Source organism: Stenotrophomonas sp. NRRL B-14846 (genome assembly GCF_050473585.1).
In the GTDB taxonomy this organism is placed as follows: Bacteria; Pseudomonadota; Gammaproteobacteria; order Xanthomonadales; family Xanthomonadaceae; genus Stenotrophomonas.
This window is the reverse complement of sequence record NZ_JBFLUN010000022.1, coordinates 1,531,429-1,644,412: the sequence shown is the minus strand read 5'-3', so window position 1 is coordinate 1,644,412 and position 112,984 is coordinate 1,531,429. Positions and strand designations below refer to the sequence as shown.

The window sequence follows — 112,984 nt, the reverse complement described above, 5'->3', positions numbered from 1 at the left end:
CGCGATGTCCAATGTGACTGCCTCGCGCGGTGTGCTGGAACCGGTCAGTGCGGAGGTATTGCCCGAGGTCGAAATCGTCTGCCGCATGGCGATGGCCACGCTGCCGCACAGCAGGGTCGACTGGGCCGGGTGCATGCATGACTACACACCCATCCGCGAACTGATCGCCGCCGTGTACCCGGAGATCTACACCGGCTTCAACGAGCGCATCCAGCAGCCGCACGGCTTCCATCTGGACATTCCGCCGCGCCGCCGGGTGTGGCCCACGCCGAACGGCAAGGCCAACATCCTGGTGATGCCCGGCCTGGACGTGGACGATCCGGTGCACGACCCGGACATGCTGCGGCTGGCCACGGTGCGCTCGCACGATCAGTACAACACCACCATCTACAGCTACAACGACCGCTATCGTGGCGTCTACAACGATCGCATGGTGTTGTTCATGAACATCGAGGACCGGCTGGCGCGCGGGCTGGAGAAAGAAGCGCTGGTCAGCCTGGAGACGATCAGTGGCGATGGCGTTCAGCGGCGCATCGAGGGCCTGACCGTACTGGACTACCCGATGCCGCGCGGCGCGCTGGCCGGTTACTACCCGGAACTGAACCCGTTGCTGCCGCTGGACTACTACGACCGGATCAGCGGCACGCCCGCGGCCAAGTCGATCCCGGTGCGGATGAGCGCGATGGTGGCGGCGATTGCGTGACGCGCGCATCGGCTATCATCAACGGGTGAACCTGCCTGGCCTGCTGCTGCGATGGATGTTGCTTGTTGCCCTGGTGCTGAACGCACCGGCGCTGGCGCTTGCCTCCTCGCCGTACACCATGGCGCCCGATGCGGATCACTGCGCCGCTCCGCATTCCGCTGCCATGCCCGGATGCTGCGACGAGGCAGCATCAACGGTCTGCCAGAGTGGTGAGTGCGAATGCCCCCCGGCCTGTCTCGGCATGTTGGCCGCTCTGAGCGGAACGCCGGCGTCGCCCTGGCGTGAGGCGCCTTTGCCAGCCAGCGCCCAGCAACGCGCATCGCCGCCAATGCCGGACCCGTTGCGGCCGCCCATCGGTTGATTCCCTGCGGGCGTGCTGCGTCCGCCACGAAGTGCTCGACTATTCTCGACTCTGCCTGCGTCTTCAAGGTGCGGGCGGCGGGCGGCATCGCCCGCCTCTGCAAAGGAATCACTCAATGAACCGTTCTCTCTCCCTCGGCCTGCTGCTGGGCACCGTAATGGCTACGACCGCCTGCGCGCGCGCTGCCGAAGAATCCACCGCCGCACCGGTCGCCAGCGAGGCACCGGCGGCGCCCATCAAGGCCAGCCCGGCCAGGCTGGACCCGGCACTGCCCATCGCCATCGTGCACAAGACCGCCAGCTGTGGCTGCTGTGGCATCTGGGTCGATCATCTGAAGGCTGCCGGCTTCCAGGTGGATGTGCGCGACACCGATGACATGAACCCGATCAAGGTTCGCCTCGGCGTGCCGGTCGGCAAGGCGTCCTGCCATACCGCCGAGATCGGTGGCTATGTGGTCGAGGGCCATATTCCGGCCGGGGACATCAAGCGCCTGCTGGCCGAACGCCCGGCCGCGCGCGGGCTGGTGCTGCCCGGCATGCCGGCCGGTTCGCCGGGCATGGAAATGCCGGATGGCTACGTGCAGCCGTATACCGTTGAATTGGTGCGCAACGATGGCACCACCGAGCCGTTTGCCCAGCACGGGCAGGGCGGCTGATAGGCGACGGTGCCGGTCGTCCTGACCGGCACCCTTCGGTGCGCCCCGTGTAGAGCCGAGCCCACGCTCGGCTGCTCTTTGTAGAGTCGAGCCATGCTCGACTGCTCTGCTCGACGCTACAGAATCAGCGGGCCCCGGCGACTTCCTTGGCCAGCTGCGCGTCGAACTTCTGTTCGGCCGCATCCGCGTAGGCCTTGCAGGTCAGTGCCTTGGCACCGGCCCGGGCACCCGCAGCATAGTCCCAGTTGCTGGCACCGGGATGCGGTGTCAGCAACACATCGCAGGGCAGCGCCCGCACCGTGGCGAAGCTGCGCTTGTAGTCCTCGATAAGGCGCGGATAGCGCGTATTGCCCTGCAGCTTGTAACCCGGTGCACTCAGGCTGTCGGCGTAGGCGATGCGCACCGGCTTGCCATCGCGGGTATCGGTCCAGGTCCAGGCGGTGCTGCCCGGGGTGTGGCCGGGCATGAAGTGCGCGGTGAACGTGATGCCGCCCACCGTGACCACCTCGCCATCCATGATGATGCGGTCGACATTGGCTGGCGGATAAGTGATGTCATCACCGAAGTGCAGGTCGTTGCTGCCGCCGCGTGCGAGCAGCACCGCTGATTCGGCGTTGGCCGCTACTTTCGCACCGGTACGGCGCTTCAGCTCCGCCACCGGCCCGGCATGGTCGGCGTGTGCGTGGCTGAGCAGGATCAAGCGCAGGTCCTGCGGCGCCACGCCGCGCACCTTCATGTTGCTGATGAGGTGGCTGGCCATCTGCGGCATGCCGCCGTCGAGCAGCACCGCGCCGTCGGCGGTCTGCACCAGCAGCGCGGTCAGGTTCTCGGTGCCGATCTGCCAGGTGTGGTCGGCAATCTGCAGCGGTGCCATCGGCTGCAGCCACGAGGCGTCCACGGTGTAGGCCTGCAGCTGCGGCAGGGGTGCTTCGGTGGCGCTCGCGTGTGTCATTGGGAGTACGGCGACAAGGGCGAGGGCGAGCAGGCGCAGGTTCATTTCAAGATGATGTTGAAAAGTTGGAGCGAGGCTAGCACGCTGCCTTTTACCGGCGAAGCGATGATTCCTCGCCACTGCCATGAGTGTCATTGATGGCTCGATTGGCCGGATCGCTGAACGGGGAGCTGCTAGGATTCCGATCAGGCATCCATCACGCTGACGGACAAGGGCCGCAAGGAGGCTGTCATGCCAAAGTATGTTCTGGACCGGAATGCGGTCATCGAAATTGAGAGGGTAAACGCTGGCAACTGGTCGCCAATGGGCGCCAAGCTGCGTGAAATCGACAAGCGGAAGAACTTCGCAAGCTGCCTGTTGTCTGTTCTCGAGACCGGTAGGAGCGCGTCCCGTGATTCTGCTGCGGTGATTGAGAGCATCACGCGCGAGGAGGCTGTCATGCGAACGTTCTTCCGCAAGGCACGTACTGACTCGGGGTATCTCTTCGCCAACCAGCATGTCCTTTCGGGCAGGTTCCTGGAATCACTGACGCAGAACCAGGCGCAGGATCTTCAGTTCATTGCTTCGGCACAGCAGCTGCTGGCCAAGCAGACCGCAGGCGACGTGGTCCGTAAGGAGTTCAATCGTGTCGTCGAGTTCGTGAGGGACGCTGGCAGGATGCTCCAGGATCCCCTCTCACTTGTCGTGCTGGCATGCCCACTGGGCAGCGAGAGAGCACGGGGGCTGCTGAAACCAAGTGAAGAGACAGACGACAAGGCTGCATTCAATGCATTGGCCGATGTGGAAAAGATCAAACTCGTCAACTATATCGAGGCATTGATGAGAGAGCATGGCGAGCGCAGCGAGCTGCGTCTGTTTAGCGAGGACAGGGGGCTGGTGGGAATGAAGGCTGCCATTGTCGTCACGCACTCTGGGACGATTCAGAACTCGGTGCTGGGTCATGAGGTCGGATACTGCTTCAATCCCGAAAAGTATCTTGTAGCGATGCCGTTCCTTGAAAACCGACCCAAGATCAGTGGCGAGGTGCGGGCGAAGCTGTTCGGCCAGTGCTGAGGCCGTTGGCGGTTCGGCGCATGCGCAGCAGCCCCACGAAAGGGCTGCTGCAGCGACGGTTTAGTACCGGTACTGCCACCCCAGTGTCAGCACCCGGCCGCGCCCGGAGAAGTAACTCGGGTTCGACGGTGTGGTCTGCGAGTAGTAGCTGATGTACTGCCTGTTGGCCAGGTTCTGCACGCCCAGCGTGAAGGCATGCTTGTCCAGCGCATAGCGCGCGACCAGATCCACGGTGGTATAGCCCTTGAACTCGGCCACCCGCGCGCCCTGCAGGTCGAAGTCGCGGTCGAAGGCGTGGCTGGCCTGCAGACGGGTGCTCAGCTGCGGGGTCCAGTTCTGCTCCCAGAACGCGGTCAGCCGGTTCGGCGCGATGTTGACGCCGGCCAGGTCGCTGTCCAGCTGGCCATCGACATTGGCATCGTAGCGGCCGTTGGCGCGCGCATAGCCCAGGCCAAGGCGGCTCCCACCCAGCCGCAGGCGCAGGCTGCTTTCGAAACCCTCAACGCGTGTGGCCTGGCGCTGCACGTTGTAGGCATCGATGCCTGCGTCGTAGACCAGCACCGAGCCGAGCTTCGATTCAGAGGTGTAGTACGCGATATCACCACTGAAGCGGCCATCGTCGTACTCCAGGCCGATCTCTCGGTTGTCCGACACCACCGGTGACAGGTCCACCAGGCTTTCCACGCGCTGGCCGTCCCGGTTGATCGCGCGCAGCACACGGCCGACATCGGCCACGGTGTAGCCCTCCGAGTACGAGGCATAGGCATTGAGGCGATCGTTGATGTACCAGACCGCGCCGAAGTTGGGCAGGGTCTCGCTCATGGTCGGCTTGCCGCCAGCCACCTTGCGTGCGCCGTAGCGGGGCAGGGTGGTGTAGTCGCCTACTTCCAGCTCGCCCTTTTCGTAGCGCAGGCCGCCGGACAGCATCAGGTGGTCGGTCGGCCACCAGTGCAGCTGCAGCAGCGGCGACAGGCTCTGGTAGGTGGTCAACGGCACCCAGTTCATGCCGCTGGCCAGCAGGACCTGGTGGGTGCGGTCACGCAGGCCGTCCAGGCCCAGGGTCACGTCCAGCGTGGTGCCGGCGATGCGGCTCCAGCTCTGGGTGAGCTTGAAGCCACGCTTGTCCGATTCGTTCTGGGTCTGGTCCCAGGCGGCATTGGCGCCGGTGTTGCCCCACGGGTCCCACTGGCTGGCGCCGTAGCGGCCTTCGAAGTCGACCGCGAAGGCCTGGGCCTGGAAGCGGCCACCGAGCAGATCGGCAGCGCTGTAGTCCATGGTCAGCGAGCGCGAGCGGTTCATCGGCGGGTCCAGAGGGGTATCGCCGGGCACCGAAAGGGTCGGGCGACCGGTGCGGTAGTCACCGTTCACCGCCAGGTAGTTGTCCAGCCCGCGCAGCTCGTAGCGGTTGGCCATCAGCTGCAGGCGATGGCCCTCGGCAATGTTCCAGCCGAGCTTGGCGAACACGTTCGACGAGGTCGAATCCATCAGTTCGCCCTGCGCGTTGGTGCCGATCGAGCGCCCCTCGCCGTCATGGAACAGGCCCTGGCGCTCGTAGGCCAGGCCGGCCACCAGGTCGAACTGCTCGCCGCGCATGCCCACCAGCGCCGAAGCGCGCTGGCCGTTGTCGTCGTGGCGGCGGGGCAGGGCGGCGCTGTAGCTGAGGTTGCTGTCGAACAGGAACGCCCCGGGTTCGCTGGGCGCGCTGCGGGTGATGATGTTGACGATGCCGCCGGTACCGCCAATGCCCTGCAGGGCGTTGGCACCGTGGATGACTTCGATGCGTTCGATCATCGCCGCATCGATGGTGTGCGAGTCACGCGAGCCATCGCGCAGCGGCGTGGACTGCGGCACGCCGTCGACCATGTACAGGATGCCGCGGCCGCGCATGGTTTCGCCGTAGTTGGACATCTTCTCGCGGGCAGGCGCAAACGCCGGGATCTGTGACGAGAGCACGCGCGAGACATCCGAGCCCAGCGCCAGCTGCTGGGCGATGTCCTCGCGGGTCAGCACGGTGATGGTGTTGGGCATGGCGGTCTCGCCCTGCGGCATGCGTGCGGTGGACGCCGATACCGTGACGCGGGCCAGGGAGGTGGCCGCGGCCTGCGGCGCGGGGCGCGCAGGCGCGGTGGCCTTGGCCGGTGCCGGTGCAGTGGCCGCCACGCTCAGCACGTAGACGCCCGGCGAGCGTTCCTGCAGTGCCAGGCCCTGGCCGGCCAGCAGGCGCTGCAGCGCCTCGCGCGGGGTGTAACGGCCGTCCAGTGCCGGTGCGTTGCGCCCGCCTACGCTTTCCGCGGCGAACAGCAGCTGGATGCCACTCTGCCGGGCCAACGCGTTGAGCGAGGCCGGCAGGGAGCCTGCGGGCAGGTGGAATTCCACGGCGGCCGGTGCCGATGTCTGGGCGGCGGCGGGCAGTGCCACGCACAGGCAGGCGGCAAGCAGGGTGGGGGCCAACCGGCGCAATGCGGCAGGCGGGACGGGGCGGGTCATGTGGAGGTCCTTCGGAGGGGTTCAGACACCTGCCGGATGGGAGGGCGCACAACCCACCCTCGCAACGGCGATCAATCGCGGGCGCGCAGGTGCAGGCTGCCGTCGGCGGCGGTCTGCAGCTGCACCGGCAGGATGTCCGGCAGCAGTGCCACGGCGGTCTCGGCGCGATCGGCATCGAACACGCCCGAGACCAGCAGCGGGCCCAGCCCCGGGTCATCCAGCACGATCGGGCGGTCGTGGTAGCGCTGCAGGATGCGCAGCACCTCCGACAGCGGCAGCCGATCGAACTGCAGCCGGCCGTGGGTCCAGTCGGCCCGCTCCGGGCTGACCGCTTCGGGGGGCGACAGCGATCCTGCCTGGGCCAGCAGGCGCTGGCCCGGCTTCAGCCGTTGCTCGGCCTCGCTGCCGTCGACGCGCACGCCCACCTCGCCGCGCCACAGGGTCACCTCGCTCAGATCACCCTGGCGGTCCACGTCGAACACGGTGCCGTAGTTGCGTACATGCACCGGACCGGCATCGACCTGGAAGCGGCGCCAGGCCGAGTGCTGCACCTCGAAGCGCGCCTGGCCGCGCACCAGCAGCACCTGCCGCGAGCGCAGATGGCGGCGCACCTGCAGGCGGGTACCGGCATCGAGCAGCACCTGGCTGCCGTCGGGCAGGGTGACGTTGCGGCGTTCGCCGACAGCGGTCTGGTAATCGCGTACCTGCCAGGCCGGGTCGGCCGCCAGCAGGGTGCCGCCGGCCACCAGCAGCAGCGCCAGCACGGCCTTGGCGGGGCCAACGCTGCGCCGACGCTGCAGTGCCTCAGGGCTGGGCAGCGGGAAGCGTTGCTTCAAGGCATCGCGGTGCTGCTCCAGTACCTGCTCGGTGGAGGTGGATGGCGGTGGCGGTTCGGAAGGGGCGGGCGTGCGGCTCATTGCAGCCCCGCGTGCAGGCGGCAGTCGGCCATCGCCAGGCGCAGGTGACGCTCCACGGCCTTCAGGCCGATGCCCATGCGCTGCGCGACCTCCGCCTGTGGCAGCTCGTGGATCTTGTGCAGGATGAAGACCTGCTGGCGCCGGCAGGGCATCCGCTCGATGGTGACGCTCAAGTGCTCAAGCGCGTGCATGCCCTGCGCCTGCTGCTCGGGCCCGGGGCGCGGGCAGGCGCCCTCGGGCAGTTCGGCGCGCGGCTCGACCCAGTGCCGGCGCAGGTCTTCGGCGCGGCAGCGGTCCACCGCCGCGTCGTGGGCGATCCGGCGCAGCAGCGCGATCGGTTGCCGTGCGTCATGGGCGGGCGGTCGCTCCAGCAGGCGCACGCAGACATCGTGGACCACTTCGCGGGCCAGCCCGGGCGAGCGGAAGCGGCGACGCAGGTAATCCACCAGTTCCTCGTAGTGGCGCACCAGCGAAGACACCAGCGGCAGTGCAGGCGGGTGGGGTGAAGGCAGCTGGGACATCCGGACCGGCAGCAAGGACGAAGGGCGGGCGCGGGGAGGGTATCCCTGCGCGATGACGCAATACTAATGGGAACCGTTCGCGTTTGTCATGCGCGGCCGGCCACGCCGATTGTTCGCGGCGGCTGGAAAGTGAAACCACGATCATCGGCTGGAGCGCAGAATCGGCCCGGGCTAGCCTGCCTGGGACTTCAAGGAGATCGACGGATGCATGTGATTCTGGTGATCACCGCAGGCGTGCTGCTGCTGGGGGTGTTCCTGTTGTTCGGCCATCTCTGGAGCGTGGGCACCTCGCAGCTGCCCACGGCGCTGATCGCATTCATCGCCACCTGGCTGCTGGTGGCCGTGGCCAACATGTGGGTGGGGGTCAGCAAGGCCGGTTACGCGGTACGCGAGGAGCTGCCGATCCTGCTGCTGGTATTCGCCGTGCCGGCGCTGCTGGCCGGCTTCCTGTACTGGCGCCTGGCGCGCTGAAGGAGTTCCATGAGTACCCGACTGCGCCTGCCCGCGCTGCGCCACCGCGATGGCCATCATGCCCGCGTGACCTACGAAGAACTGTTCTTCGACCTGGTCTACGTGTTCGCGGTCACCCAGCTCAGCCATCACCTGCTGCACCACCTGGACCTGGCCGGCGTGCTGCAGACGCTGGTGCTGTGGTTCGCGGTCTGGCTCGGCTGGCAGTACGCCTGCTGGGTCAGCAACTGGTTCGACCCACAGGCGCCGCGCATCCGGGGCCTGTTGTTCGCGACCATGCTGCTGGCGTTGTTGATGTCCTCGTCCATTCCCGAGGCATTCGCCGACCGCGCATGGATGTTCGCCGGGGCCTACGCCACGATGCAGGTGGGGCGAACCGCGTTCGTGCTGCTGGAGGTCGGCCGCAACCATCCGTTGGCGCCGAATTTCCGCCGCATGCTGGCCTGGGTCAGCGTCGCGGCCTGCTTCTGGCTGGCCGGCGCAGCGGCCGAGGGCAACCTGCGGCTGGCACTGTGGGCGGTGGCGGTGGCCTGCGAGTACATCTCGCCGATGTTCGGCTTCGCGTTCCCGGGCATGGGGCGTTCGCACACCCGCGACTGGACCATCGAGGGCGGTCACCTGGCCGAACGTTGCCAGCTGTTCGTCATCGTCGCGCTGGGCGAGACGTTGCTGGCCACCGGTGGCGTGCTCAGCGAGGTCGAGCACTGGAGCCTGCAGGTGGTATCCGCGGTGCTTGCCACCTTCGCTGGCACGATTGCGATGTGGTGGCTGTACTTCGGCATCTCCAGCCGTGATGCCACAGAGGCCATCACTCACGCCGAAGACCCCGGACGGATGGGCGCCAACTTCCATTACGTGCACGCGCTGCTGATCGCCGGCATCATCGCCACCGCAGTGGGCAACGATCTGGTCATGGACCACCCGGCGGCGGCCGTCACCACGGTGTACGCCACCGTGATGGTGGCGGGACCGCTGATCTATCTGCTGGGCAGCGCCCTGTACAAGCGCGTGGTCTATGGGCACGCGCCGCGCTCGCATCTGCTGGGCGCCGCCGCGCTGCTGGTGCTGGGCCTGGCGTTGCCATGGATGCACCTGCTGGCCGCCGGCTGGCTGACCAGCCTGGTGCTGCTGGGCGTTGGACTGCTGGACACGCGGCTGAAGCGGCGCACCCGGCAGCTGCAGGGCTAGAACCCGCCGCCGGTCTTGAAGCCACCGCCACCGCTGATGCCGCCGCCGCTGTGGAAGCTGCTGCCGCTGGAACTGGAGCTTGAACTCGAGCTGGAACTGGAACTTGAACGAGAGCTTGAACTGCTGGATCCACCCGCAAGCAGGTCGAACAGGCTGCCAGAGGAGCGGGTGGTGCTTCGGCTGCTGGTGGTGCTGAAGAAGGACGCGGCGACGGTGGCCGGGGCGGCGGCCCGGTAGCTCGGTGCCTCGTACGCCTGGCGCTCGATATCCGCAGCGGCCTGGTAGCTCCTGCGCGCAGCCTGCAGGCTGTCCAGGCGCTTCTTCAGCACGGCCATTTCGCGGGTGTGCTCGCCCACCATGCCATCGATCTCGCCCAGGCGAAGGCGACTGCGATGGATACGTTCGAGCACGGCATCGTCCTCGCCGGAGGCGGTGGCGGCGACGCGCCGGTACAGGTCGTCCATGCTCTTGGCCGACAGCGTGCGCGCCAGGGCGGTGAGCAGGGCGCCGCCTTCGGCATCGGTCCAGCTGCGGAAACCATCGATCTGTGCCTGCTTGGCATCCACGGTCTGCCGATGCAGCTGCTCGGCCAACAGCGCCTGCGCCACTGCGCTCTGCGCCGTCTGCAACTGCTGGCGCAGCGGGTCGCCACCGGCGGCGGCGAGGGCGGCGTCGCGGGCCTGCTGCACCGGCTGGCGGGCCGCGTCGACGTCGGCACGGGCCCGGCCGGCATGTTCCTGCAGATAGGGCGGAAGCTCGACCAGGGTGGCGTACTCGCGACGGGCACGGTCGAAGCCGCACAGCTCGGCCAGCCAGCCATCGACCGTGCGCACCAGCGGCCAGCCGCGATAGGCCGCGCTGCCGAAGCTGCGACGGTGCAGGTACATGAAGATCGGGTCGGCCTGATAGGCGCCGGCCTTGGCGTCATGCTCCGACTGCGCAGAGGCGGCCATGCGTTCCACTGTGTCGGCGCGCGCCTCGGCCAGCTGCAGGTCGTCCTGCAGCACCCTGTAGCTGGGCTCCGCTTCCAGCGTGGTGTCCACCTGGTTCTGCAGGGCCTGCCACTGGCCGCCGGCGGCGTCGCGTGTGGCAACGGCCTCCTGCGAGCGCTGCTGCAGTGACTGTTCGATGTCCAGCAGCGCCTGCAGCTCGTCGGCCAGCACCGCCGCTTTGCGATCGCGGCGCTGCAGGTCGGCGCTGGACTGTTGCAGCAGGTCCCTGGCCACCATCGGCGGCGAATCAGTGGCCGCCTCGGCCTGCAGGCGGGCCAGTGCATTGAAGTCCTCGCGGACCCGGCCGTGCAGCGCTTCCTGTTCCTTGATCAGTTCCCGGCACTGGTCGCCATGCGTGGCCAGTTGTGCCTGCACCTGGCCGATATCGGTTTCGACATCGGCAATCGCGTCGTTCAGATCTCTCATGTCAGTTCCTTACCCATCACCATTCGGTGATGTAGCCGCCGGTGGTGGGCATGCGGAAACGCGGCGACAGGCTGCCGCGCGGCTTGCTGCCGATCTGGTCGTCCTCGATGATGCCGTTGTCCTGCTTGTCCGCGGCAACCCGGTTGTAGGTTGCCTCCGGCACGCGCACGGCGAACAGCGAGGCCCATTCGTCCTTGCCGGTTTCCTCATTGCGGATCAGCAGTTCGGTGGCCTTGCCAGCCTCGTCCAGTGCTTCGGTCACCAGGTAGTAATTGCGGCCACCGTTGGCCTTTTCGTTGTAGCGCCAGACGCCGGTGCGCTCATCGTCGCGATTGACGATGCGGTAGACCAGGGTCTGCGACAGCAACGCCACCAGCTGGGCGACCTCGTCCATCGCCGGCCCGGCCTCGGCCAGTGTCTCGACGCGGATCAGCTGGGCGGCCTGGTCCAGCGCACGTTCCAGCCGTTTGCGGTCCTCGCCAGCAACGCCCGTGGCCAGGCCGTCGGCCTTGAGCTGGGCCAACCGTTCGTTGAGCGCGGCCAGTTTGTCGGCACTGCCGATGAGGTCCTTCAGGGTGGTCACCGCCTGGCCGGCTGCGGCCATGTCCCCGGCGCGAAGTGCGACGTCGCCGCCGGTGTAGGCGCGTGCCCGTACCTTCTCGGCGTCCGGTGTGAGGCGTGCTGCTTTTGCGGCCGCATTGGTGGTGTCCAGCAGTTCGCTGGCGTCGATGGCCTGGCCGAGGGTGGTCACCCGCTCGGTCAGCGTGGGCAGGGTTTCCCTGGCCTGCGCCAGCAGTTGCGCGGCGGCCAGCCTGTGCTGTTCCACCTGGGCTGCTGCCTGTTCGCCGGTGGCGCTGCCGCCGCTGCTGATACGCGTGAGCTTGTCCTTGCGGATCAGGGTGGGCAGGTCCGCCATGGCGGCGGGCACGCCGGCGAAGCGCCGCTGTGCTTCGGCCAGCGCGGCCTGCGCGCCTTCGGTCAGCGGCTGCAGGCGCTCACCGCTGGCCGTGGCACGTGGCAGCAGCCCCTGCAGGGCCTGTTCCTGCCCGGCCAGAAGGGCGCGCGCTGCGGCAGCCTCCTGTTGCTGCGCGGCCACCTTGTCGTTCAGCACCTGCACGTTCTTCTGCACGTTGCTCTCATGCACGAATGCACCGAAGCTGCGCGCCATCACCAGCAGCATGCCGAGCACCAGCAGCAGGAACGCCGCCAGCAGCGCCCACTTCAACAGGCGGGCCCGATCGATCCAGCGCCGCGCCAGCCAGGCCTTCCAGCCACGCGGCGCGGCATAGAGGTAGCGCTGCTCACGCTGGGCCTGGATGCCGGCCTCGAGGATCTCGTCGGAGACCTCGATGCCCTGCGAGCGGTACAGCTCAAGCAGGCGCTGCTTCAGCGTCGCCTTGTCATGGCCGCTGTCGGCCAGCGCCTTCATTTCGGCATTGCGGTAGCGCAGCTGGTCGACCACATCCATGGTCAGCAGCGCATCCTGCAGCTCGGCAGGGGCCATCGTCGCACTCACCTCAGCGCGACTCCGGGCTCGGCGGTGCCTGCAGCAGTGCGGCGAAACGCTGCTTGCCCTGTTCGACATACTCGGCGATCTCGGCCGAATCACGGGTGGCCTGGCCGCGCAGCTGCTCGATCTCCTGCAGCGAGGTTTCCTGGAAGCGCACCACCGCATCGACCAGCTTGCGCACCGAATCGACGCCGATGGTGGCGCCGTAGCCGGCCTTCAGGCCCTCGTGCAGTACTTCATCGCCGATGTTGGCCACCGCTTCCAGGCCCTTGGAAGTGCCCTCGGTCATTGCATTGAGCGCCTGGGTGGACTCGTGCAGGCCCATCTGCGTGGTGAAGGCCAGGTTCAAGGCGGTGAAGCTGGTTTCATTGGTGGAGAAGAACACCACCGAGCGCTCGTTGACGCGGCGCTTGACCTCGTGCGACTGGTGCACGCGCAGCATGATCGCCTCGGAGGTGGCGTAGTTCACCTGCAGGTTCTCGGCCAGGTCCTTGGCCAGCTGGTAGCGCGACTCCTCGGCCTGGTTGTTGCGCAGGGCTTCATCGCGGGCCATCACCAGGCGGCCGGTGTCGGCGGCATCGGCCGCCGGGCCGGCCGACTCCACGCGCTGCTGCGCCTGCTTCAGCGCCTCGCGCGCATCGGCCAGCACCTGCTCCTGCAGCTTCAACAACTCATGCGCCTGGATTTCGGCATCCTTGATCGACAGGCGGAAGTCGCCGTACATCTCCAGCACGCGCGATTCGCGCTGCAGCTGCTCGGCCGAATCGCGGCTGACCTCCAGGAACGTACGGCGGATCTTCTCGAACCGGCTCGGAATGTCACCGCGGGTGACCTTCATCCACAGGTTCTGCAGGCGTTCGCCCATGTCGATCTTGCCGTCGCGCACCTGTTCGACCATGGTGCTGGCGTCGTCACGAATGCTGTCGAAGGCGCGGATGATCTCGGTATAGCGGTCGGACACCTTGGCCGAGCTGATTTCATCACGCATCACGGCATTGAAATGGCCGGACTGCTGCAGCACGCGGGCAATGGCCACCACGCGGCCCTGGTCGAGGGTGGACAGCTGCGAAACCAGCGCGACGGCTGGTGCGTTGTTGTCCTGGGGGGCGGCCAGGCCCAGGCTGCGCAGCGTGGCCATGGCGCGGTCGAGGTACTTGATCGGCGCGGTAGCGGCCGGCGTGGCAAGGAGAGTGTTCTCGGGCATTTCGACGGCTCCGGTCAGGGCAAGCAATGAGGAACCTGCCGCGCCGAACGGGCAGGTTGCTGCGAAACGAAGGGGAAGGGGAGCGGCAGCCGAGTGCTGCACGGCAGGGCGGCCCGGTCGAGGGCGGCGGGCCCGGCAAGGGCGTGGATGATGTCCTGTTCAAGCATGGTGCATTCCCTGCAGATCGCCCCCCTGGCGATTCCGTGCCCATTGTAGCGGCGGTGACGGGCAGGTGAAGCCCCACCGATGGCAGGGTGGAGTAGCGTTGGCGCACATGCCGGTGCAGGCAAGCGAGGCCTTCGTGCAGAACCTACCGCAGTGGTTGATCTGGGCTGGACTGTCTGCCGTGTTCGCGGCGCTGACCGCGCTGTTCGCCAAGGTGGGCGTCAAGGGTGTCGACTCGGACCTGGCCATGGCCATCCGCACCCTGGTGGTGGCGGCGGTGATCCTGCCGCTGGTGGTGGTCACCGGCAAATGGTCCAATCCGCTGTTGCTGCCCGGGCGCACCCAGCTGTTCCTGGTGCTCTCCGCGCTGGCCACCGGTGCGTCGTGGCTGTTCTACTTCCGCGCGTTGCAGAGCGGCGAGCTGGCCAAGGTGGCGGTGGTGGACAAGTTCAGCGTGGTGCTGGTGATCGTGCTCGCTTATCTGTTGCTGGGCGAACGGCCCAGCCTGCGGGAGTGGAGCGGCATCGGCCTGGTGCTGGCCGGGGTGATCGTACTGGCGACGAAGAAGTAGCAGCGTTCAACCGATCAGACGGGAGAGCAGGATGCAGGGCGAAGCACACGGTACGTTTGAAGTGGATCTGCGGCCGATCGGTGGCAACGACGGCCCGATCGCGGTGATGTCGATCAACAAGACCTTCGCCGGCGACCTGCGGGGCAGCAGCGTCGGCCAGATGCTGGCCTTCCGCACGCCGGTGCAGGGCTCGGCCGGCTACGTGGCGATGGAGCGGGTGACGGCCACGCTGGCCGGGCGCGAGGGTGCATTCACCCTGCAGCACAACGGCGTGATGACCCGCGGTGTTCCGGAGCTGAGCGTGATCGTGGTGCCCGATTCCGGCAGCGAAGGGCTGCTCGGCCTGACCGGTACTTTGGAGATCACCATCAGCGACGGCCGCCACGACTACCGGCTACAGTACACGCTGCCTGACCCGGAGTAGGACTGGACGGCGCTGCAATCAGCTGTTGCCGGCCTGCAAGCGGTCGTACATCCGCACCAGGTCGACCAGGGTGCGCGCGCCCATCTTGCGCATCACCTGTGCGCGGCGCACCTTCACGGTGATCTCGCTGACCCCCAGGTCGCCGGCGATCTGTTTGTTGAGACGGCCGCGCACCACGCCATCGACCACCTCGCGCTCGCCCGCGTTGAGCGTATTCCAGCGCTGCTGCAGGGCATCGAGTGCCTCGCCGTCGCGACGGCGCTGGCGGTCGATCTCGATGCCTTTGTGGATCGCATCCAGCAGTTCCTGGTCACGGAACGGCTTGGTCAGGAATTCGATGGCACCGTCCTTGATCGCGTTGACACCCATCGCGATGTCACCGTGGCCGGTGATGAACACCACCGGCAGCTGCAGGCCGTGGCTGCCCATCGTGCGATGGAATTCGAGGCCACTCTGGCCGGGCATGCGCACGTCCAGCACCAGGCAGGCCGGCGCGTCTTCCAGTTCGTGTTCGAGGAACGCCTGGGTGGAGGCGAAGGCCCGTACCTGCAGGCCCATCGAGGCCAGCAGGTCTTCCAGCGCGGCGCGCACCGACGGATCGTCGTCGATCACGTAGACGATGGGTGCCGGGTCGGCGATGGGTGCAGCGGGCTTACGCATGGGGAGATTCCGTGGCGATGGGCAGGTCGAACACGAAGCAGGCACCGCCGCCTGCCGGTCGTTCGGCGCGGATCTGGCCGTCGTTGGCCTCGATCATTGAACGGCTCAGGCTGAGCCCAAGGCCCAGTCCGTGTGACTTGGTGGTCCAGAAGGCATCGAACACCCGCTCGGGATGGTCGGCGGGCAGGCCGACACCGCGGTCACGCACACTGAGACTCACCCGCTGGCCGTCACGCCGGGTCAGCAGGGACAGGCGACGATCAGCAGCAGGCACCGCTTCCATCGCGTCCACCGCATTGAGGATCAGGTTGCCGATCACCTGCTGCACCTGCACGCGGTCGGCCTGCACCAGAGGCAGGTCGGCATCGAGCAGCAGGGCCACGGCGACGCCGTGCTGGTCCAGTTCACTGCGCGACAGTGCCAGCATTTCTTCCACCGCCTGGTTCAGATCGAAGGCGCGTCGTTCCGGTGCCGCGCCCTGGGTCAGGCCGCGGATACGAGCGATCACGTCGCCGGCGCGGTGCGCATCGGCCAGGATGCGGGCCACGGTCTGCCGTGCCTTGTCCACGTTCGGTGGGTCCTGCGCCAGCCAGCGCTGGCAGGCTTCGGCGCTGCTGGCGATGGCCGCCAGCGGCTGGTTCACTTCATGGGCGATGGAGGTGGTCAGCTCGCCCACTGTGGAGGCGCGCGCCACCCGCAGCAGGCGGCCCTGCGCTTCCTGCACGGCGGCCTTGGCCGCTTCCATGTTCAGGGCAAGGTAGGTGGTGATGCCGATCACCAGCATGCCGATCACCGAGTTGACGAGGCCGATGCGGTAGGTGCCGAAGCGGGTCAGGAAGAAGCTCAGCCCGGTCAGCGCGATGCAGGCAATGGCCAGGGTGATCAGCCCACGCGCGCTCAGTACGCGCGATGCGGCGAGGATGACCGCTGCGTAGAAGCAGGCGGCGGCGACCGCGTAGTCGGTGACGGTATCGATCAGGAAGATCGCCGCCATCACGACGATCAGGGCCAGCAGCACCAGCGGGCGGCGGGGCGACAGCGATGGCATCGGAACGGCTCCCTGGCGTGGGGGGAAAGGATAGCAAAGCCGCCTTTGGTGGATGCCGACCGGTAGTGCCGGCCGCTGCATGGTGCCGCTGGAGATCATGAGGTTGCCGGCCAGCGGCCGGCACTACCCCGGCGACGGGCATGACCTCTGGTGGTGCTATGCCGACCAACGGTCGGCACCTACCGAAGCGCGGTATGCCAGTTCCTGGTGGGTGCCGACCGTTGGTCGGCACAACCTGGGATAGCCCACCGTGCTATTCCTCCAGGCTGGCGTTCCAGAACCCCTGCAGTACCCCGGGCGTGGTCGCCAGCGTGGCCAGCACCGCATCGAGCTCACCGGCATCGACGGTGGTGGCATACAACACCGCTTCAATCTCCACGTCGCGCTCGCCGAACGGGCGCTGGTCCACCGCGCGCACCGGGTAGTGCGCCTGTTCCAGCAGCAGCAACAGCTGGTCCAGCACCTCGGCCTGCTGCTCGCGCTGGCAGACCACGTTGATCGCATAGGTCGCCTCGCTGAACGCCTCCGGCAGCGGCTGCCGCTGGATGCGGTTCACCACCGGCCGCAGCAGGGTGTTGGCGGCCAGCACGAATACCGCCGCCATCACTGCTTCCGGCAGCAGCTTGATACCCGCACAGGCACCGACCGCCGCCGAGCCCCACAGGGTGGCGGCGGTGTTCAGGCCGGACACCTGCGCACCGTCCTTCATGATTGCGCCGGCGCCGAGGAAGCCGACGCCGGAGATCACATAGGCCACCACATGCAGCGGCGAGGGCGGGCCGCCATACAGGTCATGGAAGCGCACGGCAAGGTCGACGAACACCGCCGCACCCACCGCCACCAGCGTATTGGTGCGCAGGCCGGCGGTGCGTTGGCGCAGCTGCCGTTCCAGGCCGATCGCCGTGCCCAGCACGAACGCCACCGACAGGCTGATCAGCGAGCTCAGGGTTGCGCCGGCGTTGAACGCCGGCAGGTTCGGATTGATGTCCATTGTGTTTCTCCCTGGACAAGGCGGGCGCTTACTGCCAGCCGTAGCGACGGATGTAGAACCTCTTCAGTGCGGTGGTCAGCACCGCGTAGCCGAACAGGATCGCCACCAGGAACGGCCAGTAGCCGGTCGGCAGGGCCTGCAGCTTGAAGTAGCCGGCCAGTGGGCTCATCGGCAGGGCCACGCCGATGGCCATGATCAGGCCGGTCATCACCAGCAGCGGCGGCGCGGCGATGCTCTGCAGGAACGGCACCTTCGGCGTACGGATCATGTGCACGATCAGGGTCTGGGTCAGCAGGCCCACCACGAACCAGCCGGACTGGAACAGGCCCTGGTCGGCCGGCGTGCGTGCATCGAACACGTACCACATCAAGGCGAAGCAGGTCAGGTCGAAGATCGAGCTGATCGGCCCGAAAAACACCATGAAGCGGCCGATGTCCGCCGGGTTCCACTTCAGCGGCTTGCGCACCAGTTCCTCGTCCACGTTGTCGAACGGAATGGCGATCTGCGAGATGTCATACAGCAGGTTCTGCACCAGCAGTTGCAGCGGCAGCATCGGCAGGAATGGCAGGAAGGCCGACGCCACCAGTACCGAGAACACGTTGCCGAAGTTGGAGCTGGCCGTCATGCGGATGTACTTCAGCATGTTGTTGAACGTGCGCCGGCCCTGGATGACGCCTTCCTCCAGCACCATCAGGTTCTTCTCCAGCAGGATGATGTCGGCCGCCTCCTTGGCGATGTCCACCGCGCTGTCCACGCTGATGCCGATGTCGGCCGCGCGCAGTGCCGGTGCATCGTTGATGCCGTCGCCGAGGAAGCCGACCACCTTGCCCTGTGCGCGCAGCTCGCGTACCAGGCGCTCCTTGTGCAGCGGCGTCAGGCGGGCGAACACGCGGTGGTGGTGCAGCGCCCGCGACAGCGCGCCGTCATCCATGCGCTCGATCTGCGGGCCGGTCAGGATGGTGTCGGCGTCCAGCCCCACCTGTGCGCAGACACGGGCGGTCACCAGCTCGTTGTCGCCGGTGAACACCTTCACTTCCACGCCATGCGCGGCCAGCGCCTGCAGCGCCTGCGCAGCCGATTCCTTCGGCGGGTCCAGGAAGGCCACGTAGCCGACCAGGGTCAACCCGCACTCGTCGGCCTGCGAGTAGGCGGTCTGGCTGGCGGCGGTCTCCTTCATCGCCACCGCCACCACGCGCAGGCCCTGTTCGTTCAGTTCCTCGGTGGTCTGCCGCACCCGCGCCAGGCGGCGCTCGTCCAGCGGCATGTCCTGGCCGTTCTCACGCACGGTGCTGCACACCGCCAGCATCTCCTCCACTGCGCCCTTGCAGATCAGCTCATGGTGGTCCTCGCGCTCGGACACCACCACCGACATGCGGCGGCGCTCGAAGTCGAACGGAATCTCATCCACCTTGTGGTAGTCCTGCGACAGCCGCAGCGAACTCTGCAGCTCGACATGCTCCAGCACTGCGCGGTCGAGCAGGTTGATCAGGCCGGTCTGGAAGTGGCTGTTGAGGTAGGCGAACTTCAGCACGTCCTCGGAATCGTGGCCGAACACATCGGTATGCCGCTCCAGCGCGATCTTGTCCTGGGTGAGGGTGCCGGTCTTGTCGGTGCACAGCACTTCCATCGCGCCGAAGTTCTGGATCGCATCCAGGCGCTTGACGATCACCTTGCGCCGCGACAACAGCACCGCACCCTTGGCCAGGGTGGAGGTGACGATCATCGGCAGCATTTCCGGCGTCAGGCCCACCGCTACCGACAGCGCGAACAGGAACGCCTCGGTCCAGTCACCCTTGGTCCAGCCGTTGATCAGCAGCACGAACGGCACCATCACCAGCGCGAAGCGGATCAGCAGCCAGCTGACACTGTTGACGCCGGCCTGGAACGCGGTGGGTGCGCGGTCGGTGGCAGTGCTGCGCTGGGCGAGGGTGCCGAAGTAGGTGCGGTTGCCGGTGGCCAGCACCACGGCGGTGGCAGTGCCGGATACCACGTTGGTGCCCATGAACAGCAGGTTGTGCTGCTCCAGCAGGCCGGCCAGGCCATCGCCCGGGTGCGCGAACTTCTCCACCGGCAGCGACTCGCCGGTCATCGCCGCCTGCGCCACGAACAGATCCTTGGCGGTCAGCACGCGGCAATCAGCCGGAATCATGTCGCCAGCCGACAGCACGATGTGGTCGCCGGGCACCAGTTCGCGGATCGGCAGGTCGAGCAGGCGGGCCGGGCGACGGCTGTGCAGGTGCGCGCCGAAGTACTGGTCGGCCACGTCCGCAGCCTCGGTGCCGGGATTGCGGCGCAGCACGCGCGCGGTGTTGCCGACCAGTGCCTTCAGCCGTTCGGCGGCACGGTTCGAGCGGCCTTCCTGCACGAAGCGGATCAGTGTGGACAGCAGCACCATCGCGCCGATCACGATCGTGGCCTTGATGTCCTCGGTCAGCCAGGACACCGCCGCCAGTAGGGTCAGCAGCAGGTTGAACGGGTTGCGGTAGCACTGCCACAGGTGCCGCCACCACGGCAGCGGCTTTTCGTGATCGACCTCGTTGGGGCCGAGCGTGGCCAGCCGCTCCTCGGCCTCATGCGGGCTGAGGCCATCGGCATGCGATTCCAGCGTCGCCAGCAGCTGGGCTTCCTCCTGCTGGGCAAGGGTGACCAGGCCGGTGGTGAGCGCGAACGGCGCGGCCTCGGCGCTGCCCGGGCCGAAGCCGGCTTCGGGCATCGCGCGGCGGCGGAACAGGTTGCCTGCGCGACGGCTGCGCAGGAAGGCGTTGAACCAGGCGTTGAGCAGGCTCATGGGACTCTCCTCGAATGTCAGAGCCGGCCGGGGCCGGAACACGAACGGAACGGATGGAACAGGTCAGGCGTGTCGCATCGCCAGCACGGCGGGCGACCACGGCTGCATGTGCAGGCGCTGGCTGCCACCGATGCACAGCGGCTTCATCGCATCGCGCAGCGGGTAGGGCAGGTGGCGCAGCACGTTGATGCGCTCGCTGATCGGCAGCAGCGACAGCGCGTCGGCCACCACGCGTGGCGAGCCGAGCGACAGCGAACGGGCGAACATGACCGGGCCGTGCTGCAGCAGCTGGCTGCGCAGGGCGGCAACATCGCGCTCACCGATCAGGCGGCGCAGGGTGATGTAGAGGATCTTGTAGGACATGGGGGCGATCTCCAGGCAGGCGGCACCTGGCGATCCCCCGTCACTCAGGCAGGCAGGGACCGGCGGGCAGGCGCCAGGAACAGGCAACAAGCGGGCATCCGGGGCGCGGTGCGCCCGGCAGGGTCGGGGTCCATCTGCGTCTCCATGAGGGGAGGGGCCGGCCAGGGTTGCCCTGGCCAGTGGCGCTATTGTCCGCCCCTGAATGGGGCAGTCCTAGAGGCTCGTGGGTTAGCCCGGCTATACCTTGGTATAGCCGGGCACGCATCGCGCCGATCAAGGGCGCGTCAAGCGATCAATGCGCGGTGCTGGTCTGCTTGCACACGTCGTACTCGCCGCGGGTCAGCTTCTGGTCGCGGTCGGTATCGCAGGCGTGCAGGCGCTCGGCCCAGTCGGGTGCCACGGCATCCACTTCGGCCAGGGTGACGATGCCGTCCTTGTCCTTGTCCAGCGACTCGTAGGACGGAATCAGCTTCACTTCGGTCACGTCCTCGGCGGCAGTGGCCTTGCTGGCCTCCTGCGGCTTGGAGCAGGCCCCCAGCAGCAGGCCGGCGACAACGACGAGGGCGGCGGGAAGGTAGCGGAAACCGGTCATGGCGTGCTCCTGTAGAGAATTGGGTTCGCCACCGTGGCGCCCATGGCCGGATCATCGGCACCGGTCTGTAAGGGAGGTGCGAAGAATGCAGGTGATCCTGCGGGTGGGTGGGGCGCCGTTCACCGCCAGCGTAGGAATGGTTTCAAACCTGTAGGACAAATCCGATCTTTGCAACTTGTTGCATGGTTGGAGTGTAAGACCCCTGTGAAAATTTCGGCTCGCCTCTCCCAGCGAGTCCGCCATGTCGCGCGTCCTCTGTTCGATCCTGTTGGCTCTGCTCGCAGGCAGTGCCCACGCCAAGACCCCACAGATCAACGTCGGTGTCCTGTTCGACTACCTGCAACCCACGCACAGCAACCTGCTCAAGCGCATCCGCAACACCGGTGACGCTACGGCCTACGTGCGGGTTGAAGTTACCCAGATGCACTTCGATGCGGACGGCAAGGCCAGCGAAACGCCGGTGGATACCACCGCGCTGGTCCGCAACACGCCGGACGCACAAGGGGTCATCGCCAGTCCCAGCCGCCTGATCATCGCAGGCAATGGACAGCAGGCCACACGCCTGGTGTATCGCGGTGCGCGTGACCAGGAGCGCTACTACCGGTTGCGCTTCATCCCGGTGGCGCCGACAGCCGAGGAATTCTCGCTCAGCGAAGACCAGGCCCGGGAGGCAGCAGAGCTCACCTCCGCCATCCGTGTGTTCACCGGCTACGGCACGATCTTCTTCGTAGCGCCTGAAAACCCGCGCTACGACACGCTCATCGAGCAACAGCAGGTGCGCAATCGCGGCAACGCCACCGTGGTGCTGGACAACCTGCGCCAGTGCGAGCGCGACCGTCCCGATACCTGCACGCCGGGAATCATCGCCCATGTGCGCCCCGGCAACAGTTATGCGCTGCAGGCCGCCGAGCACCAGTTCCTGCGCTTCGAACTTCGCGAAGGCGACAGCCAACGCAGCATCGACTCGCGCCGTTAAGCCCACTTCCACCGATGGATCTGTCCCGAACGGGCCTGTCAGGCGCCCGCTGGGACTGCTTTGCCCTTGCCTGGCACCTTGATTTCCACCCTTGACCCTGGAGTGCATCCATGTCCCTGAAGACCACCCTGCTGGCAGCGGCCACCGCCCTGCTGATCACCCCGGCCGTTGCCCTGGCCGCTACTGAAACCAAGTCCATCACCATCAATGTCACCGCCGACGTGCCGAACAGCGCCGGCCTGCAGGTGTCCACCCCCGATGGCTGGGAAGGCCTGCCGCAGAACCTGCCGTGGGATACTGCGCGCCAGACCCTGGGCGATCTGACCGGCCGCGTCATCAACGTCAAGTCGCCGGCTGCGATCAGTGCCTACCTGTCGGCACCGGCGCAGATGGCATCGGCCGCCGATGTAGTGGACCTGGACGTGAAGATCGACAACGTCGTGGTCCCGGCCACCTCGGCCTCCAAGATCGAAGTGGCCAACGCTGCGCAGGCGGCGGCCGGCAAGTCACTGGCCTTCGCCATTGCCCCGACCGCGCCGAGCGGCGGCTACAAGCAGGGCAGCTACGGCGGCCAGTTCCACATGATCTTCGAAAGCGACATCTGACGATCATGCAGCTTCGTGCCCTTCCTGCCGCGTCATCGATGCGGGGGGAGGGCGCGGGCATCCACCCATGAGACTTCCCATCAGTCCCCCCTATCCGATCCTTACGCGATTGGCGGCTGGCATTGGCACCGTGATGCTTGCCGCGTCCAGCCATGCTGCTGGTCTCGCGCTGGGTGAACTGCCCAGCCTGCTGGAGCAGCGCGAGCGCATGCCGGCGGAGTTCCGCGAGCACCTGTTCGGCAATCCGCTCACCGTGCGGGTGGAACTGGACGGGCGCTATCTGGGTGACGCCGAGGTGCTGCTGCACGAGGACAATCGCGTGCAGCTGATCGGCTTCGGCGAAGCCCACGACAGCCCGCTTCCGCAGACGGAGCGTTCGCGCTGGGCCGAGGTGCTGGCCGAGCCGATGACGCTGGGTGTGTGCAGCCAGCAGTGTCGCGGATTGGCGGCGCTGCACTACAGCCTGTCCAATTCCCTGCTCAGCCTGCTGACCCCGGCGGGTGCGCACAAGGAAGGGCGCCATGTCGCGCTGCCGGAGCGTGGCAGCCATGGCCTGATCGTCCGCAACAGCGTGGCCGTGCATGGCGGCCAGGAGCAACAGACCACCGGACGCTACAGCGCCGAACTGCGTGGCAGTGTCGGCCGCTGGAGCACGGTCGGCAGCTACCAGTACTACGCACAGCCGGGAAGCCGCGAGCACTATCTCAGCGCCCTGTATGCCCAGCGCGAACTCGGCGACCACTTCGTACGCGCCGGCTACTTCCTGCCCACCTTCGAAGGCATCATCCGCCAGCCGCGCGCACCCGGCACGCAGAACGATACCGCGCTGGGCTTCATGCTCGGCTCGTCGGACGTGCTGCTGGCCGACACGCGCAGCCCCAGTGTGTACCCGGTCTATGTCACTGCCAGCCGCGAGGGCGTGGTGGAAATACTGCGCGACGGCAATCTATTGTCCACGCAGGCCGTCAAACCGGGCATCCAGGAGATCGACACCCGCCGCCTGCCGGGCGGCATCTATGACGTGGAGCTGCGTGTCATCGAGGATGGCCGCGAGGCCTCGCGTGAGACCGCATCGATCCACAAGCCCAGCCGCTGGAGCGACCCCTCCCGCCGCTGGCGCTACAGCGTGTTCGCCGGCCAGCAGCGGGGCCTGCTCGACAGCGGTCGTGCATCGCAGGACGGCAAGCTGGCCGCCGGTGCGGTGGTCAACTACCTGGTGCACCCACGTGCGGTGGCAGGTGCCAGCGTGCAGCAGATCGGCACGCGCCACGCGGCCGGTCTGTCGATGGACTGGCAGGCCAGTGACCGCTTCAGCACCTACACCAATGTCTATACGTCCAGTGATGCCGGGCGCGGCGTCGACCTGCAGGGGTTGTACCGCTACCGCGCCGGATCGGTAGTGGCCAACCATGCGCGCAGCTGGTCCGAGCAGCGCCAGCGCGTCCTGCCCGGTGATGGCTCGGCGCCGCGCTGGGAAGCCCGTGGCGGCTGGCAGGACACCACTGCGGTGTCGATCACCCATCGCTTCAGCCATCGCGACAACGCCAGCCTCCGGGTGGCGCGCAGCTCGGGCTTCACCAAAGGCACCGGCATCGATGTGTCCTATGGGCGCCGGGAGACCCTGTTCGGCCGGCATGACGTGAACTGGCGGGTCTCCGCCTACGACCGCCCCGGCAGTCGCTTCACCCATTATCGCCGCCAGCGCGGGGTCGATCTGACCGTCAGCGTATCGCTGGGCAGCGAGCGTCGCAGTTACAGCGGCAGCCTGGGCAGCCGCACCGGCGAGGCTGGCCAGCGCGATACCTATGTCAGCGCGTCAGCCACGCAGCGCGTCGATGGCAAGCTTGTGCAGAGCGTGAACGGGATGATCAGTGCCGAGCGCAGCGGTATCGGTGCCGGCGCGGGTGCGTACCTGCAGAGTTCCGTGCTGGAGGGGGATGTGCAGCTGTACCGTGGCGCGGGGTCGGGCCACGTGAGTGGCAGCGCCAATCTGGACAGCACCGTCGTGATCGGCGGTGGCCATGCAGCGATGCTTGGCCAGGGCCGCAGCGGCAGCGTGGATACCGGCATCATCGTCGACGTGCGCAGCGACTTTCCCGACGTGACGCTGCGCGGCGACGACAGCCGGGGCGGTGGCGTGGAACTGAAGCCGGGGCGCAACTTCGTGCCCGTCACCGCCTACCGCGCGGGCCACGTGCAGTTCGACTTCCAGGGCCGGCACGCGCCGGCCGCCACGCTCCAGCCTTCCACCGTCAGCTACCACCTCAACAAGGGCGGGGTGATGCACGCCACCGTGGATGTGCTGCGCACCTTCACCGTGATGGGCCAGGTGCTGGATGCCGACGGCACCGGGGTACGTGGTGTGCAGGTGATCAACCACGCGGGGCGCAGCGTCAGTCAGGAGGAAGGCTTCTTCACGCTGGAGCTCAGCGCTCGCGCGCCAGTGGTGGAGCTGCGCTACCCGAACCTGGTCAGTTGTGTGCTGACGATGGAGGAGGGGCGCTATCCACGCGAAGGCGATGTATTGATGGTGGGCGGAGTGGGATGTCCACGGCCGCTGGCGGGTCCATGAGCAGATGTGCGAGGAGAAGCCGTGATGGCAAATGAATGTCGCATCGCCGCAGGCGGCATGCGTGGGCGTGCGCTGCCGGCAACGGTGTTGCTTATGGCGGTACTGGGGTCTGCGCATGCCGCGGACTTGAAGATCACAGCGGAATTCCGCCCGAGTGCTCTGGATCCAGGGCACAACGCATTCGTCAACACTACGCCGCAATCGGGCTACTGTGCGCAGCACCCGAGCCTCTGCAAGAAGGGCGATTTCACCATCGACACGGGGATGAACGTGGAAAATCGCCGGTTGTATGGCGGCGGCACGGATCCGCGCGAGAAATGGTATCTGGCCGTGGACGGGAACTGGCGGGACGTAACTGTGCGCAATGCGAACAACCATGAGCTGAAGGCCCGACTGCGTCTGTTCCTCGTTGGAATGCAATGGGGCCTTCCGTCGGATGGTTCTGCGCCGGGAACCAATGGCGCTTCAAGCGGCGGCTGCCGAGGCCGAATAGGCGTAGTTACAAGTGGTTGGTATCGCTATGCGTGGGACGTTCCCGAAGGCAGTCGCGTCTGCGTATTCAGCCCGTTCTCGAGCACAGACCGCGTGGCGCGCTATCTGGCATTCTCCATCGGATATCACCTGGAAACGCCCAATCCATTGCAGGCGCAGGATGGGCAGTACACGGGCAGCGTGACCTACACCGTGGGTAATGGTCAGCAGATCGACCTCGGCCAGGGCGACTACTCGGACTCGGAACTGACATTGCAGTTGCTGCTGGATGTGTTCCACGACTTCCAGGTCCGCTTTGCCAGCGACGCCCCCAGCGTGCAGCTGGCGCCCGACGGTGGCTGGTCACAATGGATTGATCATGGCCGCCCTCCTGCACGGCTGCGCCAGGAGCTGCCGTTCCACCTCACCACCTCGATGGATTTCAGCATGAAGCTGCGCTGCGAGCATGACGCAGGGATCGGCTGTGGAATCCGCAATACGCGCGACGATGCCGTGGTACCGGTGGACGTGGAGGTCACCATACCCGGCATGAGCAATACGCATGATGGACGCCCGGCACAGGACACGCCGCTGCTGCCGGATGATGCGCGGGCGCCGCGTTTCACGCCGGATGGCTATCTGATGCAGCGGCGCTCGACGTTGCGCTTCACTGCCGGTAGCGAAGCGGTGACGGAGATGCTGAAGTCGCCTGGCTCTCAGTGGCAGGGCAACATGACGGTAGTGTTTGACGCCAATCCGTGACGAGGGGACAACTGGCATCGGTGGGATGCCGGCCAGCGGCCGGCACTACCCCGTGCTTTCAGAAGCGGTCGGCAAACGCGTCCGTGGCACGTACCAGCGCATCCACCGTCGCCGGCTCGTTCGCGCTATGCCCTGAGGTCACCATCTCCAGCGTGGCTTCCGGCCAGGCCTTGGCCAGATCCCACGCACTTCGCGGCGGGCAGATGATGTCGTAGCGGCCCTGCACGATCACGCACGGCAGATGGCGGATGCGGTCGATGTCGCGCAGCAGCTGGTCCGGCTCCAGGAAGATGCCGTTACGGAAGTAGTGCGCTTCGATGCGGGCCTTGGCCAGCGTGTCCAGCGGGTCATCGGTGGACTCGGCATCCACGTCGTGCTGCAGGGTCGCCGCATTGTCTTCCCAGCCCAGCCAGGCCTGTGCGGCCGCAATGCGGGTGGCCTCATCAGCGCTGTCCAGGCGTGCCCAGTAGGCCGCGAGCATGTCACCGCGCTCGGCTTCCGGGATGTACGCCTCGTAGCGGTCCCAGCGCTCCGGGAAGATCCAGCGCGCACCGCCATTGGCTTCCGCGAACCAGCGGTTTTCCATCGCGCGGCCGAGGAATACACCACGCACGATCAGGCCGGTGGCACGCTCGGGATGGGCCTGCGCGTAGGCCAGCGACAGGGTCGAGCCCCAGGAGCCGCCATAGACCAGCCAACGCTCGATGCCGAGGTGCTCGCGCACCTTCTCGATGTCGGCCACCAGGTCCTGCGTGGTGTTGTCTCGCAGCTCGCCGAACGGTGTGGAGCGGCCGCTGCCGCGCTGGTCGATCAGCACGATGCGGTAGCGCGCCGGGTCGAAGAAGCGGCGATGGGTCGGTGAGATGCCGGCGCCCGGGCCGCCATGCAGGTACACGACCGGGATGCCCTCTGGCGTGCCGCACTCTTCGATATGCAGGGTGTGCAGATCGCTCACCGGCAGGGTGAACTCGCGGTAGGGCTCGATGGCGGGGTAGAGGGTACGCATGGCGGGTGGCTCACAAGCAGGGACGGCCAGCATAGCGCCGCCGCCCGCTGCCTGCAGTGGTACACACCTTCCCGGCGCTGGAAATGCGCTGGCCGATGCGCATAAGCTTCCGCGATGCAAGCGACCACGACAGGGATGTCCACGCCCGATCCCACTCTCAGCAGCGGCGCACGCGAGCTGCTGAAATGGATCGCACTGCTGACCATGACCGGCGACCACGTCGCCAAGGTGGTCTTCGGTGGCTACCTGCCGGTGGTCAGCGAACTGGGGCGCATTGCCTTCCCGCTGTTCGCGCTGGTGATGGCCTGCAACCTGGCCCAGCCCGGGGCCGACCTGCGCAAGTCGATCCGTCGCCTGGCCATATGGGGTGTGATCGCGCAACCGCTGCATGCACTGGCCTTTGGTTCCTGGTTGCCGCTCAACATCCTGCTCACTTTCGCGCTGGCTGCGGTGGCGGTGCATGCACTGGCCAGCGATCGCCCGCTGCTGTTGCTGCTGGCGGCGGGCGTGGCGCCGATGCTGGTGGACTACCAGTGGGCCGGCGTCGGCTTCGTGCTGCTGGGCTGGATCGCATTCCGGCATCGCGCGTGGTGGCTGCTGCTGGTCGGTCTCGGGGCGGTGTGCTGGGCCAACCACAACGGCTGGGCACTGCTGGCCATCCCGGTGGTACTGGCAGCGGCGCGCGTGCCATGGCGGCTGCCGCGCTGGCGCTGGGCGTTCTATGGGTACTACGTGGGGCATCTGGCGGTGCTGGCCCTGTACGCGTATCTGGATGTCTGACGATGAGGATGGAACGGGCTGCGCTATCGTCGCTGTCCGATGGAAGGCGCGCCGGACGATGAGGAGGATGAGTGGGTGACGGCAAGCACCGTCACCTACTCAAACCATCCACCGGAGCATTCCATGAGCATCGAATCGATCCTGTACTCGGCCCAGGCCACCGCTGTTGGCGGCCGTGAAGGCCGCGCCACCTCGTCGGACAAGACCCTGGACATCGCCCTCTCCACCCCGGCTGAACTGGGTGGCACCGGCGGCACCGGTACCAATCCGGAACAGCTGTTCGCCGCCGGCTACTCGGCCTGCTTCCTGGGTGCCCTGAAGTACGTGGCCGGCCAGGAAAACATCGCCATCGGTGACAATGCGTCGGTGACCGGCCGCGTCGGCATCGGTGCGGTCAGTACCGGATTCGCCATCGACGTCGCGCTGACCATCTCGCTGCCGGGCCTGCCCGCCGTGCAGGCCGAGGACCTCGTGCGCAAGGCACACATCGTCTGCCCGTACTCGCATGCCACCCGCAACAACATCAATGTGGCGCTGATCGTTGCCTGAAACAGGGGGCCGCAGCGGGTGAAGGCCTGCTGCGGCCAGCAGACTGGTCTACCGGTCCAGGTCCCGCCAATCATGGGGTGCAGCGGCCAGGAAGGCATGCGCGGCGGCGTACAGCGAGGTTGCGCCACGGCCGATGGACGCGGCGCTGTACTCGCCCAGTACATGCAGCGTTCCCGCTGCACCGCCATCGCAGCGATGGCCCAGCAGCAGCACGGGAACCTGGGCCAGTCTCGCCAGGCGCAACGGCGCCGGCTCCGCGACGATTCCCGATACGCGCCACGGGCAGGGGTCCAGCACGGTCACCACCGTAGCACCACGTCGCAGCTGCCTCCAGGCCCGGCCGTTGCGGGGTGACTGGCCGACCTCCAGGCGGTGGCCCTGGCGCTGCAGAGCCATCAGCGTGCGGTGTGCGGACGACGCTTCGTGGTGGTGTGAATTGATGAAGTAGTGTGTGGGCGCGCCGGGCCGGTCCAGCAGGGCGGCCATGGCCAGGTTGATATCGCCGCTGGGCAGGAGGCAGACCACACGCCGCCGGCCGGCGGCGGACGCCCACAGCGCAGCCGGATCGCGCCAGACCATGCTGCGCAGCAGGTGCTGCAGGTCGAGGAAGGGCAGGGACTGCAGCCGATGCGCATGGGCCCTGCGAAGCCAGCGGCCGGCCAGGAAACGGGTGGCGAAGGTTGCGGCGGACGGCGGCGCATGACCCAGTCGCTGCAGCGTCTCGAAGGCGCGGCCATGGCGCTCCGCCTGCAGCAGCGGCCCGAGCACCGCGAATGCACCTTCGGCAAGCGAGACCCGAGCAGGCGCCGGAAGCATTGGCAGCAGCGCTGCGCCGACCCGCAGGCTCGCACGGTGGCAGGCATGGCGAGCCAGCAGGCGCATGGCCCACAGGCACTTGCGGCTTCTGGATGCGTGCATCGCGACGTCCTCGTCAACGGAGAGACGCACAGCCTCGTCAGCGCGCAGTGGCGCAGATACCGGACAAGTTCGAAATGTGGACAGAACTGTCTGGCTGGGCGAATGCGTCATGCGTGATCGTGTTTTTGGACCTTGTCCTACATCGGCCGCCCGCCCCACCGCGCATGCTGGCGCTCCCGATCTTCACGCCACGCGTTTGCCGTCGCTCGATGCCATGCCGTCTGCCTCCTCGTCCATTGCAGATTCGCTGCGCCGCCTGCACTCCGGTGCAGGTGCGGCCGTGGCGGCCGCGGGCGAGCTGCAGGCGCTGAAGCAGTACCCGCGCCGGTTGATGCTGGCCTGTGGTGCGGTGCTCAGCCTGCTGTCATTGAGCGTGCTGATCACCCTCATCGTGGTCCAGGTCAATGGCTACGAGGCGCGGCGCATCGCTGACTTCCGCCGCGCCCATACCGCGTTGCAGATCCAGCTGGCGCGCCAGGATGCCAGCTATGAACGGCTGGCGAACATGGCCGAGTACGCGTGGGATCGGAATATCCAGCTGGGCGACGCCAGCGCGGACGACCTGCGTCGTGCCTACCTGCAGGGCGGGCAACGGCTGGTGGTGGTCGCCGACAAAAGCAGCCTGCCGCAGATGGCGTTGGGCCTGGACACCGCGCAATGGCGCCCGCAGGAGCTGGAGCGCTACCTGCAGCTCACCACAGCGGTATCGCTCATCCAGCGCCTGACCAGCACCGCTGACGACGGCGAGCCGGCCGGCGCCTCGTATTTCTTCGACCCCAGCGGTCAGTACCTGTCACTGGACAAGGGCCTGACCGAACGCAGCCTGATCACGGCATTGGCGGCCAGTTCGCGCAGCGAAGTGTTCGAGCATCTGCGTGCGCCGGCCCAGCTGCTGGCGCCGGCGTCCGGACACGACCAGGTGCCCCTGCTGGAAAGCGTGGAGCGCAGCGATACCCCGCGCCGTACTTTCGGCCGCCATCCCATCACCAGCGAGCCATCGCTGGTGTCGGTGTTCCAGGCCAGCGTGGGCGCCACACCCATCGCGACCTTCGTGGCCTATGAGCCGATGGCGCGCCTGCAGTCGCTGCTCCGCCGCAACAGCCAGGGCCACATCACAGTGCTGGACCGCGACGGGATGCGGGTGCTGGGCTCGGATGACACCCGCAGCGGCACCGATCCTTGCGTCGACACCGACTGGGTGCTGCTGGGTGACGCCACCCGTGCACACTTCCAGAATGGCCGTTTCACCCTGGCATTGCCGGTGACAGGTACGCCCTGGACGCTGGTGGAGACCTACTGCTGGGGCGACATTCTGCGCGGCATTGCACCGATGCTGCTCAGCGGTGTCGCCTGCCTGCTGGCCGCACTCGCCCTGCTATGGTTCCTGCTGCTGTGGCTGCACCGGCGCATGTACACGCCCGCGTTCCGGCAGGTGAAGGCCATCTATGCGCGTGATCGTCGACTGCGCCTGCTGCTCGAGCACGTGCCGGTAGGCGTGGCACTGCTGGAAGCCGGCACTGGCCACGTGCAGGACTGGAACGGCCCGCTGCAGCGCATGGACCGCGCCAGCGGCGCGCGGCTGATGCCGCAGCTGCGCGAGGCGATGATGCAGGCCGACGTGCGCCACGGTGCGGTGACGATCAAGGACAGTCTGGCCCTGGCCAGCGACCCGCAGCAGCGCCTGTTCCATCGCACGCACATTCATTCCGGTGGGGACGCCTGGCCCGGTGGCGTGCTGCTGATGGTGGAAGACATCAGCCACGACATGCGCGAGCTGGAAGCAGAGCAGAAGCGGACTGCGGAGGCAGAAGCCTGCAGCCGGGCCAAATCGAATTTCGTGGCGGCGATGAGCCACGAGATCCGCACCCCGCTGCACGGCATCATCGGCCACCTGGAGCTGCTGGCACGCAGCCCGTTGCAGGCTGAATCCGCCGAACGCGTGTTGCGCCTGCGCCAGTCCGCCGATTCGCTGATGGACATCATCACCGACGTGCTGGACCTGTCGCGGATCGAATCCGGGCAATGGACACTCATGCCCGAACGCTTTGCGCCGTCCGCGCTGCTGGAGCGGGTGGCGGTGCTGTACGCACCGGTGGCACAGGCCAAGGGCCTGCAACTGGACTGCGTGGTGGACGCCGATGTACCTGCGGCCGCCGTCGCACCGATGGCCGCCATCGAGCGGGTGCTGCGCAACCTCGCCAGCAACGCGCTGAAGTTCACCGCCTCCGGCCGGGTGCAGTTGCGCGTGTCGCATGTGCGTGAGCAGGAAGGCGGCTTCCTGCGCATTGAAGTCACCGACTCCGGTATCGGCCTGAGCCCGGAGGAGGGTGAGCGCCTTTTCCAACCCTTCGTCCAGGCCGGGCCCAGCATCGTGTCGCGCTTCGGCGGCTCCGGCCTCGGACTCGCCCTGTGCCAGCAGCTATGCGAACGCATGGGTGGCCGCATCTGGGTGGAAAGCACCGCCGGTGTCGGCAGCCGTTTCGTGTTCGAGGTTCCGTTGCTGGCCTCGATCGCCATTCCGGTGCCGCTGCCGCTGGCCGGGCAGCGAATCAATCTACTGGTTGCGCCTGGCCCATGGCGAGGTGAGCTGGAGCGGCGGTTGCGGCTGTGGGGCGCACACGTGCATGCGATACACGGCTCCGCGATGGACACAGCGGCCAACGGGGCGTGGGTGCTGTTCGAGGCCTCGGCCGACGATGCACGGTCGGTGCGGCGCAGCGGCCTGCCCTGGGTAAGGGTCTGCCGTGACGGCCCGTTGCGCCCGCAGCCGGAGAACGGCGGTCACGTGGTCTCCTGCTACGCAAGTGAGGCCCTGTGCCAGGCCCTGCTGGAGGCGTTGGCTGCGGCGGGGTCAGATACGCCAGCTAGTGACGCAATCGGATAAATTGCATGGGCACCCACCTCAGGATCACGGTCATGGCAGGCACTGAAGCAGCGCAGGGAGCGGGCACCACAGCGGCGGCCGCGCGCCTGGACGACCTGCGTCGGCTGCGCCGCCGCCTGCTGTTCGGGGGCGGTGCACTGATCACGGTGCTGGTGCTGCTGGCCGCCATCGTCAGCTCCATTGCCGACGTGGAAGAGTTCCACGCCCGCGAGCGCCAGTCCTTCCTGGAAGCACGTGCGGCACTGGACTACTTCCTTTACCAGCGCGACCGCGCCTATGCCACCTCGGTCAACGGCAACGATGTGCTGTGGCGCGACCAGCGCCTGGCGCTGACGGCGGTCGGGACGCCGCTGGCCGAGCGCTTCCACGCCCAGGGTGAGGAAGTGGTGGTGCGCGCTGAAGGACGTACCGCCGTGCCGTGGCTGGTGCTTGGTGCCCGTGACAATCCGCTGCCGCCCGGGGAACTGAAGGCCTACCTCGGCATGATCGACATCTACTCAGCCTACACTGCCGATTCGATCACCTCGCAGGACGCACCAGGGCCGGTGGCGATGTTCGCCTACGAGCCACAGGGGCGCCTGCTGGCCGTGTCCAACGTGCGCGACGAGGCCCAGCTGCTGCAGACCCTGGGCGTGGCCACCCGCCAGCAGGCCTTTGCCCGCCTGCTGCGCGATGAGCCCGAGGTACGCAAAGTGCTGCCGCGTCCCGGCCCGATCCGCGCCGCGTCGCGTGAGGGAAGGCTGATCTCGCGCTACGCGACCAATCCCCTCAATGGCCAACCCTCGCTGGTGGGCGTGGTCACCATGGCCGAAGGCACCATGCCGTACTTCCGTCGCGTGGTGTTCGAGTCGGTCGACAACATCAAGACCCGGCTGGAGGCGCGTGAAGAGGGCCGCTATCTGGTGCTGTCGGCCAAGCACGAGGTGGTGCTCAGCACCGGTGCCCTGAGCAGCCAGGAGCAGGATCTGCTGCTGCAGACGCTGCCTGCACGCATCGGTACCAAGCCTTCGCGTCAGTACGCGCAGGGGCGTTTCATCCTCAGCTGCAGCCTGCCCGGCGTGGACTGGACGCTCAGTCATGTCTACGACTGGTCCGATATCTGGAAGGCACAGGGCCCGTACCTGCTGGCGCGCAGCCTCAGCGCGCTGTTGATCATCGGCTTGCTGTGGTGGCTGTTGCTGCGCATCGACCGCCGCGTGTTCACGCCGGCCTTGGCCGATGCCTCGCGGGTCTACGAGAGCGAAGCGCTGAGCCGCGCCATCATCGGCACCGCGCCGATCGGCCTTGCGCTGCTGGCACGCGAAAGTGGCAAGCCCCTGTTGCAGAACGATGCCGCGCGCCAGCTGGTGGGCGGGGACCTGGATGAAGGCGGCAGCAAGATCGCGCCGCTGTACGCGCGGCTGGCCGAGCTGGGGCGCAGCAGCCACGGCGACGATGCGCTGGAGCTGCAGTGGTCGCCCGACGAGGAGGGCAGTGATACCCAGCTGCAGATCAGCATGGCCTTGGCCACCTACCACGACCAGGCGGTCTGGGTCTGCGCCCTGCGCGACGTGACCGCGCAGGTGGAGCTGGAAGATACCCTGCGCCGAGCGCGCGAGGATGCCGAGGCCGCACGCCAGGCCGCCGAAGCTGCCACCCGCGCCAAATCCGCGTTCGTGGCCACGATGAGCCACGAGATCCGCACGCCGCTCAATGGCGTGCTGGGCCATCTGGAGCTGCTGGCACGCTCGCCCCTGCAGCCGGGCCAGCGCGAACGATTGGACCGCATCCGCTTCTCTGCCGATGCGCTGATGCGGATCATCAGCGACGTGCTGGATTTCTCCAAGATCGAGGCTGGCCAGCTGGACGTGGAGCCGGCACCGTTCGCATTGCGTCCGCTGATCGAAAGCGTGGCGTTGCTGTATGCCCCCGATGCGCTGCGCAAGGGAGTACGCCTGTTCTTCGCCGTGGAAGCAGCCAGCGGACAGGGCTGCATCGGCGATGCGCACCGCATCCGCCAGATCCTCAACAACCTGGTCAGCAACGCGGTCAAGTTCACCAACTCGGGCCGCATCATGCTGCGCGCCGAACTGCAGAGAGGCGGGGATACCGGTGCGCAGCTGCGCGTGCAGGTGATCGACTCCGGCATCGGCATGAACGCGCAGCAGGCCGCACAGCTGTTCCAGCCCTTCCAGCAGGCCGATGCCAGCGTGTCGCGCCGCTACGGTGGCAGTGGCCTGGGCCTGGCGCTGTGCCAGCAGCTGGCGCAGGCCATGGGCGGCCAGGTGTCGGTGGAGAGCACCGAGGGAGTGGGTAGCAGCTTCACGCTGTTGCTGCCGGTGCATATGCAACCGGCAGCGGACGCGGCCGCGCAGCCGCTGCTCGGCCAGCGCATCACCGTGCTGTCGTCCACGCCGGAATGGCGCAGCGAAGCAGAGCGCCTGCTGCTGGAGTCGGGAGCGGAGCCTCTGCTGCTGGCGGCACCGCAGGCCGATACCAGTGGCGACGTGTTGTTGATCGTGGGCGACCACCGGCCCTGGAGCCTGGACGAGGAGCAGCAGCTGGTGGCCTCGCATCGGCACACGGTGTTTGCCCATGCGCAGGGGCCGTTGACGCCTGAAGTGCGCGGTGACCGTACCGAAGTCACCTGCTACGCCAGCGATGCCCTGCTGGCGGCCATTGGTACCCGGCAGCAGGCCGTGTCCACAGTGCCGCAGATCGAGCGTGCGGCGGCCCTGCAGTCACGCGGGCGCGTGCTGCTGGTGGAAGACAATGCAGTGAACCGCGAGCTGATCCAGCAGCAGCTGGAGGAACTGGGTTTCGAGGTTGATGCCGCCGAAGACGGCGCAGCCGCGCTGGCGGTGTGGCGCAATGACACCTACCTGGCGGTGCTGACCGACATCAACATGCCGGTGATGGATGGCTATGCACTGGCACGCGAGCTCCGCCAGCGCGGCCAGTCGCTGCCGATCCTGGCGATCACCGCCACCGCACTGGCCAGCGAGCGCGAGCGTTGCCTGGCAGCGGGCATCGACGATCTGCTGCTGAAGCCCTTGAACCTCGAACGCCTTGAGGCCGGCTTGAGCAAGGCCGGGCGCGCATCCACCGCACCGGTCGCAACGCCTGCCATGGCGCGCAGGCCCTCTGTGGCCATTCGCCGTCTGTTCGTTGAAACCGGCGACAAGGATCTACAGGCGATGATCGAAGCGCGTGCCGGGAACGACATGCAGCGTCTGTTGGACCGCGTGCACGCGTTCAAGGGCGTGCTGCAGATGCTGGGCGAACGAGAGCTGGGCGAACGCTGCGGCGAGGTGGAACACGCGCTGCGCGAAGGCCTGGCCGTGCCGCCATCACAGCTGGACGCCTTGCAGGCGGCGTTGCAGGCGTGCCTGGATGACTACCGGCGCGAGCTGGAGCAGGAATCGTGACGGGCGCCGCAGCTACCCGCTCAGTGCTACGGATTGCCGCTCTTCAGTCCCAGGTCGGCGGCAAACGAGAACAGCTCGGCATCGCGCTCGATGCCCAGCTTGCGCATCGCGTTGACCTTCTGCGTGCTGACGGTCTGCTTCTTGCGGTCCAGGCGTGCAGCGATCTCGGTGATGCTCAGGCCTTCCAGGAACAGCCGCACCACCTCCACTTCCTTCGGCGACAGCGCCGTGACCCGGCGCTGCTCCTTGCGCCGCAACAGCTCCACCACCGCAGGCGAGTGGTAACGGCGATGCGCATAGACCGCCATCACCGCCGCCTGCACCTGCGAGAGATCATCGGCCTTGCTGACGATGCCGGCCACCCCGCTGGCATCCAGCTTGTGGATCAGGCCCGGCTGGTCCAGCCCGGTCATGACCACAACGCGCAGGGCAGGGAAGTGGTGCGCAAGGTAGCCCAGCAGTTCCAGGCCGTCGCCAAAGGCGCCGCCAGGCATCGCGTAATCGGTCACCAGTACATCGCAGGGCGCGCGCTCAAGCAGGGCGACCAGCTCTGTGGAGTCGGCCACCGCACCAATGCACTGGATCGCCGGCGCTTCATCCAGCGCACTACGAACGCCCAGGCGGATCACCGGATGATCGTCGGCAAGGGCAACGCGAATGGCCAGCGAGTTCATCAAGGCAGGGTTCCGATGGAAGCAGGAAACAACGGAGTGCCGGCAACCGGCAGCAAAAGAACAGTGAAGAACCGCAAGGACATCATGTCATGAATATCCGCATTGTCATCGCTGATGACCACCCCGTCATTCTTGCAGGAGTGCGTGAATCGCTGGCCTAGGAGCCTGGCATCGAAATCGTCGCCACTGCCAGCGATTCTACGGCATTGGTCGAGGCCCTGAGCAAGCACGCAGTGGATGTGGTGGTGACCGACTTCTCGATGCCGGGTGGCGAGTATGGCGACGGGGTAGCAATGCTGGGGTTCCTGCGCCGGCGCTTTCCCAAGCTGCCCCTGGTGGTGCTGACCAGCATCTCTGGCGTGCAGGTGTTGGCCAGCATCGGCAAGGCCGGCGTGGACTGCATCGTCGGCAAGCTGGACCCCGCGGCAGATCTGGCACTGGCCATCCGCGCGGCGTTCCGGCGCGACGGTTTCCTGTCTGCCAGCATCGTGCAGCAACTGGAGCAGCTGCAGGAGGTCGCGCTGACCAAGCGCGAGATTGAAGTGCTGCGCATGATCGCCCACGGCATGACCCAGAAGGAGATTGCCGAGCAGCTCAAGCGCAGCCGGCAGACGGTCAGTACGCAGAAGCACTCGGCCATGCGCAAGCTGGGGTTGAAGCGCACCAGTGAAATCTTCGATTACGCGCTTGATCAGGGCATGGTGTCTGCTTCGCAGGTGGCGCGTGGCCTGCCCGAAGGCAGCGAAGATGGATGAGTGCTCTGCAACCGGACATCGTCCGATGGAATCGCAGGATGAGGGCGATAGGGTGGAAGCATCGATTGCCGACCTGCGTGGAGTCGCCGTGCCCCCTCTACTTGATGCCCGCATTGCATCGCTGATGTGGAGCTTCGCCCAGCTGACCCCGCATGGGCAGAAGCGCTTCATGGAACTGCTCAACGATTACCTGTACGCCTCGCCGGTGCAACGCCGGCAGATGCGCGGTGAGTGGGAGACCCGGCTGGCCGAACCGTGTGCCTGCGACCATGAGTTGGAGCAACCCTGGCTGCAGGCTCGAAAGAAGGCCTGACCCCGGGAAAATAGAACAGGTCAGACAGCTTCAGCGAAGGTGATCGGGCAACGTGAGCGCGCTGGAAGCACCCAGCGCCATCCCGCGTTGAATGCAACCGGCATTCCCTTCAATGGAGTTGTGAGAATGAAGAACCTGCGTCGTGTTCCCTTGGCAGTCGCCCTGCTGGTTGGCCTGTGCCCGATGGCTGCCATCGCTGCCGAAGCCCGTCTGAGCCCAAACACCAATGGCGGCAGTGGTGCGATGCCGTCCGGCTACACCGATCTGTACTTTGACCTTGCCGATGGCGACTGGACGGACCAGCTGGCACTACCGGCCAATCCGCGGCCGGGCGATATGGTGCTGTTGACCTCGCATGCAACCGCGCCCGCACGCTTGGATGCGGCAAACACGGCCTTCTCCGACCTGGAGTATCTGTCGGTCGATCCGGGTACCCACGTGGCATTCTTCTGGGATACCGCAGCGCAGGGTTGGATTGCGCTGGATGGCCGCTCCGCACGCCTGCTGCAACCCGCGCATGGCGAGCGTGAAATCATCGTTCCTCAATCGGGGCATGCCATTACCCAGCTGCATGACAACGGCTGGGGATACACGGCGGTCAGGTTGCCGGTGCAGGCGCCGGGTGGCGCGCAGCTGTCCATCAGTGGCAGCCAGCGTAGTGACATCCAGGTTCGGCACAATGGTGACGCAATGAGCTGTCCCGCAGCGATGGCATGCGCGTACGTGTTTGATGCAAGCGAACGCCGCTGGCGTGCGCGCAGCGGCCGCACTGAGATCACCACGGCGCATGTCGACCTGCCTGCGCCGACGCATCGCTGGACCACCCTTGTGGTGGGAAGCGCCTCCGAGGACATGCACACGCCGTCGGAACTGCGTCTGCCAGCGGCAGGCGTCGATGGTGACATCTACCAGGTGAGTAATTCGTCCGGCGACCACTTCGCCTACATCCTCACCGACAACACGACGCTGTTCGAGGCCGCGCCGGTGAGCAGCGGGCCGCATACCTTCCGCTTCGATGCATCCCGAAGCACGTGGGTCGAGCAGCCGAAGTAACCGGCTGTTGCAGCGTGCATGGCGCGGCAGGCTTGCGGCCGCGCCATGCACGCGCCATGAAGATGGCGTGAAATTTCGGACGAGTCAGACAGATTGAAAGAGACAAGCCCGGCATCGTGACCGGGCCGGAGAGTGCCGGTGCGTTGAGCACGGCACCCCGGCGTTCCTTCAAACGAGCTGACTACATGAAGACCACCCATCGCAATTCGCTGCTGGCCGCCCTGCTGGTGTGCCTGGCCCCGGCTGCTGCATCGGCCACCGAAGCCCACCTCACCCCGAACAGCAATGGCGGCAGTGGCGCCATGCCCTCCGGCTACAGCAAGCTGCACTTTTCGCTGGCCAATGGCGATTGGACCGGCGACCTGACGCTGCCGCAGAGCCCGCGCCAGGGCGACGTGGTGGAACTGAGTTCCAGCGCCACCATGGCCGCCAATCTGGACATGGCCAGCACCACCCACGGTGATCTGCTGAACGATCTGCCGGTGACCGCCCAGACCAACATCCAGCTGCGCTGGAGCGCGGCCCGCAACCATTGGTTCGTGCTGGGTGGCACGTCCGCACGCCGGGTGACGCTGTCGCAGCAGGGCGAAGCGACGGTGCCGATGTCCGAGCACGCCATCACCGATGTCTTCACAACCTCGTCCAAGGCGATTGCCCGGGTCAACCTGCCGGAATGGGCGCCGGATATGGCCCAGCTGGCCTTCGTCAACTCGCAGCCGCACACCGTCGAGCTGCGCAGTGCCGGCAAGGGCATGAGCTGCGCCACCGAGCAGGTGTGCGCATTCCTGTTCAACGACAACGATGGCGCATGGCATGCCCGCGCTGCATATGCGCGCTTCCAGCCGATCGAAGTGCAGCTGCCGGAGCCGTCCGCTCGCATCATGGACGTTGTGGTGGGAAGCGTGAGCGAAGACGTGACCACGCCGAGCGTGCTGCGCCTGCCGACCGGCGCCCTCGAAGGTGACCTCTATACGCTGAGCAATCCCTCGGGCGATCACTTCACCCGCCTGGCCCCGGACAACAGCAACCTGAGCGGCTACATCAAGCTGCCGCGCAACGGCATCACCTTGCGTTACGACGCGGCTACCCGCACCTGGCGCCGCTGAGGCCAGCTGGCCTGCTTGCTACGGGCGGTACTGACGCCCGTAGCATCTCCCATAAGAACGAGAGTTCCCGATGAAGCACATGATTCCTGCCTTGATGGCAGCCGCCACCTGCTGCGTATCCTTCGCCGCTGAAGCCGCAAGCAACGATGGCCACTACGTCGCCGCCCGTGTGATCAGTGCCGATCACCACGCCCGCAACATGGATGCCAGCGCCCGCCCGGGCATCGGCCGCTTTGTGGCCGGCGACGAGCGCCAGCGGTTCGTGACCGGCAGCGTTGGCTTCGGCTACGCGCATGCCAATGGCTGGCGTACCGAAGGTGAGTACGTTGCGCGTCGCAGCGACACCTACACCAGTGGCTCCAGCCTGTTCGCCACCAGCTTCAACCACCATGACGTCAGCTCGCAGCGGCTGATGCTCAATGCCTACCGCGACCTGACCCTGGCCCAGGGCTGGACCGTGTACGGCACGGCCGGTGCCGGCCTGGCACGCATCACCTCGGCCGGTTGGCAGGGCAATGAGAGCCGCCGTTATGACAGCGCCACCCGTACTGGCCTGGCGTGGTCGCTGGGCGCGGGCGTGTCCTATGCCGCCAGCGATCGGCTGACCGTGGACCTGGGCTACCGCTATGTGGATATGGGTCGTACCGAAAGCGGCTGGAACAGCTTCGGCAACGCCCGTGGCCTGCAGGACGAAAAGATGCAGCTGGACCTGGTGTCCAGCGAGATCACCTTGGGCGCCCGCTGGGCGTTCTGAACCGAACTCCGCGATCTGACAAAGGTTGTCGTTTTTAGTCGTTGTCCTATGCCTGCGCCATCGCGGTCTCCGTAGCATTTCCTCTCGAAGGGAATGCCCTTCGCTCAAGCCCACCAACGCGCGGCTTGAACGCAAAACACCAACCCTAAACAGGAATTCAACAACATGAACAAGCTTGCAATTGCTCTGTCCGCCGCGCTGTCGCTGGGCGCTGCTGCTTCGGCCTCGGCCTCGACCGGCACCATCAACTTCGTAGGCCAGATCGCCGCAGACACCTGCACCGTCGACATCGGTGGTGGTGGTGCAACGACCACCATCACGCTGACTCCGATTACCGCTGAAGCCCTGAAGGAAGACGCGCAAGCCGGCAGCCAGCGCTTCCATGTCGTTCTCGCTGCTGGCTCTGGCGCCACTGACAAGTGCGATGGCGACACCACCAATCTGATCGTCCGCAAGACGGGCATCAATGCCGACGGCAACATCATCAACACTCATTCCGATGGCTCCGGTGACGGCAGCGACCCGGCATCGAACGTGGTGGTCCAGCTGTACCGCAAGAATGGTGGTTCCGAGACCGCAGTGAATCTGCAGACCGACCGGCTGGAGGCATCGAAGGTCGACGACAAGGTCGACTACGAGTTTGTCGCGCGCTACCTGGTGGCTGGGGGTGGCGATGCCACCGGCGGCAAGTACACCGGCCAGCTGGTGTTCGACGTTATCAACCACTAATCACCCTGCCGGAGCGCCCTGGCGCTCCGGCCATTTCAGGAGGATGTGCACATGATGCGCCCAATGCGATCCGCTCTATTCTGCTGCGTGGCCGCCTCGACTCTGATGGTGGCAGCACCCGTCGATGCCCGCCTGGTAGTGGATGGCAATCGTGTGATCTATACACACGACAGCAAGGAGGTGTCGGTGCGCGTCAAGAACCACTCGGAAGTCGCCTCCTTGGCGCAGGTCTGGATCGATGAATTCGACGCTGATGGGGGCCCTGATGTCTCGAAGGCGCCGTTCGTTGCAATGCCGCCGCTGATGCGCATCGATGGTGGCAAGAAGCAGCTGATCCGCATCCGCTACACGGGTGGCGACCTGCCGCAGGATCGCGAAAGCGTGTTCTGGCTGAATGTTCTCGATACTCCGGCTGTCAACCCGGCCGCTTCTTCTGCGCAGATCCAGATTGCGGTTCGCAATCGCTTCAAGCTCTTCTACCGCCCGGAGGCCCTGAAGAACCAGAATGCCACGGGCGTCATCAGCAAGCTGCAGTGGTCGCTGGTACAACAGGGCGGGCGCTGGACGTTGAATGGCCGCAACGACAGTCCGTTCCACGCGAATGCCGTCAAGGCAACCTTGCTGGTGGATGGGCGCGGCGTCGACCTTCCGGGTGTCGGCATGATCGCGCCGTTCAGCACCCAGGAGTTCGCGCTTCCGGGTCTTTCTGGCAGCCCTGGGAACGCCGAGGTCCGTCTGAAGTTTGTTACCGAATATGGCTCGCCCAGCGAGTACACCGCGCCGGCAATGATTCCGTAAGCCGACAAGCGCTCCACTCCTGAATTTTCCTGTGTGGCTCTGACGTGCCTCGTGCATGAAGGGCAACGCCGTGCCCATGACTGGATGATTGCCATGAACCGTCAGCGTTTGCATCACAATTCGAACCGACGAGCCCTGGTATCGGCGGTGCTGGCATCGTTGATGCCCATGGCGGCGCTCGCCGCACCCAATGTCGAGTTCAACTCTGACTTCCTGTTTGGTTCTGCAGGTTCCCAGGTGGATCTGAGTCGCTTCGAGCAGGGCGGCCTGCTGCCTGGAGCCTACAACGCCGATATCTTGATCAACGGTGCCGTTGTCGGTCGCCGTGATGTGGTGGCACGCGCCGACGAGCAGGGTGAGGTTCGTCTCTGCTTGGGGCCGGATGTGTTTGAGCTGATGGGCCTGAACGAGGATCGCCTGGAAGTGTCGCGGGCGTCGGGCGACAAGGGCAATGAAGAGCTGCAACCGCTGCCCAGCGGAGAGACCTGTGAGCCGGTGTCGCGCTTCGTGCCGGGTGCGAGCAGTGACTTCGACGTGGGTGAAATGTCACTGTCCGTCAGCATTCCCCAGGCCTATCTAGCACGCAATCCGCGCGGCTGGGTCGATCCGGCACAGTGGGAGGCGGGCATCACGGCTGCCACGCTGAACTACAGCGTCAACCACAGCCGGCAGCGCAATCAGGACCGTGAGTACAACCGGACCAGCGCAACGCTGGACGCAGGTATCAATCTGGGTGAATGGCGCATGCGCCACACCGGCTACCTGCAGCACACCGACGCAGACGGAACCCGCTACAGCGCTGGCACCACCCAGCTCCGTCGCAATCTGCCCTCGATGGGCGCACAGCTGACGCTGGGCGATGCCTCCACCGCGGGCGACATGCTGGCACCTGTGAACTACCGCGGCGTAAGCCTGCAGACAGATCCACGTATGCTGCCTGATTCGCAGCGCGAGTATGCGCCGGTTGTGCGCGGCGTGGCGCAGACCAATGCACGGGTCACCATCCGCCAGCGCGAGCAGGTGCTCCACGAATCCATGGTCGCGCCGGGTCCGTTCGTAATCGACGACTTCCATGCGATCGGTTCCAGTGGCGACATTGAGGTCGAGATCACCGAAGCTGACGGCCGGGTTGAACGCTTCACAATTCCCTATACCGCCATGCCGGAACTGCTGCGCCCCGGGCAGAGCCGCTACAGCATCACCGCCGGTGAGCTGCTTGACGATACGTGGTCGGAAAAGCCGCGCTTCGTCGAGGCGACGCTTCGCCGAGGCCTCAGCAATCAGATCACCGGCTATGCCGGCGTCACCGCTGCCGAGGGCTACACTGCGGCCGTGATGGGTGCGGCATGGAATACGCCCATTGGTGCAATCTCGGGGGATGTAACCCTGAGTGACGCGCGGCTGCCTGGCACCGACCAGCTCGCGTCCGAGCGTCGCCGGGGGCAGTCCTATCGCCTCGCATTCAACAAGGCGCTGTTCTCCAACAGCACCAACATCACCATGGCGGCCTATCGCTATTCGACCAGCGACTTCCTGACCCTGGGCGATGCCATGCGCCTGGGCTCCCAGCTGAAGGCGGGCGAGGGCAGCGGGGGGCTGGTGCGGCAGCGCAGCCGCGTGGACCTTACAGTGAACCAGCAGCTGGGCGAGCGCTGGGGCACGCTGTACTTCAATGGTGGCAGCACGGACTTCTGGGGTGACAGCCGCCGGCAGACCAGTTTTTCGTTGAGCTACAGCAACAGGCTGGGCCCCGGCAGCGTGACCTTTACGGCGCGCCGCACTCTGGAGTCGTCGCTGTTCGGTGATGGCCCCAGCCAGTCCAGCAACAGCGTCTATCTGGGTTACAGCATGCCGTTGGGCAAGGCACCTGCCTCGCCGCGGCTGGATGCAGGCCTGAATCGTGAAAGCAGCGGTGCCAACGGCCAGCGATTGGGCGTGTCTGGTGCCCTGGGCTCGAGCAACCTGGGCGGCTATAACGGCTACGTCAACCGTGACACGCAGCGCACCAGTACGGGGGCCGGTGCCTACTACCAGTTCCCCTCGGTGCAGGTGACCGGTGCGTTCAACCAGTCCGGAACTTCGCGCCAGCTGTCGGTCGGTGCCTCGGGCGGGTTGATGCTGCATCGCGATGGCATGACGTTGTCGCAGCGTCTGGGTGAAACCGTCGGGCTGGTGCATATCCCCGGTGCCAAGGGGGTTTCAGTCGGGCATATGAACGGCATCAGGACGAACAGCCGCGGCTTCGCGGTGGTGCCCCACATGAGTCCGTTCCGTCGAAATGAAGTGAATGTGGACCCGACCGGCTTGCCGATGGACATCGAGCTTGGGGCGGCGTCGGTGACCGCCATTCCCAATGCCGGCGCAATCGTAAGGATGGTGGTGCCGACCGAGCAGGGCCGCAATGCGTTGATCGAAGCGTTGTTGCCTGATGGGGCGCCGCTGCCATTCGGCAACGATGTGACCATCGCGGACGGTAGCGTGGTCGGTGTGGTGGGCCAGGGTAGCCGGTTGTGGGTGCGTGGCATCGATGAGCAGGGTGAACTGTTCGTGCGCTTCGGCCAGCAGCCGGATCAGCGATGCCGCATTTCCTACAGCCTGGCCGGCACCGAGGCGGGCGAACTTCTGTCCAGTCGCTGCGTGAGCCTGCCATCGCTGGCGGTGACAGCGGCGCAAGCAAGTGAACACTAATCCATCCTGGTTTTCTGGAGCAACAGCTATGAAACTGCTCAAATATGCCATGGTCATCGCAGGAATCGGGGCGTCGTCAAGTGCGTTGGCGCGCTGCGATATATGGGCCACTTCATATGCGTCACCCGCCGTGGTGGTGGTCGCCAACGCGGCGGAGCGAGGTGAGGCGTTGGGCGCCTGGCATCAGCTTAGTGACGGTTACGCTGGAGGTTGTGCACCCAGCAGTTCAGGTGAGCACTTCATCTACGAAACCAAGCTGGTCGAGGCGTTCTCCTACGCAGAAGGGGGGCGCACCTACAGCGTCTATCTCACGGGTGTTCCTGGCGTGGGTGTCATCTTCGGCGTCGAGCCAACAACGGATTCCACGTATCGCGCTTATCATGAGATCCGCACCGGTGTGCCCAAGAGGCAGAGCGGAATGAGCGGCACGGCCGGCGACAACGATTATCTGGATCAAACGCTCTTCTTCAGGTTCGTCAAGATCGGCGATACGGTGCCTGGAACGTATGCAACAACAGCAATGTCCGTATTCGATTACTCCATCATCAACTCCAACACGGGGGCGACAGTGAAGACGGTGGACGCGAAGTTCCAGTCACTGTCTGTGATCGTGGATCATCGTCCGCTGTGCCACGTGCAGTCCAAGACCGTGCACATGGGGGTGGCCTACATCGACGAACTCAGCCGGGTGGATGCGACCGGCCGCGAGGTGGACTTCACCGTGGAGATGAACTGTGAAGTTGACGCGGGTCGTGTGGACTACTATCTGGAAGAGATCAGCCCCGCACTGGATCGCAGGCGAGGCATCATATCCACCGAAGGCGAGGCAGTAGGCTTTGGCTTGCAGCTGCTTGATGCGGCCACGCGTCCAATAGAGATCGGGAAGGCCTATCCGTTCGGTTCCAGTGAGGGGGCCGGGGTACGCAGCCTGGGCTTCAAGGCACGCTACATCCGCACAGAGAAAGAAGATGGCCTGCTGCAGGCTGGCCGGGCGGACGCACAGATCCGCTATCGGGTCGATTATCCTTGAGCCCGTCCGGCGGCATGCCGAGGCCCTGGCAGGCCCGTTCATGATGACCATTGGGTGATCCGAAACTGACTGGAGTGTCACTGATGCAGGTTCTTGAGAGAGGAGTGACCCTGCTCTGCGCCCCTGGAGGCGTTCTGCGGCAGGTCTGCGTTGTATTGCTCAGCCTGCTGTTGGGGGCGGCTCTTCCGGCCCAGGCGCAGGTGAGCATTCCCGGTACGCGCGTGGTGTTCCCCGCGGAAAGGGCCGAGGTGGTGGTGCCTGTAAAGAACCGGGGCGAAACCCCGGTGCTTGTGCAGGCCTGGGTTGCCGACGGCGACGCTGACCAGCCGCCCGAGGAATCGAAGGCACCTTTTGTGCTGGCGCCGCCCATGATCAGGCTGGATGCAGGCCGGGACGCGTTCGTTCGTGTACGCCAAGTCAGCGCCGCCGCGCCTTCCGATCGCCGCGAGCATCTCTATTGGCTGAACATTCTTGCGATTCCACCGCGCGCGAAGAGCGGCGAAAACAACCTGGAGCTGGCGGTCCGCAGCCGCTACAAGGTTCTGTTTCGTCCGGCGGCATTGCCACCACCACCGGTTGATCGCATGGAAGGAGTGACAGTTTCCAAGCGCAATGACGGCGGCAACGCATTCCTGGTCTTCACAAACCGCACGGCCTATCACTTGAATCTTGGAAGGGTGGCCATTGTCCAGGGTGATGCGGAAATCGAGCTCGACAACCCTTTTGCGCCTCCATTTGGCGAGGCGGTAATCGCGCTGCCGCCCACTACCGCGGGCAGCACGATGGAGGTGCGTTTCAGCTGGTTGGACGATGAAGGCAGGCTGCATCCGGTCACCTGGAGGCCTGGAGCGGGACTTCAGCAGTAAGGTCGGGCTTGCTGCCCTTGCAGGGACGTGGGAGAGTGCGGTCATATTCCGCAGAGAGCCGGGGAAGCACAGATGCACGATATCGACAAGGTCGCTGCGTGCATTTCACGGACGCTCCTGGCGATCGTCCTGCTGGCCTCCCCCTGGCTCGCGCGAGGCGCCTGTTTCCGCGATGCGTATGGCTATTCCGAGTTCCAGGCCGCGTCCGGCGTCCGGCTTGCGGTAAGGGGAGTACCTGTCGGCGACGCGCTGTCCCCCTGGCTGGACACGGGCCGAATCTACTCGCCTGTCTCTGATCTTGTCTGCAACTCTGCACCCGATGATATCGAGTTCGGCCTGGAGGGCGCTGCCGGGCCTGTCTCCACGTACACCGAAGCCGGGATCAGCTATGGCGTCTATGCCACCAATGCAGCCGGCGTCGGTGTCGTGGTGCGGGCCAGTCCAATTTCCCACTCGGGCAAGGGCGGGGGCTTCAGCGCCGCGCATCGCCAGATCCTCATCAGTGGTACTGGAGTCACTGGCAATCTTCTGACAGTGGTCCAGCTCAAGTTCATCCGGACCGGCGAGACCGTTGCGGGTGGGGAGCTGCGGCGCTTCCAGATCGGGCGCTTCTACGCGCGGCATAGTGGCATCCAGTTTGCCTATAAGCCTGCATACATCGCTGCAGTGGCGTTCGACGTAATGGATGAACCCTCTTGCCGTGTGATCACCAGAATGGTCTCCATGGGGTACGTCACGCGTGATCGCTTTGCCGGGCCTGGAACTGTGCTGGACGCTGTTCCCTATTCGGTGGACCTCGACTGTGAGGCGGGAGTGGGGCAGGTGGACTATCAGATCAGTCCCGGCTCGCCGGTGGTCGACGAGAAGCTGGGAATCGCCGAGGTGACGGGTGGTGCTTCAGGAGTGGGCATCCAGTTCCTGGACGACAAGGAGTCTCCATTGGCGTTCTACCGGAACCATGAGTTTGGGGATATGAGCACGGGAAGGAGCAGCCGACTGTTCCATGCGCGTTATCGGCAGGTGGGTCCGGAGGTCACGGCCGGCGGGGCAAATGCAAGCCTGACGTTCGTGTTCAGCTACCCGTAGTAACTGCATGGCCCCAAATGATCTGTATTGCTCCACTGAATGATGGTGGAAGTTGCATGGATGATTGTTGATCTTTTGTCGTTGTCCTATATCGCCGGCGTTGGTTGCGGAGGAGCCTGAGGCTTCCACCAACGCAGGAAACCGGCTCCATGTTCAACAAGAAGACAGCTGCTCCCCTTCTCGCTGCACTGGCATTCGCTGCGGCCCCCATTGCCAGCCAAGCCGCAGACCGCGAAGGTATCTACGCCTTCGGCGGCATCGGTGCCACCGGCATCGAGGGCGAGCTTTCCACGAAAGAGAAATCCACCAAGCAGAACGACACGGTCTCCAGCCTTCAATTGGGTGCCGGGTATCGCTGGAACCGGCACCTGGCGGTGGAGGTTGAGGCGCATTCGACGATGGGTAAGGCAGATCTGCTCGAACTCGGCCGGGCAAGCAGCTACGGAGTGAGAGGTTCGTTGCTGGGCATCCTGCCGCTGGGCAACCGCTTCGAGCTGGTGGGCAAGGTGTATGTGGGCAACGAGCGCGGCCACTGGCGCGGGGGCAGCGCGAACCCGTACCGGGTCAAGACGAGTGAAGCCCGCCTGGGTCTGGGGCTTGGCGCGCGCTATTGGTTCAATGACGCCATGGCCGTGAGGCTGGATGCGGACGCGTTGAGCGACAGCAGCTTCCGTGTAGGCGCCAACCGTGGCGAACTGGACGTCAGTTCGATCACCTTGGGCCTTCAGTACCAGTTCTAGGGCGAAGGTGGTTGGTGACGTGCCGTGGTTGAACCGGCATGCTGTCGTGGCTGGCATGCTCTGCCCAGACGGATTGCGCCCGTTCGGGAACGGTGGATGGGCCCGGTGTCAACGGCGGGGAGGCGGTGTTGAACGCTGAAAACATGGCGTGTTCGCCGATTCGGCTGTGTGCGACAATGCCGCCCGCTGCATGATGTCTCTGTCTGTGCTGCTGCGGCGCTTGGTGTTTGTCGCGCAACTGTGTACATGATGGGGTGCCGCCGAATAAGGGCGGCCGGGTGTGGAAACCCGTTTGGTCGAGTGATGTAAGCGCTTGCCAGCCGGCGTCGCCTTGTGTGGCGCCGGCTGGCAAGCCGTTCGCGTTCCATGGCGGGCGGTGCGTGGGGTGTGCGCAAGCACATCCACCGGTCACGATTACTCGACCACCGGTTTCCACACACGCACCGTCCGCCGCCATTGTTAAGTGCGGCGGTCCCGTATGCCTTGCACGGAGACCTACCATGAACGCAACGGATATCCCCCAGCTGCGCGCCCAGTATGCCCCGGCCAATGCCGACGAAGGCGAGGCCGCAAAGCCTGATCCCAATAGCTTGATTGCCCTGCTGCACCAGATTGGCCTGGGTGCGGCGGCCGATGGGCAGCCTTGGCCGGAACGCCATCAACTGCCGGGCCGATGCTTGGCGCTGGCCGATGCCGACGGGGCATTGGCCGGCCTGCGAATAGTTCAGGAGATTCTGCTGGCGGCCGAGCGCGCCCGGCAGAATGGCGGCCCGGAGCATTACGTGGGCGACCGGGTGATGGAGGGCTTGAAGCTGGCCGCGTTGGCGTTGACCAACCAGGCCATTTATCGCCTGCACCCGGAATGAGATGGAAGGCCGAGGTTCAGTAGATCCACGCCATGCGTGGATGCCTTCGGCGGATCAACATGGAGGCAGCCAGGCATGGCCTGGCTCTACCGTTGGATATCAGGTATCCAATGGCCGCGCGTCTTTGTACACGCGCAGGTAGCTATCGAGCCGATCCAGCAGGAACCAGTTGGCCGGGTCGCTCTGGATATGTGCACTGGCGGCGTCCAACAGTGCCTGCGTACTGCCAGGTTGCTTCAGGTCTTCTGCATGATGCAGCAGCGTCAGCTGCCCGCCACTATCGGGCTCCATCAACGCGCCGGCCAGCAGTACGGGGCTTCCGGCCGTGGCAGCCAGTTGCAGCGGTGCCAACGCCATGTGGGCGTCGCGCCCCAGCAACCGGCAGCGCACGGGATCAGCGAAGCGCTGCTGGCCAATCGCCGCGGGCATGTCGATGAAGGCGATCACGGTTGTTCCGCTGCGTAGGCGGCGCAGCATCGTCAGTGCCAGATTCGGGGTGGCGGGATGGACGACCTCGATGGAATGCCCGAACTGCTCCAGGCTCTTCAGCGCCCGGTGCATGGGGTCGCCCTCGGTGCAAAGGGCGGGGACCAGGAAGCGGGTAGGGCGGTCGTGCAGCTCCACTACGCGGGCAACGGCCAGCCGGTATTCGCCGGTATGCAGCAGCGCGATCATCCTGGCGGGTGAGCTGGCCCGCCATAGCTGCTGGGGATCGCTCACCGTCATTGCATGGATGCGCTGGCGCCATGCCGAAGGATCGCGGATTTCGTAGCGGCGGAACCGCGCGTTGCGTAGCAGCTCCAGCGCAACATGACGGGCCGCTTCGGCGCGGGCAGCTGCTGGGGTTGCTCCCAACGCCTGCAGATGACATTCGGCGGCACGGGAGCGGGTGGAGCCCAGGGTGGGCAGGCCACGCAGGCCCCACTGTGCGAGGCAGTTGATCAGCCGATCCTGCCGGTCGCTCAACGTGCCGGCCGCTGCGGCGGTGCCATGCCAGAGCAGCTGAGCGCCTAGAAGGCCTACGATCTGCCGCAGTTGCCAGGCAGCAGATCCGGCTGCGCTCATGCCGTGCTCCCGCAGGCGAGCTCTGCGGCCAACGGATGCAATTTGCCGCCGCGCATCGCAAAGCGACGATCACAGGCGGCAACCAGGGCAGCGTCATGGCTGGCGACCAGGCAGGTCACCCGCAGGTTAACCAGCGCCTGGATGACCGTATCGCGTGCGTCGGCATCAAGGTGGGCGGTGGGTTCGTCCAGGATCAGCAGGTCCGGTTGCAGGTACAGGGCGCGGGCGATCAACAGGCGCTGGCGCTGGCCGCTGGACAGCTCCACCCCGCCGAAGCCGAGCTGGGTGCTGTAGCCGCTGGGCAGGGCCAATGCGGCCTCCTTCAGGCCGGCCTGTTCCAGCGCCGCCTGCAGGCGATGCTCGTCCCGCACCGGGCAGTCGGCATAGATGTTGTCCATCAGGGTGGTTGGCATGATTTCATCACGGTCACCCACCAGGGCAATGCGGCGGCGGAACTGGTCCAGCCCGAAGCGTTGCAGTGGCACGCCGTTGACCAGCACCTGGCCGCTGTCCAGCGTGTGGAAGCCCGCCACGACTTTCAACAGCGTGCTCTTGCCACAGCCGGAAGGACCGGAGATAACGGTCTTGCTGCCAGCCGGAATCTCCAGCTCCAGCTCGCTGAAGGTGGGCGTGTCGAAGCTGCCATAGCGGTGTTCTGCATGGGCCACGCACAGGTCGCGCACCGGCTCGTCACCTGCTGCCGCGCTGGAGCGGTACACCGCGTCGCTGGGCAGCTCGGGCAGTTCGTCGACGATATCCGAGGTGCGTGCCAGCTCCACCTTGGCGATGCGCAGGCCGGCGTAGCGCTCCATCATGCGCTGGGTGCAGCCCATGAACATGTCCTTGTAGAGCACGAACGAGAACAGATCGCCGATGCTGTTGTCGCCTTCCAGCACAGCCAACGCACCCAGCGCGCTGATCACCAGCGAGTTGGCGTGGGAGATGGCTTCATGGGCGGTGCCACTCATTGCCTGGATACGGTCCACGCGTGCGCGCGTTCGCTGCACCTCGGCCTGCTGATTGGCCCACTCGGCCAGACGAACACCTTCCTGGCCGCGCAGCTTGACCGTCTCGATGGCGGTGATTGCCCGCAACAGCGTGTGATTACGTGCGGTTTCCGCGTCGATGGATTGCTGCTGGGCCTTGGCCATGGCCGGCAGGCTGATGGCGCGCAGGCCAAAGAACAGCAGGCTCAGGCCCACCGCAACACCGGCCAGCTTGACGTTGATCAGGCCGATCAGCACCAGGAACACCACGGCGAACAGGCCGTCGATGGCGATATCGAACCAGCCCCGCGTATAGGCGGTGAAGGCGAGGTCGGTGGATTCCAGCCGGCGCAGGATGTCCACCGGCCGCCGCCGCTCGAAGTAGCGGGTGGGCAGGCGCAGCAAGCGTGCGGCCAGGCCAACCGATAGATCGGTGTTCACCGAGACGCGCAGCTGCTCATCCACCAGCGTGCGCAGCCATGAGGCCGCCACGCTGACCGCGAACAACAGGCCGAAGATGTAGAGCAACAGGTACAGCAGGTCCTTGTCATTCTTGACAACGACCTCGTCGATCACCAGCGAGAACAGCTTGGGTGAGGCGATCGCGACCAGTTGCACCAGAATGGCCAGCGCGGCCAGCATGCCCAGATGGTGCAGCAGGCGCGGGTTGGTGGACAGCACGCTCTGCATCGACAGCGGGGAGGGCGTTCCACGTGCGGGCTCGACCTGGAACGTGGCAGTGGGAATCAGTTCCAGCGCAGCGCCGCTGAACAGGCTCATGGCCTCGGCCCACCGGTAGTGGCGGCGGCCAACGGCGGGGTCGATGATGTCCAGGCCACGAGAGCTGACCCTTTCCACCACTACAAAGTGGCGCTGCTCCCAGAACAGAATTGCGGGCAGGCGCAGTTCGCGGACATCCTGCAGCGACAGCTGCAACGGCCGACCGGCAAAGCCAAGCTCTTCGCCCACGCGCAGCGCCTGGAACAGCGACATGCCATCGCGCGAGACCCGGTAGCGCTGGCGCAGCTGCTGCAGGCTGACATGCTTGCCATGGTGCGCGGCGATCATCGCCAGGCAGGCCAGGCCGCATTCCGAGACCTCGCCCTGCAGTACCGGCGTGATGTGTTGGCGGCCCAGCAGGCGGCTGAGGAAGGAGGGGGTAGCGATGCGGGTCATGGTTGCTCGGCCGGCAGAAGGACGTCCCCGCTGTTGCGGGTCCAGCCACGGATGACAGGGAGGAAGAGCCATTCGAGCAGGTTGACGTCCTGCAACCGGACCGAGCCCTGCAGGTCCATGCCGTCCTTCAACCACTCGCGGCGGATGCGCACGATGGGCGCGTCCAGATCGAGCGCCACATCGGCGAGGAAGGTAGAGGCGTCCTGTTGGTCGGGCAGGCCTGGAATGGCCAGTGTCCCGGAGGTCAGGCGCAGCACCTTGCCCGGTACCAGGCCGTAGCGTTCATAAGGAAATGCATCGATGCGGACATTGACGGTGTCCCCCTCGCGAATGAGGCCGGCAGTGCGTTGCGGCAGGCGTAGGCGCGCCAGATGCGGGCCCGCTTCCTGCCCGGTGCGGATCAGGGCCAGCGGCTGGCCCGTGGTGAGGTTGTCGCCGGCGGCGTGTGCCAGCATGTCGACCACGCCAGCGGTGGGAGCGAACACGGTATAGCCGCGCTCGCGCTGCTGCGCGTGGATGCGGTCCTGCACGTCGGCCTGCTGCAGCGAAAGCGCGTTGAGGCGCGAAGTCAGATCTTCCTCGGCGCGTTTGCGGTCCAGCTGCAGCTGGGTCTGGCGCTGGCGCCCAGCCAGCAGCGACGCCTGCATGTTGGCGTGCTCGGCCCGCAGCTGCTGCTTGCGGGCGATGGCGTCTTCCAACTCCAGCTGGGTGACGTAGCGCTGCTCGGCCAGCTTCTCGTAGCGCTGGTGGGCAGATTCAGCCAACTGCATGCGTGCATCGATGGCTTCTACAGCCGCAGCAATGGCGCGCAGTTCCTGTTCCACCTGCTGCAGCTGTTGCTGGATGCTGCGCAGGCGCAGCTGGTGGATCTCCCGTGCCTGCAGCGCTTCCTGCTGCACACCTGTCTGGACGCTTTTCAGCGTTTGCAAGCCAAGCGCGCCTACACTCTGGCCACGTTCGGTGATCGAGTCCTGCTCGGGAATCGTGACGTGCGCGATGGGTTGGCCAGCGACCACCGGGTCACCGACCTGCACCAGCAGCTGGTCCAGCACACCTGGGCGCTCAATGCCGATACGGGTGATGTTACCCAGGGCGATATGGCCACGGACCTCCTCGGTGCGCGCGTAGCGTCCGTGCAGCAGAATGGCCAGTGCTGTGACTGCTACGGCAACCGTGGCCCAGGCCAGCACAAAGGTAGACAGGCCGCCACGCGGCAGCACCTGCCCGAGTTTCTCGATCATCGTGTGTACTCATGCAGAGCGAGGCGGCAGAGCCGCCTCGCAGGTGGTGCGGATATCAGGCGATCAGCACCACTTCCACGGACGCCATTCCCACTTGATCAGGGCAACGGCGCCGTAGATGGCCAGGCCACCACAGAAGATCACTGCAACGCCACCCCCACCACGGACGGACTGGGCCTGTGCTTCAGACAGGGTCTGCATGTTGTTTCTCTCTCAGCAAAACCGTCGGTTCGACGGCGCCGAAGAGCGTCGATGAATGCGCGCATGCCAACAATCTGACAAGTACGAATGGGCGAAGATCACACCGGAGTTTTTGTAGAGTCGAGCCATGCTCGACTCATCGGGGCAATCGGAGTCGAGCATGGCTCGACTCTACAGGTCTCGGTAATTCCATACCGTACGTGGCGAGTAAGGCGAGCCGAGCATGGCGTGGTTCTACAGTAGATCCACGCCATGCGTGGATGCCTTTCAGAAATCCATCGTGGCCGACAACAACACCGTTCTCGGTGCACCCAGTGCCAGGCTGGAAAGCAACGGCATGCCCCAATACGCCTTGTTGGTCACGTTGTTCACGCTGGCGCGCAGGGCGAGCGGTCGCCCGGCCATCGTGGTGCTGTAACGCGCACCCACATCGAACAATGTGCGTCCCGGCACCGACAGGCGATTGTCGGCACTGATGTACTGCTTCGACATCGCGGTGGCATTGCCGGTCAGGGTCAAGCCTTCCAGTGCGGGCACATCCCATTCCACGCCCAGCTTCGCCTGGCGCTGCGCAACGGCGGTAGCAATGCGGCCTTCATTCACGCCACCCGCTGTGCGGGTCAGCTTCGGCTGCACGTAGGCCACGCCACCCAGCAGGCGTACGCCGTCCAGCGGTGAGCCGAAGAAGCCCCATTCCACGCCACGGTTACGCTGCTCACCACCGAACGAGAAGATATTCGTGACCGGGTCGGTGTAGCTGCTCGGGCGCTTGATCTCGTACACGCTGAAGGTGTGCGCGAAGCTGCCCAGGTCCAGTTTCAGGCCCAGCTCCTTCTGCTTGGTGCGGAACGGTGCGAACACATCGCCGGCGTTGGCAGCGGTCATCGGCGCGGTGGCGCCCTGGCTGAGGCCTTCGATGTAGTTGGTGTAGACCGAAAGCTTATCGGTGGCCTTCACCAGCAGGGCGGCCGCCGGGGTGGTGGCGCTCTCGTCGTAGCGCGAGGTGCGCGCACCCGTGGCCACGTTGAAGGTCTCGCTGACCACCTGCTGGCGCCGCACGCCCAGTGTCAGCTGCACGCGGTCATCGGCGAAGGACAGGGTATCGGCGAAGCCGACGCTGTCCAGCCGCAGCTCGGTGTGCGAGATATGCGGCGCGATGAACGGCGCAGCCGGACCCCACACCGGGTTGTACAGGTTGGTGGTCCAGTCCCAGCCCGGCACGCTGCGGCGGCCGTAGTCGTTCTGCGTGTGCTGGTAGTGGGTCACGTTGGCGGCCCACTGATGGCTCACGCTGCCGGTACGGAAGCTGCCGCGAAGCCCGGCGTCACCGGTCTGCTTCTTGATGTCGAACGCCAGCTGGCCCATCACCGTGGTGAAGTCACCGGCCGGATTGAGAATCTGCGCACTGATCGAACCGTTGTAGCGGTAGTCGGTCTTGCTGGTGCCATAGGCCAGGTAGGCCATCAGGTGCTCGTTGATGTCCAGCTCGCCACGCAGCATCGCGCCCTTGTCCTGGCTGTCCACGTAGGCCCAGTCCGGGTTGATCAAGGTGTCGCTACGCGGCGGTCGCGGAATCGCCACGCCCGGTGCCAGGCCGACACCGCGCGCCGGGCCGTCGACGCGGTCGTCGGCGTTGTGCAGATCGGCGGAGAGGCGGGCGCGCTCGCCGCGCCAATCCAGCGCCAGCGAGCCCAGCTGCACCTTCTTGCTCTGCTTGCCGACCGCACCGTCGCCATCACGATACGCGCCATTGAAGCGGATGCCGAACTGCTTGTCGGTACCCAGGCGGCGGCCCACATCCACATGGGTGCCGAACTGCGCATCGGAGGCGAAGTTGGCGCTGACCCGCAGCAACGGCTGCTCGCCGGCACGCTTGGGCACCAGGTTGACGCTGCCACCGACCGAGCCGCCCGGCGGCATGCCGTTGAGCAGGGCGGACGGGCCCTTCAAGACCTCGATGCGCTCGAACATTTCCGGCGAGGTGCGGTAGTACGGCGCCATGCCGCTGAGGCCGTTGAACGTGGTGTCGCTGGTGCTGGAAGCGAAGCCGCGGATGGCGTAGTTCTCGCTCCAGGAACCGGTGACGCCGTTGCTGAACACCGTGGGGTCGGTGGCGGCGATGACGTCGGTGAGGTCCTTGGCCTGGCGGTCGCGGATGAAGGACTCGGTGTAGCTGACCGTACTGAAGGGCGTGTCCATGAAGTCCTTGTCGCCGAGCAGGCCGACCCGGCCACCCGAGGCCACCTGGCCGCCGGCATAGTCGCCGGTCACCCGGCGCTGTTCCTGCACCTGTACGGAGGGCAGGGTGGACGGCGCGGAGTCGGCCAGCGCGGCAAACGAGGCCAGCAGCCCCAGCGCCAGGGTCGACACCCGGTAGCGCTGGGCCATCGGCGGATGCATCTGCACGCGGATCGCGGCGGCCGCTGCACGCTGCAGCGGGGAGGAGAGGTCGTACACGGTCATGCCAGGTTCCTGTGAATCGCAGGTGCGAACGCGCCTGGCGCGCTGCCGACGGCAAGCACGGGGGGAGGGCGCAGCGCAGGGTTGTCGGCTGGGTGGGGACCTGGCGGGAAGTGAGCCATGGGCTCGATTGCGGACGGCGGCGGGGTTGCGAACCACACGCATTCCGAATTAGTTGAGTAAATTAAACTAAACCATATGAAGCGGACAAGAGGGTCCCTTTGCTGGCACCCTCGCTACGGTATGAACATGCACTCTGAGATCCCGGCGTCGGCCCGTGGCCGTCCGCCCACCATCACCCCCGATCGCCTGGCCGACATCGGCATCAAGCTGGGCCTGCCGAACCTGACCATGGCCAACGTGGCCGCCGAACTGGCAGTGACCCAGGCCGCGCTCTACAAGCGCGTGGCCAACCTGGAGGCCTTGAAGCGGCTGGTGGCCGATACGGTGTTCCAGCGCTGGCAGATTCCGCGCGCCTCGGCCGATGCGCCGGGTGGGCTGCAGGCGTACCTGCTGGGGTTCGTGGATTCGCTGTGCGAGGTGGTGAAAGCACACCCCGGGCTGCCGCCGTATCTGCTGCGCCGTTCGGTGGCGACCGCGCCGATGCTGGACAAGATTGCCTCACACCAGGCGCATGTGGCCGAGGTGTTCGGCCTGCCGCTGGACAAGGCACGCTGGCTACTGGCCACGATCGCGTTCTACTGCATTGCCGGCGCGGACACGGTCTACGGAATTGCCGACGACGAAGAGGGCCAGGTGATCACCGAGTTCAAGCAGGGCATGCGTGCGCTGGTGATCGGTTCGCTGGAGGTATTGGAACTTCGGTAGATCCACGCCATGCGTGGATGCCGTTGTACGGTTCGCCACGGCCCCATCCACGCATGGCGTGGATCTACAATGCGGCCATGCCTGCCACGCCCACCCTCGATGATCTGCGCCGCCACGCGGTGACGCGCACGCTGTTCAAACCCACCACGCTGCTGACCGCGATCCGGCGCCTGGGCTTCGTGCAGGCCGACCCGATCCGCGCACCGGCACGCGCACAGGACCTGACCCTGCGCCATCGGGTGAAGGACTACCGCGCCGGTGACCTGGAGCGGCGTTATGCGCGCCTTCCGGTGGAAGAAGATTGCCTGGTGAACTACGGCTTCCTGCCGCGCGAGCATCTGGCGTTGATGCATCCGCGTGTGTCTAGGCGCGCGTGGGATGCCGAGACCCAGCGCCGCGCGGCGGATGTACTGGCCTTCGTGCGCGAGCGTGGCAGCGTGCATCCGCGCGAGGTCGATCAGGCGTTTGCGCATGGCCGGGTGACCAACTACTGGGGCGGCACCAGCAATGCCAGCACGCACCTGCTGGAGGGCATGCACTACCGCGGCCTGCTGCGCGTGCAGCGGCGCGACAGCGGCACCCGCATCTACGCCGTGGCCGACCACGCCGAGGCGGATGCCAGCGAGCAGGCGCAGATCGAACGCGCCGCCGCCCTGATCGACCTGGTGGTACGCAAGTACGCGCCGCTGCCGTCGGCCAGCCTGACCTACCTGGTGCGCCTGCTGGGCTATGGTGCGCCACATCTGGCCGAGCAGACCCGGCAGGCGTTGAAGCTGGCCAAGCAGCAGCTGGCCAGCTGCACGCTGGACGGCACCACCTGGTACTGGCCGGCGGACGAGAACCCGCGCTCGCGCCGGCATGCACCGGACGAACAGGTGCGCCTGCTGGCCCCGTTCGACCCGGTGGTGTGGGACCGCCGCCGCTTCGAGCTGCTGTGGGGCTGGGTCTACAAGTTCGAGGCCTACACGCCTGCGCCGAAGCGCCAGTACGGCTACTACGCGCTGCCGGTGCTGTGGCACGACCAGGTGGTGGGCTGGGCCAATCTCAGCGTACGCGACGGTGAACTGGTGTCCAGCGTGGGCTACGCCGGCAAGTCACTGGCCCGCGACAAGGTGTTTCGTGGCGCGTTGGAAGACGAACTGCAGCGCATGGCGGAGTTCCTGTAGAGCCTAACGGCGATGGGTACCTATCGCTCCCGGTAGCCGCCAACCTTGGTTGGCGCTGGCTTCCACCGGTGCCCACCAAGGTGGGCATCTACCGATTCCACCGCCCATGCGCCACCATTGCCAACACCACCACGCCCGCGGCAACGCTGGTGTGACCGGACAGCGCGGCGAGACCGAAACCCACGCCCAACCCGCGCATCGCGAACACGGCACTGAACACCAGCAGTGCCCAACCGATGGCCCGTAGCTGCTGCGTTGCCTGCACGCTCAACACACGACGCAACACGTCCCGCTGATGGCGCTCCATCGCCAGTGCCAGGCAGGTGAACGCGGCCAGTGACAACACGAACAGGATGAGGTGGATCATGCGTTGGCCTCCGGTGCCGCAGTGCGTGACGCAGCAGACGGCCGTACGCGCTTCACCTTCGGCGCATGCCGCCAGGTACGCCAGGCCAGCAGCGTGTGCAGGGCGGCCAATGCCAGCAGGGTCAGGTCGGTGCCGGCAAACGCCCAATCGCCCGCGGCCAGCGTGCGCCACAGCGGATGCAGCGTGGTCATTGCGGTCAGCACCGGCAGCAGCGCCAGCAGCAGTGCCGCCAGCAGGAACTGTTCGATCCATGCGCGCTTGGGTGTGCGCAGCGTGGCGTGCACGAACATGGCTGCCCAGGCCAGGAAGAACACATGCACCTCCCACGCCGCGCGCCCGTCCATGGTGACGGGCAGCAGGCGGTTCGCCCACAGATAGGCCGCCATCGCCACCGACAGGCCCGCGACGGTGGCGATGTTGAGCCGCTCGACCAGGCGGAAGCCGAAGTAGGGTCGCTGCGGATCGGGCAGCTGGGCACGGCGCTTGACCGTCCACAGCACCAGCCCGGTGCCGACCATGGCGGTGCCGGCCAAGCTGACGATGAAGTACAGCCAGCGCAGGGCGGCATCGGCGAAACGGCCCAGGTGCAGGCCATACAGCACGCCCTGGGTATCGGCGGCAACGCCCGAGTGTTCCTTGATCTGCAGCAACTGCCCACCGCTGCCGTCGAACAGCAGATAGTTCGGGGTGGTGGACACACGGCTGGACTGCGCACGCACCACGGCCACGCGTGCGTTCTCGTCGCCGGGATTCTGCACCTGCACACTGCCCACCGCACCGGCTCCCCAACGCTGCTCGGCCTGCTGCACCAGTGCACCGACGTTGGTGAGCGGAGCAGGGTGGTCGGCGGCCTTCTGCGGTGGCAGGAACAGGCGCATCTCGCTGACCACCTCGGCCTGCTGGTGCTTGTCCGGCAGTTTGGCCAGGCCCCACGGCATGTACAGCACCGCCAGCATCACCAGGCCGCTCCAGGTGATCATGAAATGGAAAGGCAGCCCGAGCACCGACAGCGCCGCGTGCCCATCCAGCCAAGAGCGCTGGCCCTTGCCCCAGCGGAAAGTGAAGAAGTCGGCGAAGATCTTCTTGTGGGTGATTACGCCGCTGACGATGGCGACCAGCATGAACATCGCGCACAGGCCGACGATCCAGCGGCCCCACATCGCCGGCATGTAGTGCAGGTTGAAGTGGAAGGCATAGAAGAAGTCGCCGCCGCCGGTGTCACGTGCCTGCAGCGGTGCACCGGTGCTGGCGTCGAACAGGCCCGAGTCGAAGCCATGCCGGCCACGCCCGCCCGGGCTGGCCCACATCGCCGACACCCACGGCATGCGCGTGCTCGGCAGGCTGAGGTTGATCTGGCTGGCCGCAGGCGTGTCGGCCATGATCGCCGTGACGGTACGCTGCGCAACCACAGCGGCGTCCGGCAACACGGACGGTGTGGCGATTTCCGGGCGGGTGTAGCGCGAGAGCTCGTCGCGGAAGTAGCTGGCGGTGCCGGTGAGGAACATCGCGTACAGGATCCATCCGGCCAGCAGCCCCACCCAGATATGCAGGTCGGACATGGTCTGGCGGATGCCGCGTGGCTTCGGAGTGCGATCGACCTTGCTCATGCAGCGCCTCCGTTGCCGACCGTCTGTGCGATCAACCACAAGGGCAACGCGGCGACGATCAGGCCCAGCCACGCACGCCACGCCGAGCGCACCGCGAACACCCAGACCACGGCGCCGGCGTACAGCAGGAAGCTGGCCAGCATGCCGGTGAACACGGCCTGGCGACCATCAATGGGCAGCGCCAGTGCCGCGATGCTGCACAGTGCGGCCAGCACATAGCCGCCGAACAACGCGGCGATGATGCGTGAGACCAGGGGCAGCCAGGTCAGCACGGAGGCGGTACGGGAAACGGTCAAAGCACTTCTCCAGGGCACCACGCGCAATGGCGGGGTGCCCTTGAAACGAGGATCAGAAATCGACGGTGGCCGACAGCAGGGCGGTGCGTGGCGTACCCAGCCCCGAGCCGAGGCTGCCCGCCCAATACGCCTTGTTGGTCACGTTCTGCACGGTGGCACGCAGTACCAGCGGATGGCCGGCCGCTTGCGTCGCATAGCGGGCACCGAGATCGAACACGGTGCGGCCCGCCACCCACTGGCTGTTGTCAGCAGTGATATAGCCCTTGGACATACTGACCGCATTGCTGGTGAGGGTGAGACCGGCCACGGCCGGCACGTCCCATTCCACGCCCAGCTTGCCCTGCCACTGCGGTGTGACCGTCGCCAGCCGGCCTTCGTTGATACCGCCCTGGGTACGGGTCAGCTTCGGCTGCAGCCAGCCGATGCCACCGAGCACGCGCAGCTGTTCGGTGGCCTGGCCGAACACGGTCCATTCCACGCCCCGGTTGCGTTGCTGGCCTCCGAACAAGAAGACATTCGTGGTCGGGTCGGTATAGGAGCTGGGCTTTTCGATCTCGTACACGCTCAATGCGCTGGCCAGGCGGCCGAAGTCGAGCTTGGCACCGACCTCGCGCTGGCGGGTCTTGAACGGCGGGAACACGTCGCCCGCGTTGGCGGCGGTGGCCGGGGCGGTGCTGCCCTGGCTCAGGCCTTCGATGTAATTGGCATACAGTGACAGGCGGTCGCTGGCCTTGAACAGCAGTGCACCGGCCGGGGTGTTGGCGCTGGCGTCGTAGCGTGCGGTGCGCTTGCCGGTGCTGCCGTCGAAGGTGTCGCTGAGCACGGTCTGGTGACGGATTCCCAAGGTCAGCTGCACACGATCATCGATGAAGGACAGCGTATCGGCGATGCCGAAGCTGGTGGTGCGCACTTCCGCGGTCTTCGGCAGCGACGCATCACTGAAGCTGCGGTCGATGGCTGGGCCCCACTGCGGGTTGTAGATATTGGTTACCCAATCGCGGGCCAGCAGGTTGCGCTTGAAGCCGAACTTCTGCTCGTGCTGGTACCAGGCCGCACTGATCGCCAGCGCATGATCGACCGCGCCGGTGCGGAAACGCGCCGACAATCCGGCTTCGGCGGTGTCCTTGCTGTAGATGAAGCGCTGGTGGGCGAAGTTGTTGCGGAAGTCGCCGGCCGCATTGGTGATCAGCGCGGTGGCGCTGGCGATGGAGTCGAAATCGGTATGGCCGTGGCCGTAGCTGGCATGCGCTTGCAGGTGGTCATTGATGTCGAACGACCAGCGCAGCGCGGCGGCCTGGTCCTTGACGGTGCTGAAGGTCCAGCTCGGTGCGAACAGGGTGCTGGCTTTCGGCGGGCGGGGCACGGCCAGGCCGGGCGCCAGCGAGACGCCACGGTTGAGGCCATCCACATGGTCGCGGCTGCTGAACAGGTCCAGCGACACCTGCGAGCGCTCACCACGCCAGTCCAGGCCGAGCGATGCGAGCTGCGTCTTGTGCTGCTGGTGGTCGGTGGCGGTGTCGCCGTCGCGGTGCACGGCATTGAGGCGTACGCCGAACTGCTTGTCCGCGCCGAAGCGGCGGCCGACATCCAGATGACCGCCCCACTGCGCGTCGCTGCCGTAGCTGGCGGTGAAGCGGGTCAGCGGCGTGTCGCCTGCACGCTTGGGTACCACGTTCACCGCACCGCCCACCGAGCCACCGGGCGGCATGCCGTTGAGCAGCGCGGACGGGCCCTTCAGCACTTCGATGCTCTCGGCCAGTTCGGGAGTGACGCGGTAGTAGGGGATCAGCCCGTACAGGCCACCAAAGCCGATATCCGACGAGGCGACACCGAAACCGCGGATGTTGAAGTAGTCGGTGATGCCACCGCTGGAGCCACTGCTGTAGACGCTGGGGTCGGTCAGCGCGATGACCCGTACCAGGTCCGGCGCCTGGATGTTGTCGATGAAGTCGGCGGTGTAGCGGGTGGTGTTGAACGGCGTGTCCATGAAGTCGAGCTCGCCGAGCAGGCCGACGCCGCTGCCGCGCGTGACCTGGCCACCCGCATAGGCATCGGTGGGTGCGGTCTTGTCGGCGCGCACGTTCACGGTGGGCAACTGGCGGGCGCCATCGGGTGCGTCGCTGGCGTGGGCGGCGGCGGCGATCAGCAGGGTGGGCAGCAACGCTGCACGGGCGGCCAGGGACAGCGCCGAGCGGCGTGGGAGGGGCAGGGTTCGCAGGGGGAGGGACATGGCGGTTCTCGTGTGGTGGGTCGTGCGATCGGCCAGCACGGCGCCGTCGGTGACCTGCAGTGGCAGGACGACGCGGGCTGTGGAATGGCTGGCAGAGGGCACGGCGCTGCCGCTGTGGCAGTGCTGCACGCGAGGTGCGTGGGCGATCTGTGGCTGGGTGGAACGAAGCGCGTGGCGCGGATGCTGCGGGGTGGATCAGATATCGTCGGCGAGGTCGTCGAGGTCCTGCAGGCCACCGCCGCGTGCCAGCACGCGCTCGTAATTGCGGCGGCGACGCTGGTCGGTCTCGGTGGTGGTCTCGCCACGTTTCCAGTAGCCGGCCACGGCAACGTCGCTGCGTGGCAGGCCGACCGTGTCGATGAAGTGCCGGCGCAGGGCACGCATTTCCTCGCGCTCGCCGGCCGCCCAGACCGTACTGCCGGGCTCCGGCCGCAGTTGGCGTGCCTGCTGCAGCAATGGCGCGTCACCGGTGGCGAGGCGGTCCACGCGGATACCTTCAATGGCGGGCAGTTCGTCTACCGGAAAAGCATCATCCGAGGCGATCCAGGCCTGCGCATGCAGTCCGGTGGGCCACTGCTGCAGTAGCGCAAACAGGGCAGGAATGGCGCTTTGGTCGGCGAACAGCAGGGCGCAGGTGTCTTCGCGCTGCGGTACCTGCAGATGGGGGCGCGGTCCGCTCAGATCGAAGGCATCACCGGGGCACAGCGCACGTACCCAGGCCAGCATCGGCCCCGGCGCCTCGTGCAGCACCACGTCCAGCGTGAAGCGGCGCGTCTGCGTATCCACGCTGCGCACGGTGTAGATCCGTGACACATCGCCGAAGGCGGCACCCAACTGGATACGCACAGCGGTGTTGGCACGCTGCCAGGGCGCGAGTTCTGCATGTTCCGGCAGCTGGACCACGAGGCGCAGCAGGCTGGCGCACGGCTGCGCAACCGCGACCACCTGGACCTGCAGCGCCTGCAGGCCGCGATCGTGGTCGGCGCCACGCAGGGGCCCGGCCGGGGTGATGGGAGTGGGGGACGCGGACATCGACAACGATCCTGGACACTGCAGATGCGAATTAGTTACATCATAGTAAACTAAATTGATCGCGCCGCAACCCGGGCCTGTCCAGCGGGCGCAGGATGCGTTGACCACGGCGTCGCTGCGCACCACCATGACAGCCCTTGCCCGCGCACCGCGCAGGAACCGTTACCGCATGGCTGCACCGAAAAAGACCGCTGCCCGTGGGCGGCCGCCCAGCATCACCCGCGAGCGCATCGCCGACGCCGGCATTGCCATGACGCTGCCGGGGCTGAGCTTCGTGGGCGTGGCGGCGGCGCTGGGGGTCAGCCACATCGCGCTGTACAAGCATGTGGCGAATCTGGCCGCACTGCGCGAGCTGGTGGCCGAGGCGATCTTCGAGCGTTGGCAGGCACCGGCGCTGGATGCCGATGGCCGGCGCAGCATCGAGGAGGATCTGCGCGCGTTCCAGCGTTCACTGCGGACGCTGGTGGACGCTAATCCGGGGCTGGCGCCGTTCCTGGTCAGCCACGGCGCGAAGACACCGGAGATGCTGGCGCGCATCCAGCGCCACCATGCCGAATTCAGCCGCGTGCATGGCCTGCCGCTGGAGCAGGCGGCGTGGCTGCTGTCGACCGTGGCCTATCATGCCGTGGCGTTGGCCGACACCGTGTACTCGCAGCATGCGGTGGTGAATACCACGCGACGTCCGTTGGATCGGAAGGCGCAGGAGGCCGAGTTCGACCGCAGCATGGAAGCGTTGATCATCGGTGCATTGGCGATGTGCGGGCGCACGGCAGCCTCCGGGTAACCGCCAATCCTGGTTGGCACCGTTGCCCCGGTAGTCGCCAACCTTGGTTGGCACCGCGATACATCGTTGCCCACCAAGGTGGGCATCTACCGGTCACGCGGCATCCTTGCGCTCCGCATCCTCCATGCCGGGGCTGACGCGGCGGCCAATGTCCTTCAGTCGGGCCAGCTGATCCACCATCGACGGTGCATCATCCAGGCTGCCGACGAACGTCCACAGGTAGGTCATCACCGCGTACACATGGCCCGGGGTAACCCCGTCGGTGGTGGCGAGACGGCCGATGGTCAGCGCGAACAGCACCGCCGCCGCCGCGCCAACGACCACGAAGGCACCGGCTTCGCGATCGGAGAGCAGGATGCGCAGCCGCGACAGCGTGGTGTAGTGGCGACGCAGCACCGAGGGACTGACCCGGTCGACCAGGCGGATCTCATGTTCCAGCCGGTTGTTCAGGCGTCCATGCAGCTGCTCGTTGCGGCGTGCGAACGACGGCAGCAGCAACAGCGCGCCCAACAACGCGACGAGGCTTGCGGCGCCCACCAGCGGTTCGATCGCCAGCAGCATCGCCGCCGCACCGAACATCGATACCAGCGCGGTGGCGATGATCGGCACGTGCTTCTCGAAGAAGTCGACGAATTCACGGGCCAGCACAACGCGCGCGGCCGAGGTGGAGGTGGCCTGGCCCAGCCTGCGCTGCGCCTGCACCACGTTCACCGCCAGGTCGGCATAGATGCGGGTGAAGGTACGGGTATCGACCGCACGGCGGGCAGCACCGACCAGCCAGAACAGCAGCACCACACCGGCGTAGGAGATGGCGTGGCCGATGTTGCCGCGGATGATCGCGTCCACCGCGAAGCCGGCAAACAGCGGATACGCCAGCAGCAGCGCGTTCTCCAGCGCCACCAGCGAGAAGGTGCCGGTGAGCTGCCAGGGGTAGGTGCGCAGGATGGCCTTGAGGGTGGCGGCCGCGTTCTGCTGGCCGATGCTGCCGGCGGCGGCCGCCGGATCGTGCGGGTGTTTCATGGGGATGCCTGGGTGGGTCGGAGACAGGGCAGGGGGCCGGATACCTGCCGCCTCCCTGGTCACGCCCAGTATCGGCAGCCCTTTGGAGCGGGCATGGAGGGACGATGGAGATTGCGTGGAGGAACCGGCACCGTTCAGCGATGCGAATGCCCACCAAGGTGGGCCGCTACGAGAGCAGCGCCCGCTGCAACGTTGTGCCCTCAACGACGCGCATGCACCGGCCAGCAGATCTCAAATGAACTGCCGCCCCGTTCGGTGGCCCGGCATAGCGCCGTTCCGTGATGGGCCACGGCAATCGCGCGCACCACCGCCAGGCCCAGCCCGGAGCCACCGCTCTGCCGCGAACGCGAGACATCGGTGCGCTGGAACGCTTCGAAAATGCTGTCACGCAGTTCGTCCGGCACGCCGGGGCCACCATCCTCCACGGCCACCGTGCAATGGCCCTGACCAAGTGTGACGCGCACCCGCAGCGGGCACGGGATGGCATGGCGGCGCGCGTTCTCCAGCAGCGCCAGCACCGCCTGGCGGATGCGCGCCGGATCGCAGTCGGCCAGCGACGGACGCGCATCCAGCGTTACCGAGAAGCCGCTTTCGGTCAGTGCCTCGGACATCGCTTCGACCACCGCGGCCACCTGCACGCTGACATCGCTGCGCTGCAGGCGCAGGTCCAGATGGCCGCTCTCGGCCAGGCTGACCACGCGCAGGTCCTCGATGATGCGGGTGAGGCCCTCCAGCTGGGTGAGCATGCTGTTGAACTGCTCCGGCCCCGGCTCGAATACGCCTTCGGCGATGCCCTGCAGGCGGCCGCGCAGGATGGTCATCGGCGTGCGCAGTTCATGTGCGATTGCCGCGTTCCAGAACACCCGGTTCTCCGACATGCGGCTGAGCCGCTCTGCCATGGAATTGAAATCGCTGACCAGCGTGGCCGCTTCGGCCATCGTGGTGTCACCGCCGCGCGCACGCGCCTCCAGATCGCCGCTGGCGACCCGGCGCAGGCTCTCGGCCACCGAATTCAACGGCGTGATGATGCGGCGGGTCAGGCGCGAGGCGACCAGCGTGGCGAAGATGACGACCACGGTGGCGGTCAAGCCGATCCACAGCCATTCCAGCCCGGACGGCATGATCGTTTCCGGCTCGTCATACCAGCGCGGGTAGAACACCTCCATCAGGTAATAGAACAGGTAGAAGCCGCTGATCGAAAGCACCGTCGAACACAACGAGGCCACCGTGATGGACAGCGTGATCTGGCGTCCGATGCTCTTGCCTTTGGGGTTCATCATTCAGTCCAGGAAGCGGTAGCCAACGCCGCGGATGGTGGCGGGAATGCCGATGACGCCCACATCCTCCAGCTTGCGCCGCAGTTTGCTGACATGGCTGTCGACGGTGCGTTCCTGTGCATCGCCTTCGGGCAGGCAGGCGTGCAGCAGGTCCACCCGCGCATGCACCTGCCGCGGCGCGCGCGCCATGTGCACCAGCAGCCGGAATTCGGTGAGGGTGAAGTTCAGTGCGTGCACCTGCTCGCCGTTGCGCACCGTTACTTCGTGGCTGCGCAGGTCGATCTCGAACGGGCCCTGGCGGATGAGCCCGTTGGGCTCTTCGACCACGGTGCGGGAACTCCGGCGCAGCACGGCCTGGATGCGGGCGACGATCTCGGCCGGATTGAACGGCTTGGCCACGTAGTCGTCGGCGCCGACGCGCAGGCCGGTCAGCTTGTCCACGTCTTGGTCGAGCGCGGTGAGCATGATCACCGGGGTGTTGCCGCGGCGCCGCAGTTCGCTCAGTACCTGCCAGCCATCCAGCTTGGGCATCTGCACATCCAGCAGCACCAGGTCCGGGCGCAGTTGGCGGTGGCCGGCGAGCGCCGCCTCGCCGTCGGCGGCGCGTGCGCTGCGCAGGCCGGAACGGGCCAGGTAGGCGCCGAGGATGTCGGCGATTTCGCCTTCATCTTCGGCAATCAGCACCAAGGGGGGCTGTCGGTTGCGGAGATCGTGTTTCATTGCGTGCTGCGGGTTCGAGGCCAGGGCGGACAAGGGCGGGATCAGGGGCAGGGTCATCGTCGGTATTCCATTTCCTGCGCCTCTTCATTGGCAGCCCAGGCCAGGGTGGCCAGCACCAGCGTGCGCTGCAGGCTGGGTTCCAGCGCACCCGCGCCGCGCAGCTGCTGCAGCATCAGGGTGGACAGCGCCGCCGGCAGCGTGCTCCAGCGCGAGGCCATGGGGGTGGCGTTCACCCGGGCCTGCAGCCGCGCGGCCATGCCCACGATGGTGCGCAGGCGCACTGCCAGCAGGATGACGACCACGGCGGTGGCAAGGGCAAGCAGCAGATGCAGGGTGACGTTGGCCGCCGGGTGCGTTGTCGCCCAGACCGCCAGGCCGATCAGCGCGAGCGATGCGACGGATCCGGTGCGGCGGGTACGGCCGGGCCCATCACTGCGGAACCCCACCAGCGCGGCGGCGCCGAAGCCGGCCAGCAATGGCAGTACCGGATACGGCGCGACCCACATCCATGTGCTGGTCGATGCCAGCACCAGTGCAATCAACCACGGCGAAGGCGCACACCACGCCAGGTAGGCATGGCGCACATCGATGGGTGGCAGGTCTGGGTAGGAAGGGGACACGGCAGGCTGGCAGTCGGCGAGGCCGACGAGGCTAGCGACCGTTGATGGAGACTCGGTCGAGATTGTGTCGAGATTGCGTGGATGCGGGCTGCCACGTTCAGGCGCGGGGCTGATGCCTGAACGGCCGCGGCGCCTCCATGCAATCTCCACAGTGGCTCCAAGAAACGTCCATCGGTGGCTTCCAGACTGTGGTTTCGGCGGTCGCATGGGGCGACTGCACGCAACCGGGCGTTTCGATGAGCAACCGCAGGACCTGGATCATTGCCGCCGCCGTGGCCTCGCTGGCCGCCGGCGCTGGATGGTGGGCGTTTGCCGGCGGTGATGATGCCGCGCTGATCACCGCGCCGGCAAGGGTGGCGGACCTGGAGAAGACCGTACAGGCGGTCGGCCGGGTCCATCCGAAGGAACTGGTGGCGGTGGGTGCGCAGGTGTCCGGCCAGGTCAAGCGCCTGCATGTGGTGCTGGGCCAGCGCGTGCAGGCCGGCGATCTGATCGCCGAAGTCGATTCGCAGCCGCAGCGTATCGCGCTGCGCAGCGCCGAGGCGGCCACCAACACGCTGCGTGCCCAGCATGCCGCCAGCGAGGCCCGCTATGCGCAGGCCAGTCGTGCTTACCAGCGCCAGTCGCAGTTGGTGGCATCGCGCCTGGTGTCTCAGGAAGGTTTCGAAGCCGCGCGCGTGGCACGCGATGCGGCGCGTTCGGAGGTGGCCGCGCTGCAGGCGCAGATCGACCAGGCGGTGACCCAGGTCGAGACCGCACGGATCAACCTGGGCTATACCCGCATCGTCTCGCCCAGCGACGGCTACATCGTGGCCATCGTCACCAAGGCCGGGCAGACGTTGAACTCGATGCAGACCACGCCAACCATCGTGATGCTGGCGCAGATGGATACGATGACCGTGCGTGCCGAGATCGCCGAGGCCGATGTCGAGCTGGTGGCGCCGGGACAGGCGCTGTGGTTCTCGACCTTGGGGCCGAGCGGCCGCCGCTATGAATCCCATCTGCAGCAGTTGGAGCCGGCGCCATCCTCGATTGCCGACGTCGCCTCCGGCAATGCGGGCGGCTCTGCGCAGACGCCGAAGGCGGTGTACTACGCCGGCCTGTTCGATGTGGCCAATCCTGGCCTGAAGCTGAAGCCGTCGATGACGGTGAAAGTGACCCTGCAGCTGGCGCGGGTCGCCAACGCGCTGCAGGTGCCTTTGACGGCGCTGGCCGAGTCGGATGACAAGGACGGCAACCGCGGCACCGTGCGTGTGCTCGATGCCAAGGGCCGCCCCCAGGAACGTGCGGTGACGACCGGCCTGCGCACCGCCACCGCCGTGCAGGTCCTGTCCGGCCTGCGCGAGGGTGAGAACGTGGTGGTCGGCCAGGCACCCAGCGGCGCTGAGCCGGAAGCCGCCAGCCTGTTGGGGATGTGAGCATGACCGACGCACTGCTGGAACTGCATGGCGTATCGCGCGCCTATCGCTCGGCCGCCGGCGAGGTGGTGGTGCTGAAGGACGTTTCGCTGCGCATCGATGCCGGCGAGTTCATCGCCATCATTGGCCCCTCGGGCTCGGGCAAGTCCACGCTGATGAACATCCTTGGCTGCCTGGACCGGCCGACCGAGGGCAGCTATCGCGTGAACGGCGAGGCCACCGAGCAGATGGCGCCGGACGCGCTGGCGCGCCTGCGCCGCGAGCATTTCGGCTTCATCTTCCAGCGCTACAACCTGATGGAGAACCTGAGTGCCACCGAGAACGTGGCGCTGCCGGCGGTCTATGCGGGCGTGGACGCAGAGACGCGTAATGCGCGCGCACGCACGCTGCTGGAAACGCTGGGGCTGGGCGAACGCATGGCGAACCGGCCGAGCCAGCTGTCCGGTGGCCAGCAGCAGCGCGTGTCCATTGCCCGTTCGCTGATGAACGGTGGCGCGATCGTGCTGGCCGATGAGCCGACCGGCGCGCTGGACCACGCCAGTGGCCAGCAGGTGATGGCCGAGCTGAAGCGCCTGCACGCGCAGGGCCACACGGTGATCCTGGTAACGCATGATGCGGCGATCGCCGCCAACGCGGCGCGGGTAATCGAGATCGCCGACGGCCGGGTGGTGGCCGACCGCGACGAGCCAGTGTTGCGTGCTGCAACTTCGGGACGCGCGACCGAGCGCGGCGCGTCTCCGGTCACTGAGCGCCGCGCACGCATGGACGCAGTCCGCGAAGCCGCGCGCATGGCCGTGCGCTCGATGCTGGCCCATCGCCTGCGCACACTGCTGACCATGCTCGGCATCATCATCGGTGTCGCAGCGGTGGTGACCGTGGTTGCGCTGGGCAAGGGCGCACAGGCGCAGGTTGAATCACAGATCAACGAACTGGGCGCCAGCACGCTGGAGATCTTCCCAGGCGCCGATTTCGGTGACCCTCGCTCGGCGGAGATCGAGACCCTGGTGGTCGGCGACGCGGACCATCTTGCGGCGTTGAGTTACGTGGACAGCGTCAGCCCGAACCTGAGTGGATCGGTGGCGGCGCTGCAGGGCAACCGGCGTGCCAACACCCAGGTGCTGGGCGTAGGGGCCGACATGCCGCGCGTGCGTGGGCTGCGGCTGAAGGCCGGCCGCTTCTTCACCGACGCCGAAGTCGATGCGCACCGCGCGGTGGGCGTGGTCGACCAGAAGGCCGCCAAAGCGCTGTTCACTGGCAACCCCATCGGCAGCACGGTGCTGCTGGGTGGCATGCCGGTGGAGGTGATCGGTGTGGTCGGGGCCAATGCGTTCGCGGGCGGTGCAACCCCCACGGTCTACGTGCCGTACACCTCGGCGGCCTCGCGGCTGTTGGGCAGCCAGCGCCTGGAGAGCATCACCGTGCGCGTGCGCGACAACGTTCCCACCAATGCCGCCGAGGCCTCGCTGGGCGCCGAGCTGGAGCGCCTGCATGGCCGCCGCGATTTCTTCATCTACAACGCCGACCAGATCCGAAAAGCCGTGATGAAGTCCAGTCAGACCATGGCCGCGTTGGTCTCCGCCATTGCCGCCGTGGCGCTGGTGGTCGGCGGAGTGGGGGTGATGAACATCATGCTGGTCTCGGTGAAGGAGCGCGTGCGCGAGATCGGCGTGCGCCTGGCTGTGGGCGCGCGGCAGGGCGACATCCTGCGCCAGTTCCTGATCGAGGCCGTACTGATCTGCCTGTTCGGTGGCGTGCTGGGGGTGCTGTTCGCGTTCGGGGCGGGTGCGCTGTCCAGCCTGCTGTCGCTGGGTGTGCCATTCCTGTTCACGGTGGGGCCGGTGCTGGCTGCACTGGCGTGCTCTTCGGCCATCGGACTGGGCTTTGGCTATTTCCCGGCACGCAGCGCGGCGCAGCTGGACCCGATCCAGGCGCTGGCGGCGGAGTGAACGTGTCAGCGTGGCGGGAAGGCTATGACGATGTCGTTCAGCGGCAATTGGTTGCCGCGCGGTACGGCCACGCCGGGTTTCCAGGCATCCCCTTGGCCGAACAGCTGCGCCTCGCTTTCAGCACCGAAATCGTCGAAGTCCTGGAAGACGTACGGAATGCCCTCGGACCCTTCGAACGTAGCCTTGTTGGAAAGCTGGAAGTGCAGGTGGGGGGCGGCGGAATTGCCCGACTGGCCGAGCTGGGCCAACGCCTGTCCGCGCTGGACCCGTTGCCCGGGCTTTACCTTGATGCTGCCGGTGCGCAGATGGGCGTAGCTGGCAAAGACGCCCGGCGAGATTTCCAGGACAACGTAGTTGCCGAACAGGCCATCCGCCGTCAGTGAGGAGGGTTCAGGCTGCGCGGTCAACGGCGGGTGCTCGGGCTGCCCATCACGGACCGCATGCACGATGCCGTCTGCCACCGCCAGCACGGGCGCCGCATAACCCACCCAGTCCGAATGGCGGGTGTGCTGCAGATCGCGGGTCGTTGGACGCACGGCACGCCCACGGTCGTCGACGCCGACCAGATCGAGTGCGAAGCGCTGCGGAATGGTCAGGTCACCATTCACCGCCACCAGGCTGCCCCAGTGGTGCGACTGCGCCGCGCCAGGCCCTTCGTGGGCGAGCCATCGACCGCCTTGCAGGGGCGGAGCGAGCGCCATCACCGGCGCCGCGTTGACCGCAACCCGGGCGCCATCCAGTTCCACGCTGCCGTGGTGCCCGGTGCCCAGCAACATGCGGTGGCGAAGCACGTGCGGCACGTTATCGGTGGCCGGCAGTGACAGCCACAGGAACACCACCATGCGCTTTCCCGCTGCAATGGAGATGGCGCCATCCCCTGAAGGCGACGGCCGGACCCAGTGGCGCAGGGCAGGGGCATCCAGGCTCAGCAGCGGCGTCTCGGCATCGTCACCGAACACCTGCAGCGATTGCGGCTGCAGCGCCCCGGTGTCGCCGTAGTAGTTGGTGATGTGCAGCTCGTAGGCCAGATGGCGCAGGCCGTCGCTGCCAACGAAGGAAGTGGGTGCGAAGGGCACCCGTGCTTCGACCGGCGCAGCCGCTGGCGCTGACAGCGCAAGGGAAGGAAGCAGCAACAGCAGCAGAGCCAGGCAGACGCTGCGGGTCATGCGTGTTCCCCCAAGGCCGACGGTGGCCGCTGCCGAGCATAGCGCTACGCCGGGGGCGCCGGTACACCGGCGGACGTGTCAAGGCTCCGGACGGGGATGCTGGCGCACGCGTGCACGCTCGCGGTACAGGCGGCTGTCGGCACGCTGCAGGGTATCGGCCACCGATTCGCCGGGGGTGTGGTGGGTCGAACCGAGCGAGAACGGTGTGGGCGACTGTCCCGCCTGCTGCACATACCACTGCTCCAGTGCGGCCAGCCGTCCCGGTTCCGGCGCGGTCAGCACCACCATGAATTCGTCGCCGCCCATGCGCACCACATTCTCCGCCGCACCCAGCGGGGCACGCAGGAAGGCGGCAAACTCGACCAGCACCGTGTCACCCCGCGCATGGCCCTGGGTGTCGTTGATCTGCTTGAAATGATCCAGATCGAACATCAGGCAGGCCCAGGGCTGGTCGTTCAGTTCGTCCAGGCGTGGCAGGAAGCGGCGGTTGTAGCTCTGGGTGAGCGGGTCCTTGAAGGACATCTCGCGCAACTGCTGCTCCTGCATACGCAGCGCCGTGACGTCCTGGGCATGGCCGAGCACGTATGGGGGATGGGCCTCGCTGTCGAGCACGTTGTGATAGGCCCAGAAATGGCGGGTGCCATCGGCGGCGATCAGCTCGATGACGCCGGCATCGGTGTGGTTGACCGCGATGCGTCCCAGATACGCCTTGAAGGCGGCCCGTTTCTCCGGCGGCATCAGGTCGCACAGGCTGCGCCCGATCATGTAGCTCTCATCGAAGCCCAGCGACTGCACGGCCGCCGGGTTCACCGAGGTCAGCACGCCATCCAGCGTATGCGTGCAGATCAGGCCAAGGCTGTAGTGGAACAGCCGCCGGTAGCGGGTTTCGCTGGCCTCCAGGGCATCCAGCGCGGCACGTTCCTCGGTGATGTCCTGGATGGCGCCGACCAGTCGCGGTCGGCCATCGACCTGCTGCCGCCCTCCAACCACACGGGTCCAGATGGCCCGATCGTCGGCGGTGGTCATCGGCAACTGCACCTCCCACGACGTGCCTTCATCGATGCAGCGCTGCACCGCCGTGCGGATGATGTTGCGGCTGTCCTCGCGATAGAACGAGAGCGCGGTGTCGAGCGTCGGTTCGAAATTGCTGCGCACGCCGTGGATCTGCTTGGTCTCGCGGGTCCAGCGCACTTCGTTGCTGGCCAGGTCCATTTCCCAGCCGCCCACCCGCGCCGCACGGTTGGTGCGTTCCAGGAAATCCTCGCTGCGCTTCAGTTCACGATGCAGGGCTTTGGCCTGGCCGACCTGCGCCATCAGCGTGCTGCGCTGCTCCAGTACCTGGGTGGTGACCCGCGCAAGATGCACCATCAATTCGCGCTGCGAGGGAGACAGCACACCCGGCATCGGGTCGAGCAGGCACAGCGTTCCTATGCGCGCGCCGTGCGCCGAGCCCAGCGAGATGCCTGCGTAGTGACGGATGCGAGGGCCACCGGTGACCAGCGGATTGGTGGCGAATCGCGGGTCCTGGCGCGCGTCCGGGATCTCGAACAGCGCGTCCTGCTGGATGGCGTGCGTGCAGAACGAAATCTCGCGTGCGGTTTCGCTGACGCCTTCCAGCCCGATGTTGGCCTTGAACCACTGCCGCTCGTCGGCTACCACCGAGATCAGCCCCATGGTCATGCCGGTGGCGGCGCGGGCGGCGGCGACGATCGCATCAAAAACGGGCTCTGGCGGGGTGTCGAGCAGATGCAGGCGGTCGAGTTCAAGCAGTCGTTCGGCTTCGTCCATGGCGCTTTTCAGGGCAGGGTGGCGAGGGCGGCTTCGGCGGCTGTCGGGCACTACGCTAGTGCGTACCGCGTTATGTATCGCCACGACGGGGTGATGCCGACGTGACGCATCCCGGTCAGGGTTTGCGGGGCCCGCGCGAGGGACGCACCGAAACGTGACGGTGGTCGCGAACATGCCAGCGCCAGGGAAAGTCCACCGCACGGGTGATGCCGATGCGGGGCCCGACCACCGGATCCCTGGGGGGAGGCAGGCCATCGCTGGCAATGACGATGCCGTGGCTGCCGGTCACCAGGTCTGCGCCATCGAAGCTGCGGTCCAGCCCGAAGGCCTGCGAGAGCTTGCCGGGGCCACTGGCCAGATCATGGTCACGTCGGGCTGCCGGGCGCAGTTCGCGCATTCGTTCCAGCCCCGCCAACGGCTCGGCGGCGCGCAGCAGGACGGCCACGCCTTCACCGATGTGGCCGCAGACCACGTTGCTGCCCCAGTGCATGCCGTAGGTGAAGTACACATACAGATGGCCGGCCTCGCCGAACATGCTGGCGGTGCGCGGCGTCTGCCCGCGATAGGAGTGCGCGGCCGGATCGATGCTGCCGGCATAGGCCTCGACCTCGACGATGCGGGCCGCGCGACCATCGTTGCGTACCAACAGCTTGTTGAGCAGCTCCGGCGCAACGTCGGTAGAAGGGCGCTGGTAGAAGCGACGCGGAAGAATTTTCCAATGATCGGGCAACCCATCCAGCACGGCTGAGGCTCACGTAGCAGAAGGAGCCTGCAGTGTGGCGGCCTCGCGGTGAAGCTGCCGGCACTACCGATCGATCGGCCGGCAGGCGACGCAACGCAGGCATTACGGGGCCGCCCGCCAGCAGCCGCAATGGTGGGGCCCATGGGCTGGGTAGTGCCGGCCGCTGGCCGGCAACCGCGTGACGCCGGGGTGCTGCAGATGCCGGCCAGCGGCCGGCACTACCGGTCGATCGGCCGGCAGGAGGCGCAACGCAGGCATCACGGGGCCTTCCGCCGGCAGCCGCAATGGTGGGGGCGCATGGGCCGGCACTACCCCATCACACGGCCAATCGCATCCGCCAGCAGGGCGCGTACCCGTTCCGGCGGCAGGTCCGGGTCGCGCACAGCACGCATGGCCAGGCCTTCCACCAGCAGCCGCAGCAGCAGGGTGCGCCCGGCAATCTGCTCTTCGTCCACGATCCGGCCCTGATCGGCATCGCGCTGGCGCAGCCAGGCATGGATCGCGGCGCTGGTCTGCTTGTCATGGGTGCGCAGCACCCCGGCCAGCACCGGGTCGCGATGCGCCTCGGCGTTGATTTCCGCATACAGCGCCACGCTGGCGATGGCATTGCCGTGGATCGGCAGCACTTCGCCGCGCGCCCATTGCTGGTAGCACTCAAGCAGCCCATCAACCAGATCGGACGCCGGCGGCATCTCGCTGATCGAGGCCTGGTCGTGGCGCAGCTGGCGCTCGATCAGGGCCAGGATCAGGGCGCGCTTGTTGGCGAAATAGCGGTACATCAGCCCCTGGCTGATCTCGGCCTCGGCAGCGATATCGCCGATCGAGCCGGCATGGAAACCACGGGTGATGAAGCACTTCTGGGCTGCATCGAGGATGCGCCGGCGCTGGGCTTCGGCATGGGCGGCGGCTGGGGCGTCAGCGGGTGCGGCTACGGCGGTTTTCGGCGTCATTGCGTGAGGTCAGGGCGTCCAGAGGCGGGATAGTACGTCACAAAAGGTGTGAATGAACGGTCATTCATTTGTAATTCCCGCCTCCCAGACTGCGCCGGCCTTCTCCTTCCGCGAATGAGTCCGATGCGCCACGCCCTGCTGCACCGCCCGCTGCTCACCCTCGCCATTGCCGCCGCGCTGCCGGCGCTGGCCCATGCCGAAGACAGTTCCAACGCCGACGCTGCCACATCCGCCGATGCCGCGCGCAGCGTGGTCGCCCTCGACCAGGTGATGGTGACTGCGCAGAAACGCGCCACCAACCTGCAGGAGACCCCGATCTCGGTATCGGTGGTCGATGCCGAAGCGCTGAAGGACCGCAGCGCGATTTCGCTGGGCAGCCTGTCCGATGGCTCCATCCCATCGCTGCGGGTCACGCCATTCGCTACCCGCAGCTCGGCGCTGAACATCGGCATTCGCGGCATCGGCGCCTCCGGCGATGCCAACCAGCCGGCCCGCGATGCCGGCGTCGGCATCTACGTCGATGGCGTGTTCATGGGCCGCGCACAGGGCCTGGGCAACATGCTCTACGACGTGGAGCGCATCGAGGTGTTGAAGGGCCCGCAGGGCACGCTGTTCGGCCGCAATACCGAAGGCGGCGCAGTGAGCATCGTGACCAAGGCGCCCACCGGTGAATTCGGCGGCAGCGTCAGCGCCGGCGTGTCCAACTTCAGCGGCTACAACAGTGCGCTGCACCTGGACCTGCCCAAGGTGGGCGATGTCAGCTTCAAGATCGACGCCGTGCAGGCCAAGCGCGGTGGCACCACCGACAACCCGATGCGCGGCGAGCGGGACTTCAACAGCTACGACAAGCGCGGCGCTCGCCTGAGTGCGCTGTGGCAGCCGAGCGATGATTTCTCGCTGTTGTACGCGTTCGACCGCTCCTACGACGCCACTACGCCGTACCACACCCAGGTGCTGGTGCCGGGCGCCTATCTCAGCCCGCTGCAGAAGGCGGGTGCCAGCCTGGACCGCCTTGACAGCGCCATCCTCGGTGGACCGCAGGAAGACAACATCGGCCGCACCAGTGGCCATCTGTTGAACCTGTCGTGGGTGTTGAATGACAACCTGGAGCTGAAGTCGATCAGTTCCTACCGCGAACTCACCCAGGGCCAGTTCGACATGGGCCTGGTCGATGCGATTTCGGCCTATGGTGGCGCCGGCACGCCGTTCGGTCGTTACAGCCTGGCGCAGGTCTACCAGCACCAGTACAGCCAGGAGTTCCAGCTGATCGGCAACACCTCGCAGGTGCAGTTCCTCGGCGGTGCGTTCTACTACCACGAAACCGCCGGTGACAATGCGCAGACCCCGAACATGCTGGTGTGGGGGCCGGGTGGCAACAGCTACACGGTGAACCCGGCGACCAATCCGCTGGATCTTTCCCGCGTGCGCATCGACCGCGCCAGCAAGGCGTGGACCGACAGCCTGGGTGTGTTCGGCCAGGCCACGTGGACGCCGGAAGCACTGCAGCGCCTGCACCTGACCGCCGGCGGCCGCTACACCCGGGATGACAAGAAGGGCAGCCTGTACATCGTCAACGGCACGGCGACGAATCTCGCCTTCAAGGACCGTTGGAGCCGCTTCGACCCGATGGTCAACATCGCCTACGACCTCGGCGAGCACGCGATGGTCTATGCCAGGTACAGCACCGGTTTCAAGGCCGGCGGTGCCAACTCGCGCTCGACCAACTACACCGCGTTCGGTCCGGAAGAAGTGACCGCCTATGAGCTGGGCTTCAAATCGCAGTTCTGGGACAACCGCGCGCGCCTGAACCTGGCCGTGTTCGATTCGACCATCGCGCACAAGCAGATGGATTTTTCGCTGCCGTTCGATCCGAACAGTGGCGAAACCCGCACCACGATGGTCACCACCAATGCGCTGAGCGATGGCAAGTCGCGTGGCGCGGAGCTGGAGTTCAACGTGATGCCGATCGACAACCTCACGCTCGGCCTCAACTACGCCTACACGAAGATCGATGCGCAGACCGCGACCGACCCGTTCGGCGCTGGCGTGCAGGTGACCGTGCAGCCGCTGCTGGCGCCGAAGAACGCGAGCAGCCTTTCGGTCGACTATCTGGTGCCATTCGCCAACTTCTCGGCGCTGAAATTCCATGTGGACGGCAACTGGTCCGATGGCTACTACACCAGCGAGTACGACCAGATGCTGACCGACAGCTCGTTCGTGGTGAATGCACGGGTGGCGCTGGTGGACGTTCCGGTCAACAGCACCGGCACCACCATGTCGTTCTCGCTGTGGGCGCGCAACCTGCTGGATGAGCAGCACCTGTTCTACAAGCTCAACAGCCCGGCGTTGGGCCAGACCGGCATCTTCAACGATCCGCGCACCTTCGGCCTGGATGTGGCCGTCAACTTCTGATTCGAACGGAGAACCCCATGAAGCACCGCTCTACCGAACTTGCCCTGGCCCTGATGCTCAGCCTGCCGCTGGCCGTGACCGCCGTTGCGGCCGATGCACCGCAGGCCACCGCCGCAAAGCCGACGGCCGCTGCCAACGTGAAGCCGGTGGCTGCCGATGCGCAGCGGGTGATCCCGCTGCAGGGGGCCTGGAACGTGCGTACCTTCGCCGGCCTGCAGGGCCGCCACGGTCCGATTCCGGCCGATGCGTTCGTGCGCACCGCCGACCTCGGTCGCCTCACCGATGCCGACCGTGATGCCCTGGCCGCTGCAGGCGTGAAGCTGGACATCGACCTGCGCACCGCGGATGAGGAAGCGCAGTCGCCGGACCTGCTGGCCAGGGATGATCGCTTCGACTACCAGCGCATCTCGCTGATGGGCACCGAGAAGATGGACCTGCAGAAGATGATGAGCAGCTTCCCCGATTCGCTGGGCGAAGCCTACGTGCAGTGGCTGGGCCACAGCCAGCCGCAGTTCAAGCAGGTGTTCCAGCGCATCGCCGCGCAGCAGGATGGCGCCGTGCTGTTCCATTGCACGGCCGGCAAGGACCGCACCGGCATCATCGCCGGCCTGCTGCTGGACCTGGCGGGCGTGCCGAAGGCCGAGATCGTGCACAACTACGCGATCTCCGCGCACTACCTGGAAGGGCAGCCGAAGGACAGTGCGATGAACGCGCAGATCATGGCGCTGATCAAGCAGAACCCCGAGATCGCCCGCAAGATGGCCGGCATGTCCGGTACCGCACCGGACAACATGGAACAGTTCCTGGCGGCACTGCACAGCCAGTACAGTGGTGCCGAGGGTTACCTGAAATCGATCGGCGTCAGCGAACAGGAGATCCAGCAGCTGAAGGTGCGGCTGGGGCAGGCAGGCTGAGGACTGCCAGGCCGAAGGCAGGTGCCGGACCGCGCCGGCACCTGCCGTGCATCATCACGGCTGCAGCGGCGCAACCAGGATGGCGGCGTCGAGCACCGGGAACGTCTGCGGTTCCTGGCCGGACGACGCGACCAGGCGGATCTCCAGCGTGGTCGTTCCGCCATCGGCCGCGCTGAGTGCCTGCAGGGTCCCCAGTTTCTGCGGCAGTGGCACCGCGAACGTGGTGGGATGGCTGTGGTCCATCCCCGCCATGGTCGGCCCGAAGAACGATACGGTGCCGGCGTAGTACGGGCTGTCGGCAGCCACGGAGGTGGTGCCGGCGGGCGCGTTGATCAGCACGTCGAACTCACGCGTATTGTTCAAACCGCGTGGTCGCTCCAGGGTTACTTCGGCAATCAACTGGCGTGGGGCCGACGTGGCCAGGTGCGCGCGCACCGCTTCATTGGGCACGGCCACGCGCACCGCACCATCGGCGCGCGTACCGTGCACCAGCCGCACCGCGCCGGCAGCTGCTGGCAGCGTGGCCGCCTCCAGCAGGTCGTTGCGGCGCGCGTAGACGTAGTCGTAGTCGAAAGCCGTGGTGGAGAAGAATGCGCTGGCCGGACGCTCGCCAACGGGCTTGCCCTGTGCATCGACGAAGAAGCGGAACGGTTCGTTCATGAACTGGCGCCGCTGGTCGACATTGACGGGCATGATCGGCTTGCCGCGGGATTGCTGCAGCTGGTTCCAGACGTCCCACAGGCGGTCCATGTTGGCGTGGTGCAGGTAGAAGATCGGATCGAGTGGTGACAGGAAATTGGTCATGTTGCCGTAGGGGCCGGGATCGACCGCGCCGACGCCACCGATGCAGTTGTGCACCTTGTTGTGCGGGAAGCCTTCGAGCACCGAGAATTTCGTGGCGCCGTCCGGTTGCACCACGTGCGAGGCGGTGCGCGAGCTGGTGAAGCTGCGGCTGACATCGTCGTTGTAGAACTCGACCGGCGACAGCCCTGCGTGAATGGTATCGGGAGACACGGCCGAAGCGGTCTTTGCATCGAAGCCGGGATTCTCGCGCCACAGATAGCGGGCACCGCAGGTGATCGCATACGCCGCATTGCCCGAGATGCCGGTCTTTTCCGCGACGCTGTAGCCGGTCACATCGTTCCAGACATCGTCCGCAGTGAGGTAGCCGCGGAACTTGAGCTGGCCGCGTTGGCCTGCATCCAGCGTGTCCCAGTAGCGCTGCAGCGCCGGGCGCATGAACCGGGTGAAGACTGCCAGGTTGCGCGTATACGGCGCATAGGCGCTGTCAGTGGGCGTCAATACGCCGTCGAACATCGCCGGGGGAATCCGTGGCAGCTCGGTCCAGTCCCAGTAGGGCATGGCGAACTGCGGATCACCACTGAGCGTGCGGATGGTCTGTTCGAAGTAGCCGACATAGCCACGGTGCCAGACATAGAACCACCAGTTCCCATGCGGGCAGTCCATCAGGTGCACGAACGCGTTGCGGAACCAGTTGCGTGGATCGTCTGCCGGCAATGCCAGCATGGCCTTGATGCCGCGTGCATAGCTGGCCAGCATGCGCTGGCCTTCGGGGCTGGTGACGTTGTAGCGGTGGTAGCGTGCCTGTGCGGCCTTGCCGGCCGGCTCAGCACCGCTGGCCCAGGCCCCGGGTGCGACCAGAGACGCCAATGAAGCGCTGGCGGTGGTGGCAAGAAAATCACGACGTGTGTAGCGCATAGCCTTCCCCCTGGTGATTGGTTGAACCGCATCGGGTTACAAATCACTGGCAGGACCGGCGGCAGCGTGGCGGCCGGCCCGACGGGGACATCCAGCCCCGCCGCTTCCACCGGCAGGTGCAACGATGGCCGGGGTGGAAGCGGCGGTAGTATAGGCAGGGCAAGCAGGGCTGATCTGCGAAGCAGACCACAGTCGCAGGCGCGTACACATGTGCCCGGCTGAAGCTGTTCACCGTCGTCGTTGCGGCGTCGCCGATCAGCCAGGCATGGCCTGGCGTTACGGGTCGGGCTTCACCCTGACCACCCGTTTCCGGTACTCGTACACATTGTCACCGCGGATGCGCTTTTCCTCGGTGCCGGTGACCCGGCCCACCTGCTGGTCCGAGCCGGTGACCGGCTTGGCCTCGATCTCGGTCTCGTGCTCGAAGGAGTGCGATTTGTCGGTGTTGCGGTAATAGCGGTACAGCGCCCAGTACAGCGCGGTTGCGCCGGCCGGACCTGCCGCCAACAGCCAGAGGCCACTGTCGTCGCTCATGTCGATGCCACCAGGAAGGCAATTGCGAGGGCTTCAATGACGGTGCCGGTGGCCAGGGCCGCCAGCAGCATCTTCCATTGCTGCACGGGCACGCTGCCCATGGTTTCGCCGGTACGGCCGTTTACCGCGATGTAGTGCAGCATGCCGCCGTTCTTGCCGGGCTGGTGGTACGAATACAACCACACCGGCAGGTACATCGACACCCAGCGGGTGCCATGCACCTCCAGCTGTTCCTGTTCCCAGCGCACGCCACGGTTGTAGCGCTTCACCGAACCTTCCACCTGCGAGCGGGCGATCGACAGCAGCTGGTCTTCCAGCCGCGGCCGCAGCTTCTCCACGTCCAGGTTGCGCTTCTCAGAGGTGAAGCCGGCCAGGTACGAAGCGTTCCACTTCACCGCGTTCTTGGTATCGAACGGCAGGATGGTGTTGATGATGTTGTTGGTGTTGGCGCGGGTATCCAGATTGCCGCGCTCTGCCGAGGATTCCAGCGGCAGGTCATCGACGGTGAAGTCCACCTGGCGTTCGATCTGGTAGACATCGGCGTCGTAGAGCGTGCGCTTGTTCTTCTCGCTGCCCACGGTGTACTGCCGGGTCTGGATCTCGCCCTTGCCAGCCACCGCCGCGCTGACATTGCTGTCGACGATCATGTAGGGCAGGAACACGCCCACCACGTTTTCCGGGGTGAACTGGTCCTTGAACGCCTTCAGCGCGAACATGCGGCGCTTGTCGACGAACTGGCGGATGCGCGCGACCGCATCGTCCTTCTTTATATGGAAGGGCAGCACCGCATCGGGCACCGCGCCGTTGGCGATCTGTTCGTTGACGCCGAACACATGGCGGCACCAGTGGCAGCGCGCCGTCATCGTACTTTCGGTATTGATCGTCACCTCGGCACCGCACCCAGTGCATTTGAACGTCATCAGCGCCGAGGTGTCGGCGTCGATGTCACGTGCGCCGGAGGCGATGACCGTGCCGCGCAGCTGGTCGATGGCCTCGCCCAGCCCGAATTCCTCCTCCACGCGTGCGCCATGCCATTCGTGACGGCAATACAGGCAGACCAGGATGTCGGTACCGGCCTTGGGCCGGATGTCGGTGGCGCCGCACTTCGGGCAGCGGTTGAGGCCGTCCTTCAGCTCGCTGGCCGACGTATCGATGGCCACAGGATCGGGCGCTTCCACTTCATCGCGGATGGCCTGCGGCAGCTTCGAGGTGTCCAGCGGGAAGCTGCCGGGCAGGGGAGGGACGTCCTGCGGCGAACCGGGCCCATCCAACGACGCCGCCGGCAAGGGCGGCGGCGTCGCGGGCGCGGATCCGGGCAGCGGCGGTGGGCCGTTTCGGGGATCGGACATGTTCGTTGTGCGTCCTGCTGTTACAGGCCCAGTGCCTTGGCTTTCAGGGCGTCATAGTCGCCCTGGGTGATCAGGCCCAGGTCCAGCATTTCCTTGGCCTTCTTCAGCTTGGCGACCGGGTCATCAGCGGCCGGGGTGACCGGCTGCTGCATGCCACCCACACCGAACATGCCCGAGGCCATGCCGACGCCGACCAGGCCGGCCGCGCCGCCGTTCTCGCCGGCCGACTGGATGCCCTGGGCGACACTGGCCTGCAGGTTGGAATTGCCGCGCGAGCCCGACAGGGCATCGGCGCGCTGCACGGTCTTCAGCAGCTCGCGGGTATTGGCGTCGTACTCGATGGAGACGATGGCGGTCTTGACGATAGCCAGGCCGCGGTCCGACTTCCACTGGTAACCCTGTTCGACGGCGGCCGACAGGCTCTGCGCGAAGCCCAGCGAGTCCTGCTGCAGCTTGGTGATGCGGTTGCCCTTGCCCGGGTCGTTCGTATACAGGCTGAAGGCCGGGGCCAGCGAACCGACCACTTCATTGAACAGCTGGCTGGCGGCGGCGTTGTCCAGATCGGTGAAGTCGAATACCTGGCCAGGACGCAGATAGCTGGCCGGCACGAAGTTCTTCACGAACAGGATCGGGTCGACGATCTTCAGCGTGTACGAACCACGCGTGACCGCACCCACCTGGGTGTTGAGGAAGCCGTCGTCCCAGTAGATTTCCGACTGGGTACCGAAGCGGTTGTCCGGCAGCTCCTTCAGCGACACGAAGTAGGCCGCCTGCTGCGAGCCCGGCTGGCCGCCGAACTTGAAGCGCTCCCAGCTCTGCTTGATGAAGGTGCTGACCAGGCCGTCACCGGCGAAGATCGACTGCGAGTTCAGATCGTCCGAACGCCACTCGTAGCCACCCGGTTCGGCGACGAACGCGGTGATCGCGCCGTCCTGGAACAGCAGCAGGCCATAGCCCTCCGGCACGATGATCTTCGAGCCGTTGGTGATGATGTTGGACGAGCCGCTGGTGTTGGAGCCGCGCCCGGCGTTGGTGCCCTGCGGCACCGCCGCGAACAGGGCCGCCGTCGAGGGCAGGCCTGTCGGCACGGTGTAGAAGTCCTTCCACTGGTCGGCCAGCACACCACCGACCGCACCCTTCACCGCCTGTACCAGACCCATGTCCAACTCCCTGTGATTCGAGGGCAGGCACCATGCCTGCCGAGCTGGACTGAATATAGCAGCGGGCAGGGACCACTGTGGTGCCGGAAGATGAATCCGGATCAGGCCCCGCCGGTGGCCGGCGGGCGGCCCCGGATCGCCTGCAGTACAGCCGCCATGTCCAGCCCGCCCAGCCCCATCTGCTGCGCCCGCGCGAACAGTGCATCACTGGCGTCGATCAGGGGGGCGTGCATGCCCGCCTCCCGCGCGGCACCGGCCACCAGGCCGCTGTTCTTCAGAACATCGGTGATCGAGGCCTGGACCGCGAAGTCCCCGCGGATCATCTTGTCCAGCTTGATCCGCGATACCTCGCTGGCCATCGGCCCGGCGTTGAGCACTTCGGCGAAGCGCGCCAGGGCAATGCCGTGGTGTTCGGCGAAGTGCACGGCCTCGCCCAGTGCGGTGACCAGCGTGATCAGGTACAGGTTGACCGCCAGTTTCATGCGCAACGCCGCTGGCACCTGGCCGCACGCAATGCACTGCCGGCCCAGCGGCGCAAGCAGGGGCGAGGCCTCCGCAACGTCGGCATCCTCACCGGCCAGCATCACCACCAGTTGCGCGGATTCGGCCTGCACCCGCGAGCCGGAGACCGGTGCCTCCACGTAACGTCCACCCGCCGCGCGGATCTGTTCGTCCAGCGCCTGCGAATACGCCGCCGAGCTGGTGCCCATGTTGATCACCAGGCGGCCGTGAACGCGGGCAGGGAAGGTCGCCGTGTTCCGCCCCAGCACGCTGTCGATGGCCTCGTCGTTGGCCAGCATGAGAACGAGGGTGCGGCATGCAGAGAACACATCCTGCAGTTGCGTGACGGGCTGTACGCCGGCGATGCGTGCCGCTTCGTGGTTGCGACCGGAGCGGGACCAGCCCGGCACGACGTGCCCGGCCCGCGCGAGGTGGCCCGCCATCGGCGTGCCCATCACGCCCAGGCCGATGAATCCCAATGGCATGGCAGGTTCCCGATCATGGCAAGGCGCCCATCATGCCGCAGATCGGCGAAGGGCAGGTTGCGCGCAACACATGCAGTTCACCACGCCCTGTGCTGCATCGCAGGGAAAGATAATCCCGGATATTCACGTGATTATCATCACGATTTTCATGAAACTCGCTTTCGATAATCCCGGAGGCGAATGCGCGTGTCTGCGCGCGGGGAACCGGGATCCGTCCGACGTCCGCATCGTCGACCTACCGACGGCAACCCCCTGGGGGCATGGGGGCGGACAGTGTGCACGTTCACCTGCGTGTGCTGTGGCTGGCGCGAGGCGCGGCGGGGGCGTCGCAGCATCACGCAGTGAAGCCGCACGGTACCCATTGCGCGATCGCCCGCTGCAACGGCAGCGGGTTGCCATTCGAAAGGGGAGTTTCAATGCACAGGCAAGTCAGTGAGATGTTGCAGCGCGCCTATCGACCCCACCGGTCCTTGCCCGACCTGTTGGGCGCGTTCGTGAAGGAGTTTTCGCAACACCATGCAGTGCGAGGCGGCCGCGTCCATCTGCGCGGTTCCGGTGCAGGCCATCCGGACGGGGCCCCGATGGCGGACGCGGACGATGAAACCGGCGCCAGCCAGCGTCTGCCGATCCGCTATGCCGGTGAAGTGCTGGGCGAGCTGCAGCTGGAAACGCAGGCGGGGCGGCTGGACAGCAGTGCGCTGGCACTGGGTGAAGCATTCGCGCATCGCTGCGCGCACCTGATCAAGCGATACGAAGCACAGGCGTGGGCCGAGCAGGCGCTGAGCCGGCCGTTGCTGCTGGTGGGTACCTGTGATGCGCTGAAGCGGCTGGAGGAATTCATCGAGCGCGCTGCCGCCAGTTCACTGCCTGTGCTGCTGCGCGGCGAGTTCGGTACCGAGAAGATGGAACTGGCCGCCGCACTGCACAGCGGCAGTCCGCTGCGGCGGGGGCCCTTCATCGAGGTGAACTGCGCCCATCCCCAGGAGGAACCCTCGGACTGGTTCCGTCACGCGCGTGGCGGCACCCTGTACTTCCACGAAGTCGACGAGTTGCCGGTGGCGCTGCAGGGACAGCTCTCGCATTGCATCCGTGGCCTGCAGCCTGCATCGGGCGAGGCGGGTGCGGCACAGGCCATCCGGGTGATCGCGTCCACCAGCGCCGATCTGGAGCAACGCGTGCGCGACCGGTTGTTCTCGCGGGCGCTGCTGGCCGGCCTCGAGTTCCTGACGGTGGATGTTCCTCCCCTGCGCGAGCGCACCGAGGACATCGGCGCACTGGTTGCGCGCTCACTGCAGATGCATGGCTTCAATCCGCAGGTAATCAGCGAGGACGTACTGCAGACGCTGCGCAGCCACGATTGGCCGGGCAACCTTCTGGAAATGGAGCGCGTGGTGGTTCGCCTGGCGGTCATGACCGGCGGCCGGAGCATCCGCCGCGAGGATGTGCTGCGGCATGCCCCCGGGTTGATGGCCGCCGATGATTCCGTTGGCGCCGACGCAGGGGCCGAGGCCCGCATGGACACGCCGGCAACGCAGGACAACGGGCGCGATGTCGCCGCAGCGGCGGCGGCAACGGCACAGGAAGGCCTGCACGATGGCCTGAAACGTGCCCTGGCCTATCTGAGGGACCATGCCGCGGAGCCGCTCACCCTGGGCGACCTCGCTCGCCAGGCCCATGTGAGCCAGTCGCACCTCGGCTTCCTGTTCCGCAGCGAGCTGGGCACGACCTTCAAGCTGCTGCTGCAGCAACTGCGTATCGAGCATGCCAAGCGGCTGCTGCGGGATGGGCAACGCCTGCGCATTACCGATGTCGCACTGCAGGTCGGCTTCGGTGACCTGAGCCACTTCGAGAAGAGTTTCCGGCGCGTGGTGGGGGTCAGCCCGCGCAGCTACCGGCGAACGGCGGACCAGTAAAAAAATCGCCCCGGTGCAGGCGCGGGCCTGCCCGGGGCGTTGGGGTGGCAGGCCAGGCGTTAGCGCGCGTTGGCTTCAGCAGCGCGCTGGACGGCCAGTTCGGCGGCTTCGTCCGCACGGCGGGCAGCCTGGTTGGCGGCCTCGACCGCGCGTTGCGAAACCTCCATCGCGGCGCAGATGCCCTTTTCACTGGCGGCCATGGCGGCGTCCGCGAGTTCCTGGGCGATCTCCATTGGGGTTTTTCCCGCCGGATAGGCGGGGGTGGGCATGCCGGGAAGCGGGGTCGGGAAGGTCATCGTCGGTGCTCCTGCTGGGGATGAGGGGGGAACACCGTCGTCACGTTCCCCCAGGATATGGCGCAATGCCGCCTGGGCATCGGCCAGGATCTTCTGCGCCTGTTGCCGGGCCGCCAGGCGTCCGGCAGCAACGGCCGCGCCGGCTGCCGAGGCGAGCGCCTCCGTTGCTGCCTGCACGCCATCGCTTCCCGGCGCTGGAGGCGGGTTCACACCGTACCCGCCCGGTAGCCCACCTGCGCTTCATCGCCCAGGTAGTGACGGGAGCGGCGGTAGTCCTGCAGGGTGATCACATTGTCCTCCACCTGTATCAGCGCCTGCCCTCTGGAGCCATCGACCGCGAACTGCACGCTGGCACCATCCTGCCCGAGCTGGCCACGCGAGACCGGGTGTTCGTTGAGGAATTCCTGCGCATCGCGCAGCTGCCACTGCGCGGCTTCGCGCAGGCCGTGGTCATCCCGCAGCAGGTCGGGGCTGTTGTCGAAGCACAATGCCATCTGCTGGGCGGCCAGTGAGATGCGTGCATAACCGATCTGCCGGTTCGCGGCCAGGCTTGCGGCAATCGCCTCGCGCACCTGCTCCGGCGACGGCAGCTGTGGCAGCTGCGGCCCGTCCAGGAAGTCGAACAGCATCGGCAGCAGTTGCTGCAACGCGCGGGTGGCACGATTCATTCGTTGCTCGCTGCTTCCGCCCCCTGCGCTTACGTGCTGGTAGAAACGGAAATAGTCGGCGAACTCAATGGGCCGGCGCGCGTGCAGCAGCGCGAAGCGGGCGGCGTCGGCCAGATCATCGCGCCCTGCGCTGGACATTCCCACCTCACCGGCCAGGTGGTGGAGCGCCACCGATTCACGGAAATCCAGCTGCTGCAGCAGGGGCGCATCGGCTGCGCCGATCGAGGCCAGGAAGGGCCGGAACGCACCGAGTTCGGTATTGGTCAGCAGCCGGTGCCTTGCCAGTACGCCCTGTGCCTCGCTGTGCGACAGGCGTGTCTCTTCGTCAAACTCCATGTGGCGCAAAGCACTGAGATCGCTGCTACCGAGGCTGAGCAGCTTGATCGGGCCGATCTGCAGGCCGATGCGCGGCAACCAGGTCATGCGTGAACCATGCAGGCCCTGCTGCACACCATCAAGCATCGCGCCCTCGTCGGCGAAGGCGTAACGGTGCTCATGCGATTCCATGGCCCACTTCAGCCAGTGCTCGCCGCCGTCGATGAACTGAAGGACATGCCTGCAGGATTGACTGATCAGGTTGGCCTGGGGGATGGAACGACCGGCAATGAAAACGCTCATGCGTGGCTCTCCTGGCGGCCTCACTGGGCCGGAAAATCCTTGAGGACGGTCGCAGCGGCACTGCCGACCCGGGTGAAGTCGTCGGTGGCCCCCTGCATCATGGTCTGCGCCTGCGTGAGCACCCTTGCATACTTTTCGTCCCCCGTCGCCAGGTACTGGGCCATGGCCACGCCGGCGGCGGTGGTCGCAATGGTAGAGACATTGCGCAGGGCATCGGCGGCATCCTGCACGGCGATCGCCGCAGACTGGGCCACCGACTGGTAGGCCTTGCCGGCGCCACTGGTCTTCACCACGGACGCGGACATGGTGGCCGTTTGCACATGGTTGATCACATCGATGACCTGGGCGTTGACGTAGCTCGGGTCCATACGGGCTCCTTGATGGGCGGGTGCGGCCGCAGGCGGCCTGCGCGGTGTCAGGCCCCGGCGTCAGCGTCGCCTGTGGCCGGGGAAGGGGAGTCTGGCGCGGGATCCTGGGCGGGACCTGCGTCCGGATCCGGACCGGACGCGGGGTCGGGCGCAGGACCGGGCGCGGGCACTGCCGCATTGCCTGCAAGCGTTTGGAGCGCATGCAGGCTGCTGGTAGCGGCCGCAGCGTCGGCGGTGGCACCATGGGTCTGTGCCTGCAGGACGCTGATGGCGGTCTTTCCTTCTGCGGTGGCTGCGGCGATCACCGCCGCAGGCGAAGGGGGCGCCGGCACCGGGCCGGGCAGGGGAATCACCTGCGGCGGTGGCGGCGGAGGCGGTTCCGGCGCGGGCGGCGGCACCGGCCAGGGGGCATTGATCATCTTCGCGCAGGTGGCGGTGACCGCTGCGTTGCTGACCATGCCCGCACCCTGCTGGCGCGCGACGGCGTTGTGCATGGCGGTGCCGAGCGTTTCCAGCATCACCATGTCCAGCATGCTGAAGGACTGCGCCGGCCCCTGGGCCACCAGCAGGGTCGACGCAGCGGTGACGCTGTCGACGATCTGGCTGTTGACGGTGTTCTCACTGTTCATGACGGAACGGCTCCCTTCTGGATGATCAGGGCCAGGACCTGCGCCAGGCTTGCGCCGGCGGTTACCTGGCCGCGTTGCTGGTTGGCCACCGCGTTCTGCATGGCAAGGCCGAGGCTGTCGGCCATCGCCAGGTACGTGGCGGACATCGCGAACGAGGGGGCGAGGGCGATCGCCACACCGGATCCGGCGCTGGTGGCTGCCAGCAGGTAGCCGGTGGCGGGCGATGCGGCCATCGATCAGGGGCCCGGCGTGACGCCGCCCTGAGCGGGGGCGCGGTGGTTGGCGTCACGCCGGGCCGACACGTCAGCGCAGGCCCAGGATTTCGCGGGTGGCCACGCCGTTGGAGGCGGTGTCGATCGCATACAGCGTGGACACCCCCTGGGTGGTCGACGCCTGCATGGTCACGTAGGACTGCTGCTGGTTGTTGGTGGCGTTGTGCGCGGCGTTGGACAGCGCCTGGCTGGTGGCCACGAACAGGTTGCCCATTGCGATGGCCGGCGCATCACCAAGCACCTTGGTGTTGACCTGCGAGACCGAATCGGTGATCTGGCTGTTGACGGCGGTGGGAAATGCCATGGTGGAAGCTCCTAGGATGGACAGCACTACAGGATCGGAGATTGCCGGCACTCAATGGATTCAGCCGAGAATCTTCCGGGTGGCGGCGCCGGTGGCGCCGGTATCGACGGCGTAGAGCAGCGCAACGCCCATCGTGGTCGCGGCCTGGGCCGTGACATACATCTGCTGCTGGGCGAGCGTCGCGTTGTGGGCGGCATTGGCCAGCGCCTGCGCGGTGGCCTGGTACAGCGTGCCCATTGCCGTGGCAGGCGCCACGCCCAGCACCTGCAGGTTGGCCTGGCTGACCGAGTCGGTGATCTGGTCGTTGACGGCCGTGGGAAATGCCATGGCTCAGCTCCTTGCCTGCCGGCGCATCACGCGCCGAGGATCTGCTTGGTGGCCACGCCGGTGGTGGCGGTGTCGATCGAGTACAGCGTGGCCACGCCCATGGTGGTGGCCGCCTGCGCCGTCACATAGGACTGCTGCTGCGCATTGGTGGCGTTGTGGGCGGCGTTGGCCAGCGCCTGTGCAGTGGCCTGGTACAGATTGCCCATGGCCACGGCGGGCGCGTCGCCCAGCACCTTGGTGTTGGCCTGGGTGACTGAATCGGTGATCTGGTCGTTTACAGCGGTCGGGAATGCCATATCGATCTCCTTGGGGTTGGCGGGTCAGCTACGGAACGACGGATCAGGAACCCAGGCCGCGGACGCGGGTGCTGAGGATCTCCTTGCTCGCTACCGCTGTGGTGGCGGTATCGATCGAGTACAGCGTGGCCACGCCCATGGTGGTGGCCGACTGCGCGGTCACGTAGGACTGCTGCTGCGCGTTGGTGGCGTTGTGGGCGGCATTGGCCAGCGCCTGTGCGGTGGCCTGGTAGAGATTGCCCACCGCCACGGCGGGCGCGTCGCCCAGCACCTTGGTGTTGGCCTGGGTGACCGAATCGGTGATCTGGTCGTTTACCGCGGTTGGAAATGCCATGTCCTGCTCCTGCGAAAGGGTGGAAGTGCGTGGTATCCAGTCTCACGGTGCGTTGCCTGCAGCGGCCTGGGCTTCACCGTGGGGCCAGAGTAGGAAATGGCGTCGCCGCCGGATTGGCGGAATCGACGGAGAATGCGGGCGGATCACCGTGAAGGTGCGGCGTGAATACGGCGGAACTGATGATCAACGCCGTCATCGCCAGCGCTGGCGGGTTGCCCGGGAGCACACACAGGGCCTGCACAGGAGGGCCGCGATTCGACGGCGACGGGCAGCGGCCACGTCGCCGCCGGATCGGGCGGGTCAGAGCATGTACGGAATCTTGAATGCCAGGGTGAAGTCCGGCGCATCCGGGGTCAGCCCGATGCCCAGCAGGGTGACCAGCGTGGTGTGCTGGTTGAGCGCATAGGTCACGCCCAGATTCAGTGACGCCGCGTTGGCATCACTGCCGATCACCTTCATCCACTTGCCGCCTTGGAAACGCGTGGAGGCGCGGGCGCTGATGCGGTCGCTGAAGGACAGGCTGAGGCTGGTGCGCTCGTTGAACGCGAAGGCCACGCCGGCGCCGAAGTAGACCGAGCCGCCGAGCTTCACGTCACCCGGGTTGACCGTGTCGGGATTGCTGTCGATGTCACTGAAACCACGCGGGAACGAATGCACGTAGCCGAGGTTGGCGAACAGGATCGCCGGATCGGCGGTCTTGACCATCGACAGGCCCACGTTGGCCTGCCACACGCCATTGCCGGTGGGTTGCTCCTTGGGCACGGCGAAGCGGATGTAGTCATCGTCGTCGCGTTCGATCACCTTCCAGTCCAGGCCGTAAGGTGCGCGCCCGGTGGGGGCGGTCACGCCGGCGGTGAGCACGGTCTCCGGGCGCCAGCCGCGTTCGCCGAACAAACGGTAATTCGCACTCAGGCCGATATCGCCCAGGCCGTTGCCATTGGTTTCTTCCTGCGCGATCGCGGCCGCCGCACCGCCGGCGCCGCCCTTCTGGTAGACGGTGCGCCGCGCCAGGTAAGGCACGTCCAGGTTGAGGGTCAGGTTCGGACTGACGCCCCAACGCGCGGCCAGATTGTAGGTGAGCGAATCGGATTCGACGTTCTCGATGGCGATGTTGCCGAGGAAGATCGCGTCCAGTGCGAGGAAGCCGTTGAGGGTGAGCTGCTTGCGGTCGTAACGGGCGTAGGTGAGGCTGTTCTCGACGGTGAAGCGGCGCGAGAACAGCGCCGATTGCTGCTGCTTCACGTCATCCACGCTGCGCCGCGATTCCTGCTTCGCCTGCTGCGCCTCGGCGGCGGTGCTGGCGTAGCCCTCGCCACCCGGCGAAGATTGTAGAGTCGAGCCATGCTCGACTGCCGTAGCCGTAGCCGTAGCCGTGGATGGGGCCATCGGACCAACCTTCCCACTCAGCCGCGCCTGCATCGCCTGCACCTGCATGTCCAGTTCGCGTAGCCGCCGCACTTCCTGTGCGTAGTTGGATTTCAGCTGCTCCAGCTGGTTGGCCAGTGCCTGCACGTCGGCGCCATCGTCCGCCGCGGGTGGCGCGGCGAAGGCGGTGCCCGCCAGCGCCGCCAGCGCCAACGGGGTGATCCTCATCAGGGTGTGCATGTTCGTGTCCTGCGTTGTGGAACGCTTCCCCCAACGCCGTGCCGTGGTGCTACCGGCCCGGCCCCATGCCGCGGTTCATCGCAATCGCCTGGGCCACGTTCTGGCTCAACGGCAGGTTGCCGCCCGCGGTATCCCGCACCAGCTCCAGCCGCAACTGGTTGCTGGCGATCTGGCCGTCACCGTTCAGGGCGATGCCCTGGCCGACGCTGCCGTTGCGTATCCATTGCTGGACCAGGCCCTGGCCATCCACCTGCAACAGCAGGCGTGCCTGGTTGCCGTCGAGCACCGCAGAGGCCGAGAGGCCTGCATCCTGCGCACTGAGCGAATGCGCACCGTCACCCGACAGGGCCGGCACCGCGCCATTGCGGACCACCAGCGTGGTCGCATTGCGGGCGACGTTGCCATCGCCGGCCACCTGCACGCTCTGCACCAGGCCGCTGGCATTGGCCAGGCCACTGCTGTCGATGTGGCGACCCTGCGTCTCCGGCAGCGGCGCATCTGCGGCGGTCACGTGCACGCTGGGCTGGAAGCTCAGTTTCGGGCTGCCGCCGCCACGGAAGTCCATGCCCAGGGTCAATGCACCCTGCAGCGCACTGCCGTTGCTGGCCTGCCACTGCGAGACCATCGTCACCCCGAACCAGGCCACGGTATTGCCACCCACGGTGTAGCGGCCACGCATCAGGTTCAGTTCGGGATCCGGGATTTCCTTCAGGCCGCGGCCGGGCGCAGCATCCGCCGCCTGCAGGGGCAGGGCGGGGCACACCAGCAGCAGGACCATCAACAAGGGGTGGCGGAACATGGCGGAGCCTCCTTCAGAACAGGTCGGCGTGGCTGAAGCCGAAGTCGACCAGTTCGGCATCGGTGATCGGCCCCTGCCGCGCGTAGAGCGCGCGGGCACTGGGCCGTTCGCTGGGTTGCAGCAGGACCGTGTTGCGATCGAAATCGCTGCCGATCACCACGAATACGGCACGTGATGGCCACGCAGCGAGGAACTCAGGCAGCGCCAGGCTGCGGTTGCCAAGGATGGGATCAGCCACCTCGACCACACCGTCGCGCACCTGCTTGAGCACCACGAAGTGGCGAAAGCCACGCACGTCCATCAGCACAAGACCGGGAACGCGAAGCGTACGCAGGCGTACCTCATCGATGCGATAGCCGCGCCCACGCATGCCCAGCGACTCCACGTAGCGCTTGATGTCGAGCAGCGAGAAACCGCGCTCGGCCACCAGCGCCGGATCGGACACCCCCATCATCCCTTCGATCACCGTGGCCTCGTCGGTATCCAGGTGGTAGGCATGGCGCAGGATGGTCGCCAGTGCGGCCGCCCCGCAGCTGTAATCGGTGTGCTGCCGCACCACGTTGCGGTAGCGCCGCTCCTGCATGCTTTCCACTTTCTGCTGCAGCAGTGCGCCATTGGGCAGCACGCCGGCGAAACGGACATCGCCCGCCCATGCCGACGCGCCGCCCAGCAACAGCAGGCAGGCCAGCAGGCATATCGAGAGGCGGTAGCGGCTCATCGTGCTCTCCAGCAGCAGGAGGGAGCCCCTGCCCCAAGGGGGAGGAGGGACAGGGGCTCCCGGGAACCCGGCCATTGGCGGACGGCCGGGGTGGTGCGCTTACTCGCCGTTGCCGCCACCACCGCCGGTGCTGGGCTGGGCTACGGCCAGGGCCAGGCTGTTGGCCTGCAGGTTGCCGGTGCCCGCCGCCACGTTCACGCCGATGTTGCCGGAGGCGCCGGAGAAGGCACTGCCGGACAAGGCCGAGGTGTTGGTGGCATCGACGTTCACCCAGCGCGTGGTGCTGACCGTGCCGCTCAGGCTGGCGTACAGATCGGCCACGCCCAGTTCGACGAACTGGCTGGTGCCGCTTTCACGCGTATCGAAGCCCAGGCCGCCCACCCCCGGCCGGTTGGGGTTCATCGTGGCGTTCTGGATCTCGTTGTCCAGGTCGATGTGGCCGGTACTGTTGCCACCCGGATGCGGCAGTGCGCCGTTCCACGTATCCAGGTAGTAGTTGGCCATCTGGTAGGCGTTGCCGGTGCCGCGGTAGGTGCCGGCGCCATAGCCCAGCGTCAGGCCGCTGACGCCGCCATGCATGCCGACCTGCACGGTATCCGTGTAGGACTGCACGAAGCCGGCGTTGCTGACCGTGTTGCCGGTGGAGACCTGGTTGGAGCTGATGCTCGACTGCGCCACTGCGGTGGTCGCTACCGAGGCCGCGAGCGCGTTCTTCTGCTCGTTGTTGTTGCCCGAGGCGATGTTCACGCCGATGTTGCCGGACGCACCCCCGAAGGCATTGCCACTGAGACCCGCGGCATTGGTGACGCCGGAGTTCATGGTGGCGTTGCCGAAGCCGGCCTGGTTGACGAACACCTCGGCGTCGGCCATGCCGAAGCTGAAGGACGCATCGGCAGCGGACAGCGAGGCGGCGTTGTCCTGGGCGTTGTTGTCGCCCGATACCACGTTGAAGCCCAGGTTGCCGGAGGCACCGGCACCCACGCTGTCACCGATGGACGCACTGTTGGTGACCAGGCTGTTGCTGGTGGCGTTGTTGCTGATCGACTGGCGGTTGTCGATCACCGCGATGGCCGCCGAGTCGAGGTCGATGTCGCCGCTGATGGTGGGGTCACCGGAGAAATTGACGTCGGTGCTGAGGCGCAGGTCCTTCTCCAGGTTCACGTCGACGCCGTGGTTGTTCTTTTCCTTGCGCTCGTCGGCCTGGATGGTGCTGTGCTTCTGCACATTGACGTTGACGGTGCGGTTGCGTACGTCGTTGTCGGTATGGTTGTGGGTGTCGTTGCGGGTTTCGCTGACGGTGTGGTTGTGGTTGATGTTCGCGTTGGCGTTCTGGTTGTCCCAGCCATTGGCCGCAGCGGCGGTCGAGGCAGTGGCAATCGCCATGGCGAGCATGGTCCGTTTGACGGTCGCTTTCATGGTGCCCTCTCTCTCATCGGGTGGTGCATCGGTTGGGTGGTTGTCACGGGCGGTCCTGCACGACCAGGCCCAGCACATTGGCCGTGTCGTTGCCGCTGCCCGCGATCTGATTGAGTTGCAGGACCCCGTCGAATCCCCGCAGCGCCGTGTTGGTGACACCAGCGCTGCGGGTGCCCGTCGCGACGCCGCGACCGGCGTCGTCCCGCCCCCCTGCCAACGCGGAACCTTCGGCGGCCAACGCCGTATCGTCGGTTTCGCGTATGCCCTGTCGAGCCAGCGTCGCGCTGACGACGTTGAGCGTCGTGTTGGCGATGCCGCTGGCCTGGTTGATGGATGCGATGCCACTGGCGCCTGCCAGCGCGTTGCCGTCGATGACGGCGGTGGCGTGCACCGGTGCGCTCAGCACGCGGTTGCCGCCCTGCAGTTGCCGGTTGCCGATCGACACGTCGGCACGTTCGCCCGTGGCGATGCCACGCAGGTTGGCCTGCAGGTTGAGGTCGCCAGCGGCCTGGTTCACCGCGATGGCGCCGTTTGCACCCGCCAGGGCGTGACCGTCGATGCGGGCCACGTCGAGGTAGGCGAGCATGCCGCTGTAGTCGTCGGCCTGCGCCATCAACGGCGTGGCAAACAGGACCAGCAGCAGCCAACGTACCCGCTTCACTTGCCACCTGCCGGGGCCGGGCCCTGCAACGGGAACTGGGCGAGCGCGCCGCGCACGGTATCGCCGATGCCGCGGGTGCTGTTGCCGACCGCGCCGAGGGGGCCGCCCAGGGCGCCACCGAGGCTGCTGCCGACCATGCCGTCACTGCTGCGGCCCAGCGTCCCGCCCAGGGCCTGCTGGGTAACCCGTTCAACCGTCGTGCCACGCGGCGACGCGGCGGTGGCCGCCTGGCCGGCCCCCATGCCGGCATAGTCCTCATCGCTCAGTTCGTCCATGCCGGTCGACGGGGCACCGGCGCCCAATGCGCTGGCAATCTCGCGCTGTGGTTTCGGGTCGGCGATCAGCGCCATGCCAGGGGGCGCCATGCGATAGGCCGGCCGTGCAGACACGTCCCGCAACAGGACAATCTCGCCCGGTTGCGCCTTCACGCCCTGGCGGGCACCGGATGCAGTGGCGTCCGCGCCAACCGTCAGCAAGGTCACTGCCAGCGCTGCGGCCAGGCCGCGAAACAGGGTGGTGCCGTCCATGCCGATCTCCCGCGATGGGTGCGGCGGATCCACGCATCAACCGTGCCAACCCCGGAAGGCCTGTGCGGCCTGCCGGCAGCCGCTGGACGGAGCAGGGTGCTGCTGCCGGGCTGTTACAGCGGCGTGGGAAAAATGTTGGGATTGCGCAGCGCCAGGCGCCGCAGGGCAAGGCGGGCGCCCGACTGTCGCACGGGTGTTACAGGTGCCGCCGCGGACTGTAACGACGCCGCTTCAGCCAGTGTTTTCTTGACGCGCCGCTCATTGCGCCGCCGTTTAGCGCAGCGCTAGGATCCGCCCAACACAGGCCGCCGCGGTGGCCGTAGAGGTCCCGGCGGGGGGCGGCACGCCGGTGATTGCCTGACAGTCCGCCGACGGTGTCCGGATGCTGGGGGAAGCATGGCGGCGGTCCCGGAGGCTTCAACGTCACGCTGCGTGCTCTGGTTCGGCGAGCCGCAGGCGAACGAACGCAGTGCGCTGGCGGCTGCGGGCTGGTACGTGCGCCGTATCCATCCCGATCCGGCGATGGCCATCGGCCTGCGCGGGCGTGATCGGCTGCTCGCCGTGCTGGATCTTCGCCATCTGGATACACCGGCCCTGCAACTGCTGGCGCCATGGATCGAACAGCACGCGCATCTGCCGTGGCTGGCGGTGCTGCCACCTGGCGCAGGGCCCACGCCGGTTGCCTGGCTGCCCTTGCTGCAGCGCTGCCTTGCGCGGTTCACGCTGCCTTTCGGGCTGCAGGACCTGGTGGCGGCGATGCGCCAACAGTTCGATGCGGACGAACCCGCTGCCGATGACGCCTGCGGGGGACAAGGGCCGCGCGCATTGATCGGCGAAAGCCCTGCGCTGCACGCCGTGCGCACGGTGCTGCACAAGTTCGCGCCGGTTGAACTGCCGGTCCTGGTGACCGGTGAAACCGGCACCGGCAAGGAGCTGGCGGCACATGCACTGCACGCGCTGTCCGGCCGCGCTGGCAAGCCGTTCATCGCGGTCAACTGCGGTGCCATCCCGGCCAACCTGGTGCAGTCGGAGCTGTTCGGCCACGAGCGCGGTTCGTTCACCGGCGCCGACAAGCGCCAGATCGGCGTATTCGAATCGGCACATGGGGGCACCGTGTTCCTCGACGAGGTGGGCGACCTGCCGCCCGAGGCGCAGACCAGCCTGCTGCGCGTGCTGCAGGAGGGCACGTTCGAGCGCGTGGGCAGCAGCCAGCCGTTGCGGGCGGACGTGCGGGTACTCGCCGCCACCCACGTCGAACTGGAGCACGCGGTAGCGCAGGGGCGGTTCCGCAGTGATCTCTACTACCGGCTCAACGTGCTGCGCCTGCTGATGCCGCCACTGCGCGAGCGCGGTGCCGACGTGCAGCTGCTGGCCGAACACTTCCTGCGCTGCTTCCGGCTGCGCCACAGCGTGCGAGCGCGTGGCTTCGCACCGGCGGCGCTGCAGGCGCTGCGTCGATTCAGCTGGCCCGGCAACGTGCGTGAACTGCTCAACCGGGTGCAACGGGCAGCGATCATGGCCGAAGGCGAGCTGATCAGTGAGCGTGACCTGGAACTGGGCGAGCCGGCGCAGGCGCTGCCGAGCCCGATGCTGCACGATGCCCGCGGCCAGGCCGAGCGCGATGTGCTGCTGCAGACCCTGCGCCAGACCGGCTACAACGTCTCCGAATGCGCGCGGCAGATGCAGATCTCGCGGGTGACCGTGTATCGGTTGTGCCGCAAGCACCGGCTGGAACTGCCGGCGCAGCGCTGATCAGCCGGCCGCGACGTGCTTGAACAGGCGCAGCGGCGTGCCTGGAATGCGCTCGATCACCCCCTTGGCCTCCAGGTCCAGCTGCACGGCTTTCAACCACCAACCCGCCGTGGCGCCTTGCGGGAACAGCGACGCGGGCAGGTGCGGCAACAACGCCTGCTTCGCCTGCACCACCGTCATCCCGGGAGGTTGCCTGGGCAATGCACGCAGCAGGGCCGTGCGCATGGCCATGTACTTGCCACGATCGACGCGCTGGATGTGACCGGGGGTAGTGATGCTCTCGATTTCGATCCGCTCGGGCTCAGGCATGGGTATCTCCCGCGACCTCAATGCGTGGGCTGCGGAAGCCCATGGCGATCCAGGCCTTCATCAGCCGGGCATAGAACCGCAGCGAGCGGGTCTTCAGGTTGGGCACATCGTCTGGAAGGACAGACGCGTCAGGCAGATCACTGACCATCGTCCGCATCTCCACGGCGGGTCTTTCCGATGCCGGCCACAGCAGGCCATACAGGCTCAGCCAATGGCCACCGCTGAACTCCAGGAAGAGCGGCGTATTGCAGCAGCCCGCCACGACGCGGCGGCTGCCGCCCGTGCTGGACAATCGCAACGCGTGCAGCAGGGATTGCCCCGCCTCGATGCGTACGCGGTCCTTGCGCTGCATTACGAAATGCGTCTGGCCTTGTGGTCCAAGTACCTGCGGCGCTCCAGGCATCGACTGCAGCTGGGTGCCGGCCCTGCGGCAGCTGTCGCAGCAGCATTCGACGGTGGCGATGGGGCGACCGGTGATGGCCAGGCGGACCTGGCCGCAGGCGCATGCAAGGGACTGATGGGAGGGCATCTGCATTCTCTCCTTGGGTATTCATCCTCTCGACGAACCGGGGCGCTGGAAATCGACACCACCTGCCTTCAAGGCCGCGTCATCCGGTAGCGGACGCGGTACAGGTCCAGGCCCTCACCGCCTGCGCGCCGCGCTGAGTAGGTGAGCATGTCGCGGCGCGAACCATCCAGCATTGCGCCGTAGCTGTCGCCGCCGGGCTCGTTCACGGGCGCTGGCAATGCATGGCCCTCGTCATGGCGGCCTGCATGCTCGTAGGCGATGAACTGGCGCACCGGTGCACTGCCGAAGTCCAGGGCGCGGGCAAAGACCACCGTGCGGCCATCGCCGAGGAAGGTGGCATCGAATTCCTGCGCGGCGGTATTGATGCCGCCAGCCAGCGGCCGCGCCCGCTGCGCCACGCCGCCGATCATCGTGGCGCTATAGAGGTCATGACCGCCGGCACCGCCCGCACGATCGCTGGAGAACAACAGTGTGCGACCATCCGGCGAGAGCATCGGTGCGAACTCGTCGGCCGCACTGTTCACCGCAGGCCCCAGATTCTCCGGTTCCCCGAAGCGGCCGTGGCGTTCCACGCTCACCCGGTACAGATCGTCGCCGCCCTGGCCGCCTGCGCGGTCCGAGCAGAAATACACGACGCGCCCATCTGCGGAAAATGCGGGATCGAAGTCGCGCCCCGGCGTGTTGAACGGCACCGGCGTGGCCGACCGCCAGCGATCACCTTCGCGGTGCGAGATCCAGATGTCATACCCGCCCGGGCCGCCTGGCCGGTTGCGGCTGAACCACAGCGCGGTCTTTCCGTCCGGGCTCAGGGTCAGTCGAATCTCGTCATGCCGTGTGGATGCAATGCCGGGGGCAAAGCGTTCGGCGGGGCCGATGATCTGCAGCCGTTCTGAGGGCGAAACGAGAGACGATGCAGAGACCAGCAGCATCACCGCCAGCAGCGACTTCATGCCTGTCGCTCGAAGTCGCTGACCCAGTTGGTTTCCCAGCTGCGTCCGCCATCGGCCGAGGCCGCCTGTTCCCAGCGCGCCGAACGTGGGGTGATACGTGACCAGATCACCCGCGTCTGGATCGCTCGTCCGTCGTCGTGCAGTTCTTCGCCGAAGAAGCGGCCGGCACCGGCGTCGAAACCACCGCGTAGAGGCACGCCAATCCGGGTCGGCTCGCGGCCATCCAGCCACCAGCTCAGCCAGTGCCGCTCAGCCGCATTCCAGGCGCGGATGCCCATGCCGCGCAGCGGCGCGCCCGCCACGTCCATCAGGTTGTCGCCCACGTTGCCGAACCCTCCCAGTACCGGCCAGTTATGCAGGGTGCCGGTGAAACGCTCCCAGGCGTCGCTGCCTGCCAGCCGTGTACGCAAGCGGCGATGGCGCACGTTCCAATGGCCCACCAGGAAATCAAAATCACCCGGTGCATCCGGCCGCTTTGGAAGCGGAGAGGGGGCCGCAGCAGTGCGCCGGAACCAGTTGCGCCAGTTCACTTCCCAGTGCGCGCCGGCATCGTCGGAGAACGCCTGTTCCCACCACGGCTCATCTCCATGGATGTCATGCCAGCGGAACCAGACCTCGATGGGGCGCCCTTTGAAGTCATCGCGACCGCGGAAGCTGCCGCCATCGCCTTCGAAGACGCCGCGCACGGGCGCTTCGATATGGGCAGGGTTGCGTCCATCGATCCACCAGATCGACCACGTGGAAGACACCGGATCAAACGCACGCACGCCAAGGCCCCTGTAGGGGCCCGAAGGCAGCGCCATGACGTTGTCATCGATGGTGCCGAGCCCGCCCAGGGTCAGCCAGACCGCGCTGGAGCCGGTGAAGGCTTCCCAGCGGGTATCGCCCACCAGCCGCTCCTTCAGGCGTTGGTGCCGGACCTGCCAGTTGCCCTGCAACCATTTCCAGTCTTCGCTGTGGCTGGCCAGGGCCCATCCGGTGGGCACGGTGCCGGATGCTGCCGCGGCGGCCAGGGTGGCCAGGAACTGCCGTCGATCCATGTGCGTGATCCCATGCCGGAGGTGCCGCCATCGTTGCGGGTAAAAGGGGGATTGACCACGCAGATATCGAGGCTCAGGCTAAGCCACACTTATGGTGACCCAACGCCAGCTGCCATCGCTTGCCGCCATCCGCGCCTTCGAGGCGGCGGCGCGGCTGGGCAGTTTCGCCCGTGCCGCCGAGGAGCTCGACACCAGTGCGGCATCGGTGAGTTACCACGTGCGGCGGCTGGAGGCCCAGACCGGTACCTGCCTGTTCCTGCGCCACGCGCAGCATGTGGAGCTGACGGATGCCGGTGCCAGCGTCGCGCAGGAGGCCACCCGGGCCTTCGACGCGCTTCGTGCCAGTTTCATGCGTGCCGCTGACATGGATGCGACGCGATTGCGCCTGTCCGTATTGCCGACGCTGGGTACCAGCTGGTTGACGCCTCGCCTGGGCAGCTTCCGGGCCCGCCATCGGAACCTCGTGCTGGAACTGGACCTGTCGGCAGAGCCGCAGGACCTGGCCGCCGGGCGTTTCGATGCCGCCATCCGCAATGGGCATGGCGAGTGGCCCGGGCTGCAGGCCACGCCCCTGTTTCCCAGTATTTTCACCCCGTTGTGCGCGCCGGCGCTGCTGCCGGCGGCAGACGGGCTCGGTCGCCGGGCGCTGCGGGTTCCACTGCTCGGCAGGCCCGACTGGTGGGCACTGTGGTTTTCCGCACATGGTGCTGTTCCGCCGCCGTCCAAGGAAAGCTTTGTCACCCCCTTTGCGATGGAGCATCTGGACGTCGGCGCTGCCATTGCCGGGCAGGGCATCGCCATCGGTTCGCCAATCCTGTTCCAGGCCGAACTGGACAGTGGGCGCCTGGTGCAGGCACATCCCGGAGTCGCCAGCGACGGGCGTGGTTTCTGGTTCGTGGCACCGACGGCGCGCAGCCGCAGCACCAAGGTCATTGCATTCGGTGACTGGCTGGGCGAGCAGGCCGCGCAGGCCAGGCATGCGGCGCGACATCATCTGGCGCGCACGGTGACGCCATGAACCAGAGCCCCGAACTGCTGCGACGCCTGCTGCGTGCCAAGGACCGGATGGACCACGCCAGCCACGAAGACTGGCCGGTGGCCCGCCTGGCCGAAGTGAGTGCCGTATCACCTGCGCATTTCGCGCGTTCGTTCAAGCAGGCATTCGGGCTGCCACCGCACCGCTACCTGCTCAGCCGGCGCATCGAGCGTGCCGTGGCGATGTTGCGTGACACCGACCTGCCAGTCACCGAGATCGCCGCGCAGACCGGCTGGAGCAGCCTGGGCACCTTTGGTCGCATCTTCCGTGACATCACCGGTGACAGCCCGGGCAATGTGCGCGAGCGCGAGCGATCGGGCCAGGCGACGGCGGCCAGCGTGCCGGAATGCCACGCACGTGCCGCGCAGCGACCGGACCTGAACATCGCAGTTTTGGAGAAGCGCCGCCGCGAGGCGGTTGCTAACGTGGACCCCACCTGAGGGAGGTCCCATGACAAACACTGTGAACACGGTCGGCCTGTATGTGCGCGACCAGGATGAAGCTCTCGCGTTCTACGTCGGCACGCTCGGTTTCGAAGTGCACACCGACGTGCGCAATGGCAGCTACCGTTGGCTGACGGTACGCAGCCCCGGCCAGGACGGATTCCAGCTGGGGCTGTTCGTGCCCGGTCCGCCCACCCACGACGCGGCCACCGCGCAGGCGCTGCAGCAGCTGGTGGCGAAAGGCGCAATGCCGCCGCTGGTGCTGGCCGTCGATGACTGCCAGGCATGCTATACGCAATGGCTGGCGCAGGGCGTCGAGTTCACCCAGGAGCCGGTCGAACGCTTTGGTGCCATCGACGCCGGATTCCGTGACCCGTCCGGCAATGGCTGGAAGATGATCGAAGCCCGCTCTGAAGCCAGGCGCAAGCAATGAGCCGGGGCGGCTGGGCGCGGCCCGTGCATCGCTGGACCTCGATCGTGTTCACCTTGGCGGTGATCGCCAACTTCGCCGTTCGCGGGCTGGGGCAGGGCGAGCCTGCAGCGTGGATCACCTATTCGCCGCTGCCGCCACTGTTCCTGCAGCTGTTCACCGGCCTGTATCTGTTCGTGCTGCATTACACCGGAAAGCGCCGCAACGCCCGACTGGGCGCTGCGGGCTGAGGCAACGTCAGGCGGCCGCGTCGGCGGCGTAGGCAGCCAGCAATGCTGGCAGCTGGTCCATGCGCTGGAAGATGACCTTCGCACCCGCAGCGCGCAGGGCCTCCGGCGTGCTGTGGTGCGGGCCGCCCTCGCTGAAACCAAACACGGTCGCACCCGCCGCGACGCCGGCGGTCGCGCCGGTGACCGTGTCTTCGATCACCGCGCAGCGCGTCGGGTCCACACCCAGCGCAGCAGCCGCGGCCAGGTACACGTCCGGGTGCGGCTTCGTGTGCGGCATGTCCTGGCCGCTGAAAACGTGGTCACCGAAGGCATCGAGGATGCCGACCTTGCCCAGCTGCAGCTTCACCTTGAACAGGTCGGCACCGGAGGCGCAGGCAATGCGGCCACCGGTCGCCGCGGCGATCGCACGCACGGCCTCGGGCGCCCCCCGGATCGCCTCAAGATCCTGCTCCAGCGCACGGTTGCGCTGCTGGCGGAATTCTTCCAGCCATTCCTCGGTGAACGGCTTGCCGGTGCGCTCTGCGATCAGCCCGGCCAGATGGGCCACCGACTGGCCGAGGAAGACCTCGCCGGCCTGTGCCGGGGTCAGCGGCCAGCCGCGTGCGGTCAGCATTTCCGAGAGCACACGGGCCACCAGCGGCTCGGAATCGACCAGCACGCCGTCGCAGTCGAACAGCACGGCATCAAAGGGAAAGCGGGACATCTACTACTCCGGGAACAGACCAAGGGACGACGTGCCCGCCATTTTCCCACAGCGGGCCGGGCAGGGCACGCGGGCCACAGGAACGCTAGACTGCCGGGCCACCCCGCCCAGCGCCTGCACGGGAATACGCCTTGAACCGATTGCGATCATTCTTCAGTGCGTACCCCATCCAGTTCGCGATGGCCGCCAAGCTCTATGTGCTCTGCCTGTACCTGCCCGTCGCCCTCCGCCTGATCGCATTCGGGTATCGCCTGGGGCCGCCCGAGGACTCACGTGAAATCGGCAACGCGGTGGCTGAGCTCGGTTTCCGCCTGAGTTTGTTTGCCGGGGCGGCGGTACTGGTGTCGATGCTGCTGTTCGGGCGCCGCGGCGCGCTGCGGATCCGCCACCCGGTGATCGCTTCGATCGCGTTTTCCGGGTTGCTCGTCGTGCTGGATCGCGCCATGCGCATTCCGATGGCGCAGTTGCCGTTTCCAGTCCACAGTGTCGCAGCCATCAGTCTGCTTCCGCTTGCGCATGCACTGGTCCTCACGCTGCTGGCCCTGGTGCCGGCGCTGCTGATGCAGCGGCGCATCCGTGCCGAGGGCGAGCACCATCACCTCATTAGTGCCAGCATCGCCGGCGCGGTGACGCTGGTGGCCGGTAGCTGCCTTCTTCCCATCCTGGCGCTGCACTTGCCTGCGGCAATCCCGCCTGGCGAGTTCATCATGCCGGTTTTCGATGGGCCTGCGCAGTTGCAGATTGCCAGCCTGGTCCTGCTGGTGTCCTGCGCACTGGCCACGTTTGCCGGCCTATGGGCCAGCGCGCCGTCGCCAGAGCCCGCATCGACGGCGCGCACGATGGTGGTGTCGCTGGTCCTGCTTGCCACGTCCCTGCTGATCAGCCTGGCCAGCGTGGCGTACCTGCTGCGAATGCTGTCCGCTGGGGTACCGACGATAGGGCGCGGGCTTGCCTTTGCCGTGCTCATCGGCCCCGTACTGCAGTTCCTGTTTGCCAGACTTCTGGCGTCACGATGGCTGCGCATGCAGGCATCGTGACGTTCTTCCGCCCGTCGCTCAGCTCAGGTCACATCCGGCCGGCTGCGGCCAGGTGGTGGCCGGCAGCATGTTCTTCAGCGAGGCCGGTGCGTTGATCGCCACGTAGCTGGCACCGAGCAGGTCCTCCAGATCGGCAATGGTCACCAGGTAGTTGTCCAGGCTGCCCAGGTTGGCCTCGTTGGGAATGATCCAGCTGATCGCCTTGGCGGTGCCGGTGTTCGGATCACGGGTGATGATCGTCTTCCAGAAGAATTCCGGCGTGGGAATGCCGTGGCTGGCCAGGAAATAGTCGTTGGAGGCATCGCCATAGACCACACCGCCGTAGACGTCCACCGGCGCGATGTCGCGGTAGCACTCGGCCACGTTCTCGGCCTTCACCCAGATGCCCTGGTTGAAGCTGGACACCTGCGGCACGATGTTGGTCATGTAGTTGGCGCGGCGGATGTAGGTCGCGTCGTAGTCCATGTGGTTGGACGTGACCAGATGGCCGCGGTCATAACCGGACTTGATGCTGGCATAGGACGCGGTGCTGGTCTGGCCCAGGCAACCGGCCGGCAGGTCCGGGTCCTTGTAGAAGCTGGACGGCCGTGCAGCGGAACCGGTATCGGCGGTGAGCGTGTACTCGTAGCGGGTGGCGCTGTGGATGCTGCAGTCGTAGGTGAGCACGAAGCCGCCCTTGTTGAGGGTGACCACCTGGGCCTGGGCTGCGCCGGCAAAGGCGCTGAGGACGAAGGCAAAGACGAAGCTTGCAAGGCGCATTGCGATTCTCCAGCAAAGGATTCGGGACGCAGCGACCCGCCACGACCAGGCCGGGCCTGTGTCATGTGAAGGCGTTGCGGATACGGGTGATGCGGAGTGCGGTAGGACTGACCGCGATGACAGGGCCATGGAGGCCGTGCGGTGTCGCAAGCGTCACAAGCTGTCGTCTTTTGGTCAATGACGAAAAGACCAAGCTGTGACCGCGCGCAAGCACTGGAGATGTGTCAGACGGAGCAGGGCGTGGCTGACATGCGCACGTGCTAAGCGCCCGACAGGTGTGAAGCGCATACCAGACCACGCATCCTCCGCGGCTCGGTTCTGCAGCGGTTGGCTCTACAAGGAAGCCTCTTGCCCAGCATCAGGCGCCAGGCAGGCGGCCCTGCTTTGCTCGCTCGAGTCCGCAATGACCGCCTCGCTGAAACCGCTGCGGCTCAACCACAGGCGATTCCACCGGTCCAGGGCGTCGCCGTCTCGCGCCCAGCAGGCGAAGCGGGTAATGGTCTCGAGGTTGTCGATGGTCGGGTAGCGCTGCGCGATTTCGTCCAGGCCCTGGCGCATCAGCGGCCAATCGGGCGTCGCCGCGTGGAAGTGATCGGCCGAGTACCCGGTGGCCGACCAATACAGCCGTGCGTAGCGCATGGCCCGTTTCTTCTTCGGGGCACTCGCCATCGAGCGCCGTGCGAAGGCTTCCATCTTCTGTGCGCTGCCACCCCAGGCCGGCGTGAAGTGCTGCATGGCAATGAAGTGCAGTGGCTCGTAGTCGGGGAAGGCCTTGGCGGCACGGTCGACGAGCTTCAGTAGTTCTTCGTCATCCGCGCTTTCGCGCAGCGCGATCAGTACGCTCATCTCGTGCCAGAACGGGTCGCCACCGGCAACGCCCTCATGCGATTGCAGGTAGGCCTGCGAAACCGCGTTGTACTCATGGAACTGGGCCCCGTCTTCGGCGTTGACGGTGTTGGCGTAACCATTGCCGCGGTAGCTCCACGCCAGATTGAGCGGAATCCGTGCAGTCATCAGATGGGCTGCCGGCGACTTCGGCGCGTGCTCAACCCAGCGCGCCGCCCAGGCTGACCAGTGGTTCCAGGCGTCCACCTCCTGCCGCGCCGTGCCGATCGCACGCGACATGCAGATGTAGAAGCGGCCCAGCCGGGATTCGCCGGCGGCGTCGAGTTCTCCGTTGCGCAGACGAGCGGCCATCGCGTCGAGTGCCGCGAAGTCGTCGTTGGCCATCCATTGCGCGATTTCGGCGCAGTCGTTCGTCGGCTCCGGGGCATCCCCGGCCATGGCTGAAGGGGCGAACAGACTGGCCACGCTCAAGAGCGTGCCGACGAAGAGCGTCCTGCGCATCGGGGGGGGGCATCCTTGCTTTGATGAGAGTCTGCGGCAGTCCCGCAGCGCCGCGAAGCATATCAAGGTGGGCTTTGCGCCATGTTGCGTCGCAAGGTGCCACCCACCATTCGCACTGGTACGGTCCAACCCGTTGCACCACCACCGACGGGGAGAGACGACGATGCGCAAGGTATTGCTGCTGTTGATCCTGCTGACCGGGCTGGCGCCCACCGCCTGGGCAGCCACGGTCAAGACCACCCATCGCACCATCCCAAGCTGGGATGGCACGCCCCTCGGGGCCTTCGTCATCGAACCGCAGGATGCCGGCAGCGGCCGCTATCCACTGCTGGTGATGCCCAGCAGCTGGGCGGTGCCCAGCGTTGAGTACGTGGGGGTGGCACAGTCGCTGGCGCAGCGCGGCTATGTGGTCATCAGCTACAGCTCGCGCGGCTTCTGGGAATCGGGCGGCAGCATCGACATCGCTGGGCCCGCCACGGTCGAGGATGTCAGCGCGCTGATCGACTGGGCGCTGGACAACACCCGCGCCGACCCGGCAAGGATCGGTGTCTCGGGCATTTCCTACGGCGCCGGTACCAGCCTGCTGGCGGCGGCGCGCGACCCACGCATCAAGGCCGTTGCCGCACTGAGCGGCTGGGCCGACCTGCAGGCGTCGCTGTACAGCCATGACACGCCCAGCGCGCAGGGCATCGCCCTGCTGGTGGCAGCGGGCCTGGCCACCGGCCGCCCCGGCGCGGAGCTGGCCACCATCAACCGCAACGTGCTGGTCGGCAATTACCAGGGGGCGGTGGACTCGCTGCTGCCGGTGGCGGCGCAGCGCAGCCCGGCCAGCAGCCTCGACGAGATCAACGCCAACCAGCCGGCGGTGTTCCTTGCCAATGCCTTCAATGACAGCCTGTTCCCGCCGGGCCAGCTGGTCGATTTCTTCAACCGCCTGAAGGGGCCCAAGCAACTGCAGTTGCGCCATGGCGACCATGCCCTCAAAGAGGCCTTCGGTGCGCTCGGCATTCCCAATGAGGTCTATGCTGCCGCGGGCGACTGGTTCGACCACTACCTGAAGGGCGTGGCCAATGGCATCGACCGCCAGGCGGCGGTGCAGCTGAAGTCGCAGAAAGGCAGCTGGAGCCGCTATGCGGACTGGCAGGCCACCAATGCGGGTGCTGTCAGCTACGGGCTGACCGCGCCGGCCGGGCTGCTGCTGCCCACCGGCGGACTGGCGGAGAACGGTGGCGCCACCGGCTGGAATTACCGGATCGGCAGCGGCCTGCTGACCGCCGCCAATTCCGGCGTGGCGATGGCGTCCGGCGCGCTGCAGATGTTCAACCTGCCGCCCGGCGCCTATGTGCCCTTCGTTGGCCGTAACGCCGCAGGCGTCTGGCAGGGCCCGATCCAGTGGAGCGCCAAACGCCTGGACGGTGCGCCGGAAGTGCGCCTGACGGTCACGCCCAGCCGCGCCAACACCACGCTGTATGCGTACCTGTATGCCGAGGATGTGCTGGGCAATGGCCAGCTGATCAGCCACAAGCCGTACACGCTGCGCGGGGCCACGCCCGGCCAGGCGAAGACCATCGATCTGCGGCTCGAGGCCAGCAGCTGGAATCTCCCGGCGGGCAGCCGGCTGACCCTGGTGGTCGATACCGTGGATCTGCGCTATGCGGGCATCAGCCAGCTGGGCGGGGCGGTGACCTTCAGTTCACCGGCCAACGCACCTTCGGTGCTGAAGGTGCCGCTGCATTGATGTGACGCCGCGCCCGTTGCGGCGGGCGCGGCACGACCGGCCACGCGCAATTCCCAGCAGCTGACCGACAGGCGCTGGAGGCATGGATCCGCGAGGGCAGGGGGGCGATCAAGCCCGATGGAAATCCGCGTTCCGCGCAGCGGTGACCGAGGATCACTCCCCCTGCGGCAACAGTACCCGGATCATCTCGTGCTGCCTGGACAGATTCGCCCGTTGCACGAACCCCTGGATGATCGAGGCTGCCACCTTGCGCTGGTTGTCCATGTCCAGCAACGATGCGATGGCCTGCCCGGAACCATCGGGGCTGTCACGGAACGGGCAACCGACCGGGCCTGCAGTGGTCAACGTCAGGATCGCCTTGGCCACGCGCGCCGTCGGCGCGCGCGGCGCATCGAAGATCACCAGCGTTCGCTCGTAGCTGATCCCCGTCGCACGTACGGTCGAGTGCAGGGAATCCTCGATGGTCATGTCCGCGCCAAGGTCCTGGGCAAGCGCAATGAGGCAGTTGGCCGCCGTCGCATTGCGCAACGTCGCAGGGTCGGTGCGGATGATCATCGCGCAGTCGACGCCGGAGATCGGCACCTGGGTGACATCCAGGTACGGGTTCTGTGCCAGCGTCCCGATCAACGCCAGATCGTCGCTGTAGCCACAGGATGCGGTAGATGTACCCAGGCGTTGCAGCAGCGTTGCGACCCGTTGCGCACCCCACTGCCGCCCGTACAACAGGCGCTGCGTGTGGGTGGCCGACAGGGCGCCGTGATCGAATCCCGATGACGATGCCTGCATGCGCGCCTTGACCACCCGCATGCAGGCATCGACCTGCTGCATGCAGTTCGTGTCATCGGTGAACACCGGCGCCGCCGAGATGCCATCGATCACCCGGCCGAATGTCGCCAGGTCGCCCTGCTGGTCGCGGTACCAGTCGTGGATGCGCTGCACATTGCGGCGACGTTTCTCCAGCTTGTCCGCACCCGGCCAGCCGGGGTAGGCGGCGATCTCGCACAGCATGGTCAGGCCTTCCCACAGGTGGTACTCCATGCTGGGCAGCGGCAGCCGCCAGCGCTCTTCCGAGCCGGCATCCTCGGCAATCACCAGATGGTTGCGGATGATGTCCGACCACACTGTCACGGCCTCCACGGTATCGCGGCGCGGCGTGGTCACATCGATCAGTTCCATCAGGATCGGCCGCGGCGTCACCGGGTCGTCGCCGGCAGGCGCCTTCGGATCCTTCACCCATCGCGCGTGCCAGGTATAGCCCATGCGATACAGCACGAAGGGTTTGATGCCGTCGTTGAGGATGATGCCTGGCGGCGGCGGAGGGGTAGGCGGCGGCTGCACGGGCTGTGGCACCGGCGGCTGCGGAGGGGGCAGCACGGACGGGCTTGTCGTCGGCGTGGCGGTGCCGATGCCCTTCAGCGGCTCGCTGGTGAACAAATGCAGGCCCGCACGGTCACGCTCGTACACCTTCCGGAACGTCTGCGGATTGTCACATGTCACCAGGCACTGCTCGCCTGGCGGCACATGGATGTCCACCGATGCAAGGTCCACCACCTGGCCGGCCAACGGATTCTGGTTGGGCGGGAAGACACTGATCTCCAGCGCGATGTTGAGGCCGGCACCCTGCATCACGTCGATCACGATGTCTTCAACACCGCCGTGCAGGGCATCCTGTGCCGGGATCGGGATCCAGGGGTTGATCACCACCTGCGTATCCCAGTCGGACCTGCCGAAATCGAACAGCGTGGGCGGCGGAACGGACGGGCGTTCAAGCAGTGCGTCCAGCGCGTTGCCGCCCTTGACGTAGAAGAACATCAACGGCTCACCGGGCTTCAGGCTGTAGTCGCGCCGTACCTTGCTGGACAGGCTGCGCAGCTGGTCCTTGATGTCCGACAGTGCCTTGACCACGACCGTGCGAACGTCGGGATACGCCTGCGCGTTGTTGATCTGCGCGGTGAGCTGCTTGCTGATGTAGCGCCGGGCCTCGCGTTCGGGCGTGCTCTCTTTCATGGTGGGCCTCGCGGGGGTTGCAGGGGATCACACAGCTGCGCGCTGTACGCTCAGGCGGGTGACAGCAGTGCAGCGATCTCCCGGTACCAGCCGATCTCCTGGCTACCGGGCCTGGCGCTGGCCAGGGCCTCGTCAACCTCCAGTGTTCCTTCGCCTGGAACCCCCACCCTTACCCCCAGGACATTACGCAGATTGGCCACCGGCACCCGTCCGACGCCCGCCACCTCCCAGTCGGTCACCAGGCAGGACTGGGGACGCGCAGGGCTGCTGGCACTGGCCTGGACATGGTTCTCGGCCTCCTGCGCCATCCGCAGAAGCTCCTCGGCCGTTGTGCGGAAGCGAACCAGGGAGAAGCTGTCTCCCACATCCGGAATCAGCCGGGCACGCAGATCGCATGCGGCGCGTCCCTGCCCAAGCCAGATGCCAAGCTCTTCCTCGAACTCGCGGCGCGCGGCGCGCTCCTTGCGTTCGTTGTTCAGCCGGCCCCCGCCGGGCAGGGCCCATTGTCCCGCCTGGTTCACCAGCGCCGGGGGCAGGCCATCCGACCACGCATCGACTTCCGCCACCAGACGTTGTGCGACTACCAACGCGGCGGCCCAGTTCGGGGTTCCCCGGGTGGGCGGCGGCAATGCGATGGCGAGCTCCCGCAAGGTTGCACGCGCAGGGCTGAACGAGGGAGGGGTTCTTGCGTCCTCGCGGAACAGGCTCTGCAGAGCGGCCAGCGTTTCCATGGCGACGTCATCGGTTTGCGGATGCGTGCGTTCGGCGCTTTCAAGCGCTCGGTCCAGTGCGTCCATGGTGCGGGGCAGCGTGCGTTCGCCGCGGTAGGCGACTGACCCCGCAGCGCGCCAAGCGCCGGAAAGCAGCCTCCTCAACTGCTCCCAATCCTGCTCTGTGCCACCGCCGGGCGCGTTGCGGATGGCCAGCACAGCGGCCATCGCTTCGGCAGAAAGTACGACAACGGAATTGCTGCCCCACCAGCTGTTGAGCACACGCTTGCGGACGACCAGATAGTGGGCTCCATCCCAGACTGCGACGTAGACCTGGTTCATGGTGCACACCTCCGTTCAACCTGCGTGGAGGGGGCTGGGCGCATTGCCGCTGTGCCAGCGGTAGTCCAGGAAAGGCATGCCATGTCTCGCTCCTGCGGGCTCGAAAGAGTGGGGGGCTTGGCGGCGTTGCCATCGGAGTGCAGGCAGTGCGGCGCCGTGGGTCCACTGTAGGAGCGGGGGGCGAGGGAGGATCGGCGCCAGCCACGATGTATGCGGTGGAACCGACGGAACAGGAGGGCGGGGGCATTGATTTCCCCGCATTGGCGCTTCGCCCGGGGGCG

General features: G+C 66.6%; 108 protein-coding genes (1 of these 108 cut by a window edge). 44 read left to right on the top strand and 64 right to left on the bottom strand.

The genetic code is table 11. The features are described 5' to 3' along the window. The 3 genes from AB1281_RS09820 to AB1281_RS09810 form a co-directional block, all read left to right on the top strand. On the top strand, positions 1-703 hold the final stretch of the coding sequence (locus AB1281_RS09820) for an FdhF/YdeP family oxidoreductase (protein ID WP_430345752.1). It extends 1,583 nt beyond the left edge of the window; 703 of the gene's 2,286 nt are visible here — the last part of the coding sequence; the start codon falls outside the window, past its left edge; its stop codon occupies positions 701-703. A gap of 25 nt (positions 704-728) precedes the next feature. Beyond that, positions 729-1,064, top strand: coding sequence for a hypothetical protein (locus tag AB1281_RS09815; protein ID WP_430346990.1), 336 nt, complete (start codon positions 729-731; stop codon positions 1,062-1,064). A 115-nt stretch (positions 1,065-1,179) separates the two neighbouring features. Further along, positions 1,180-1,719 carry a DUF411 domain-containing protein gene (locus AB1281_RS09810; RefSeq protein WP_430345751.1) on the top strand — a complete coding sequence of 180 codons (540 nt, stop codon included), beginning with the start codon at positions 1,180-1,182 and terminating at the stop codon, positions 1,717-1,719. A gap of 124 nt (positions 1,720-1,843) precedes the next feature. Here the strand turns inward: AB1281_RS09810 and blaL1 are convergent, their stop codons facing one another. Then, entirely contained in the window at positions 1,844-2,716 is an 873-nt protein-coding gene (gene blaL1 / locus AB1281_RS09805) for a L1 family subclass B3 metallo-beta-lactamase (RefSeq protein ID WP_430345750.1), read from the bottom strand. A 186-nt stretch (positions 2,717-2,902) separates the two neighbouring features. Here blaL1 and AB1281_RS09800 point away from each other — a divergent pair, with 186 nt between their 5' ends. Continuing rightward, complete coding sequence (locus AB1281_RS09800; RefSeq protein WP_430345749.1) at positions 2,903-3,724, top strand: hypothetical protein; 822 nt, start codon at positions 2,903-2,905, stop codon at positions 3,722-3,724. Positions 3,725-3,784: 60 nt separating this feature from the next. On the opposite strand, the gene AB1281_RS09795 is transcribed toward AB1281_RS09800, so the two are convergent. The 3 genes from AB1281_RS09795 to AB1281_RS09785 form a co-directional block, all read right to left on the bottom strand. Next, the gene (locus AB1281_RS09795; protein ID WP_430345748.1) at positions 3,785-6,211 is read right to left on the bottom strand and encodes a TonB-dependent receptor domain-containing protein; all 2,427 of its coding nucleotides are present in this window, start codon (positions 6,209-6,211) and stop codon (positions 3,785-3,787) included. Between the two features lie 71 nt (positions 6,212-6,282). Next, a complete protein-coding gene (locus AB1281_RS09790) occupies positions 6,283-7,128 on the bottom strand; it encodes a FecR family protein (RefSeq protein ID WP_430345747.1) in 846 nt (281 codons plus the stop codon). Further along, positions 7,125-7,649 carry an RNA polymerase sigma factor gene (locus tag AB1281_RS09785; RefSeq protein ID WP_430345746.1) on the bottom strand — a complete coding sequence of 175 codons (525 nt, stop codon included), beginning with the start codon at positions 7,647-7,649 and terminating at the stop codon, positions 7,125-7,127. Before AB1281_RS09785 ends, AB1281_RS09790 begins: the two co-directional genes overlap by 4 nt. Positions 7,650-7,853: 204 nt before the next feature. Here AB1281_RS09785 and AB1281_RS09780 point away from each other — a divergent pair, with 204 nt between their 5' ends. Then, on the top strand, positions 7,854-8,120 hold the full coding sequence (locus tag AB1281_RS09780; RefSeq protein ID WP_014037340.1) for a hypothetical protein: 267 nt from the start codon (positions 7,854-7,856) through the stop codon (positions 8,118-8,120). Between the two features lie 9 nt (positions 8,121-8,129). Next, positions 8,130-9,308, top strand: coding sequence for a low temperature requirement protein A (locus AB1281_RS09775; protein ID WP_430345745.1), 1,179 nt, complete (start codon positions 8,130-8,132; stop codon positions 9,306-9,308). On the opposite strand, the gene AB1281_RS09770 is transcribed toward AB1281_RS09775, so the two are convergent. From AB1281_RS09770 to AB1281_RS09760, 3 genes are read right to left on the bottom strand one after another with little or no spacing between them, the layout of a single operon-like run. Further along, positions 9,305-10,726 carry a hypothetical protein gene (locus tag AB1281_RS09770; RefSeq protein WP_430345744.1) on the bottom strand — a complete coding sequence of 474 codons (1,422 nt, stop codon included), beginning with the start codon at positions 10,724-10,726 and terminating at the stop codon, positions 9,305-9,307. The two genes, AB1281_RS09775 and AB1281_RS09770, sit on opposite strands and share 4 nt — an antisense overlap. Before the next feature lie 16 nt (positions 10,727-10,742). After that, positions 10,743-12,230 carry a DUF6384 family protein gene (locus AB1281_RS09765; RefSeq protein WP_430345743.1) on the bottom strand — a complete coding sequence of 496 codons (1,488 nt, stop codon included), beginning with the start codon at positions 12,228-12,230 and terminating at the stop codon, positions 10,743-10,745. 13 nt (positions 12,231-12,243) lie between these two features. After that, on the bottom strand, positions 12,244-13,440 hold the full coding sequence (locus tag AB1281_RS09760; RefSeq protein ID WP_430345742.1) for a cell surface protein: 1,197 nt from the start codon (positions 13,438-13,440) through the stop codon (positions 12,244-12,246). Between the two features lie 274 nt (positions 13,441-13,714). Here AB1281_RS09760 and AB1281_RS09755 point away from each other — a divergent pair, with 274 nt between their 5' ends. Beyond that, positions 13,715-14,176, top strand: coding sequence for an EamA family transporter (locus AB1281_RS09755; protein WP_182474382.1), 462 nt, complete (start codon positions 13,715-13,717; stop codon positions 14,174-14,176). Positions 14,177-14,207: 31 nt separating this feature from the next. Beyond that, complete coding sequence (locus tag AB1281_RS09750) at positions 14,208-14,600, top strand: DUF3224 domain-containing protein (protein WP_075678183.1); 393 nt, start codon at positions 14,208-14,210, stop codon at positions 14,598-14,600. Between the two features lie 18 nt (positions 14,601-14,618). On the opposite strand, the gene AB1281_RS09745 is transcribed toward AB1281_RS09750, so the two are convergent. From AB1281_RS09745 to AB1281_RS09720, 6 genes are all read right to left on the bottom strand, one after another. Further along, a complete protein-coding gene (locus AB1281_RS09745; protein ID WP_049445007.1) occupies positions 14,619-15,260 on the bottom strand; it encodes a response regulator transcription factor in 642 nt (213 codons plus the stop codon). Continuing rightward, entirely contained in the window at positions 15,253-16,308 is a 1,056-nt protein-coding gene (locus AB1281_RS09740; RefSeq protein WP_430345741.1) for a sensor histidine kinase, read from the bottom strand. The genes AB1281_RS09745 and AB1281_RS09740 overlap by 8 nt, the downstream gene beginning before the upstream one ends. 253 nt (positions 16,309-16,561) lie before the next feature. After that, positions 16,562-17,299, bottom strand: coding sequence for an MgtC/SapB family protein (locus AB1281_RS09735; RefSeq protein ID WP_014037331.1), 738 nt, complete (start codon positions 17,297-17,299; stop codon positions 16,562-16,564). A gap of 28 nt (positions 17,300-17,327) precedes the next feature. Then, positions 17,328-20,087, bottom strand: coding sequence for a magnesium-translocating P-type ATPase (mgtA, locus tag AB1281_RS09730; protein WP_430345740.1), 2,760 nt, complete (start codon positions 20,085-20,087; stop codon positions 17,328-17,330). Between the two features lie 63 nt (positions 20,088-20,150). Continuing rightward, positions 20,151-20,450: a hypothetical protein gene (locus AB1281_RS09725; RefSeq protein ID WP_006447714.1), complete on the bottom strand. Its 300-nt coding sequence runs from the start codon at positions 20,448-20,450 to the stop codon at positions 20,151-20,153. 292 nt (positions 20,451-20,742) lie between these two features. After that, positions 20,743-21,042, bottom strand: coding sequence for a hypothetical protein (locus AB1281_RS09720; RefSeq protein WP_075678195.1), 300 nt, complete (start codon positions 21,040-21,042; stop codon positions 20,743-20,745). A 241-nt stretch (positions 21,043-21,283) separates the two neighbouring features. On the opposite strand from AB1281_RS09720, the gene AB1281_RS09715 reads away from it, so the two are divergent. The 4 genes from AB1281_RS09715 (at position 21,284) to AB1281_RS09700 (ending at position 26,428) form a co-directional block, all read left to right on the top strand. Beyond that, on the top strand, positions 21,284-22,018 hold the full coding sequence (locus tag AB1281_RS09715; RefSeq protein ID WP_430345739.1) for a CS1 fimbrial subunit B flags: Precursor: 735 nt from the start codon (positions 21,284-21,286) through the stop codon (positions 22,016-22,018). A 110-nt stretch (positions 22,019-22,128) separates the two neighbouring features. Next, positions 22,129-22,623 carry a CS1 type fimbrial major subunit gene (locus tag AB1281_RS09710; protein WP_430345738.1) on the top strand — a complete coding sequence of 165 codons (495 nt, stop codon included), beginning with the start codon at positions 22,129-22,131 and terminating at the stop codon, positions 22,621-22,623. Positions 22,624-22,756: 133 nt separating this feature from the next. Beyond that, complete coding sequence (locus tag AB1281_RS09705; protein ID WP_430346989.1) at positions 22,757-25,195, top strand: TcfC E-set like domain-containing protein; 2,439 nt, start codon at positions 22,757-22,759, stop codon at positions 25,193-25,195. Positions 25,196-25,219: 24 nt separating this feature from the next. Further along, entirely contained in the window at positions 25,220-26,428 is a 1,209-nt protein-coding gene (locus tag AB1281_RS09700; RefSeq protein ID WP_430345737.1) for a hypothetical protein, read from the top strand. Between the two features lie 58 nt (positions 26,429-26,486). On the opposite strand, the gene pip is transcribed toward AB1281_RS09700, so the two are convergent. Further along, entirely contained in the window at positions 26,487-27,434 is a 948-nt protein-coding gene (pip, locus tag AB1281_RS09695; protein ID WP_430345736.1) for a prolyl aminopeptidase, read from the bottom strand. A gap of 114 nt (positions 27,435-27,548) precedes the next feature. On the opposite strand from pip, the gene AB1281_RS09690 reads away from it, so the two are divergent. Beyond that, positions 27,549-28,214, top strand: a complete 666-nt coding sequence (locus tag AB1281_RS09690; protein ID WP_430345735.1) for a TraX family protein — start codon at positions 27,549-27,551, stop codon at positions 28,212-28,214. A 123-nt stretch (positions 28,215-28,337) separates the two neighbouring features. Beyond that, the gene (locus tag AB1281_RS09685) at positions 28,338-28,763 is read left to right on the top strand and encodes an organic hydroperoxide resistance protein (RefSeq protein WP_430345734.1); all 426 of its coding nucleotides are present in this window, start codon (positions 28,338-28,340) and stop codon (positions 28,761-28,763) included. A gap of 48 nt (positions 28,764-28,811) precedes the next feature. Here the strand turns inward: AB1281_RS09685 and AB1281_RS09680 are convergent, their stop codons facing one another. Next, positions 28,812-29,681, bottom strand: a complete 870-nt coding sequence (locus AB1281_RS09680; RefSeq protein WP_430345733.1) for a hypothetical protein — start codon at positions 29,679-29,681, stop codon at positions 28,812-28,814. A 214-nt stretch (positions 29,682-29,895) separates the two neighbouring features. Between AB1281_RS09680 and AB1281_RS09675 the strand changes: the two genes are divergently transcribed. Next, positions 29,896-32,565 carry a sensor histidine kinase gene (locus AB1281_RS09675; protein WP_430345732.1) on the top strand — a complete coding sequence of 890 codons (2,670 nt, stop codon included), beginning with the start codon at positions 29,896-29,898 and terminating at the stop codon, positions 32,563-32,565. A gap of 32 nt (positions 32,566-32,597) precedes the next feature. Further along, complete coding sequence (locus AB1281_RS09670) at positions 32,598-35,972, top strand: ATP-binding protein (RefSeq protein ID WP_430345731.1); 3,375 nt, start codon at positions 32,598-32,600, stop codon at positions 35,970-35,972. 26 nt (positions 35,973-35,998) lie between these two features. On the opposite strand, the gene AB1281_RS09665 is transcribed toward AB1281_RS09670, so the two are convergent. Then, the gene (locus AB1281_RS09665) at positions 35,999-36,646 is read right to left on the bottom strand and encodes a response regulator (RefSeq protein WP_430345730.1); all 648 of its coding nucleotides are present in this window, start codon (positions 36,644-36,646) and stop codon (positions 35,999-36,001) included. Beyond that, positions 36,646-36,768: a hypothetical protein gene (locus AB1281_RS09660; RefSeq protein ID WP_430345729.1), complete on the bottom strand. Its 123-nt coding sequence runs from the start codon at positions 36,766-36,768 to the stop codon at positions 36,646-36,648. The genes AB1281_RS09665 and AB1281_RS09660 overlap by 1 nt, the downstream gene beginning before the upstream one ends. 48 nt (positions 36,769-36,816) lie before the next feature. Between AB1281_RS09660 and AB1281_RS09655 the strand changes: the two genes are divergently transcribed. The 13 genes from AB1281_RS09655 to AB1281_RS09595 all read left to right on the top strand — a co-directional run bounded on the left by AB1281_RS09655 (position 36,817) and on the right by AB1281_RS09595 (position 49,430). Then, a complete protein-coding gene (locus AB1281_RS09655; protein WP_430346988.1) occupies positions 36,817-37,401 on the top strand; it encodes a LuxR C-terminal-related transcriptional regulator in 585 nt (194 codons plus the stop codon). Between the two features lie 25 nt (positions 37,402-37,426). Further along, positions 37,427-37,714, top strand: a complete 288-nt coding sequence (locus tag AB1281_RS09650) for a hypothetical protein (protein WP_430345728.1) — start codon at positions 37,427-37,429, stop codon at positions 37,712-37,714. 87 nt (positions 37,715-37,801) lie between these two features. Further along, a complete protein-coding gene (locus AB1281_RS09645; protein ID WP_430345727.1) occupies positions 37,802-38,767 on the top strand; it encodes a hypothetical protein in 966 nt (321 codons plus the stop codon). A gap of 185 nt (positions 38,768-38,952) precedes the next feature. Then, the gene (locus tag AB1281_RS09640; RefSeq protein ID WP_430345726.1) at positions 38,953-39,873 is read left to right on the top strand and encodes a hypothetical protein; all 921 of its coding nucleotides are present in this window, start codon (positions 38,953-38,955) and stop codon (positions 39,871-39,873) included. 70 nt (positions 39,874-39,943) lie between these two features. Then, positions 39,944-40,627, top strand: coding sequence for an outer membrane protein (locus AB1281_RS09635; protein WP_430345725.1), 684 nt, complete (start codon positions 39,944-39,946; stop codon positions 40,625-40,627). A 165-nt stretch (positions 40,628-40,792) separates the two neighbouring features. Beyond that, a complete protein-coding gene (locus tag AB1281_RS09630) occupies positions 40,793-41,356 on the top strand; it encodes a hypothetical protein (protein WP_430345724.1) in 564 nt (187 codons plus the stop codon). Positions 41,357-41,407: 51 nt separating this feature from the next. Continuing rightward, the gene (locus AB1281_RS09625) at positions 41,408-42,154 is read left to right on the top strand and encodes a fimbrial biogenesis chaperone (protein WP_430345723.1); all 747 of its coding nucleotides are present in this window, start codon (positions 41,408-41,410) and stop codon (positions 42,152-42,154) included. Between the two features lie 84 nt (positions 42,155-42,238). After that, a complete protein-coding gene (locus AB1281_RS09620) occupies positions 42,239-44,842 on the top strand; it encodes a fimbria/pilus outer membrane usher protein (protein ID WP_430345722.1) in 2,604 nt (867 codons plus the stop codon). 28 nt (positions 44,843-44,870) lie between these two features. Continuing rightward, positions 44,871-45,872, top strand: a complete 1,002-nt coding sequence (locus AB1281_RS09615) for a fimbrial protein (RefSeq protein ID WP_430345721.1) — start codon at positions 44,871-44,873, stop codon at positions 45,870-45,872. An 83-nt stretch (positions 45,873-45,955) separates the two neighbouring features. Continuing rightward, a complete protein-coding gene (locus AB1281_RS09610; protein ID WP_430345720.1) occupies positions 45,956-46,738 on the top strand; it encodes a fimbrial biogenesis chaperone in 783 nt (260 codons plus the stop codon). A gap of 72 nt (positions 46,739-46,810) precedes the next feature. After that, positions 46,811-47,824, top strand: a complete 1,014-nt coding sequence (locus AB1281_RS09605; RefSeq protein ID WP_430345719.1) for a fimbrial protein — start codon at positions 46,811-46,813, stop codon at positions 47,822-47,824. A gap of 149 nt (positions 47,825-47,973) precedes the next feature. After that, positions 47,974-48,564: an outer membrane beta-barrel protein gene (locus AB1281_RS09600; protein ID WP_430344947.1), complete on the top strand. Its 591-nt coding sequence runs from the start codon at positions 47,974-47,976 to the stop codon at positions 48,562-48,564. Positions 48,565-49,064: 500 nt separating this feature from the next. Then, a complete protein-coding gene (locus AB1281_RS09595) occupies positions 49,065-49,430 on the top strand; it encodes a hypothetical protein (RefSeq protein ID WP_430344948.1) in 366 nt (121 codons plus the stop codon). 99 nt (positions 49,431-49,529) lie between these two features. Here the strand turns inward: AB1281_RS09595 and AB1281_RS09590 are convergent, their stop codons facing one another. The 5 genes from AB1281_RS09590 to AB1281_RS09570 form a co-directional block, all read right to left on the bottom strand. Then, positions 49,530-50,396 (bottom strand): hypothetical protein, encoded by an 867-nt coding sequence (locus AB1281_RS09590; protein WP_430344949.1) that lies wholly within the window; start codon positions 50,394-50,396, stop codon positions 49,530-49,532. 95 nt (positions 50,397-50,491) lie between these two features. After that, positions 50,492-52,657, bottom strand: coding sequence for a peptidase domain-containing ABC transporter (locus AB1281_RS09585; protein ID WP_430345718.1), 2,166 nt, complete (start codon positions 52,655-52,657; stop codon positions 50,492-50,494). Further along, complete coding sequence (locus tag AB1281_RS09580) at positions 52,654-53,898, bottom strand: HlyD family secretion protein (protein ID WP_430344952.1); 1,245 nt, start codon at positions 53,896-53,898, stop codon at positions 52,654-52,656. The genes AB1281_RS09585 and AB1281_RS09580 overlap by 4 nt, the downstream gene beginning before the upstream one ends. 63 nt (positions 53,899-53,961) lie before the next feature. Next, the gene (locus tag AB1281_RS09575; RefSeq protein ID WP_430344953.1) at positions 53,962-54,099 is read right to left on the bottom strand and encodes a hypothetical protein; all 138 of its coding nucleotides are present in this window, start codon (positions 54,097-54,099) and stop codon (positions 53,962-53,964) included. Positions 54,100-54,366: 267 nt separating this feature from the next. Continuing rightward, positions 54,367-56,562 carry a TonB-dependent receptor gene (locus tag AB1281_RS09570; protein WP_430345717.1) on the bottom strand — a complete coding sequence of 732 codons (2,196 nt, stop codon included), beginning with the start codon at positions 56,560-56,562 and terminating at the stop codon, positions 54,367-54,369. 240 nt (positions 56,563-56,802) lie between these two features. Between AB1281_RS09570 and AB1281_RS09565 the strand changes: the two genes are divergently transcribed. Together AB1281_RS09565 and AB1281_RS09560 are read left to right on the top strand one after the other, a co-directional pair. Beyond that, positions 56,803-57,387 (top strand): TetR/AcrR family transcriptional regulator, encoded by a 585-nt coding sequence (locus tag AB1281_RS09565; RefSeq protein WP_430345716.1) that lies wholly within the window; start codon positions 56,803-56,805, stop codon positions 57,385-57,387. A 53-nt stretch (positions 57,388-57,440) separates the two neighbouring features. Further along, positions 57,441-58,553 carry a DNA glycosylase AlkZ-like family protein gene (locus tag AB1281_RS09560; protein ID WP_430345715.1) on the top strand — a complete coding sequence of 371 codons (1,113 nt, stop codon included), beginning with the start codon at positions 57,441-57,443 and terminating at the stop codon, positions 58,551-58,553. A gap of 88 nt (positions 58,554-58,641) precedes the next feature. On the opposite strand, the gene AB1281_RS09555 is transcribed toward AB1281_RS09560, so the two are convergent. The 5 genes from AB1281_RS09555 to AB1281_RS09535 form a co-directional block, all read right to left on the bottom strand. Continuing rightward, the gene (locus AB1281_RS09555) at positions 58,642-58,920 is read right to left on the bottom strand and encodes a DUF3325 domain-containing protein (RefSeq protein WP_430345714.1); all 279 of its coding nucleotides are present in this window, start codon (positions 58,918-58,920) and stop codon (positions 58,642-58,644) included. Next, positions 58,917-60,527, bottom strand: a complete 1,611-nt coding sequence (locus tag AB1281_RS09550; protein ID WP_430345713.1) for a PepSY-associated TM helix domain-containing protein — start codon at positions 60,525-60,527, stop codon at positions 58,917-58,919. Before AB1281_RS09550 ends, AB1281_RS09555 begins: the two co-directional genes overlap by 4 nt. Beyond that, positions 60,524-60,823, bottom strand: a complete 300-nt coding sequence (locus AB1281_RS09545; RefSeq protein ID WP_049422199.1) for a DUF3649 domain-containing protein — start codon at positions 60,821-60,823, stop codon at positions 60,524-60,526. Before AB1281_RS09545 ends, AB1281_RS09550 begins: the two co-directional genes overlap by 4 nt. Before the next feature lie 52 nt (positions 60,824-60,875). Next, positions 60,876-63,053, bottom strand: coding sequence for a TonB-dependent receptor (locus AB1281_RS09540; protein WP_430345712.1), 2,178 nt, complete (start codon positions 63,051-63,053; stop codon positions 60,876-60,878). A 195-nt stretch (positions 63,054-63,248) separates the two neighbouring features. Then, on the bottom strand, positions 63,249-64,085 hold the full coding sequence (locus tag AB1281_RS09535; RefSeq protein ID WP_430345711.1) for a siderophore-interacting protein: 837 nt from the start codon (positions 64,083-64,085) through the stop codon (positions 63,249-63,251). 169 nt (positions 64,086-64,254) lie between these two features. Between AB1281_RS09535 and AB1281_RS09530 the strand changes: the two genes are divergently transcribed. Next, a complete protein-coding gene (locus tag AB1281_RS09530) occupies positions 64,255-64,869 on the top strand; it encodes a TetR/AcrR family transcriptional regulator (RefSeq protein ID WP_430345710.1) in 615 nt (204 codons plus the stop codon). A 93-nt stretch (positions 64,870-64,962) separates the two neighbouring features. On the opposite strand, the gene AB1281_RS09525 is transcribed toward AB1281_RS09530, so the two are convergent. The 4 genes from AB1281_RS09525 to AB1281_RS09510 form a co-directional block, all read right to left on the bottom strand. Next, entirely contained in the window at positions 64,963-65,889 is a 927-nt protein-coding gene (locus AB1281_RS09525; RefSeq protein ID WP_014037289.1) for an ABC transporter six-transmembrane domain-containing protein, read from the bottom strand. Between the two features lie 200 nt (positions 65,890-66,089). Then, on the bottom strand, positions 66,090-67,166 hold the full coding sequence (locus AB1281_RS09520; protein WP_164115188.1) for an ATP-binding protein: 1,077 nt from the start codon (positions 67,164-67,166) through the stop codon (positions 66,090-66,092). Positions 67,167-67,169: 3 nt separating this feature from the next. Beyond that, positions 67,170-67,886, bottom strand: a complete 717-nt coding sequence (locus tag AB1281_RS09515; protein ID WP_430346987.1) for a response regulator — start codon at positions 67,884-67,886, stop codon at positions 67,170-67,172. 53 nt (positions 67,887-67,939) lie between these two features. Further along, positions 67,940-68,506 (bottom strand): hypothetical protein, encoded by a 567-nt coding sequence (locus tag AB1281_RS09510; protein ID WP_430345709.1) that lies wholly within the window; start codon positions 68,504-68,506, stop codon positions 67,940-67,942. A gap of 236 nt (positions 68,507-68,742) precedes the next feature. On the opposite strand from AB1281_RS09510, the gene AB1281_RS09505 reads away from it, so the two are divergent. Further along, on the top strand, positions 68,743-69,924 hold the full coding sequence (locus tag AB1281_RS09505; RefSeq protein WP_430345708.1) for an efflux RND transporter periplasmic adaptor subunit: 1,182 nt from the start codon (positions 68,743-68,745) through the stop codon (positions 69,922-69,924). A gap of 2 nt (positions 69,925-69,926) precedes the next feature. Continuing rightward, entirely contained in the window at positions 69,927-71,870 is a 1,944-nt protein-coding gene (locus AB1281_RS09500) for a MacB family efflux pump subunit (protein ID WP_430345707.1), read from the top strand. Between the two features lie 5 nt (positions 71,871-71,875). Here the strand turns inward: AB1281_RS09500 and AB1281_RS09495 are convergent, their stop codons facing one another. The 4 genes from AB1281_RS09495 to AB1281_RS09480 form a co-directional block, all read right to left on the bottom strand. Beyond that, positions 71,876-73,036 (bottom strand): M23 family metallopeptidase, encoded by a 1,161-nt coding sequence (locus AB1281_RS09495; RefSeq protein WP_430345706.1) that lies wholly within the window; start codon positions 73,034-73,036, stop codon positions 71,876-71,878. Between the two features lie 78 nt (positions 73,037-73,114). Then, positions 73,115-74,824 carry a sensor domain-containing diguanylate cyclase gene (locus AB1281_RS09490; protein ID WP_430345705.1) on the bottom strand — a complete coding sequence of 570 codons (1,710 nt, stop codon included), beginning with the start codon at positions 74,822-74,824 and terminating at the stop codon, positions 73,115-73,117. Between the two features lie 115 nt (positions 74,825-74,939). Beyond that, positions 74,940-75,566, bottom strand: coding sequence for a DNA-3-methyladenine glycosylase (locus tag AB1281_RS09485; protein ID WP_430345704.1), 627 nt, complete (start codon positions 75,564-75,566; stop codon positions 74,940-74,942). 308 nt (positions 75,567-75,874) lie between these two features. Then, entirely contained in the window at positions 75,875-76,516 is a 642-nt protein-coding gene (locus AB1281_RS09480) for a TetR/AcrR family transcriptional regulator (RefSeq protein WP_430345703.1), read from the bottom strand. Positions 76,517-76,639: 123 nt separating this feature from the next. On the opposite strand from AB1281_RS09480, the gene AB1281_RS09475 reads away from it, so the two are divergent. Together AB1281_RS09475 and AB1281_RS09470 are read left to right on the top strand one after the other, a co-directional pair. Next, positions 76,640-78,928 carry a TonB-dependent receptor gene (locus AB1281_RS09475; RefSeq protein ID WP_430345702.1) on the top strand — a complete coding sequence of 763 codons (2,289 nt, stop codon included), beginning with the start codon at positions 76,640-76,642 and terminating at the stop codon, positions 78,926-78,928. A gap of 17 nt (positions 78,929-78,945) precedes the next feature. Beyond that, positions 78,946-79,842 (top strand): tyrosine-protein phosphatase, encoded by an 897-nt coding sequence (locus tag AB1281_RS09470; RefSeq protein ID WP_430345701.1) that lies wholly within the window; start codon positions 78,946-78,948, stop codon positions 79,840-79,842. A 54-nt stretch (positions 79,843-79,896) separates the two neighbouring features. On the opposite strand, the gene AB1281_RS09465 is transcribed toward AB1281_RS09470, so the two are convergent. The 5 genes from AB1281_RS09465 to AB1281_RS09445 form a co-directional block, all read right to left on the bottom strand. Beyond that, positions 79,897-81,561: a tyrosinase family protein gene (locus AB1281_RS09465; protein ID WP_430345700.1), complete on the bottom strand. Its 1,665-nt coding sequence runs from the start codon at positions 81,559-81,561 to the stop codon at positions 79,897-79,899. 276 nt (positions 81,562-81,837) lie between these two features. Continuing rightward, a complete protein-coding gene (locus AB1281_RS09460) occupies positions 81,838-82,095 on the bottom strand; it encodes a hypothetical protein (protein WP_014037272.1) in 258 nt (85 codons plus the stop codon). Further along, positions 82,092-83,444, bottom strand: coding sequence for a TFIIB-type zinc ribbon-containing protein (locus AB1281_RS09455; RefSeq protein WP_430345699.1), 1,353 nt, complete (start codon positions 83,442-83,444; stop codon positions 82,092-82,094). The genes AB1281_RS09460 and AB1281_RS09455 overlap by 4 nt, the downstream gene beginning before the upstream one ends. 20 nt (positions 83,445-83,464) lie before the next feature. Continuing rightward, complete coding sequence (locus tag AB1281_RS09450) at positions 83,465-84,604, bottom strand: SPFH domain-containing protein (RefSeq protein ID WP_014037270.1); 1,140 nt, start codon at positions 84,602-84,604, stop codon at positions 83,465-83,467. Between the two features lie 101 nt (positions 84,605-84,705). Continuing rightward, a complete protein-coding gene (locus tag AB1281_RS09445; protein WP_430345698.1) occupies positions 84,706-85,590 on the bottom strand; it encodes an NAD(P)-dependent oxidoreductase in 885 nt (294 codons plus the stop codon). Positions 85,591-86,006: 416 nt separating this feature from the next. On the opposite strand from AB1281_RS09445, the gene AB1281_RS09440 reads away from it, so the two are divergent. Beyond that, positions 86,007-87,503, top strand: coding sequence for a helix-turn-helix domain-containing protein (locus AB1281_RS09440; RefSeq protein ID WP_430345697.1), 1,497 nt, complete (start codon positions 86,007-86,009; stop codon positions 87,501-87,503). Positions 87,504-87,562: 59 nt separating this feature from the next. On the opposite strand, the gene AB1281_RS09435 is transcribed toward AB1281_RS09440, so the two are convergent. From AB1281_RS09435 to AB1281_RS09365, 15 genes are all read right to left on the bottom strand, one after another. After that, positions 87,563-87,976 carry a hypothetical protein gene (locus AB1281_RS09435; RefSeq protein ID WP_259337381.1) on the bottom strand — a complete coding sequence of 138 codons (414 nt, stop codon included), beginning with the start codon at positions 87,974-87,976 and terminating at the stop codon, positions 87,563-87,565. A gap of 29 nt (positions 87,977-88,005) precedes the next feature. After that, positions 88,006-89,085, bottom strand: coding sequence for a hypothetical protein (locus AB1281_RS09430; RefSeq protein WP_049445052.1), 1,080 nt, complete (start codon positions 89,083-89,085; stop codon positions 88,006-88,008). 20 nt (positions 89,086-89,105) lie between these two features. Further along, positions 89,106-89,453 carry a hypothetical protein gene (locus tag AB1281_RS09425; RefSeq protein ID WP_049445054.1) on the bottom strand — a complete coding sequence of 116 codons (348 nt, stop codon included), beginning with the start codon at positions 89,451-89,453 and terminating at the stop codon, positions 89,106-89,108. A 47-nt stretch (positions 89,454-89,500) separates the two neighbouring features. Then, positions 89,501-90,082: a RebB family R body protein gene (locus tag AB1281_RS09420; protein ID WP_430345696.1), complete on the bottom strand. Its 582-nt coding sequence runs from the start codon at positions 90,080-90,082 to the stop codon at positions 89,501-89,503. Further along, complete coding sequence (locus tag AB1281_RS09415; RefSeq protein WP_005416652.1) at positions 90,079-90,315, bottom strand: RebB family R body protein; 237 nt, start codon at positions 90,313-90,315, stop codon at positions 90,079-90,081. The genes AB1281_RS09420 and AB1281_RS09415 overlap by 4 nt, the downstream gene beginning before the upstream one ends. Before the next feature lie 70 nt (positions 90,316-90,385). Further along, positions 90,386-90,658 carry a RebB family R body protein gene (locus AB1281_RS09410; RefSeq protein WP_005416651.1) on the bottom strand — a complete coding sequence of 91 codons (273 nt, stop codon included), beginning with the start codon at positions 90,656-90,658 and terminating at the stop codon, positions 90,386-90,388. Between the two features lie 60 nt (positions 90,659-90,718). Further along, the gene (locus AB1281_RS09405) at positions 90,719-90,985 is read right to left on the bottom strand and encodes a RebB family R body protein (protein WP_006446865.1); all 267 of its coding nucleotides are present in this window, start codon (positions 90,983-90,985) and stop codon (positions 90,719-90,721) included. Between the two features lie 26 nt (positions 90,986-91,011). Next, on the bottom strand, positions 91,012-91,281 hold the full coding sequence (locus tag AB1281_RS09400) for a RebB family R body protein (protein WP_005416649.1): 270 nt from the start codon (positions 91,279-91,281) through the stop codon (positions 91,012-91,014). Positions 91,282-91,324: 43 nt separating this feature from the next. Beyond that, on the bottom strand, positions 91,325-91,615 hold the full coding sequence (locus tag AB1281_RS09395; protein WP_005416648.1) for a RebB family R body protein: 291 nt from the start codon (positions 91,613-91,615) through the stop codon (positions 91,325-91,327). Positions 91,616-91,915: 300 nt separating this feature from the next. Next, entirely contained in the window at positions 91,916-93,220 is a 1,305-nt protein-coding gene (locus tag AB1281_RS09390; protein ID WP_164118728.1) for a transporter, read from the bottom strand. Between the two features lie 49 nt (positions 93,221-93,269). Next, positions 93,270-94,019, bottom strand: a complete 750-nt coding sequence (locus AB1281_RS09385) for a hypothetical protein (RefSeq protein WP_164118726.1) — start codon at positions 94,017-94,019, stop codon at positions 93,270-93,272. A gap of 13 nt (positions 94,020-94,032) precedes the next feature. Further along, positions 94,033-94,737, bottom strand: coding sequence for a C39 family peptidase (locus AB1281_RS09380; protein WP_430345695.1), 705 nt, complete (start codon positions 94,735-94,737; stop codon positions 94,033-94,035). A gap of 99 nt (positions 94,738-94,836) precedes the next feature. Beyond that, positions 94,837-96,153 carry an adhesin gene (locus tag AB1281_RS09375; protein WP_119006305.1) on the bottom strand — a complete coding sequence of 439 codons (1,317 nt, stop codon included), beginning with the start codon at positions 96,151-96,153 and terminating at the stop codon, positions 94,837-94,839. Between the two features lie 43 nt (positions 96,154-96,196). Next, positions 96,197-96,766 (bottom strand): hypothetical protein, encoded by a 570-nt coding sequence (locus AB1281_RS09370; protein ID WP_236251624.1) that lies wholly within the window; start codon positions 96,764-96,766, stop codon positions 96,197-96,199. A 44-nt stretch (positions 96,767-96,810) separates the two neighbouring features. Further along, positions 96,811-97,341: a hypothetical protein gene (locus AB1281_RS09365; RefSeq protein ID WP_430345694.1), complete on the bottom strand. Its 531-nt coding sequence runs from the start codon at positions 97,339-97,341 to the stop codon at positions 96,811-96,813. A gap of 396 nt (positions 97,342-97,737) precedes the next feature. On the opposite strand from AB1281_RS09365, the gene AB1281_RS09360 reads away from it, so the two are divergent. Next, positions 97,738-99,093 carry a sigma-54 interaction domain-containing protein gene (locus AB1281_RS09360; RefSeq protein WP_430345693.1) on the top strand — a complete coding sequence of 452 codons (1,356 nt, stop codon included), beginning with the start codon at positions 97,738-97,740 and terminating at the stop codon, positions 99,091-99,093. On the opposite strand, the gene AB1281_RS09355 is transcribed toward AB1281_RS09360, so the two are convergent. The 4 genes from AB1281_RS09355 to AB1281_RS09340 all read right to left on the bottom strand — a co-directional run bounded on the left by AB1281_RS09355 (position 99,094) and on the right by AB1281_RS09340 (position 101,921). Then, positions 99,094-99,402 (bottom strand): DUF6958 family protein, encoded by a 309-nt coding sequence (locus AB1281_RS09355; protein WP_430345692.1) that lies wholly within the window; start codon positions 99,400-99,402, stop codon positions 99,094-99,096. Next, positions 99,395-99,754 carry a hypothetical protein gene (locus AB1281_RS09350; RefSeq protein ID WP_430345691.1) on the bottom strand — a complete coding sequence of 120 codons (360 nt, stop codon included), beginning with the start codon at positions 99,752-99,754 and terminating at the stop codon, positions 99,395-99,397. The genes AB1281_RS09355 and AB1281_RS09350 overlap by 8 nt, the downstream gene beginning before the upstream one ends. A 245-nt stretch (positions 99,755-99,999) precedes the next feature. Further along, the gene (locus tag AB1281_RS09345) at positions 100,000-100,881 is read right to left on the bottom strand and encodes a TolB family protein (RefSeq protein ID WP_430345690.1); all 882 of its coding nucleotides are present in this window, start codon (positions 100,879-100,881) and stop codon (positions 100,000-100,002) included. Beyond that, positions 100,878-101,921, bottom strand: a complete 1,044-nt coding sequence (locus AB1281_RS09340) for a hypothetical protein (RefSeq protein ID WP_430345689.1) — start codon at positions 101,919-101,921, stop codon at positions 100,878-100,880. Before AB1281_RS09340 ends, AB1281_RS09345 begins: the two co-directional genes overlap by 4 nt. Before the next feature lie 91 nt (positions 101,922-102,012). On the opposite strand from AB1281_RS09340, the gene AB1281_RS09335 reads away from it, so the two are divergent. From AB1281_RS09335 to AB1281_RS09320, 4 genes are read left to right on the top strand one after another with little or no spacing between them, the layout of a single operon-like run. After that, entirely contained in the window at positions 102,013-102,939 is a 927-nt protein-coding gene (locus tag AB1281_RS09335) for a LysR substrate-binding domain-containing protein (protein ID WP_049445083.1), read from the top strand. Beyond that, positions 102,936-103,397 (top strand): helix-turn-helix domain-containing protein, encoded by a 462-nt coding sequence (locus AB1281_RS09330; protein ID WP_430345688.1) that lies wholly within the window; start codon positions 102,936-102,938, stop codon positions 103,395-103,397. The genes AB1281_RS09335 and AB1281_RS09330 overlap by 4 nt, the downstream gene beginning before the upstream one ends. A gap of 10 nt (positions 103,398-103,407) precedes the next feature. After that, the gene (locus tag AB1281_RS09325) at positions 103,408-103,833 is read left to right on the top strand and encodes a VOC family protein (RefSeq protein WP_430345687.1); all 426 of its coding nucleotides are present in this window, start codon (positions 103,408-103,410) and stop codon (positions 103,831-103,833) included. Then, positions 103,830-104,060 (top strand): hypothetical protein, encoded by a 231-nt coding sequence (locus tag AB1281_RS09320; protein WP_430345686.1) that lies wholly within the window; start codon positions 103,830-103,832, stop codon positions 104,058-104,060. Before AB1281_RS09325 ends, AB1281_RS09320 begins: the two co-directional genes overlap by 4 nt. Positions 104,061-104,067: 7 nt before the next feature. Here the strand turns inward: AB1281_RS09320 and AB1281_RS09315 are convergent, their stop codons facing one another. Then, positions 104,068-104,763 carry an HAD family hydrolase gene (locus AB1281_RS09315; RefSeq protein ID WP_430345685.1) on the bottom strand — a complete coding sequence of 232 codons (696 nt, stop codon included), beginning with the start codon at positions 104,761-104,763 and terminating at the stop codon, positions 104,068-104,070. Between the two features lie 131 nt (positions 104,764-104,894). On the opposite strand from AB1281_RS09315, the gene AB1281_RS09310 reads away from it, so the two are divergent. Beyond that, positions 104,895-105,800 carry a hypothetical protein gene (locus AB1281_RS09310; protein WP_430345684.1) on the top strand — a complete coding sequence of 302 codons (906 nt, stop codon included), beginning with the start codon at positions 104,895-104,897 and terminating at the stop codon, positions 105,798-105,800. An 18-nt stretch (positions 105,801-105,818) separates the two neighbouring features. Here AB1281_RS09310 and AB1281_RS09305 read toward each other — a convergent pair whose 3' ends face one another. Both AB1281_RS09305 and AB1281_RS09300 read right to left on the bottom strand, forming a co-directional pair. Then, on the bottom strand, positions 105,819-106,559 hold the full coding sequence (locus AB1281_RS09305) for a DNA/RNA non-specific endonuclease (protein WP_430345683.1): 741 nt from the start codon (positions 106,557-106,559) through the stop codon (positions 105,819-105,821). A 333-nt stretch (positions 106,560-106,892) separates the two neighbouring features. Further along, complete coding sequence (locus AB1281_RS09300; protein WP_430345682.1) at positions 106,893-107,906, bottom strand: hypothetical protein; 1,014 nt, start codon at positions 107,904-107,906, stop codon at positions 106,893-106,895. 163 nt (positions 107,907-108,069) lie between these two features. Between AB1281_RS09300 and AB1281_RS09295 the strand changes: the two genes are divergently transcribed. Next, positions 108,070-109,644 (top strand): S15 peptidase family protein, encoded by a 1,575-nt coding sequence (locus tag AB1281_RS09295; RefSeq protein WP_430345681.1) that lies wholly within the window; start codon positions 108,070-108,072, stop codon positions 109,642-109,644. A gap of 153 nt (positions 109,645-109,797) precedes the next feature. Here AB1281_RS09295 and AB1281_RS09290 read toward each other — a convergent pair whose 3' ends face one another. Beyond that, positions 109,798-111,651, bottom strand: a complete 1,854-nt coding sequence (locus AB1281_RS09290) for a hypothetical protein (protein ID WP_430345680.1) — start codon at positions 111,649-111,651, stop codon at positions 109,798-109,800. A 50-nt stretch (positions 111,652-111,701) separates the two neighbouring features. Next, positions 111,702-112,703 carry an NUDIX domain-containing protein gene (locus AB1281_RS09285; RefSeq protein WP_075678273.1) on the bottom strand — a complete coding sequence of 334 codons (1,002 nt, stop codon included), beginning with the start codon at positions 112,701-112,703 and terminating at the stop codon, positions 111,702-111,704. Positions 112,704-112,984: the final 281 nt, after the last annotated feature.

Coding starts and splice junctions, on each gene's coding strand:
- AB1281_RS09810 (WP_430345751.1), top strand. CDS start 1,180: ATGAACCGTTCTCTCTCCCTCGGCCTGCTGCTGGGCACCGTAATGGCT.
- blaL1 (WP_430345750.1), bottom strand. CDS start 2,716: ATGAACCTGCGCCTGCTCGCCCTCGCCCTTGTCGCCGTACTCCCAATG.
- AB1281_RS09800 (WP_430345749.1), top strand. CDS start 2,903: ATGCCAAAGTATGTTCTGGACCGGAATGCGGTCATCGAAATTGAGAGG.
- AB1281_RS09795 (WP_430345748.1), bottom strand. CDS start 6,211: ATGACCCGCCCCGTCCCGCCTGCCGCATTGCGCCGGTTGGCCCCCACC.
- AB1281_RS09790 (WP_430345747.1), bottom strand. CDS start 7,128: ATGAGCCGCACGCCCGCCCCTTCCGAACCGCCACCGCCATCCACCTCC.
- AB1281_RS09785 (WP_430345746.1), bottom strand. CDS start 7,649: ATGTCCCAGCTGCCTTCACCCCACCCGCCTGCACTGCCGCTGGTGTCT.
- AB1281_RS09780 (WP_014037340.1), top strand. CDS start 7,854: ATGCATGTGATTCTGGTGATCACCGCAGGCGTGCTGCTGCTGGGGGTG.
- AB1281_RS09775 (WP_430345745.1), top strand. CDS start 8,130: ATGAGTACCCGACTGCGCCTGCCCGCGCTGCGCCACCGCGATGGCCAT.
- AB1281_RS09770 (WP_430345744.1), bottom strand. CDS start 10,726: ATGAGAGATCTGAACGACGCGATTGCCGATGTCGAAACCGATATCGGC.
- AB1281_RS09765 (WP_430345743.1), bottom strand. CDS start 12,230: ATGGCCCCTGCCGAGCTGCAGGATGCGCTGCTGACCATGGATGTGGTC.
- AB1281_RS09760 (WP_430345742.1), bottom strand. CDS start 13,440: ATGCCCGAGAACACTCTCCTTGCCACGCCGGCCGCTACCGCGCCGATC.
- AB1281_RS09755 (WP_182474382.1), top strand. CDS start 13,715: ATGCCGGTGCAGGCAAGCGAGGCCTTCGTGCAGAACCTACCGCAGTGG.
- AB1281_RS09750 (WP_075678183.1), top strand. CDS start 14,208: ATGCAGGGCGAAGCACACGGTACGTTTGAAGTGGATCTGCGGCCGATC.
- AB1281_RS09745 (WP_049445007.1), bottom strand. CDS start 15,260: ATGCGTAAGCCCGCTGCACCCATCGCCGACCCGGCACCCATCGTCTAC.
- AB1281_RS09740 (WP_430345741.1), bottom strand. CDS start 16,308: ATGCCATCGCTGTCGCCCCGCCGCCCGCTGGTGCTGCTGGCCCTGATC.
- AB1281_RS09735 (WP_014037331.1), bottom strand. CDS start 17,299: ATGGACATCAATCCGAACCTGCCGGCGTTCAACGCCGGCGCAACCCTG.
- mgtA (WP_430345740.1), bottom strand. CDS start 20,087: ATGAGCCTGCTCAACGCCTGGTTCAACGCCTTCCTGCGCAGCCGTCGC.
- AB1281_RS09725 (WP_006447714.1), bottom strand. CDS start 20,450: ATGTCCTACAAGATCCTCTACATCACCCTGCGCCGCCTGATCGGTGAG.
- AB1281_RS09720 (WP_075678195.1), bottom strand. CDS start 21,042: ATGACCGGTTTCCGCTACCTTCCCGCCGCCCTCGTCGTTGTCGCCGGC.
- AB1281_RS09715 (WP_430345739.1), top strand. CDS start 21,284: ATGTCGCGCGTCCTCTGTTCGATCCTGTTGGCTCTGCTCGCAGGCAGT.
- AB1281_RS09710 (WP_430345738.1), top strand. CDS start 22,129: ATGTCCCTGAAGACCACCCTGCTGGCAGCGGCCACCGCCCTGCTGATC.
- AB1281_RS09705 (WP_430346989.1), top strand. CDS start 22,757: ATGCTTGCCGCGTCCAGCCATGCTGCTGGTCTCGCGCTGGGTGAACTG.
- AB1281_RS09700 (WP_430345737.1), top strand. CDS start 25,220: ATGGCAAATGAATGTCGCATCGCCGCAGGCGGCATGCGTGGGCGTGCG.
- pip (WP_430345736.1), bottom strand. CDS start 27,434: ATGCGTACCCTCTACCCCGCCATCGAGCCCTACCGCGAGTTCACCCTG.
- AB1281_RS09690 (WP_430345735.1), top strand. CDS start 27,549: ATGCAAGCGACCACGACAGGGATGTCCACGCCCGATCCCACTCTCAGC.
- AB1281_RS09685 (WP_430345734.1), top strand. CDS start 28,338: ATGAGCATCGAATCGATCCTGTACTCGGCCCAGGCCACCGCTGTTGGC.
- AB1281_RS09680 (WP_430345733.1), bottom strand. CDS start 29,681: ATGCACGCATCCAGAAGCCGCAAGTGCCTGTGGGCCATGCGCCTGCTG.
- AB1281_RS09675 (WP_430345732.1), top strand. CDS start 29,896: ATGCCGTCTGCCTCCTCGTCCATTGCAGATTCGCTGCGCCGCCTGCAC.
- AB1281_RS09670 (WP_430345731.1), top strand. CDS start 32,598: ATGGCAGGCACTGAAGCAGCGCAGGGAGCGGGCACCACAGCGGCGGCC.
- AB1281_RS09665 (WP_430345730.1), bottom strand. CDS start 36,646: ATGAACTCGCTGGCCATTCGCGTTGCCCTTGCCGACGATCATCCGGTG.
- AB1281_RS09650 (WP_430345728.1), top strand. CDS start 37,427: ATGGAATCGCAGGATGAGGGCGATAGGGTGGAAGCATCGATTGCCGAC.
- AB1281_RS09640 (WP_430345726.1), top strand. CDS start 38,953: ATGAAGACCACCCATCGCAATTCGCTGCTGGCCGCCCTGCTGGTGTGC.
- AB1281_RS09635 (WP_430345725.1), top strand. CDS start 39,944: ATGAAGCACATGATTCCTGCCTTGATGGCAGCCGCCACCTGCTGCGTA.
- AB1281_RS09630 (WP_430345724.1), top strand. CDS start 40,793: ATGAACAAGCTTGCAATTGCTCTGTCCGCCGCGCTGTCGCTGGGCGCT.
- AB1281_RS09625 (WP_430345723.1), top strand. CDS start 41,408: ATGATGCGCCCAATGCGATCCGCTCTATTCTGCTGCGTGGCCGCCTCG.
- AB1281_RS09620 (WP_430345722.1), top strand. CDS start 42,239: ATGATTGCCATGAACCGTCAGCGTTTGCATCACAATTCGAACCGACGA.
- AB1281_RS09615 (WP_430345721.1), top strand. CDS start 44,871: ATGAAACTGCTCAAATATGCCATGGTCATCGCAGGAATCGGGGCGTCG.
- AB1281_RS09610 (WP_430345720.1), top strand. CDS start 45,956: ATGCAGGTTCTTGAGAGAGGAGTGACCCTGCTCTGCGCCCCTGGAGGC.
- AB1281_RS09605 (WP_430345719.1), top strand. CDS start 46,811: ATGCACGATATCGACAAGGTCGCTGCGTGCATTTCACGGACGCTCCTG.
- AB1281_RS09600 (WP_430344947.1), top strand. CDS start 47,974: ATGTTCAACAAGAAGACAGCTGCTCCCCTTCTCGCTGCACTGGCATTC.
- AB1281_RS09595 (WP_430344948.1), top strand. CDS start 49,065: ATGAACGCAACGGATATCCCCCAGCTGCGCGCCCAGTATGCCCCGGCC.
- AB1281_RS09585 (WP_430345718.1), bottom strand. CDS start 52,657: ATGACCCGCATCGCTACCCCCTCCTTCCTCAGCCGCCTGCTGGGCCGC.
- AB1281_RS09580 (WP_430344952.1), bottom strand. CDS start 53,898: ATGATCGAGAAACTCGGGCAGGTGCTGCCGCGTGGCGGCCTGTCTACC.
- AB1281_RS09575 (WP_430344953.1), bottom strand. CDS start 54,099: ATGCAGACCCTGTCTGAAGCACAGGCCCAGTCCGTCCGTGGTGGGGGT.
- AB1281_RS09570 (WP_430345717.1), bottom strand. CDS start 56,562: ATGACCGTGTACGACCTCTCCTCCCCGCTGCAGCGTGCAGCGGCCGCC.
- AB1281_RS09565 (WP_430345716.1), top strand. CDS start 56,803: ATGAACATGCACTCTGAGATCCCGGCGTCGGCCCGTGGCCGTCCGCCC.
- AB1281_RS09560 (WP_430345715.1), top strand. CDS start 57,441: ATGGCGTGGATCTACAATGCGGCCATGCCTGCCACGCCCACCCTCGAT.
- AB1281_RS09555 (WP_430345714.1), bottom strand. CDS start 58,920: ATGATCCACCTCATCCTGTTCGTGTTGTCACTGGCCGCGTTCACCTGC.
- AB1281_RS09550 (WP_430345713.1), bottom strand. CDS start 60,527: ATGAGCAAGGTCGATCGCACTCCGAAGCCACGCGGCATCCGCCAGACC.
- AB1281_RS09540 (WP_430345712.1), bottom strand. CDS start 63,053: ATGTCCCTCCCCCTGCGAACCCTGCCCCTCCCACGCCGCTCGGCGCTG.
- AB1281_RS09535 (WP_430345711.1), bottom strand. CDS start 64,085: ATGTCCGCGTCCCCCACTCCCATCACCCCGGCCGGGCCCCTGCGTGGC.
- AB1281_RS09530 (WP_430345710.1), top strand. CDS start 64,255: ATGGCTGCACCGAAAAAGACCGCTGCCCGTGGGCGGCCGCCCAGCATC.
- AB1281_RS09525 (WP_014037289.1), bottom strand. CDS start 65,889: ATGAAACACCCGCACGATCCGGCGGCCGCCGCCGGCAGCATCGGCCAG.
- AB1281_RS09520 (WP_164115188.1), bottom strand. CDS start 67,166: ATGAACCCCAAAGGCAAGAGCATCGGACGCCAGATCACGCTGTCCATC.
- AB1281_RS09515 (WP_430346987.1), bottom strand. CDS start 67,886: ATGAAACACGATCTCCGCAACCGACAGCCCCCCTTGGTGCTGATTGCC.
- AB1281_RS09505 (WP_430345708.1), top strand. CDS start 68,743: ATGAGCAACCGCAGGACCTGGATCATTGCCGCCGCCGTGGCCTCGCTG.
- AB1281_RS09500 (WP_430345707.1), top strand. CDS start 69,927: ATGACCGACGCACTGCTGGAACTGCATGGCGTATCGCGCGCCTATCGC.
- AB1281_RS09495 (WP_430345706.1), bottom strand. CDS start 73,036: ATGACCCGCAGCGTCTGCCTGGCTCTGCTGCTGTTGCTGCTTCCTTCC.
- AB1281_RS09490 (WP_430345705.1), bottom strand. CDS start 74,824: ATGGACGAAGCCGAACGACTGCTTGAACTCGACCGCCTGCATCTGCTC.
- AB1281_RS09480 (WP_430345703.1), bottom strand. CDS start 76,516: ATGACGCCGAAAACCGCCGTAGCCGCACCCGCTGACGCCCCAGCCGCC.
- AB1281_RS09475 (WP_430345702.1), top strand. CDS start 76,640: ATGCGCCACGCCCTGCTGCACCGCCCGCTGCTCACCCTCGCCATTGCC.
- AB1281_RS09470 (WP_430345701.1), top strand. CDS start 78,946: ATGAAGCACCGCTCTACCGAACTTGCCCTGGCCCTGATGCTCAGCCTG.
- AB1281_RS09465 (WP_430345700.1), bottom strand. CDS start 81,561: ATGCGCTACACACGTCGTGATTTTCTTGCCACCACCGCCAGCGCTTCA.
- AB1281_RS09460 (WP_014037272.1), bottom strand. CDS start 82,095: ATGAGCGACGACAGTGGCCTCTGGCTGTTGGCGGCAGGTCCGGCCGGC.
- AB1281_RS09455 (WP_430345699.1), bottom strand. CDS start 83,444: ATGTCCGATCCCCGAAACGGCCCACCGCCGCTGCCCGGATCCGCGCCC.
- AB1281_RS09450 (WP_014037270.1), bottom strand. CDS start 84,604: ATGGGTCTGGTACAGGCGGTGAAGGGTGCGGTCGGTGGTGTGCTGGCC.
- AB1281_RS09445 (WP_430345698.1), bottom strand. CDS start 85,590: ATGCCATTGGGATTCATCGGCCTGGGCGTGATGGGCACGCCGATGGCG.
- AB1281_RS09440 (WP_430345697.1), top strand. CDS start 86,007: ATGCACAGGCAAGTCAGTGAGATGTTGCAGCGCGCCTATCGACCCCAC.
- AB1281_RS09430 (WP_049445052.1), bottom strand. CDS start 89,085: ATGAGCGTTTTCATTGCCGGTCGTTCCATCCCCCAGGCCAACCTGATC.
- AB1281_RS09425 (WP_049445054.1), bottom strand. CDS start 89,453: ATGGACCCGAGCTACGTCAACGCCCAGGTCATCGATGTGATCAACCAT.
- AB1281_RS09420 (WP_430345696.1), bottom strand. CDS start 90,082: ATGAACAGTGAGAACACCGTCAACAGCCAGATCGTCGACAGCGTCACC.
- AB1281_RS09415 (WP_005416652.1), bottom strand. CDS start 90,315: ATGGCCGCATCGCCCGCCACCGGCTACCTGCTGGCAGCCACCAGCGCC.
- AB1281_RS09410 (WP_005416651.1), bottom strand. CDS start 90,658: ATGGCATTTCCCACCGCCGTCAACAGCCAGATCACCGATTCGGTCTCG.
- AB1281_RS09405 (WP_006446865.1), bottom strand. CDS start 90,985: ATGGCATTTCCCACGGCCGTCAACGACCAGATCACCGACTCGGTCAGC.
- AB1281_RS09400 (WP_005416649.1), bottom strand. CDS start 91,281: ATGGCATTCCCGACCGCTGTAAACGACCAGATCACCGATTCAGTCACC.
- AB1281_RS09395 (WP_005416648.1), bottom strand. CDS start 91,615: ATGGCATTTCCAACCGCGGTAAACGACCAGATCACCGATTCGGTCACC.
- AB1281_RS09390 (WP_164118728.1), bottom strand. CDS start 93,220: ATGCACACCCTGATGAGGATCACCCCGTTGGCGCTGGCGGCGCTGGCG.
- AB1281_RS09385 (WP_164118726.1), bottom strand. CDS start 94,019: ATGTTCCGCCACCCCTTGTTGATGGTCCTGCTGCTGGTGTGCCCCGCC.
- AB1281_RS09380 (WP_430345695.1), bottom strand. CDS start 94,737: ATGAGCCGCTACCGCCTCTCGATATGCCTGCTGGCCTGCCTGCTGTTG.
- AB1281_RS09375 (WP_119006305.1), bottom strand. CDS start 96,153: ATGAAAGCGACCGTCAAACGGACCATGCTCGCCATGGCGATTGCCACT.
- AB1281_RS09370 (WP_236251624.1), bottom strand. CDS start 96,766: ATGGCGCAGGCCGACGACTACAGCGGCATGCTCGCCTACCTCGACGTG.
- AB1281_RS09365 (WP_430345694.1), bottom strand. CDS start 97,341: ATGGACGGCACCACCCTGTTTCGCGGCCTGGCCGCAGCGCTGGCAGTG.
- AB1281_RS09360 (WP_430345693.1), top strand. CDS start 97,738: ATGGCGGCGGTCCCGGAGGCTTCAACGTCACGCTGCGTGCTCTGGTTC.
- AB1281_RS09355 (WP_430345692.1), bottom strand. CDS start 99,402: ATGCCTGAGCCCGAGCGGATCGAAATCGAGAGCATCACTACCCCCGGT.
- AB1281_RS09350 (WP_430345691.1), bottom strand. CDS start 99,754: ATGCAGCGCAAGGACCGCGTACGCATCGAGGCGGGGCAATCCCTGCTG.
- AB1281_RS09345 (WP_430345690.1), bottom strand. CDS start 100,881: ATGAAGTCGCTGCTGGCGGTGATGCTGCTGGTCTCTGCATCGTCTCTC.
- AB1281_RS09340 (WP_430345689.1), bottom strand. CDS start 101,921: ATGGATCGACGGCAGTTCCTGGCCACCCTGGCCGCCGCGGCAGCATCC.
- AB1281_RS09335 (WP_049445083.1), top strand. CDS start 102,013: ATGGTGACCCAACGCCAGCTGCCATCGCTTGCCGCCATCCGCGCCTTC.
- AB1281_RS09330 (WP_430345688.1), top strand. CDS start 102,936: ATGAACCAGAGCCCCGAACTGCTGCGACGCCTGCTGCGTGCCAAGGAC.
- AB1281_RS09325 (WP_430345687.1), top strand. CDS start 103,408: ATGACAAACACTGTGAACACGGTCGGCCTGTATGTGCGCGACCAGGAT.
- AB1281_RS09320 (WP_430345686.1), top strand. CDS start 103,830: ATGAGCCGGGGCGGCTGGGCGCGGCCCGTGCATCGCTGGACCTCGATC.
- AB1281_RS09315 (WP_430345685.1), bottom strand. CDS start 104,763: ATGTCCCGCTTTCCCTTTGATGCCGTGCTGTTCGACTGCGACGGCGTG.
- AB1281_RS09305 (WP_430345683.1), bottom strand. CDS start 106,559: ATGCGCCTTGCAAGCTTCGTCTTTGCCTTCGTCCTCAGCGCCTTTGCC.
- AB1281_RS09300 (WP_430345682.1), bottom strand. CDS start 107,906: ATGCGCAGGACGCTCTTCGTCGGCACGCTCTTGAGCGTGGCCAGTCTG.
- AB1281_RS09295 (WP_430345681.1), top strand. CDS start 108,070: ATGCGCAAGGTATTGCTGCTGTTGATCCTGCTGACCGGGCTGGCGCCC.
- AB1281_RS09290 (WP_430345680.1), bottom strand. CDS start 111,651: ATGAAAGAGAGCACGCCCGAACGCGAGGCCCGGCGCTACATCAGCAAG.
- AB1281_RS09285 (WP_075678273.1), bottom strand. CDS start 112,703: ATGAACCAGGTCTACGTCGCAGTCTGGGATGGAGCCCACTATCTGGTC.